The organism is Priestia taiwanensis, assembly GCF_014638355.1.
Classification (GTDB): domain Bacteria; phylum Bacillota; class Bacilli; order Bacillales; family Bacillaceae_G; genus Priestia_D; species Priestia_D taiwanensis.
The window spans coordinates 114170-218575 of record NZ_BMFK01000004.1 but is presented as its reverse complement, the minus strand read 5'-3'; the positions used below and the strand labels follow the sequence as shown (position 1 = coordinate 218575).

The 104406-nt window shown below is 36.1% G+C and carries 97 protein-coding genes, 1 tRNA gene and 1 other RNA gene (1 of these 99 running past the window's edge); 91 read left to right on the top strand and 8 right to left on the bottom strand.

The annotated features are described in order from the left end of the window. The 21 genes from IEV41_RS17110 to IEV41_RS17010 form a co-directional block, all read left to right on the top strand. On the top strand, positions 1–510 hold a 510-nt coding region (locus tag IEV41_RS17110), incomplete at its 5' end, for a flagellin (RefSeq protein ID WP_268235151.1). Positions 511–598: 88 nt separating this feature from the next. Beyond that, positions 599–2515, top strand: coding sequence for a glycosyltransferase (locus IEV41_RS17105; protein WP_188389715.1), 1917 nt, complete (start codon positions 599–601; stop codon positions 2513–2515). Positions 2516–2532: 17 nt separating this feature from the next. Next, on the top strand, positions 2533–4026 hold the full coding sequence (locus IEV41_RS17100) for a glycosyltransferase (RefSeq protein WP_188389714.1): 1494 nt from the start codon (positions 2533–2535) through the stop codon (positions 4024–4026). A 94-nt stretch (positions 4027–4120) separates the two neighbouring features. Then, positions 4121–5227 (top strand): CDP-glycerol glycerophosphotransferase family protein, encoded by a 1107-nt coding sequence (locus IEV41_RS17095; protein ID WP_188389713.1) that lies wholly within the window; start codon positions 4121–4123, stop codon positions 5225–5227. A gap of 241 nt (positions 5228–5468) precedes the next feature. Beyond that, positions 5469–6155 (top strand): class I SAM-dependent methyltransferase, encoded by a 687-nt coding sequence (locus tag IEV41_RS17090; RefSeq protein ID WP_188389712.1) that lies wholly within the window; start codon positions 5469–5471, stop codon positions 6153–6155. 97 nt (positions 6156–6252) lie between these two features. Then, complete coding sequence (locus tag IEV41_RS17085) at positions 6253–7323, top strand: glycosyltransferase family 2 protein (protein ID WP_188389711.1); 1071 nt, start codon at positions 6253–6255, stop codon at positions 7321–7323. Positions 7324–7482: 159 nt separating this feature from the next. Further along, the gene (gene flaG, locus IEV41_RS17080; protein ID WP_188389710.1) at positions 7483–7821 is read left to right on the top strand and encodes a flagellar protein FlaG; all 339 of its coding nucleotides are present in this window, start codon (positions 7483–7485) and stop codon (positions 7819–7821) included. Positions 7822–7839: 18 nt separating this feature from the next. Then, on the top strand, positions 7840–9375 hold the full coding sequence (locus tag IEV41_RS17075; RefSeq protein ID WP_188389709.1) for a flagellar hook-associated protein 2: 1536 nt from the start codon (positions 7840–7842) through the stop codon (positions 9373–9375). A 4-nt stretch (positions 9376–9379) separates the two neighbouring features. After that, positions 9380–9781 carry a flagellar export chaperone FliS gene (fliS, locus tag IEV41_RS17070; RefSeq protein ID WP_188389708.1) on the top strand — a complete coding sequence of 134 codons (402 nt, stop codon included), beginning with the start codon at positions 9380–9382 and terminating at the stop codon, positions 9779–9781. After that, positions 9721–10131: a flagellar protein FliT gene (gene fliT, locus IEV41_RS17065; protein WP_188389707.1), complete on the top strand. Its 411-nt coding sequence runs from the start codon at positions 9721–9723 to the stop codon at positions 10129–10131. Before fliS ends, fliT begins: the two co-directional genes overlap by 61 nt. 195 nt (positions 10132–10326) lie before the next feature. Continuing rightward, positions 10327–10524 (top strand): cold-shock protein CspD, encoded by a 198-nt coding sequence (gene cspD, locus IEV41_RS17060; RefSeq protein ID WP_188389706.1) that lies wholly within the window; start codon positions 10327–10329, stop codon positions 10522–10524. Between the two features lie 247 nt (positions 10525–10771). Then, positions 10772–11308 (top strand): ribosome hibernation-promoting factor, HPF/YfiA family, encoded by a 537-nt coding sequence (hpf, locus tag IEV41_RS17055; RefSeq protein WP_188389735.1) that lies wholly within the window; start codon positions 10772–10774, stop codon positions 11306–11308. A gap of 197 nt (positions 11309–11505) precedes the next feature. Next, complete coding sequence (gene secA / locus IEV41_RS17050) at positions 11506–14010, top strand: preprotein translocase subunit SecA (protein ID WP_188389705.1); 2505 nt, start codon at positions 11506–11508, stop codon at positions 14008–14010. A gap of 95 nt (positions 14011–14105) precedes the next feature. Beyond that, positions 14106–15207 (top strand): peptide chain release factor 2 gene (gene prfB, locus IEV41_RS17045; protein WP_188389704.1). Its coding sequence is split into 2 segments (ribosomal slippage): positions 14106–14177 and positions 14179–15207, totalling 1101 coding nucleotides; the frame shifts between segments, so codons are not numbered across the junction. A gap of 255 nt (positions 15208–15462) precedes the next feature. Then, positions 15463–17154 carry a methyl-accepting chemotaxis protein gene (locus IEV41_RS17040; protein ID WP_188389703.1) on the top strand — a complete coding sequence of 564 codons (1692 nt, stop codon included), beginning with the start codon at positions 15463–15465 and terminating at the stop codon, positions 17152–17154. Between the two features lie 442 nt (positions 17155–17596). Next, the gene (gene cccB / locus IEV41_RS17035; protein WP_188389702.1) at positions 17597–17920 is read left to right on the top strand and encodes a cytochrome c551; all 324 of its coding nucleotides are present in this window, start codon (positions 17597–17599) and stop codon (positions 17918–17920) included. Between the two features lie 209 nt (positions 17921–18129). Continuing rightward, a complete protein-coding gene (gene ftsE / locus IEV41_RS17030) occupies positions 18130–18816 on the top strand; it encodes a cell division ATP-binding protein FtsE (RefSeq protein ID WP_188389701.1) in 687 nt (228 codons plus the stop codon). Next, the gene (ftsX, locus tag IEV41_RS17025) at positions 18806–19696 is read left to right on the top strand and encodes a permease-like cell division protein FtsX (protein ID WP_188389700.1); all 891 of its coding nucleotides are present in this window, start codon (positions 18806–18808) and stop codon (positions 19694–19696) included. Before ftsE ends, ftsX begins: the two co-directional genes overlap by 11 nt. Before the next feature lie 116 nt (positions 19697–19812). Beyond that, entirely contained in the window at positions 19813–21090 is a 1278-nt protein-coding gene (locus IEV41_RS17020; protein ID WP_188389699.1) for a murein hydrolase activator EnvC family protein, read from the top strand. Positions 21091–21229: 139 nt separating this feature from the next. Further along, positions 21230–22645: a S41 family peptidase gene (locus IEV41_RS17015; protein WP_188389698.1), complete on the top strand. Its 1416-nt coding sequence runs from the start codon at positions 21230–21232 to the stop codon at positions 22643–22645. Positions 22646–22914: 269 nt separating this feature from the next. Further along, positions 22915–24093 carry a PDZ domain-containing protein gene (locus IEV41_RS17010; RefSeq protein WP_188389697.1) on the top strand — a complete coding sequence of 393 codons (1179 nt, stop codon included), beginning with the start codon at positions 22915–22917 and terminating at the stop codon, positions 24091–24093. Positions 24094–24195: 102 nt separating this feature from the next. On the opposite strand, the gene IEV41_RS17005 is transcribed toward IEV41_RS17010, so the two are convergent. The 3 genes from IEV41_RS17005 to IEV41_RS16995 form a co-directional block, all read right to left on the bottom strand. After that, positions 24196–25356, bottom strand: coding sequence for a CapA family protein (locus tag IEV41_RS17005; RefSeq protein ID WP_188389696.1), 1161 nt, complete (start codon positions 25354–25356; stop codon positions 24196–24198). Positions 25357–25460: 104 nt separating this feature from the next. Beyond that, on the bottom strand, positions 25461–25628 hold the full coding sequence (locus IEV41_RS17000) for a type II toxin-antitoxin system antitoxin (protein WP_188389695.1): 168 nt from the start codon (positions 25626–25628) through the stop codon (positions 25461–25463). Positions 25629–25642: 14 nt separating this feature from the next. Further along, positions 25643–26491: an SPFH domain-containing protein gene (locus IEV41_RS16995; RefSeq protein ID WP_188389694.1), complete on the bottom strand. Its 849-nt coding sequence runs from the start codon at positions 26489–26491 to the stop codon at positions 25643–25645. Positions 26492–26651: 160 nt separating this feature from the next. Here IEV41_RS16995 and IEV41_RS16990 point away from each other — a divergent pair, with 160 nt between their 5' ends. The 16 genes from IEV41_RS16990 (at position 26652) to whiA (ending at position 44219) form a co-directional block, all read left to right on the top strand. Beyond that, a complete protein-coding gene (locus IEV41_RS16990) occupies positions 26652–27701 on the top strand; it encodes a LytTR family transcriptional regulator DNA-binding domain-containing protein (RefSeq protein WP_188389693.1) in 1050 nt (349 codons plus the stop codon). Between the two features lie 9 nt (positions 27702–27710). Next, on the top strand, positions 27711–28403 hold the full coding sequence (locus IEV41_RS16985; protein ID WP_188389692.1) for an ABC transporter permease: 693 nt from the start codon (positions 27711–27713) through the stop codon (positions 28401–28403). Between the two features lie 162 nt (positions 28404–28565). Further along, entirely contained in the window at positions 28566–29408 is an 843-nt protein-coding gene (locus IEV41_RS16980) for an ABC transporter ATP-binding protein (RefSeq protein ID WP_188389691.1), read from the top strand. Next, positions 29408–30112 carry an ABC transporter permease gene (locus IEV41_RS16975; protein WP_188389690.1) on the top strand — a complete coding sequence of 235 codons (705 nt, stop codon included), beginning with the start codon at positions 29408–29410 and terminating at the stop codon, positions 30110–30112. The genes IEV41_RS16980 and IEV41_RS16975 overlap by 1 nt, the downstream gene beginning before the upstream one ends. A 125-nt stretch (positions 30113–30237) precedes the next feature. Continuing rightward, on the top strand, positions 30238–32217 hold the full coding sequence (uvrB, locus tag IEV41_RS16970) for an excinuclease ABC subunit UvrB (RefSeq protein ID WP_188389689.1): 1980 nt from the start codon (positions 30238–30240) through the stop codon (positions 32215–32217). Between the two features lie 7 nt (positions 32218–32224). Further along, a complete protein-coding gene (gene uvrA / locus IEV41_RS16965) occupies positions 32225–35098 on the top strand; it encodes an excinuclease ABC subunit UvrA (RefSeq protein ID WP_188389688.1) in 2874 nt (957 codons plus the stop codon). Between the two features lie 247 nt (positions 35099–35345). Continuing rightward, positions 35346–35708: a phage holin family protein gene (locus tag IEV41_RS16960; protein ID WP_188389734.1), complete on the top strand. Its 363-nt coding sequence runs from the start codon at positions 35346–35348 to the stop codon at positions 35706–35708. Between the two features lie 190 nt (positions 35709–35898). Next, positions 35899–36834: an HPr(Ser) kinase/phosphatase gene (gene hprK, locus IEV41_RS16955; RefSeq protein WP_188389687.1), complete on the top strand. Its 936-nt coding sequence runs from the start codon at positions 35899–35901 to the stop codon at positions 36832–36834. A gap of 39 nt (positions 36835–36873) precedes the next feature. Further along, complete coding sequence (gene lgt, locus IEV41_RS16950; RefSeq protein WP_188389686.1) at positions 36874–37686, top strand: prolipoprotein diacylglyceryl transferase; 813 nt, start codon at positions 36874–36876, stop codon at positions 37684–37686. Between the two features lie 64 nt (positions 37687–37750). After that, positions 37751–38389, top strand: coding sequence for a pyrophosphatase PpaX (ppaX, locus tag IEV41_RS16945; protein WP_188389685.1), 639 nt, complete (start codon positions 37751–37753; stop codon positions 38387–38389). Positions 38390–38629: 240 nt separating this feature from the next. Continuing rightward, positions 38630–39619, top strand: coding sequence for a tetratricopeptide repeat protein (locus tag IEV41_RS16940; RefSeq protein ID WP_188389684.1), 990 nt, complete (start codon positions 38630–38632; stop codon positions 39617–39619). A 112-nt stretch (positions 39620–39731) separates the two neighbouring features. Next, complete coding sequence (trxB, locus tag IEV41_RS16935; protein ID WP_188389683.1) at positions 39732–40685, top strand: thioredoxin-disulfide reductase; 954 nt, start codon at positions 39732–39734, stop codon at positions 40683–40685. 171 nt (positions 40686–40856) lie between these two features. Further along, positions 40857–41315, top strand: coding sequence for an NUDIX hydrolase (locus tag IEV41_RS16930; RefSeq protein WP_188389682.1), 459 nt, complete (start codon positions 40857–40859; stop codon positions 41313–41315). 33 nt (positions 41316–41348) lie between these two features. Beyond that, a complete protein-coding gene (rapZ, locus tag IEV41_RS16925; RefSeq protein WP_188389681.1) occupies positions 41349–42224 on the top strand; it encodes an RNase adapter RapZ in 876 nt (291 codons plus the stop codon). A gap of 5 nt (positions 42225–42229) precedes the next feature. After that, positions 42230–43189: a gluconeogenesis morphogenetic factor MgfK gene (mgfK, locus tag IEV41_RS16920; protein WP_188389680.1), complete on the top strand. Its 960-nt coding sequence runs from the start codon at positions 42230–42232 to the stop codon at positions 43187–43189. 76 nt (positions 43190–43265) lie between these two features. After that, positions 43266–44219, top strand: coding sequence for a DNA-binding protein WhiA (gene whiA / locus IEV41_RS16915; protein ID WP_188389679.1), 954 nt, complete (start codon positions 43266–43268; stop codon positions 44217–44219). A 110-nt stretch (positions 44220–44329) separates the two neighbouring features. Here whiA and clpP read toward each other — a convergent pair whose 3' ends face one another. Then, positions 44330–44911: an ATP-dependent Clp endopeptidase proteolytic subunit ClpP gene (gene clpP / locus IEV41_RS16910; protein ID WP_188389678.1), complete on the bottom strand. Its 582-nt coding sequence runs from the start codon at positions 44909–44911 to the stop codon at positions 44330–44332. Positions 44912–45198: 287 nt separating this feature from the next. Between clpP and IEV41_RS16905 the strand changes: the two genes are divergently transcribed. From IEV41_RS16905 to IEV41_RS16865, 9 genes are all read left to right on the top strand, one after another. Further along, positions 45199–45807, top strand: coding sequence for a hypothetical protein (locus tag IEV41_RS16905; protein WP_188389677.1), 609 nt, complete (start codon positions 45199–45201; stop codon positions 45805–45807). 103 nt (positions 45808–45910) lie between these two features. Next, positions 45911–45986: transfer RNA gene (locus tag IEV41_RS16900), tRNA-Arg, on the top strand. A gap of 183 nt (positions 45987–46169) precedes the next feature. After that, on the top strand, positions 46170–46415 hold the full coding sequence (locus tag IEV41_RS16895) for a hypothetical protein (RefSeq protein ID WP_188389676.1): 246 nt from the start codon (positions 46170–46172) through the stop codon (positions 46413–46415). 180 nt (positions 46416–46595) lie between these two features. Continuing rightward, positions 46596–46805, top strand: a complete 210-nt coding sequence (locus IEV41_RS16890) for a hypothetical protein (RefSeq protein WP_188389675.1) — start codon at positions 46596–46598, stop codon at positions 46803–46805. A gap of 178 nt (positions 46806–46983) precedes the next feature. After that, the gene (locus IEV41_RS16885) at positions 46984–47421 is read left to right on the top strand and encodes a Dps family protein (RefSeq protein WP_188389733.1); all 438 of its coding nucleotides are present in this window, start codon (positions 46984–46986) and stop codon (positions 47419–47421) included. A 578-nt stretch (positions 47422–47999) separates the two neighbouring features. Beyond that, positions 48000–48308 (top strand): PTS sugar transporter subunit IIB, encoded by a 309-nt coding sequence (locus IEV41_RS16880; RefSeq protein ID WP_188389674.1) that lies wholly within the window; start codon positions 48000–48002, stop codon positions 48306–48308. 36 nt (positions 48309–48344) lie between these two features. Beyond that, on the top strand, positions 48345–49631 hold the full coding sequence (locus IEV41_RS16875; protein ID WP_188389673.1) for a PTS sugar transporter subunit IIC: 1287 nt from the start codon (positions 48345–48347) through the stop codon (positions 49629–49631). A 25-nt stretch (positions 49632–49656) separates the two neighbouring features. After that, positions 49657–49968 carry a PTS lactose/cellobiose transporter subunit IIA gene (locus tag IEV41_RS16870; protein WP_188389672.1) on the top strand — a complete coding sequence of 104 codons (312 nt, stop codon included), beginning with the start codon at positions 49657–49659 and terminating at the stop codon, positions 49966–49968. Between the two features lie 109 nt (positions 49969–50077). Beyond that, positions 50078–50605, top strand: coding sequence for a hypothetical protein (locus tag IEV41_RS16865; RefSeq protein ID WP_188389671.1), 528 nt, complete (start codon positions 50078–50080; stop codon positions 50603–50605). Between the two features lie 38 nt (positions 50606–50643). On the opposite strand, the gene IEV41_RS16860 is transcribed toward IEV41_RS16865, so the two are convergent. Then, positions 50644–53355, bottom strand: a complete 2712-nt coding sequence (locus tag IEV41_RS16860) for a sigma-54-dependent transcriptional regulator (RefSeq protein ID WP_188389670.1) — start codon at positions 53353–53355, stop codon at positions 50644–50646. Positions 53356–53602: 247 nt separating this feature from the next. Between IEV41_RS16860 and rpoN the strand changes: the two genes are divergently transcribed. The 32 genes from rpoN (at position 53603) to IEV41_RS16695 (ending at position 87380) form a co-directional block, all read left to right on the top strand. Beyond that, positions 53603–54892 (top strand): RNA polymerase factor sigma-54, encoded by a 1290-nt coding sequence (rpoN, locus tag IEV41_RS16855; protein WP_188389669.1) that lies wholly within the window; start codon positions 53603–53605, stop codon positions 54890–54892. Between the two features lie 19 nt (positions 54893–54911). Further along, entirely contained in the window at positions 54912–55154 is a 243-nt protein-coding gene (locus IEV41_RS16850; protein ID WP_188389668.1) for a glutaredoxin family protein, read from the top strand. A 159-nt stretch (positions 55155–55313) separates the two neighbouring features. After that, positions 55314–56336 (top strand): sugar-binding transcriptional regulator, encoded by a 1023-nt coding sequence (locus IEV41_RS16845; RefSeq protein WP_188389667.1) that lies wholly within the window; start codon positions 55314–55316, stop codon positions 56334–56336. Between the two features lie 61 nt (positions 56337–56397). Next, complete coding sequence (gene gap, locus IEV41_RS16840) at positions 56398–57405, top strand: type I glyceraldehyde-3-phosphate dehydrogenase (protein ID WP_188389666.1); 1008 nt, start codon at positions 56398–56400, stop codon at positions 57403–57405. Positions 57406–57927: 522 nt separating this feature from the next. Next, positions 57928–59112 carry a phosphoglycerate kinase gene (locus IEV41_RS16835; RefSeq protein ID WP_188389665.1) on the top strand — a complete coding sequence of 395 codons (1185 nt, stop codon included), beginning with the start codon at positions 57928–57930 and terminating at the stop codon, positions 59110–59112. A gap of 126 nt (positions 59113–59238) precedes the next feature. After that, complete coding sequence (gene tpiA / locus IEV41_RS16830) at positions 59239–60000, top strand: triose-phosphate isomerase (protein WP_188389664.1); 762 nt, start codon at positions 59239–59241, stop codon at positions 59998–60000. Continuing rightward, on the top strand, positions 59993–61528 hold the full coding sequence (gpmI, locus tag IEV41_RS16825; RefSeq protein WP_188389663.1) for a 2,3-bisphosphoglycerate-independent phosphoglycerate mutase: 1536 nt from the start codon (positions 59993–59995) through the stop codon (positions 61526–61528). Before tpiA ends, gpmI begins: the two co-directional genes overlap by 8 nt. Positions 61529–61670: 142 nt before the next feature. After that, positions 61671–62963: a phosphopyruvate hydratase gene (gene eno, locus IEV41_RS16820; RefSeq protein WP_188389662.1), complete on the top strand. Its 1293-nt coding sequence runs from the start codon at positions 61671–61673 to the stop codon at positions 62961–62963. A gap of 197 nt (positions 62964–63160) precedes the next feature. Then, positions 63161–63898 (top strand): oxygen-insensitive NADPH nitroreductase, encoded by a 738-nt coding sequence (gene nfsA, locus IEV41_RS16815; protein WP_188389661.1) that lies wholly within the window; start codon positions 63161–63163, stop codon positions 63896–63898. An 81-nt stretch (positions 63899–63979) separates the two neighbouring features. After that, positions 63980–64213 carry a preprotein translocase subunit SecG gene (gene secG / locus IEV41_RS16810; protein ID WP_188389660.1) on the top strand — a complete coding sequence of 78 codons (234 nt, stop codon included), beginning with the start codon at positions 63980–63982 and terminating at the stop codon, positions 64211–64213. A 175-nt stretch (positions 64214–64388) separates the two neighbouring features. Then, entirely contained in the window at positions 64389–65123 is a 735-nt protein-coding gene (locus IEV41_RS16805; protein WP_188389659.1) for an alpha/beta hydrolase, read from the top strand. 31 nt (positions 65124–65154) lie between these two features. Then, positions 65155–67671, top strand: coding sequence for a ribonuclease R (rnr, locus tag IEV41_RS16800; protein ID WP_188389658.1), 2517 nt, complete (start codon positions 65155–65157; stop codon positions 67669–67671). Between the two features lie 117 nt (positions 67672–67788). Beyond that, positions 67789–68256 carry an SsrA-binding protein SmpB gene (gene smpB / locus IEV41_RS16795; RefSeq protein ID WP_188389657.1) on the top strand — a complete coding sequence of 156 codons (468 nt, stop codon included), beginning with the start codon at positions 67789–67791 and terminating at the stop codon, positions 68254–68256. 179 nt (positions 68257–68435) lie between these two features. Continuing rightward, positions 68436–68791, top strand: a transfer-messenger RNA (tmRNA) gene (ssrA, locus tag IEV41_RS16790). 544 nt (positions 68792–69335) lie between these two features. After that, on the top strand, positions 69336–70535 hold the full coding sequence (locus tag IEV41_RS16785) for a hypothetical protein (RefSeq protein WP_188389656.1): 1200 nt from the start codon (positions 69336–69338) through the stop codon (positions 70533–70535). Beyond that, a complete protein-coding gene (locus IEV41_RS16780) occupies positions 70504–71145 on the top strand; it encodes a hypothetical protein (protein ID WP_188389655.1) in 642 nt (213 codons plus the stop codon). The genes IEV41_RS16785 and IEV41_RS16780 overlap by 32 nt, the downstream gene beginning before the upstream one ends. 3 nt (positions 71146–71148) lie before the next feature. Continuing rightward, positions 71149–71775 (top strand): hypothetical protein, encoded by a 627-nt coding sequence (locus IEV41_RS16775; protein ID WP_188389654.1) that lies wholly within the window; start codon positions 71149–71151, stop codon positions 71773–71775. Between the two features lie 442 nt (positions 71776–72217). Continuing rightward, positions 72218–72538, top strand: coding sequence for an ArsR/SmtB family transcription factor (locus IEV41_RS16770; RefSeq protein ID WP_205181522.1), 321 nt, complete (start codon positions 72218–72220; stop codon positions 72536–72538). Between the two features lie 104 nt (positions 72539–72642). Further along, on the top strand, positions 72643–74019 hold the full coding sequence (locus tag IEV41_RS16765) for an FAD-dependent oxidoreductase (protein ID WP_188389653.1): 1377 nt from the start codon (positions 72643–72645) through the stop codon (positions 74017–74019). A 71-nt stretch (positions 74020–74090) separates the two neighbouring features. Then, entirely contained in the window at positions 74091–75149 is a 1059-nt protein-coding gene (locus IEV41_RS16760) for a flavin-containing monooxygenase (RefSeq protein ID WP_188389652.1), read from the top strand. A gap of 146 nt (positions 75150–75295) precedes the next feature. Next, positions 75296–75790, top strand: coding sequence for an arsinothricin resistance N-acetyltransferase ArsN1 family A (locus tag IEV41_RS16755; protein ID WP_188389651.1), 495 nt, complete (start codon positions 75296–75298; stop codon positions 75788–75790). 476 nt (positions 75791–76266) lie between these two features. Further along, the gene (locus tag IEV41_RS16750; RefSeq protein ID WP_188389650.1) at positions 76267–76614 is read left to right on the top strand and encodes an ArsR/SmtB family transcription factor; all 348 of its coding nucleotides are present in this window, start codon (positions 76267–76269) and stop codon (positions 76612–76614) included. Positions 76615–76643: 29 nt separating this feature from the next. After that, positions 76644–77699 (top strand): ACR3 family arsenite efflux transporter, encoded by a 1056-nt coding sequence (arsB, locus tag IEV41_RS16745; RefSeq protein WP_188389649.1) that lies wholly within the window; start codon positions 76644–76646, stop codon positions 77697–77699. A 27-nt stretch (positions 77700–77726) separates the two neighbouring features. After that, positions 77727–78131, top strand: coding sequence for an arsenate reductase (thioredoxin) (gene arsC / locus IEV41_RS16740; protein ID WP_188389648.1), 405 nt, complete (start codon positions 77727–77729; stop codon positions 78129–78131). A gap of 69 nt (positions 78132–78200) precedes the next feature. Then, complete coding sequence (gene arsD, locus IEV41_RS16735; RefSeq protein ID WP_188389647.1) at positions 78201–78560, top strand: arsenite efflux transporter metallochaperone ArsD; 360 nt, start codon at positions 78201–78203, stop codon at positions 78558–78560. A gap of 18 nt (positions 78561–78578) precedes the next feature. After that, a complete protein-coding gene (arsA, locus tag IEV41_RS16730) occupies positions 78579–80339 on the top strand; it encodes an arsenical pump-driving ATPase (RefSeq protein WP_188389646.1) in 1761 nt (586 codons plus the stop codon). Between the two features lie 49 nt (positions 80340–80388). Further along, complete coding sequence (locus IEV41_RS16725; protein WP_188389645.1) at positions 80389–80670, top strand: HesB/IscA family protein; 282 nt, start codon at positions 80389–80391, stop codon at positions 80668–80670. Positions 80671–80701: 31 nt separating this feature from the next. Further along, positions 80702–81127, top strand: a complete 426-nt coding sequence (locus tag IEV41_RS16720) for a protein-tyrosine phosphatase family protein (protein ID WP_188389644.1) — start codon at positions 80702–80704, stop codon at positions 81125–81127. Between the two features lie 113 nt (positions 81128–81240). Next, positions 81241–82560, top strand: coding sequence for a TniQ family protein (locus IEV41_RS16715; RefSeq protein WP_229722278.1), 1320 nt, complete (start codon positions 81241–81243; stop codon positions 82558–82560). Positions 82561–82610: 50 nt separating this feature from the next. Further along, a complete protein-coding gene (locus tag IEV41_RS16705; protein ID WP_229722277.1) occupies positions 82611–85319 on the top strand; it encodes a TnsB C-terminal domain-containing protein in 2709 nt (902 codons plus the stop codon). 4 nt (positions 85320–85323) lie between these two features. Continuing rightward, positions 85324–86451, top strand: coding sequence for an ATP-binding protein (locus tag IEV41_RS16700; protein WP_188389643.1), 1128 nt, complete (start codon positions 85324–85326; stop codon positions 86449–86451). 5 nt (positions 86452–86456) lie between these two features. Then, positions 86457–87380, top strand: coding sequence for a TniQ family protein (locus IEV41_RS16695; RefSeq protein ID WP_188389642.1), 924 nt, complete (start codon positions 86457–86459; stop codon positions 87378–87380). Between the two features lie 612 nt (positions 87381–87992). On the opposite strand, the gene IEV41_RS16690 is transcribed toward IEV41_RS16695, so the two are convergent. After that, positions 87993–88427: an Rrf2 family transcriptional regulator gene (locus tag IEV41_RS16690; RefSeq protein ID WP_188389641.1), complete on the bottom strand. Its 435-nt coding sequence runs from the start codon at positions 88425–88427 to the stop codon at positions 87993–87995. 231 nt (positions 88428–88658) lie between these two features. On the opposite strand from IEV41_RS16690, the gene IEV41_RS16685 reads away from it, so the two are divergent. The 9 genes from IEV41_RS16685 to IEV41_RS16645 all read left to right on the top strand — a co-directional run bounded on the left by IEV41_RS16685 (position 88659) and on the right by IEV41_RS16645 (position 97435). After that, on the top strand, positions 88659–89297 hold the full coding sequence (locus IEV41_RS16685) for an NAD(P)-dependent oxidoreductase (RefSeq protein WP_188389640.1): 639 nt from the start codon (positions 88659–88661) through the stop codon (positions 89295–89297). Between the two features lie 223 nt (positions 89298–89520). After that, positions 89521–89670 carry a hypothetical protein gene (locus IEV41_RS16680; RefSeq protein WP_188389639.1) on the top strand — a complete coding sequence of 50 codons (150 nt, stop codon included), beginning with the start codon at positions 89521–89523 and terminating at the stop codon, positions 89668–89670. A 278-nt stretch (positions 89671–89948) separates the two neighbouring features. Next, entirely contained in the window at positions 89949–90584 is a 636-nt protein-coding gene (locus IEV41_RS16675; protein ID WP_188389638.1) for a pentapeptide repeat-containing protein, read from the top strand. Between the two features lie 729 nt (positions 90585–91313). Further along, positions 91314–91991, top strand: coding sequence for a response regulator transcription factor (locus tag IEV41_RS16670; protein WP_188389637.1), 678 nt, complete (start codon positions 91314–91316; stop codon positions 91989–91991). A 390-nt stretch (positions 91992–92381) separates the two neighbouring features. Beyond that, positions 92382–93392 carry a siderophore ABC transporter substrate-binding protein gene (locus IEV41_RS16665; RefSeq protein WP_188389636.1) on the top strand — a complete coding sequence of 337 codons (1011 nt, stop codon included), beginning with the start codon at positions 92382–92384 and terminating at the stop codon, positions 93390–93392. 19 nt (positions 93393–93411) lie between these two features. After that, on the top strand, positions 93412–94425 hold the full coding sequence (locus tag IEV41_RS16660) for an ABC transporter permease (RefSeq protein ID WP_188389635.1): 1014 nt from the start codon (positions 93412–93414) through the stop codon (positions 94423–94425). Further along, positions 94425–95489, top strand: a complete 1065-nt coding sequence (locus tag IEV41_RS16655; protein WP_188389634.1) for an iron chelate uptake ABC transporter family permease subunit — start codon at positions 94425–94427, stop codon at positions 95487–95489. The genes IEV41_RS16660 and IEV41_RS16655 overlap by 1 nt, the downstream gene beginning before the upstream one ends. After that, entirely contained in the window at positions 95486–96238 is a 753-nt protein-coding gene (gene fatE / locus IEV41_RS16650; RefSeq protein WP_188389633.1) for a petrobactin ABC transporter ATP-binding protein FatE, read from the top strand. Before IEV41_RS16655 ends, fatE begins: the two co-directional genes overlap by 4 nt. A 567-nt stretch (positions 96239–96805) precedes the next feature. Continuing rightward, positions 96806–97435 carry an Ltp family lipoprotein gene (locus IEV41_RS16645; RefSeq protein ID WP_188389632.1) on the top strand — a complete coding sequence of 210 codons (630 nt, stop codon included), beginning with the start codon at positions 96806–96808 and terminating at the stop codon, positions 97433–97435. A 1286-nt stretch (positions 97436–98721) separates the two neighbouring features. On the opposite strand, the gene blaI is transcribed toward IEV41_RS16645, so the two are convergent. Then, entirely contained in the window at positions 98722–99102 is a 381-nt protein-coding gene (gene blaI / locus IEV41_RS16640; RefSeq protein ID WP_188389631.1) for a penicillinase repressor BlaI, read from the bottom strand. A 20-nt stretch (positions 99103–99122) separates the two neighbouring features. Further along, complete coding sequence (locus tag IEV41_RS16635) at positions 99123–100892, bottom strand: BlaR1 family beta-lactam sensor/signal transducer (protein ID WP_188389729.1); 1770 nt, start codon at positions 100890–100892, stop codon at positions 99123–99125. Between the two features lie 217 nt (positions 100893–101109). On the opposite strand from IEV41_RS16635, the gene bla reads away from it, so the two are divergent. The 4 genes from bla to yidC form a co-directional block, all read left to right on the top strand. Then, positions 101110–102042 carry a class A beta-lactamase gene (gene bla / locus IEV41_RS16630; protein WP_188389630.1) on the top strand — a complete coding sequence of 311 codons (933 nt, stop codon included), beginning with the start codon at positions 101110–101112 and terminating at the stop codon, positions 102040–102042. 453 nt (positions 102043–102495) lie between these two features. Then, positions 102496–103341 carry an AraC family transcriptional regulator gene (locus tag IEV41_RS16625; RefSeq protein ID WP_188389629.1) on the top strand — a complete coding sequence of 282 codons (846 nt, stop codon included), beginning with the start codon at positions 102496–102498 and terminating at the stop codon, positions 103339–103341. Positions 103342–103432: 91 nt separating this feature from the next. Further along, complete coding sequence (locus IEV41_RS16620; RefSeq protein ID WP_188389628.1) at positions 103433–103801, top strand: hypothetical protein; 369 nt, start codon at positions 103433–103435, stop codon at positions 103799–103801. Next, a protein-coding gene (yidC, locus tag IEV41_RS16615) for a membrane protein insertase YidC (protein WP_229722276.1) crosses the window boundary here: on the top strand, positions 103753–104406 show its 5' portion. 114 nt of this gene lie beyond the right edge of the window; the window shows 654 of its 768 coding nt (coding positions 1–654); it begins with the start codon at positions 103753–103755; its stop codon lies beyond the right edge, outside the window. The genes IEV41_RS16620 and yidC overlap by 49 nt, the downstream gene beginning before the upstream one ends.

Below are 104406 nucleotides of genomic sequence, written 5' to 3'. Positions count from 1 at the left end.
GTAACAGCTGACCGTACAGCGATTCAAGATGAGTTAAACCAATTAATGTCAGAAGTTGACCGTATTGCTAACACAACAGAGTTCAATACGCAAAACTTATTAGGTGGTAAATTCAGTGGTACATTCCAAATCGGTGCAAACAGTGGTCAAACAATCAATGTTGGCATTTCTGGAATGGGAGCTGCTAGCTTAACATTAAATACTACAACTGTTTCAGTAGGAACAAATGCAGTAGCAAGTGCGTCAATTAAAACAATCAACGATGCATTAGAAAAAGTATCAACACAACGTTCTAACTTAGGTGCTGTACAAAACCGTTTAGAGCACACAATTAACAACTTAGGTGCTTCTCAAGAAAACTTAACAGCTGCAGAATCTCGTATTCGTGACGTAGATATGGCGAAAGAAATGATGACAATGACAAAGAACAACATTCTTAACCAAGCAGCTCAAGCAATGCTTGCACAAGCTAACCAACAACCACAAGGCGTACTACAATTATTACGTTAATCTTAATGTGGTAAATTTATCGAAACATCGTGTCTTTTTGATACGGTGTTTCTCTTATATTTATCACCTAATTGGAGGAATTTTCAAAATGAGGCCGTTTATTTCATTATGTATGATTGTGAAAAATGAAGAAAAAGTATTGGATCGTTGTCTAAGTACCGTAGCTCATTTGGTAGATGAGGTTATTATCGTTGATACAGGATCTACAGATAATACGAAAGAAATAGCAACACAATATACGAAACATATTTATGACTTTGAGTGGGTGCATGATTTCTCTGCAGCACGTAACTATGCTGCAGAAAAAGCGACAGGTGAATGGATTCTAGTACTCGATGCAGATGAATATGTAGAGGAAGAAAATTTCAAGTCGTTTCTCTTAGAGTTAAAAGACGATAAGGAAAACTTTAATGCATACGCGATAATGATTTTAAACTTCACAGGTGTACATGGTGAAAGGATGATTCAAAACCATCATGAACGTGTATATAAAAATGATGGAGATATTGCATATACTAGGAAAATTCATGAACAATTTTATAGTAAGAGTAATACAGAGCTTCGGTTAAAAAAATCAGCGTTGACGATTTTCCACTCGGGATATTTAAATGCGACGGTGAAAGAGAAAGACAAGCAAGAACGTAATCAGCAATTAATTAATGATGAAATAAGTAATAAAAATAATATTGCGTTTGATTATTTTAATTTAGGCAATGAGAGTATATCGAAGGGGAATATAGAAGAAGCATTAAATAACTACGTGAAAGCATATGAATTAAAGACTAATTTTAAAGCATCTTGGATTGCATATGCCATGGTGAATATAGTTAATTGTTTAATACGATTGCAAAGATATAATGAAGCTTTAAATGTTATTAAAGATGCAGAATCACTATATAGTACAGCGCCGGATTTCCTTTATTTAAAAGGTACTATATACAAAGCTAGAGGACAATATGAAGATGCCAAAGAAGCGTTCAATCATATTTTAAACAATAAGGATTACTATATTAATACAATCTTTAGTCCGGATATAAGAGAAGTTTTACCTCATCGAGATATTGCGGATATTTATTTTATAGAGAAAAATTATCAAAAAGCAATTTTTCATTATGTAAGTGTATTAAATATTAATAAGCAATGTACGACAAGTATGCGAAATACTTTATTTATACTTAATAAGTTCCATACAAAAGAGGAAATAGTAGAGTTTGTTATTAAAAATAGATTAGTGAGTGAGAGTAATTTAGTAAGTTATGTAAGAGTATGCTTTGATATAGGCAATCCGCGAATAGTGGAAGAGGTAGTTCGTGCTATCCAACCAAATAAAGATACGCTAATTCATTTAGTTAAATTAAAAGAATTAGCGATTTATGATACGGGAATCGTGAACGATGAAATAAAAGAACTTATTAAGAATATAAGTGAGTATTCTAAAACAGCATTATTAAACATCGGTGATTATGCTTTCATATATCATATTCTAGAGAGTAATAATATTGAAAATGAGTTTTTACAACAAATCTTTGAAGATGAAAAGTGTAAGCAATTAAAGCAGATGTTAACAAGCCATTCATTTGAGGTAACCGATAGTGAGTTGTTATTAACAGCTTTGACGATATGCTTAACTTATAGGAAGTATGAGCAAGTAAACATATTATTAAATAATAACAAAGACCAACAAGTGAGTATTTCTCATAATATTGCAGCGATCTTGTATGATAATGATTTTAGGGTAGAAGCAATGGAATATTATAATGATAGTAATTGGCTCGATATGAATGAACAAGATTTTTTAAATATTATTAATGGATTATTCGCTGCTAACGATGTGTTCAACGGGGTACAAGTTGCTAATTATGGATGTACAAAATGGCCAGAAGACTTCAGATTTTACCAATTTATTATTAATCATTCAACGGATGAAATGCAAATACAATCTACTGTAAATCAAGCAGAGAGGCTATTTGGCAAAAGCTTAATTTTAGACAGGTTTATATTTTAATAGTTAGGGAGACATGTATGATTATTGATATTGTCTTAGTTTATGCTATGGGTAAAGGTGGATTGGAAGATGTAATCTCAACTACTAGTAAAGAATTAGTGAAGAGAGGGCATACAGTCAGAATATTTCAAGCGTACCCCCCGCAATATATGGAATGGTGTGGGACTTTAGAACAAATATATTATTATGGGGAGAAAGGGGATCTTGATTCGGAGGATTCACTCTCGTTATCCAATGGATACAAAAATATATTAAGCCAACTGGAAAAACCAGATGTAATACTGGCAACGCATGCCCCTAATCTAAGCTTTATTTGTCGCAATGCGATTGCTCAATTAGATATAAAAGAACCTCCTATTATATCTTGGTTACATGGTCCTCCGGAATACTTTGGCGGCCAACGTTCTTTAAAATACAGTGATGCTCATCTAGCTATTTCTACAATAATTGGAAATAGCATTCAGGAAAATGTTATGGAAGACATACCGGTTTATTATATTGGTAATCCTGTTAACATGGGAGATTTCAAAAGAATCCCTCGTAGTAATAACGGCTTGAAGTTATTATATATAGGGAGATTGAGTGAACATGAGAAACGATTAAGTACACTTTTTAGAGGGCTTGAGAAGCTTCAAGGTAAATGGTCATTATCCATAATTGGGGATGGTCCAGATAGAGGTTACTTAGAGAATCTGTCTAAAGAGTTGGATATTTTTCATAAAATTGACTGGTTAGGCTGGCAGAGGAATCCTTGGGATTGTGTAGAGTGTGCTGATGTATTAGTTCTATCTTCGGACTTTGAGGGATTTGGATTAGTTTTAGTAGAGGCATTGGGCCGAGGTATTCCAGTTATATCGACGAAATGTGCAGGTCCAATTGATATTGTAAGGGAACATGAAAATGGTTGGTTAGTCACAGTTGGCGATTGGCAAGGATTTTCAGAAACATTCCAGCAGATTATGGACGGGAAGAAAAGGTTGCCAGATGCTGAAATATGTGAAAAATCAGTAGAAAAATTTAGAGCTCCAAACGTCATTAATAAGATAGAGCAGATTTTAAATTATTATTACCGTGTAAGCTTAGAAGGAGAGAACTATAGTTCCCTTGAAAATTACGTTGTGAAAGATGATTTAATCTATAAATCAGAGATAGTAAATCTGGCGATACAGACTACAATTGATGGGATTCAATATCTAGGCTCTTCGTCTACTTCCAATGAGAGAGATAAACTAGTGAAATGGTTTTCTTTAGATTTTATTGAAGTTATTGAAAATGACATGGATAGCCAAGTAGACGTAGAGCTAAGCGCAACTGTCTGTTCCCCGAAAGTAACAGCTATAAATTATACTTGTACGAAAGCAAATGTAGAATTTGTATTGCATAATATTGGTCAGGAATTTGGGAACATATTAGATGAGAAGGTGAATTGTTCCGTAACGTTGTCTAATCAAGGTGGTATTTGGAAAATTTTTTCTTTATCAGTTAGCGAGCCCTTAGTTAGTTTACAATAAAATATCATGAAATAGTTATTGATAATTATGAGGGTATTCATAAATTGGTTAGTAGGATATAAAGATATGACAGGTTTGTAAATGAGGAGAAAAAATGAATAATTCAAATGTAGTAGGATTTTATATAGAAACATCATTTCATTATTATTTATATGAAACGATAATAGATAGCTTGTTAGAAGAAGGAGTTCAATGTCATATAGTTATTAATGATGAGATGGGAAAGCAATCAGAGTTTAGCCATATGTATAATGATATGATTTCGTTTATAGAAGATATAGATAGAAGTGATATAGATGCATATACTATGAGTACAGTTAAAGATGCAGGTTTTAAATATGATTGTCTTGTTAGTCCATATCTTGCAAAAGATTTAAGGGGAATAGCGAAAAAACATGTTCGTGTAATGTATAGTTTAGCGAAAGAGAAATGGATTTACGGTTGGTGGAATATTGTTTACGATCGTATTTTAAATTATGGTCAATATGATTACTCTAAATTAAATATAGATAATAATTGTGTGATTATAGGGAATCCAAAGTTTGACAAATGGTTTAAAAATGATATTTCCAATCTTAAATCAATTGAAAAAGCATTAGATTTAGATAGAAATAAAAAAACAATTATGTATGCACCGACTTATGGGGACTTAAGTTCAATCGATAGCTGGATAGAAAAAATAAACATGCTTCAAGAACATTATAATGTCTTAATTAAACTTCATCATGGCACAGCCTTTAAAGAAAGTGAACAATATAGAAGAGATTATCTTAATCTACATTTTAAAAATATTTCAGTAAGTACCGAAGATTTATTCCCATTTTTAAAAATTGCTGATTATGTTGTAACTGACAATAGTGGTATGATTTTTGACGCAATTTTAGCGGGGAAAGACATTTTATTATTAAATACAACTTCTTCATCAGAGCTTACCGATGAAAGAAGTTTAGAACAAAAAGCACGTTCACAGATCATTAATATTAATATGACTGAGGACATAAAAGAAGTGTTGGAAAATGATAACTTATTCACTTTGCAAAAAGCAAGGATAAATACGTTGCAAAAGGAATTGTACACTTACTTAGATGGTGATTGTGGTAAGAGAGCAGCAGATGAAATTATTAAAGTGATAGATGATAATTGTTCAGATGAAAATAGATTGTTAACTAGCTTAAGAGAAGTAGTTTTTGGGAAAAAATAAATTAATTATTTTGAGTTAAGTGAAAGGTTTACTCGTGATAATTGATTAGGAGAACTGTGTAAGAAGAGTGGATTTGAAAAATTTACAGTTTGGGAAGAAGGTAATTAGAGGGGGTATTGTGACATACACTTTCTAGATGAAAGAGGTTCATACGATAAAATGTATAGAAGAAATCATGTAACGTATATAGTTTATCACATAATTTAATTAGTAGTGTTGTACTTTGCAGGGAGGAAACAGAATGCAGTTAGTTAAAGAAAAGAATCAACCAGTTGGTGAAACTGTTAATCTAGCATATTGGAATGAATTTTATAAGAGGTTTTATATAGAAGAAGAATCTACATTCTGTAGCTACATTAAATCAAGAATTGACAAAGACACGCTTATTATTGATATTGGCTGTGGAACTGGACAGGATATTCGCTCATTTTATAGAGAAGGATTTTGTGTTACTGGAATCGATAGGTCATTAGAAGTGATAAATTCAAATAATAATGTAATAAAGCAAGCTGGATATAGAGATTCTATTGATTTTAAACAGGTAGATATTTCTTCTGAAAGTGAATTATCTAAATTTATACAAGAGAAGTTGGAAGAAGCTAGGGGGAGAAAGAAGAAATTACTCGTATACAGTAGATTTTTCCTTCATTCAATTAACCAACAAACGGAAGAAGTTTTGTTAAAAACTCTTGCTAAACAGCTTGATAATGGCGATTTATTCGCTGCGGAATTTAGAACAATTGAAGATGCTAATAAAGAAAAAGTATACAACAATCACTATAGAAGATTTGTGGACTCGGAGCAATTAGTCAAAAACTTAGAAGAAGTTTACAGATTTGAAGTATTAGAATATACCAAAGGGACTGGTTTTTCGATCTATAAAGGAGAAGATCCTTATTTAGCAAGGATTATAGCTCGCAAATCTTAATTGATTTTAATATAGGATTATTTTTTATTATTAGTTTTTTGCCTATCTAATTCCTTGAAAATTAATTAAACAATTTTATATGAATGAGGTAAATAGAATGTCCACTATTTCACTATGCATGATTGTTAAAAATGAAGAGAAAGTATTAAGTCGATGTTTAGAATCTGTACATAAAATGCTAGATGAAATTATTATTGTCGATACAGGATCTACAGATACAACAAAGGAAATAGCTAGAGAATATACAGATAAGATCTATACTGTCGAATGGAACGATAACTTTGCAGAGGTAAGGAACTATGCATTGAAGCAGTCTACAATGGATTATGCATTAGTATTAGATGCGGACGAGGTAATGACAGAGGATTCATATGAAAGAATACATGAATTTATTAAGAATAGGGAACGAGTGATTGGACGAATAAAGTGTAAGAATATATTCAAGAATCACAGTGGAGAAGAGGTGAACTCTATCTCCTGGATTTCGCGCATTATACCTAAAGGCGTCTATTACGAAGGGGCTATACACGAACAAATAGTTTCCTCATTACCGAGAAAAAATATTGAAGTGTTGATACATCACGACGGGTATTTTGAAAATAATAAGGTGGATCGGAATTTACCAATATTATTAAAAGAACTACAAAGGAAAAATGATGATGCATATATATTATACCAAGTGGCTAAACAGTATAAACTAGCAGGTCAATACGAAGAATCTCTTGAATATTTTATTCAATCGTATAACAACGTAAGAATGGAAGACTCATTTAGAAATATTTTAGTTGTAGATTTCTTATATGTGATGAAAGAAGTAAAAGTGTTCGATGTTGCCTTAGATGTTATTCATTTGGAGATGAATTCCTTGAAGGATTACGTAGATTTTCATTTCTTACTAGGATTATTATATATGGAAATGAGTATTCATAATCCGAATATGTATATGAAATACGTGCCGTTAATTGAGAAATCTTATGAAAAGTGTATCGAATTAGGTGATTCTGTCCATCACGATGGTATGGAAGGAACAGGAACATTTTTAGCGTACTATAATTTAGGTCTATACTATGAGTTGTTTGGTTTTAAGGATCAAGCTATAAATTGTTTCGAACAGAGCATGAGCTATGGATATCAAAAAGCAAAAGACAGAGTACATACATTAAAATAAAAAAGAAAGCTTTATAAGTCAATAAATAGACTTATAAAGCTTTCTTTTTTTATTACTAATATATCTAATGTTATGTTGAAGATAGAGAATGATATCTAAACAATTCCTCATTATTACCGATATTAATAATAGAAAGCTCGGAAAAAAGGAGTGAGGTATATGCATTCACCTATTTCCTTTGCAGCTAAGAATAACATACATCTAGAACAAATAGGGAAACAACAAGCACAAGTAAGGTCGGAAGTAAAAGAGGCGACAATAAAAAAAGAAATCACAAAAGAGAAGATTGAGCGTGTTACGGGAGATATGAATAAATTTCTAGAACCTTCACGTACACACCTTCAATTTAAATTGCATGAGAAGTCAAATGAATATTATGTAGAACTTGTAGATGATCGTACGCAAGAAGTGATACGTGAAATACCTTCTAAGAAATTATTGGATATGCATGCAGAAATGATAACATTTGTTGGGTTATTAGTAGATAAAAAAATGTAGCGAAAAGGTTGTGAAGTAATGAGAATAAGTGGTTTTGCAAGTGGGATGGATATCAATCAATTAGTTGGGGATATGATGAAAGCACAGAGAATCCCTTTAGATAAAATGGCTAGTAAGAAAAAAGTATATGAATGGCAACGTGATCAATACCGAGAAATTAATAAAACATTGGAAGATTTACGTAAGCTTACATTTGACACAGTTGGGATGCAAGGTACGTTTTCAGCAAAGAAAGTATCGAACTCTAATGATAAAGCAGTAAGTGCAAGTGGAGGGGGTACTGCTAATGTCTCCCTAGATGTAGAAGTGAGTCAATTAGCATCGGCATCTACATGGAAATCAAGCGGTATAAAAGTAGATGGAGCTATAGATTCGAAAACGAAGTTAAAAGATGTTCCGTTTAGTGATGGAGTCAAATTCGATAATGAATTCTCACTGAAGTTCCAGGTGAAAAAGCCAGGAGCATCAAAAGAAGAAGAGGTTGAGATAAAGATTAATCCTAATACAGATACACTGGAATCTGTTATAGAGAAAATCAACGGGTCGAACCTTGGAGTAACAGCTGTTTATTCTTCTACTAGTAAACAATTAGCTTTAACAAGTAAAGATACAGGAGCAGGTGGCGAAATTGCTATTAAATCTGATGCTGGTGTTGTAGATAGTAAAACAAATGAGTTCTTTAAAGTATTAGGTTTTTCACCAGATGGTAATGGGAAACTTACACCAACTACAGCAGGGGAAGATGCGAAGTTTAAAGTAAATGGTGTAGAATTTACAAGTCATTCTAATCAAGTAAAAGTAAGTGGCGTGGATTTAACATTAAAGGAAACAACGACTGCACCGGTACGTATTTCAACAGAATCAGATGTTGATGGCATTATCAAAACGGTAGAAAAATGGGTTAATGCATATAATGATGCAATTAAGAAGATGAATGATGAAGTAAGAGAAAAGCGCTATCGTGATTTTCAGCCATTAACAGAAGAGCAGAAGAAAGATATGTCGGAGAAGCAAATCGAATTATGGGAAGAAAAGGCAAGTAGTGGATTACTTCGAAACGATTCTAGTATTAATAGTGGTCTGACAAAGATGCGACATGATATGTCGAACATGCTTCAATCAACAGATAGTGCATATAAGACATTAAAAGATATTGGTATTGATTTTTCGAAAAGTTATACGGAAAATGGTAAACTAGTGCTAGATAAAACAAAATTAGAAGAAGCTCTAAAAGCAGATCCTAGCAGTGTGGCTAAGTTATTTACTGCTGATGGTAAGACTGAGGGAGAAAAAGGTATTGCAAAGCGTATTATAAGTTCTACTCAAGAAACAATAAATAGTATTGAGAAAAAAGCTGGTAAAACAACAAGTGTTAACCATCAGTTTGAAATTGGTAGAGGTTTAAATGATTTAGACAAACAAATGAAGCGTATGCAAGATAAATTGAAGGTAGTCGAGAACCGTTATTGGAAACAATTCACTGCGATGGAGAAAGCGATAGATAGAGCTAACCAGCAATCTTCTTATTTAATGCAACAATTCGGAGGAATGTAAGACCATGGGAATGAGAAATCCATATGAAGCGTATCAACAAAATACGGTGACAACGAAGTCACCAGGGGAATTAACACTTATGTTATATGAAGGGTGTTTAAAGTTCTTAGGCCGTGCAAAAGTAGCAATGGATCAGAAAAATATCCAAGTGAAGAATGAAAATATCCAAAAATCACAGGCTATTATTCATGAATTAATGGTCACTTTAAATAAAGAAGTAGAATTATCGAAGGATTTACTTTCTTTATATGAATATATGAATCGTCAACTTATTCAAGCGAACATTAAAAATGATGTGGCGCTTATAGAAGAGGTAGAAGGATTCGTACGTGAGTTCCGTGACACATGGAAGCAAGTTATTCACATTTATCGCCAGCAACAGCATACAACAGGTGGACAGGCTTAATGGGTATTGTGCAGCAAGTATATGAAGTAACGAAAGAATTACATGAACTAGTAGACGCAGCATATGAGAAAGATAATCGAGATGCACATATTGAATCTGTAGAAGCTTTATTAGAAAAGCGTGATGCGCTTTTGGAGCAATTAGAACCTCCTTATTCGCGTGAAGAGCGAATGATGGGATTACAAATTGTTGAGATGAATGAACATGTGAAAGTGGGCTTACAACGTTTGAAGCAAGAAGTGAAAGTTGATATTCAACAATTGAACAAACAGAAACAACACGGTCAGAAATATCGTAATCCGTATGGGAATACGTCGATGGACGGAATGTTTCTTGATAAGCGTAATTAAGGAGAGACTTCTTCGTCTTAGTGGGCGAGGAAGTTTTTTTATAAAGTGAAATATAACTTTAGTAAATATTTTACATAATGTCGAATAATCTAAGAAAAAGGCGATAATCCTTTTTTGACTTTAGGAATTAAATACTATATATTCAAGTTGTGGACACATTTTCCACATAGTTTATGATTGAAGGGAATGGATTTAATGCAAGGGAAAGTAAAATGGTTTAATGCAGAAAAAGGTTTTGGATTTATCGAGCGCGAGAACGGTGATGATGTATTCGTTCATTTCTCAGCTATCCAATCAGAAGGCTACAAGTCTTTAGAAGAAGGTCAATCAGTAGAATTCGAAATCGTTGAAGGAAGCCGTGGACCTCAAGCAGCGAACGTAACTAAGCTTTAATTTCATTAATATGCTTATTGGGTAGGGAAACCTACTACCATAGATAATGAAAAAGCACGTAACAGGCTCATCCCTTTTATAGGGATGAGCCTTCGCTATGTAATTGTGACAACTTTTCAACAAGATGCGATAAATTTCAGCATCTTTTTTATTTTTTTAGAAAAATAAGCAGGAATATTCGTCCACAACCAAGAATATAGTATTCATAGCTAGAAAACATAGCTTTGAAGGAGGAATTCAACTTATGATGCAATTTAATATTCGTGGTGAAAACATTGAAGTCACTCCAGCAATTAGAGAGTATGTGGAAAAGAAGATTAGTAAGATTGATCGTTATTTCGATGCTACTCCAGAAGCAAAAGTCAATCTGAAGGTCCACGCAGATCATCAAAAGATTGAGGTAACTGTTCCACTTCCACATTTAGTACTTCGTGCAGAGGAAGCAAACAACGATCTGTACGCAGCAATTGACTTAGTTACTGATAAGCTAGAAAGACAAATTCGTAAACATAAAACAAAAGTAAACCGCAAAGCTCGTGAAAAAGGAGCGCTTAAGTATACATTTATTCATGAGGCAGAAGTTATTTCTCATGAGGAAGAAGACGCATTAGAGCTTGTTCGTACGAAACGCTTCGATTTGAAGCCTATGGATGCGGAAGAAGCAATTTTGCAGATGAACATGTTAGGACATAATTTCTTCGTCTTCACGAACGCAGAGACAGATGAGACAAACATTGTCTACTCTCGTAAAGACGGTAAATATGGGTTAATTGAAACGAAATAAATATACAAGAGCGAGGGATATTTCTCTCGCTTTTTTTGTTCTTATTTATTGTGTTGTAAGTGTTATTGTCATTTGCTTGATGATAATGGTAAAATTAAGCTATCTATTAAATAGTAGGAACGAAGAAAGTTCATCGTATGTTCACAGGTACGGTGCAAAATAATGCAAATGATGATGAGAAGAGAGGCGTTTAATACATGCTTGGAATGTTGAAAAAGGTATTTGACGGAAATAAGCGTCAATTAAACCGTATGAAAAAGCAAGTGGACCAGATTGAAGCGTTAGGTCCAGAAATCGCAAAATTAACAGATGATCAATTAGTAGAGAAGACGATGGAGTTCCAAGAGCGTGTTCAGAAAAAAGGTGAATCGTTAGATAGCATCTTAGTAGAAGCGTTCGCAGTTGCGCGTGAGGCGTCAACGCGTATCCTTGGTAAGCGCCCGTACCCTGTACAGTTATTAGGTGGTATTTCCCTTCATGAAGGTAATATTTCTGAGATGAAGACAGGGGAAGGTAAAACGTTAACATCGACACTTCCAGTATATTTAAATGCCCTAACAGGAAAAGGGGTACATGTTGTTACAGTCAACGAATATTTAGCAGAGCGTGACGCGACGGAAATGGGTGAGTTATTTAACTTCCTAGGACTGAGTGTTGGTCTTAACTTAAATAGCCTTTCTCGTGAAGAGAAGCAGGATGCGTATGCGTCAGATATTACGTACAGCACGAATAACGAATTAGGATTCGACTATTTACGTGATAACATGGTGTTATATAAAGAGCAAAAAGTACAGCGTCCACTGTATTATGCAGTTGTCGATGAAGTTGACTCAATTTTAGTTGATGAGGCGCGTACACCACTTATTATTTCAGGACAAGCGAAGAAGTCAGCATCTCTTTACATGCAGGCAAATGGTTTCGTTCGTACGTTATCAAAAGAAACAGATTATACATTTGATGAGAAGACGAAGAGTGTTCAGTTAACGGAAGAAGGAATGAATAAGGCAGAGCGTTATTTCCAAGTAGAGAACTTATTCGACCTGAAGAACGTAACAATTAACCACCATATTAACCAAGCGCTTCGTGCAAATGTGTCAATGCATAATGATGTTGACTATGTTGTACAAGACGGAGAAGTAGTAATTGTTGACCAGTTCACAGGTCGTCTAATGAAAGGTCGTCGTTATAGTGAAGGTCTACATCAAGCAATTGAAGCAAAAGAAGGTTTAAAAATTCAAAATGAAAGCATGACATTGGCGACAATTACGTTCCAGAACTACTTCCGTATGTATGAGAAGTTAGCTGGTATGACAGGTACAGCGAAGACAGAGGAAGAAGAGTTCCGTAACATTTATAATATGAACGTACTTGTAATCCCAACGAATAAACCAGTTGTTCGTGATGACCGTGCAGATGTTATTTATAAGACAATGGAAGGGAAGTTCCTTGCGGTTGTAGCAGATATTACAGAACGCCACAAGCAAGGACAGCCAGTTCTTGTTGGTACAGTTGCAATCGAAACGTCGGAGTTAATTTCGAAATTATTAACAAAGAATGGCGTAAAGCATAACGTCTTGAATGCGAAGAACCACGCAAGTGAGGCGGAAATTATTTTAGAGGCAGGACAAAAAGGTGCTGTAACAATAGCAACGAATATGGCCGGTCGTGGTACAGATATCAAGCTTGGCGAAGGTGTTCGTGAGATTGGTGGATTAGCAGTTATTGGTACGGAGCGCCATGAATCGCGTCGTATTGATAATCAGTTACGTGGTCGTTCTGGTCGTCAAGGGGATCCAGGTGTTACACAATTCTATTTATCTATGCAAGATGAGTTAATGCGTCGCTTCGGTGCAGATAATATGATGGCAATGATGGATCGTCTTGGTATGGATGATTCACAACCAATTGAAAGTAAGATGGTTTCTCGTGCGGTAGAATCTGCACAGAAACGTGTAGAAGGAAATAACTATGATGCGCGTAAGCAGTTACTTCAATACGATGATGTTCTTCGTCAACAGCGTGAAGTTATTTACGGTCAACGTAATGAAGTACTAGATGCGGAGAATTTACGTACAATTGTTGAGAACATGGTGAAAGCAACGATCGGTCGAGTTGTTGCGATGCATACACCAGCGGAAGAATTAGAAGAAGACTGGAATGTAAAAGGTCTTGTTGATTATGTGAATGCGAACATTCTTGAAGAAGGTGTCGTAACAGAACAAGAGTTAAGTCGTCTAGATCCTGAAGAAATGACGGAGCTTATTATTGAAAAAGCAATGGCTTATTATGATGAGAAAGAAGCACAATTGCCAGAAGATCAAATGCGTGAATTTGAGAAAGTAATCGTTCTTCGCTCTGTTGATTCGAAGTGGATGGACCATATTGATCAAATGGATCACTTACGCGAAGGTATTCATTTACGTGCATATGGTCAGATTGATCCATTACGTGAATACCAAATGGAAGGATTCGCAATGTTTGAAGCAATGATTGCGGCGATTGAAGAAGATGTAACACGTTACGTGATGAAAGCGCAAATTGATAATAACTTAGAGCGTGAAGAAGTGGCGAAAGGTGAAGCCGTTAACCCGAAAGAGGGAGAGGCGAAGCGCAAGCCAGTTGTGAAGCAAGATACCACAAGTCGTAATGCACCTTGTCCATGCGGAAGTGGAAAGAAATACAAATCGTGCTGCGGACGATAAGAACGCGTACACTATGGTAAAATGATCACACACTCTCTTCTAAGAAGAGAGTGTGTGATGTATAAAAGGTAAACAAAGAAAAGGTGGTTTTTCTCGTGGAATTAGTAGAAATTAAGCAAGAATTAGAGAAGATGTCCAAACGATTAACAATGTTTAGGGGGTCTCTTTGACTTAGAAGCAAAAGAGGCACAAATTTTAGAGTTAGATAACGACATGTTAGCTCCGAACTTTTGGGATGACCAACGTGCAGCGCAAGCGATTATTAACGAAGCTAATGCACTGAAAGAAATGGTAAACAAGTTTAAAGAGCTAGATGAAACATATGAGAACTTAGAAATAACGTATGAGTTAGTGAAAGAAGAGCCAGACGCGGACTTAGAAGCGGAATTAGTAGAAGAAGTACAAGCATTAACAGCAGGCATGAATGAATATGAATTGCAGTTATTATTAAGCGAGCCATATGACAAGAATAATGCAATTGTTGAGCTTCACCCAGGTGCTGGTGGTACCGAGTCGCAAGATTGGGGTTCGATGCTTCTTCGTATGTACACTCGTTGGGGCGAGAAGAAAGGTTTTAAAGTAGAAACGTTAGATTACTTACCTGGCGATGAGGCAGGTATTAAGAGTGTAACGTTGCTATTCAAAGGTCATAACGCATACGGTTACTTAAAAGCAGAAAAAGGTGTACACCGTTTAGTGCGTATTTCGCCGTTCGATTCATCAGGTCGCCGTCATACATCTTTCGTTTCATGTGATGTTATGCCGGAATTTAATGATGAGATTGAAATTGATATTCGTACAGAAGATTTAAAAGTAGATACGTACCGTGCAAGTGGTGCTGGTGGACAGCATATCAATACGACAGATTCAGCTGTTCGTATTACACATATTCCAACAGGTGTTGTTGTATCATGCCAAACAGAGCGTTCACAGATCAAAAACCGTGACCGTGCGATGAAGATGCTTCAAGCGAAGTTATATCAACGTAAAGTAGAAGAGCAACAAGCGCAGTTAGATGAAATTCGTGGTGAGCAGAAGGAAATTGGCTGGGGAAGCCAAATTCGTTCATACGTTTTCCACCCATATTCATTAGTGAAAGACCATCGTACAAATACAGAAGTAGGGAACACACAAGCAGTAATGGACGGAGATATTAATATCTTCATCGATGCATACTTACGTTCTAAAATCGGCTAGTCTATTATGACTAGCTTTTTTCTTTTTTATAAGAAAAAAGAACGGATTACGATAGATAAAAAATGGTAAATAGTGATTAGTTTTGACTGTTTTCGGTTGTAAGGGTTTTCTTTAAGGTATCTTACCTTTCTATGTAAAAGTGCATTTGGTATACTATTTCAGTAGAGGAAGTAGCATTTTTTAATTGAAAAATGCTGCTTTTCTTTTTTTTAAGCGGTGTATAGTGATATGTTACAGTAGAATGGAGATGAGAGTATGAGGAACATAGGTATTAAAGGGAAAATCTTAGGGATGATCCTTGGTATATGTGCACTATTTGGAATAGCGTTAACGTTTGTTTATTTCTCCTCAGCAGAAAAGGTAGAGAAAATAACGGTATTACAAGAAGAAATTGTACCAAAGTCGAAATTATATCGTGATCAGGCGAATCAAACAGAGGAAAGACTAGGTGCATTACGAGCGTACTTATTATATAAGGATGATGAACAATTAAAGCGTTTTGAACAAATAACAGCTTCTTTAAGTAAAACACAGCAAGAATTATTAAATGATCCAACGCTAGCAAAAGAAGTGAAGGATACAATTAACGCTTCTACGGAGTGGAGAAAGTTAATTGAATCGACTGTATTTACTGCGGCGAAAGAAGGTAACTGGGAAGAAGCAACAGCTTTAGCAGCGAAAACTAGACAGCAAATTTTAGATATTAAAGTAAACTTCACTAACTATCGTGATGCAGAAGATAAGAAAGAAGAAGTAGCCCTTGGCGAAATTGAGCAATCTGCTCAAAACATGAAGACAATTGTATTGATAGCATTGATTGTATGTACACTTCTTGCAGTTGCATTAGCTTTCTGGTTCGCACATAAATTAGTAGAACCAATTCAAGCAATTGATGGGAAGTTACGTGAATTATCTTCAAATGAAGGTGATTTAACTGCGAGGCTGGATGTAACGAGCAACGATGAGATTGGTGCTATTGCTACATCCTTCAATCAAATGTTGGATAACTTGCAAGACCTTGTTAGTAATGTGAAAGAGACAGCGGTGAATGTGAAGGAATCGTCCGAGCAAGTGAATATTGGCACATCTTCGTCAATGGAAGCAACGACAGAAATGGCACAGACGATGTCATATTTAGCAACAGGAGTACAACAACAAGTAGCGAGTATTCAAGAAAGTTCGGTTGCGATGGATGAGATGGCAATTGGTGTTCAACGAATTGCGGAATCAGCATCAACGGTAGCAGAATTAGCGGTAGTTACATCAGATCAAGCAAATGACGGGAAGGAAGTCATTGAGCAATCATTATCTCAAATGACAACGATTCATACAGTTGTTGGTGAAACGTCTGATGTCGTACATCGTCTTGTGACACGTATGCAACAAATTGATAAAGCGTTAGAAAGCATTACAACAATTGCGGATCAAACGAATCTATTAGCTTTAAATGCAGCTATTGAATCTGCACGTGCTGGTGAGCATGGAAGAGGATTTGCAGTTGTAGCAGATGAAGTTCGTAAACTAGCAGAACAATCGAAGCAATCAGCATTAGAAATTACAACGTTAATTCAACAGATTCATACAGACACGAAAGAAGCAACCGTAGCGATGGAGCGAGGTCAAAATGAATCAATGAGTGGTATGACGGCAATTCGTGAAGCTGAACAAGCATTTAGTTCGATTGTAGGCAAGATTAACGAAATTACATACCAAGTACAAGAAGTATCTGCAACAGCGGAAGAAATGTCAGCTGGAGCAGAAGAAGTAAATGCAGCATTATCGGAAATCTCATCTATTTCAAAAGATGTAGAGGCACAAACAATGAAATCATCAGAAGATGCGACAGAGCAAACAGAAGTCATGAAAGAGATGGCAGCGACATCGCAACAAATGACACAAGTAGTAGAAGAATTAGAGAAGTTAGTTGTTCAGTTGAAGACAAATTAATGCATGTAGCCCCCACTTCATGACGAGGTGGGGGCATTTTTATAGTTGTGCTTGAAACATTCGTTTGCATTGTAGGAGCCTTCCTATCAAATGAACAAAAAGAAAAGAAGTTATCCTTGCAGCATCATGTGACAGGTAGGATAACTTCATACAAAAATGTGGGTAAATGGGGTTGGTTGTGTGTTTCTATCTCTTTGGGGTATATAGAGGGATAAAACGAGGTATTTATTTGCTTTTATTGTAGTAAATATGGAGCTCGGTGTAAAAAGAAGAAAAGAAATCATTTCGATAAGTATTATTTATCGTATCGCACATATGTGTTCAAAAATGAACATTTTTCACAAGCAAAAGCAAGTAAAAAGCTTTTTTTGTGCTGTAGTTATACAAAACAAACTTCCATTGTATAATGAAAGTGGTAGTTGTACATAAGGGGGCAAGAAGAATGAAAAAGAAAGTAGTGGCATTATTACTAGGTGTTTCATTAGTAGTAGGGGCATGTGGAAAAGAAGATACGAAAAAACCAGATGGTGCATCAAGTACCACACCAACAGCATCTGGTGAACAGTTATTTAAACGTAGCTGTGCAAGTTGCCATGGTGGTAATTTAGAGGGGAATGCAGGTCCTAAGTTATCGGAAATTGGAAATAAATATTCGGCAGAAGAAATTGAAAAAATCATTTTAAAGGGCCAAGGAAATATGCGTGGGGGCTTCCTACAAGGAGCAGATGCGACAGAAGTGGCAAAGTGGTTAGCAGAGAAGAAGTAAGAAGTAGCGGAGAAAAGAAAATTTCTCCGCCTTTTTATATTCTTTGTTTGTTTCTGCAACCTTTTGAAATGAAACTGTAATATAATTATAGCTTTCTTGAAAAGTAAATAATGGTATACTGGTGTATGGATAAATGCAAATTACTGTAGAAACGTGTCGTAATGAATATAAATGAAGAGAAAACAAGAAAGGTATGTTAGGTGATTGTTATGATCGAAATGAGAGAAGTACATAAGACGTACCCAAATGGTGTTCGTGCGTTGAATGGTATTAATATAAAGATTCAAAAAGGCGAATTCGTATATGTAGTAGGGCCAAGTGGTGCTGGTAAATCGACGTTTATCAAAATGATGTACCGCGAAGAAAAGCCAACAACAGGATTAATGCTAGTGAACGGAATGAATGTTGGCACAATTAAGGATACAGAAGTGCCGATGTTCCGTCGTAACCTTGGCGTTATCTTCCAAGATTTTAAATTACTACCGACGCTAACGGTATATGAGAATGTAGCGTTTGCGATGGAAGTAATTGAAGAAGAGCCTGAAGTAATTCAAAAACGTGTAATGGACGTGTTAAATCAAGTGAAGATTGGACACAAAGCGAACATGAAACCAAATGAATTATCTGGTGGAGAGCAACAACGTGTTGCAATCGCGCGTGCAATTGTGAACAGACCGAAAGTGTTAATTGCCGATGAGCCAACAGGAAACTTAGATCCAGAGACAACATGGGGAATCATGGATATCTTAAAGGAGATTAGTGATACAGGAACAACGATTATCATGGCGACGCATAACCGTGAAATCGTAAATACAATCAAGAAGCGTGTAATCGCAATTGAAAAAGGTAGAATTGTACGTGATGAAGCAAGAGGGGAGTACGGATATGAAGACTAATACGGTAAAGCGTCATATACGTGAAGGATTCAAGAGCTTAGGCCGTAATGGATGGATGACATTTGCATCAATTAGTGCAGTAACAATTACGTTAATGCTAGTTGGAACATTTTTATCTATTATTATGAACGTAGATCATATGGCAAAGTCATTGGAACAAGATGTTGAAATTCATGCATATGTTGATGTTATTGCAACACCGGAAGAGCATGATCAAATAAAGAATGACATTGAGAAATTAGATGGAGTGGATTCAATCGTCTTTTCATCGAAAGAAGAAGAGTTAGAGAAGTTAAAAGATAACTTTGGAGATTCTGCGAAAGCATTAGAATTAATTGAGCAAGATAATCCATTACATGATACGTTTATCGTGAAGCCGAAGAACCCACAAGAAATTGGTGATCTTGCAACAGAAATCGAAAAAGTTACGTATATTACAAAAGTAAACTACGGACAAGAGAGTGTAGAAAAGTTATTTGATGTTGTAAATACAATCCGCAGTGTTGGTATTGTATTAATCATCGGTCTATTATTCACAGCGATGTTCTTAATCTCGAATACAATTAAAGTAACAATCTTTGCACGTAAAGATGAGATTGAAATTATGCGCTTAGTAGGTGCGAAGAATAGTTTCATTCGTTGGCCATTCCTATTAGAAGGTTTATTATTAGGAGTTCTAGGTTCAATCATTCCAATTATCTTCGTATTAACAACGTATCAGTCAAGTTATAGCATGCTTGCTGATAAGACGAACAACATCATTCAATTAATGCCGTTGTTCCCATACGCGTTGGTCATTTCACTTATCCTATTATTAATCGGTGGTTGCATCGGTATGTGGGGAAGCGTAATGTCAATTCGCAAGTTCTTGAAAAAATAAATCATAACTTTTGACCTTCTAGTAGAAGATGTGTATCTTTCGACTAGAAGGTTTGCTTTATACATAATAGTTTTAATTTTATAAACAAATAAAGGGTAATCGGAAAGGAGATAGATATGAAGAAAACAGCAACAGTCGTAACTGCATTTATGTTAGGGTTTAGTAGTCTAGCAACTATTACGTCTTCAACTGTATATGCAGAGGGAAATCTTTCTGAAGTAAAGGAAAAGAAGCAACAAGTAGAAGCAGAGAAACAGCAAGCACAAAATACGGTAAATGAATTAGCAACAGAAATGGCTAAGTTAGCAGAAGAATTACGCTTAATGGACGAGAAATTAGCGGAAACCGAGCAACAAGTTGAAGAGAAACGTGAAGTAGTTACGAAGACAAAAGAAGAGATTGAGAAGTTAAAAGAAGAAATCATTGAATTAGAAAAACGTATTGAGCTACGTACAGAGATTTTAAAGCAACGTGCTGTGTCATTCCAAGAGCAAGGTGGTGGAGTTCCGTATCTTGATGTTGTATTAAGTGCAGAAAGTTTTGCTGATTTAATTACACGTATTGATAGCGTGGCGAAAATCATGCAGGCGGATAATGAAATTGTTCGACAAAATGAAGAGGATTTAAGTCAAGTAGAAGCGAATAAGAAAGAAGTGGACGCTAAACTTGAGATGAATGAAATAGATTTAAAAGCATTAGAAGCAGCAGAAGCAACGCTAAAAGCTCAATCAGAGCAAAAGAAGGAAATTGTGAATAAGATTGAAGCACAGAAGCAACAAGCGGAAGGTGAAGTAGAGCGCCTAGGTTATGAGAGTAACCTTCTTGCTCAAGAAGAAGAGGCAATTATTAAAGCCCAAGAAGAAGCGGCGCGTCAGTTAGAAGAAGAGCGTAAGCGTCAAGAAGCAGCGGCTGCCGCTGCGGAAGCAAATAAACCAAGCCAAGGCAATGGTGGAAGTAACGGAGGTTCAGTAGTTGGACCAACACCACCAGTATCTTCTGGATTCTTCATGCGTCCAGCAGCTGGAAGAGTAACATCGGAGATTGGAGATGGACGTGGGCATAAAGGCGTTGATATCGCAAGTAGTGGCACGGTACCAATTGTAGCTGCAGGAGATGGAAGAGTCAGTCGTTCGGAGTATAGCCCAAGTTACGGTGAAGTTATTTACATTACACATAATGTGAATGGAAAGACGATGACATCTGTTTATGCACATATGCGTAGCGGTAGTCGTTCTGTTTCGGTAGGTCAGTCTGTTAAAAAAGGTCAACAAATTGGTTTAATGGGTAATACAGGTAATTCTTTCGGGCAACATTTACACTTTGAATTACACGCCGGTCCTTGGACACAAGATAAGCGTTATTTCGTAGATCCGAGAAAGTATATTAATTTCTAAGCAAGACACTTGAAGCATAAAGCGTACAAGCTTATCATATAGTAGAAGTAGAGCAAGGCATCGCACAAGTTGTGTGATGCTTTTTTCATAAAGATAATGAAGAAAATAGGGATAGATGAGATGAAAAAGGAGGATACATATGAATCGTAAGTTTGCCATTATGCTTGCTGTTGTTGCGTTCTTATTAGGGGTATCGAGTACACTAGTAGGGACAAAGATTTTCTCCAAATCTCCTATTACGGCGATTGAATCAAGTGGAAATACAGATATTGCGAAGGTTGGTCAAATTTATGAACTTATTTCTTCTCGTTATGTAGAAGAAGTGAACAAAGATGAATTGATTGAAGGAGCTATTCAAGGGATGGTAGGTACATTGAAAGACCCTTTCTCTGCTTATATGGACAAAGAAGCAGCAGATCAATTCCATCAGTCGCTTGATTCTTCCTTCCAGGGTATCGGTGCAGAAGTACATTTGACAGATGGGAAATTACTGATTGTTTCTCCAATTAAGGGATCACCAGCGGAGAAGGCAGGATTACGCCCAAATGACCAAATTTTGACGGTTAATGGTGAAAGTATTGAAGGTCTGTCTCAAATGGATGCTGTTATGAAAATCCGTGGTAAAAAGGGAACAACCGTTAAAATTGAAATAAAACGTACTGGTATGGAAGAAGCCATTGTATTTGACATTGTTCGTGATGATATTCCAATGTCAACTGTTCATCATTCGATGAAAGAATCAAAAGGTAAGAAAATTGGTTATATCCAAATTACATCATTCGGTGAAGGAACGACGAAAGAATTTACGGATGTATTAGCGAAGTTAGAAAGTGATGGGATGGAAGGGCTTGTAATTGATGTACGCGGCAATCCAGGTGGTTATTTAGAAAGTGTGCATGATATCGCAAGCTTATTTGTCGCAAATGGTAAGCCGATTTACCAAGTAGAGAATCGTGCGGGACAAAAGCAGATTGTAAAATCAGAAACAAAAAGTCGTAAGTCATATCCAGTCGCAACATTAACGAACGATGGTAGTGCTTCTGCCTCTGAAATTTTAGCAGCAGCATTAAAAGAGTCAGAAGGATACCCTGTTATTGGAGAGAACACATTTGGCAAAGGTACAGTACAACAACCAATTGAAATGCCGGACGGAAGTAATCTAAAATTAACGCAGTATAAGTGGTTAACGCCAGATGGGAATTGGATTCATAAAAAGGGTGTGGAACCAACAGTTGCGGTGAAGCAGCCAGAATATTTCTATGCAACACCGATCCAATTCAAAGACGAATTGAAGCGTGATATGAATGACGAACAAATTAAGAACATGCAAGTGATGTTAAAGGGTGTTGGATTTGATCCAGGTCGACGTGATGGGTACTTTAGTGAAGAAACAGAAAAAGCAGTTAAAGCATTCCAACAAGCAAACAACCTACCAGTCACAGGAATCGTTGATAAGAAAACAGCTTCTTCTATTGAAACGAAGCTAGTAGAAGAAATACGAAATGAAAAGAACGATATGCAGTTGAAAAAAGCATTAGAAATTTTAACAAAGTAAAAGGGAAACCTAAGCTGTTTATGATACACAACAGCTTAGGTTTTTTATTTGCAAATGCGCCTGCTTAATAATGGAAGAGTCAATAAAAAAGCGGGGATTTTTAGCTATGCAGGCGGATAAATGGCGAAAGAAGTAGACAAAGTATGCAAAGTGTCCGATATATGTAGAAATGAGTCATTGACTTGTTTGTAAAATGAAATTTTTTCCTATTGAAGTGTCGAATCTTTTGTTAAAATAGAGGAAGAATGAATTGGCTGGAGGTAGAGTTTATGAGTACATGGCTGTTGGAAATCGGAACAGCATTAGGGAAGTTATTTGTACACCCGTTTGTGTATGTATATGTACTATGTAGTATTTTACTTGGATATATACGAATGGGGAGAGAACGTAAGCAATTATCAGTACGTGTCTATGATATGTGGTATGAGTTGCGAACAACAATTGGAATTGGACTTGTTCTTGGTCTACTATTCTCGTTCGTAACAGTAGGGATTGGAGTTGTCATTCCATTTGAGCTACTTCTTGTAATAGAAACATTATCAATACTTGCAGCACTTTGCTTGTTCGTTCGTTGGCTATCGCCGGCTTATACAATCGGCATTGCAGTTCTCCTCGTTATTTTGTTAAAAGAAGTGAACGTTGGGATTGGAACAATTAACGATATAATAGCAGGAGCTAATGAGTTCCATGTGACAGGTGTTGTTGTACTTCTTGTTGTTTTATTAATGATAGAAGGTATTGTATTGAAGCGTGGTGCAAATAACATGGCGACACCTCTTATCTCGACGAGTAATCGTGGGAAGCGTGTAGGAGAGTATATTGCGAAACGAATATGGATGATACCACTTTTCATTCTCGTGCCAGGTGAAGGGGTACAAGCTATCGCTAGTTGGTGGCCGGTTATTCCACTAGGTGAAGGAACTTATTCACTTGTATTCGTGCCATTTGCAATTGGCATTATGCAGAAGATGAAGAGTATGTTGCCACATGTAGGTATCCAGAAAACAGTAACGTTTGTATGGATGTTGACGGCCGTTATCGGTGTGCTTGCAATCATTAGTTATTGGAGTACATTGGTTGGCTTGCTTGCCTTATCTATTGCAATTATTGGGAGAGAGGCAATTTCAATTGTGCAGCATATACAAGACGAGGGCAAACAACCTTACTTCTCTTCACGTCCAAATGGAATTGTTATTTTAGGTGTGTTACCAAATTCGGCAGCATCAAAAATGAAACTACAAATTGGAGAAGTTATTACGAAAGCAAATGGTGTAGCTATTCAAACGGAGCAACAATTTTATGAAGCATTGCAGAAGAACCGTGCATTTTGCAAATTAGAAGTAGTGGATATTAATAATGAACCGCGATTTGCTCAAACGGCATTATATGAAGGTGAGCATCATGAACTTGGAATCTTGTTAGTTGGAGAAAATCCAGAGTGGTCGTAAAAAGAACCCGCAGAATGAACTGCGGGTTTTATATTTGTATATTATTTTTAGTTAATTTATTTCTTTATTAGTGACACAAAGGATACATCACTTTTTGTGTGGCTACTCAATTTTTAGTTCTTCCATATATTGTGGCATATGGTCTTTTAAGTACGAAGAAATTTGCTCTTTCTGTGGCAATTCTTCCTGTGGAATGCTCTCTAAAGGGCGAATGCGATAATTGTTTTCTTGTTCGTTTGTGATATAAGTAGGGATAAAAGATGAATCAGTTAACTCAATAATTTGCTTCCCATCGACTTCTTTCTTTGTGACGCGAATATTGAAAATCCCACCTGTATATCTATCATCAAATCCATCTGTTTGTGCAGCTAAAAAGTTCCCCATTGAGTATGTGATATACGTTTTGTTTCCATTTTTACCTGTAAGAAAGGCTGGTGGTTGTAGAACGTGTGCATGACTACCTAAAATAATATGCACTCCTTCATCAGCTAAGTATTGAGCAAGTTTTTGTTGTTCTTTGTTTGGTATATTTTCATACTCTTTACCGAAATGTAGGGCCACCACGACAACATCTGATTGGGTTTTCGCTTGTTGTATATCGTGTTTCATTTTCGTTTCATCAATATAATTGACAAGATATTCTTTTCCTTTTGGTACACGAATTCCATTTGTACCGTATGTGTAATTTAAGAAAGAAAAGGTAATATCGTTTTTCTTCAAAGTAGGAATACGTTTTGCGTCTTCAAAAGATGTATGGCTACCTATCGTCAGGACGTCAAGTGATTTCCAATAAGCAAGTGCATTTCGAATTGCTTTTTCGCCGCGATCTAACGTGTGATTATTTGCAAGGGATACAATGTCAATTCCAGCATCCTTCATTGCATCGGCTACTTCATAAGGAGAATTAAAACTTGGATAAGAAGAAATACCAATCTCACTTCCACCTACCACACTTTCTTGGTTAGCGATTGTAATATCGGCCTGTGTTAGGAATGGCTTCACTTCTTCAAACATTGGATGGAAGTTATATGTACCGTCTGCTTGCTGGGCATCAATATAAAGGCGACTATGAATAAGGACATCGCCGACAGCCGCTAATGTAACAGTAGATTCTTCTTGTTTTGTTTTTGTTTCAGTAGATTCTTCTTGCTTCGTTGTTGCTTCAGCAGACGATTGTGAATCTTGTTTTTTAATATACATATATATGATTGCGCTTAAGATAATAAGTGTCAGGATGAGCCATTTTAGTGTTGGGTGCTTCATAGTATTCGTTCCTTTTTCTTTTTGTATAGTATGTCCTATTTCGCTTCTATTAAGACGAAGTAAAATGAGAAAGAGAGGTATCGTAACCTCTCTTTCGAACAGAATTATTCTTGTTCTTCGTCTCTCTTTAATCTTCCTTTTTGTTTTGCTATTTCGCGTAGCAAAAATTCGATATGTGCATTTACACTACGAAATTCATCATTTGCCCACTTTTCAATAATCGCATATACTTCGGGATCGATTCGTAATGGAAAACTTTTTTTCTTTGCCATGTTTATCGCCTTCTTTAATATAGACTTCCTGTGTTGATAACTGGCTGTGCACTTCTATCAGAAACAATAGCCACTAATAGATTATTTACCATATTTGCTTTACGCTCGTCATCTAATTCGAATGCACCATCTGCTTCTAATTGATTAATAGAAGCTTTTGCCATTTGGACAGCACCTTCTACGATTTCTTTACGAGCAGCAAGGACGGCTTTTGCTTGTTGACGTTGTAACATTGCGTGTGCAATTTCTGTTGCGTATGCTAGGTGCGTTAAGCGTGTTTCAATTACGTCAATACCAGCAATTTGTAGACGATCTTCTAATTCTCGTTTTAATTCCTCTGAGATTTCGTCTGGATTTCCGCGTAATGTAATTTTGTCTGTGTCATCAAAGTTATCATATGCATATTTCGTTGCAACGTGGCGGATAGCCGTTTCGCTTTGGATTTGAATGAATTTATGATAATGCTCTACATCAAATTTTGCTTTAGCAGAATCAATTACTTTATATACAACAACCGCTGCAATCTCGATTGGGTTTCCTTCAATATCATTTACTTTTAACTTTTCACTGTTAAAGTTCTCTACACGAAGAGAGACTTTTGAATGAATTGTAAGTGGTACAGTGAAGAATAAGCCGCTCTTGCGGATTGTTCCTAAGTAGTTACCAAAGAATATTACGACTTTCGCTTGGTTTGGTTGTACCATGCCAATTCCTGAAGCAATTAAAGCAGATACAACTACTGCAATAATAGGGAAGACAAGGGATTCAGATACGAGGAAACTAGCTGCGCCTCCTCCGAGTAATGCTAATATGAAGAAAATAGCGAGAAAACCGTTCATTGCAAATACTTGTTTTTCTCTCATGTAAAATCATCCTTTCGATATTAATATGATATCACTTTTATATCATATGAGTAGCATAGCATATTGTTTCCAATTTTTAAAGGGGATAAAACTACAAATTCTGAAAATTTCTAGTACAATATAAAGTATTACCAATTTTTAGAGGGATGGGGGGAGAATAATGTTGCTATTAGACGTACAAGAAGTGAACAAAATTCATAAAAATAAACATCTTATTCAAGATGTGTCCTTTACGGTAGATGCTGGGGAATGCAAAGTGCTTGTTTGTAATAAAGAAACAGGAGAATTGTTTATTAATCTATTGTTTGATATAGATTCACCAACGAGTGGGACGGTCTTATTTAAAGGAGAGCGACTTCATCCGAATAAGCATAGTACGTATGTAGGTGTATTCATGCTTGAAGATGGTCATTACGAACGAATGACGGTAAAAGAGTTTCTCTCGTTTTTTAAAGATATGTATAGAAGTGAGCTATCTGTTGAAAAGACACTAGAAAAAGTAGGTTTATTTGATAAGCAAAAGATAAAGCTTGAGAGACTGACTTATTCAGAGTTAAGAAGACTTCATCTTGCAAGGGTGTTCATCCATAATCCGTCTTTAGTTATCTTAGAAGAGCCTGAACAAAATGTAGATACAGAGAGTGTAATTCTTATCCGTAAAACAATTGAATCATTGCGACAAGAGAAAAAAGGAATTTTAATTACGACATTTTCTTTAGAAACAGCACTGTCCATTACAGATGATGTATATATATTGAATGAAGATGGCTTTAAGCGAGTTGAAAGTGAGCAAGAGGTAGTACAAGAAGAGTTCGTACCGGTAGAAATAGAAGAACAACATGAAGAAGAGGAAGCTACTATTGCGAAGCCGATTCGCATCGATAAAATCCCTGCAAAAGTAAATGAGAAGCTCATCCTGTTCGATCCAATGGAAATTTATTTCGTAGAGAGCCAAGAAGGAAATTCATACATTCATGTGAAAGAAGGCCGCTTCTTATGTACATACACGTTAAATGAACTGCAGGAGAAGTTAAAAGTGTTTGGATTTTTCCGTTGCCATCGCTCGTATATTATCAATCTACAACGTGTAAGAGAAGTTATTACGTGGACACGTAATAGTTATAGCTTGATTTTAGATAATAAAGAGAAGAGTTCTATTCCTTTATCTAAGGGGCGCTATGACGAACTGAAAGAAATTATGGGGTTGTGAGGTGATAAGATGAGTCGTTTATTTGTATTAGTGAAGCGAGAATGTATAGATGTAAGTAGGAATTATGTGATTTTATCGATGATGATGGTGCCTTTGTTTATAGCTTTTATGTATGAATTAAAAGGTGTAAAGGACGAAACGGTATTCTTAGTACCGTTATTGATAACGTACGCCTTCATTGGAATGGTTATTCAACCAATTATGATTGCAGAAGAGAAAGAAAAAGGTTCCTTTACTATCTATCGTGTATCGCCTTTTCATCAGGGGCATCTTATCGTAGCGAAGGGTATTGTTTCGATTCTTTTAGCATTATTTGTAACGATTTTAATAGCGGTAATGGGTGGCTTCAGTATAGAGAATATGTTGCTTTTTATCTATACAGCAATAGCAACCACATTATTTTCTATATGTGCAGGGACACTTGTCGGTTTTTATTCAAAAAATGCAATGGATACATCTGTTAAAGGAATTCCGTGTGCCTTTTTCCTTTTATTGCCTATGTTTGCAAATTTTTATGAGGAAAACGGCATGCTTACGACTATCAATAACATGTTACCTGGACAAGCGATATTTAATGGCTTATTCGTTTCTTTAGGAGGAGAGATGACAGGCGTATGGTCAGATAGTCTCCTAGTAACAGGATGGACAGTCGCTGCATGTGTTTTCTGTCTAGTTATTTATAAAAAACGCCAATCATTGTAACCATAGGAATGTTCCTATGGTTTTTTCATGTTTTCATATGCTCCGTTCATCCCGATTTCTACTCTTTTGAAAGAAAATATAATGTTGTCAGTTTGTAATTGTCCTATTGTAGAGTCAGAAGCACGGTAAACAAAAATCAAATCAAATACAGGGGTGGAGAAAATGGGGAATATCATTACCGTACAAAATATGATGAAAGCATTTGGAACGAAGAAAGCATTAACTGATGTAAGCTTCAATATTAAGAAGGGTGAAATATTTGGTTTCCTTGGTCCGAGTGGATCTGGTAAAACAACAACAGTGAAAATCTTAACATCGCAATTAAAACATTCCTCGGGAAATATTTCGATATTTGGACAGGATCTTACAAAGTGGAAGAAAGAGAATATGAAAGAAATTGGCATATTAACAGATAATAGTGCACTATATGACAGATTAACAGTGTACGATAATTTGAAATTATATTGTGATTTATATGATGTGAATAACAAACGAATTGACGAAGTATTACAAGATGTGAATTTAATTGAAGAGAAGAAAACAGCTGTGAATAAGTTATCAAAAGGGATGAAGCAGCGTGTCTTACTTGCCCGAGCTATTCTTCATAAACCAGCACTATTGTTTTTAGATGAACCAACTTCTGCTTTAGACCCAGTAAATAGACAAAAGATGCATGACGTACTTCGTCAATTAAATGAAGAAGGCACAACAATTTTCTTAACGACACATGATATGAGTGAAGCCGAAATTCTATGTGACCGAATAGCGTTTTTACATAATGGCGAAATCGCTGCACTTGATACACCAGAGAATTTACGCCTTCAGTATGCGGAAAATACAATCGAAATTACGTTAACAAATAGAGAAAAAGAAATGGTGACAAAAGACGAGGCAGGAGCACAACGCATTTTTGAATGGTTGAACCGTGGAGAAATTTTAACGATTCACTCAAAAGAACCGAATTTAGGAGATATTTTCATCCAATTAACTGGGAGGGGCTTATAATGATGACATTTTCACTAAAACGAGTATCAGCGATTGTACGTAAAGAATATATGGATTTAATGAAGAATTACCAAATGGTTATTATGTTAGTCTTTCCGCTTGCATACGCATTATTTTATAAACGTATGGGGATGGAACCTGCTGGAATCGCAAGCATGTGTATCATGATGACGCTTGTTTTTTTAACTACATTTCTCCAAGCAAATGCAATTGCGGAAGAGAAAGAGAAGGAAACATTACGTGGGCTTATGTTATCACCGGCAGGGGTGTTAGATGTACTAGCAGGTAAAAGCTTTCTTACAAGTGTTTTAACAGTTGTTGTATCTACTTTCTGCTTAATTCTCGCGGAAGTATCAGTGAACATAAATGTAGCAATTGTTGTATGTATCGGTTTATTACTTTTCGTTTGTATGGGGACACTTTTTGGATTACTTGCTCAATCTGTTTCGGCATTAAATACAATGATGATGCCAGTTATAATGGTCCTTATGCTCGGTAGCATGTTTACGAAAGGTGTAGAAAATGAACTTGTACGAATGATTGTAAGTAATTTTCCATCAACACGTATTATAGATAGTGTAAATTTAGCTGTTGCTGGAAGTGGAATGAACGACCTGATGACACACATACTTGTATTAACAGGTTGGTTTGTTGGATTGCTAGTAGCATGTATTGTTGTCTACCGTCAAAAACGATTTGATTAAAAGCCATGCTCTGCATGGTTTTTTCTTTTCTTTTTAACGAACGTTTGTTTTGTTTTTCGTGGTTGAGATATGATAAAATGTGGTAAGATAGATGTAGAGGAAATGTTGAAGAACGGAGGTTGAATATGAAAGATTTTGAAATAGTGTCGAGTTATTCTCCACAAGGCGATCAGCCAAATGCAATTAAGCAGTTAGTAGAAGGAATACAGAACGGAAAGAGATACCAAACGTTACTCGGAGCAACTGGTACGGGTAAAACGTTCACAATCTCGAATGTCATCAAAGAAGTGAAGAAGCCAACGCTTGTGATGGCTCACAATAAAACATTAGCTGGACAGTTATACAGTGAATTTAAAGAATTCTTCCCAAACAATGCAGTCGAGTATTTCGTAAGTTATTACGATTACTATCAACCAGAAGCATATGTACCACAAACAGATACCTTCATTGAAAAAGATGCCAAAATTAACGATGAAATTGATAAATTACGTCACTCTGCCACATCTTCCTTATTTGAACGAGAAGATGTCATTATTATTGCGAGTGTATCGTGTATATATGGTTTAGGATCGCCGGAAGAATACCGTGAATTAGTCGTGTCATTACGTGTTGGAATGGAAAAAGGACGCGATGAGTTATTACGTCAATTAGTCGATATCCAATATGCTCGTAATGATATTGATTTCCAGCGTGGAACGTTCCGTGTACGCGGAGATGTAGTAGAAATCTTCCCTGTTTCACGAGATGAACAATGTATTCGTGTTGAGTTCTTTGGGGATGAAATTGATCGCATTCGTGAAATTGACGCACTGACGGGGGAAATTGTTGGTGAACGTGACCACGTTGCTATTTTCCCGGCATCTCACTTCGTTACACGTGAAGAGAAAATGAAAGTAGCGATTGAGAATATTGAAGCGGAATTAGAGGAACAGTTAAAAGAATTCCGTGAGAATGATAAGTTATTAGAAGCGCAGCGTTTAGAACAACGCGTACGTTACGATTTGGAAATGATGCGTGAGATGGGCTTCTGTTCTGGCATCGAAAACTACTCGCGTCACTTAACGTTACGTCCAGCTGGAGCAACGCCGTATACACTAATTGACTACTTCCCAGATGATTTTCTTATTGTTATGGATGAATCACACGTTTCGTTACCACAAGTACGAGGGATGTATAACGGAGATAGAGCGCGTAAGCAAGTATTAGTGGATCATGGATTCCGCTTACCATCAGCATTGGATAACCGTCCGCTTCAGTTTGATGAGTTTGAAGAAAAAGGGCCTCAGTTTGTCTACGTATCGGCTACACCCGGCCCATATGAGTTAGATCATTGTCCAGAAATGGTAGAACAAATTATTCGCCCAACAGGATTAATTGATCCATTGATTGATGTTCGTCCAATTGAAGGGCAAATTGATGATCTACTAGGTGAAATTCAAGCTCGTATTGAACGCAATGAGCGTGTGTTAATTACGACATTAACGAAAAAAATGTCCGAAGACTTAACAGATTACTTGAAAGACATCGGTATTAAAGTAAACTACTTACATTCAGAAGTAAAGACGTTAGAGCGTATTGAAATTATTCGTGATTTACGATTAGGTAAGTTTGATGTGTTAGTAGGAATTAACTTATTGCGTGAAGGACTTGATATACCAGAAGTGTCACTTGTGGCAATTTTAGATGCGGATAAGGAAGGATTCTTACGTTCGGAGCGTTCATTAATCCAAACAATCGGTCGTGCAGCGCGTAATGCGAATGGTCATGTTATTATGTACGCAGACAAAATGACGAACTCGATGGAAATTGCTATTAATGAGACGAAGCGCCGCCGTGCTATTCAAGAAGCCTATAATGAGAAGCATGGTATTATTCCACAAACGATTAAGAAGGAAGTACGTGGTGTGATTCGTGCGACAATGGCTGCCGAAGAACAAGAAGGATACGAAACAAAAGCAGTCGATACGAAGAAGTTAACGAAGAAAGAGCGCGAGAAAGTAATTACGAAGATGGAAATAGAGATGAGGGAAGCTGCGAAAGCATTAGATTTCGAACGTGCCGCAGAGCTTCGCGATTTATTATTAGAGTTAAAGGCGGAGGGATGATAGCAAGATGGCAATGGAACATATTATTGTAAAAGGTGCACGCGCACATAATTTAAAGAACATAGATGTAACAATTCCACGCGACAAATTAGTAGTCGTAACTGGATTATCAGGTTCGGGAAAATCGTCCCTTGCCTTTGATACAATTTATGCAGAGGGGCAACGTCGTTACGTTGAATCTCTATCTGCATACGCACGTCAATTTTTAGGGCAAATGGATAAACCTGATGTCGATGCGATTGAAGGCCTATCACCTGCTATTTCAATTGATCAAAAGACGACGAGCCGTAACCCACGTTCGACAGTTGGTACGGTAACAGAGATTTATGATTATTTACGTCTATTATATGCACGTGTTGGAACGCCTATTTGCCCAACACACGGTGTCGAGATCACATCACAAACAATTGAGCAAATGGTTGATCGTATTTTGGAATATGAAGAGCGTACGAAAATTCAAGTGTTAGCACCTATCGTGTCGGGGCGAAAAGGTACGCATGTGAAAGTGTTAGAAGATATTAAGAAGCAAGGATATGTACGTGTACGTATTGATGGCGAGATGCATGAAGTCGGTGAAGAGATTGAATTAGAGAAGAACAAGAAACATAGCATTGAAGTTGTTGTTGATCGTATTGTTGTGAAAGATGGTATCGCTTCTCGTCTAGCAGATTCGTTAGAAACGGCATTACGCTTAGCGGATGGACGTGTCTTAGTTGATGTTATTGGAAAAGAAGAGCTTCTATTTAGTGAGCACCATGCATGTCCACACTGTGGCTTCTCAATCGGTGAATTAGAACCTCGCATGTTCTCGTTCAATAGCCCATTTGGTGCTTGCCCGTCTTGTGATGGGCTTGGTAGTAAGTTAGAAGTGGATTTGGAGCTTGTTATTCCTGATTGGGAGAAGTCATTGAAAGGGCATGCAATTGCTCCGTGGGAACCGACAAGTTCGCAATATTATCCGCAATTATTAGAAGCGGTATGTACACACTACGGTATTGATATGGATATGCCGGTGAAGGATATTCCAAAAGAACTAATGGATAAAGTGTTATATGGAAGCGGAAAAGAAGAAATTTACTTCCGCCATGAGAACGACTTCGGCCAAGTGCGCGAAGGAAAGATTACGTTTGAAGGTGTGATGAACAATATTGAACGTCGCTACCGTGAAACATCATCTGATTACATTCGTGAGCAGATGGAGAAATACATGGCTCAGCAAAAGTGTCCAAAGTGTAAAGGGTATCGTCTAAAGCCAGAAACATTGGCTGTATTCATTAATGATAAGCATATTGGTCATGTAACACAGTTATCCATCGCAGAAGCATACGATTTCTTTGAGACATTGCAGCTAACAGAGAAGCAAATGAGCATTGCGCGCCTTATTTTACGTGAAATCCAAGAACGATTAGGCTTCTTAATTAATGTCGGTCTAGATTATTTAATGCTTTCACGTTCAGCAGGAACGTTATCAGGTGGAGAGGCACAGCGTATTCGTCTTGCGACACAAATTGGTTCACGTTTAACGGGCGTATTATATATTTTAGATGAACCGTCTATAGGACTACATCAGCGTGACAACGACCGTTTAATTTATACGCTGCAAAATATGCGCGATTTAGGTAATACGTTAATTGTCGTAGAGCATGATGAAGATACGATGTTAGCTGCAGACTACTTAATTGATATTGGTCCAGGTGCCGGTATTCACGGTGGAGAAATTATTGCGGCAGGAACACCAGAGGAAGTAATGAATAATCCTCAGTCGCTAACAGGTCAGTATTTAAAAGGTGAAAAGTTCATTTCCGTTCCAACAGAACGACGCCAAGGAGATGGACGTGAAATTGCCATCGTTGGTGCAAAAGAAAACAATTTGAAGAATGTTAAAGCATCCTTCCCATTAGGTACATTCGTTGCGGTAACAGGTGTATCAGGTTCAGGAAAAAGTACGCTAATTAACGAAGTATTATATAAAGCGTTAGCACAATATCTATACAGATCAAAAGCGAAGCCAGGTGCACACAAAGAAATTAAAGGGATGGAGCATCTAGAGAAAGTAATTGATATCGACCAATCACCAATTGGACGAACACCTCGTTCGAATCCAGCGACGTACACTGGTGTATTTGATGACATTCGCGATGTATTCGCGGCGACGAATGAAGCGAAAGTACGTGGCTATAAGAAAGGTCGCTTTAGTTTTAACGTTAAAGGTGGACGTTGTGAAGCATGCCGTGGCGACGGTATTATCAAGATTGAAATGCACTTCTTACCAGACGTGTACGTACCGTGTGAAGTGTGTCATGGTAAACGTTATAACCGTGAAACGTTAGAAGTGAAGTACAAAGAGAAGAATATTTCAGAATTGCTGAACATGACGATTGAAGATGCGCTAGAGTTCTTTGAGAACATCCCGAAAATTAAGCGGAAGTTACAGACGTTAGCAGATGTTGGGTTAGGTTATATTACACTTGGTCAACCAGCGACAACATTGTCAGGTGGAGAGGCACAACGTGTGAAGTTAGCCTCTGAGTTACATCGTCGTTCAAATGGGCGTACGTTATACATTTTAGATGAGCCAACAACAGGCCTTCACGTAGACGACATTGCTCGCTTACTGAAAGTATTGCAACGTCTTGTTGATAACGGGGATACAGTATTAGTCATTGAGCATAATTTAGATGTTATTAAGACAGCTGACTACATGATTGATTTAGGCCCAGATGGTGGTGACAAAGGTGGTACAATTGTTGTCACTGGAACACCGGAAGAAGTCGTGAAAGTAGAAGCATCCCATACGGGTAAATATTTAAACATTGTTCTTGAACGTGACAAAGGAAAAATGGAGAGTCGCTTGCAAGAAATTGAATGTATGTCGAAATAGATGAATGAACCTACAGAATACATTTCTGTAGGTTTTCTTATGAATAGAGGGAGTCGTCTTGGCGACAAAGTTAACTTCATCTGTAAAGTGAGAAAAGCCTCTTTAGCCATCGGACAAAGTAAGGTACAATAGAGAAAAGAAGAAATACATATGTACCCAGTATCATTTCTAGTGGTTGCGGACATATACTATAGGACAGAGGTACATTGTACGAGTATGTAAAGAAGATCGAGAGGGTATAGAGATGATCAGATGGTTATTATCAGTTTTAGTAAATAGTGTTTTATTACTTGTTATAGCTGGATTCTTCCCAGATACATTTTTTGTGCAAAATGTATGGACAGCGGTAATGGCGAGCTTCTTGTTATCAATTTTAAATGTGTTGGTAAAGCCATTCCTTATTTTAATAACGTTACCGGTAACGATTCTTTCACTAGGATTCTTCCTATTTGTCATTAATGCGATAACGTTGTTAATTGCGGATAGCTTAATGGGCAGTGCATTTGAAATTTCAGGATTTGGCATGGCGTTAGGAGCTGCGATTATGTTATCAATCCTAAATTTTGCAGTTCAAAAAATAATCGTTCGACCTTTATCAGAAAAGAAATAATGAAGAGATCATCCTTTGTATCATAGTCTAAAGGATGATTTTTTTGTGTTGTTTCATCGGATGGAAAAAGATGATAAAATAGAGGATAAGTTGTTTCAGTAGGTATCATACCTAAGTAATGATACGTTAATACTTAGTAGTAAAAGATGTTCGTACACTTGTACGCGATACATCCAGATGGAGGTCAATGATGGCTAGAGTTCGCATGAATAACGTAATGGAAGAGTTTCAATTAGAGTTAGTTAGTGGAAAAGAAAGTATCACGAAACCGATTGAGACGAGTGATATCTCTCGTCCGGGCTTAGAAATAGCCGGATTTTTTACATATTATCCAGCAGATCGTATTCAAATCTTAGGGATGACAGAGCTTTCGTTTTTCAAAAATTATTTAAGTGATGAACAGAAGAAAGACATTATGGAACGCCTTTGTTGTGACGAAACACCTGGAATTATTGTTTCGAGGGATTTAGAGGTACCAAAAGAATTAGTAGAAGCATCGGAGCGAAATCATGTACCTGTATTTCGTTCATCTTTGAAGACAACACGTCTTGTCAGCCGTATTACGAATTATTTAGAAGGGAAGTTAGCGCCAACGACAGCAATGCACGGTGTATTAGTAGATGTGTATGGTGTAGGAGTGTTAATTACTGGACAAAGTGGTGTCGGTAAAAGTGAGACAGCTCTTGAATTGGTAAAACGTGGACATCGTTTAGTAGCTGATGATAGTGTAGAGATTCGTCAAGATGAGAATGATACGTTAATTGGTTCTTCTCCAGAATTAATTGAACATTTACTTGAAATTCGCGGACTAGGCATTATTAACGTTATGACGTTATTCGGTGCAGGGAGTGTACGTAATCATAAGCGCATCTCGCTTATTATGAATTTAGAACTTTGGGACTCAAAGAAAAACTACGATCGCCTAGGATTAGATGAAGAAAAAATGCGAATCTTGGATACTGATGTAACGAGATTAACGGTTCCTGTACGTCCAGGCCGAAATTTAGCAGTTATTATTGAAGTGGCTGCGATGAACTTCCGCTTGAAGCGTATGGGAATGAATGCGGCGCAACAATTCGCGAATCGTTTATCGAATGCGCTAAATGTCGATCACGATGAGCAATAATTAATAGAAGGAAAATGGGGAGAAAGGTGGCTAAAATAAATGGTAGACAAGATTGAACCGTTAAATCGGGTCATGTTTGAAATTGGACCACTGACAGTATATTGGTACGGATTCTTAATTGGATTCGGAGCAATGCTTGGCCTTTGGTTAGCTGTTCGCGAATCACAGCGCTTAGGGATGGATAAAGAAATCTTTGTGGACCTAGTGTTATACGCAATCCCGATTGCAATTATCTGTGCTCGCCTTTATTATGTTCTATTTAACTTAGATCATTATGCGGCAAATCCAAAAGATATCATTAAAGTATGGGAAGGCGGACTTGCCATCCACGGTGGATTAATCGGAGCTTTTGTAACAGGATATATTTTCTGTAAGAAGAAAGGTCTGTCATTCTGGAAGCTGGCAGATATTGCGGCACCAAGTATCTTAATTGGTCAAATTGTTGGCCGTTGGGGAAACTTTATGAATCAAGAGGCGCATGGTGGGGCTGTAACAAGAGAATTCCTAGAAGGGTTACATTTACCTGATTTTATCATCAATCAAATGTACATAAATGGTACATACTATCATCCGACGTTCTTATATGAATCGCTCTGGAATCTTATTGGGTTGTTCTTGCTACTATATTTACGCCGAGTGAACCTTCGTCGAGGTGAAATTTTCCTTGGGTACTTAATTTGGTATTCTATCGGACGTTTCTTCATTGAAGGACTTCGTACAGATAGTTTAATGTTGACGGAAGCATTACGTGTGGCGCAAGTAATTTCATTAGTCACGGTAGTGGCTGGAATTATTCTGCTTGTCATTCGTCGAAAAATGAGTAAGGAACCAGTCCGTTATTTAGATGCATAGTAAAAAATGGGATGGTGTGTAGCCATCCTATTTTCTTAATATAGAGACAGGAAGGGATAGACAGATGAAAATCAATACACTTCTTTTTGACTTAGACGGAACACTAATTAATACAAATGAATTGATTATGCAGTCGTTTCTACATACATTAGAAACGTATTATCCTGGTAAATACAAGCGAGAAGATGTCGTTCCGTTCTTTGGAGAGCCTTTATACGGATCATTTGCGAATATCGATAGCGAAAAGGCAGATGAGCTTGTGGCATGTTATCGCAAACACAACATCGAACATCATGATGAGTTAGTTGAAGAGTTCGAGACAGTGTATGAAACAATTAAAACGTTGCATGAACAAGGTTATAAGTTAGGGATTGTCACAACAAAAGCGCAACCTGTTGTTGATATGGGAATGAAGTTAGCGAGGCTACATCATTTCTTTGAAGTTGTGGTGACGATTGGCGATGTAGAGAATGCAAAGCCACATCCAGAACCAGTGGAAAAAGCCTTAACGTTATTACATGCAAAGCCAGAAGAAACGATTATGGTTGGTGATAATCATCACGACATCGTAAGTGGTCAGCGCGCTGGAACAAAGACAGCGGCTGTCGCATGGACAGTAAAAGGACGAGAGTATTTAGAAGCGTATAATCCGGATTATATGTTAGAGAAAATGAGTGACTTATTACAGATTGTTAAAGAATAAGTGATAACAATTTAGGGAAACTCATCATAGTTGTTAGAGAATTCTATAAAAGATTGAAATAGTATAAGAATGATTAAATCATTCGCAACAGAAGAGTAGTCTTATAAGTAATTTTATAAGGCTATTTTCTTTTTTTGCCATGTTATTGGAAAATGGTGCTGTGTAGTGAGGAAATACTCAATTCATGCTAGAAGTATGATATACTACATGAAGCTATATTTATAGACATTGGAGGAACGAATGGCGAATCAAAAACAGACACATTGGGAAGATGATAATATTATTTCATTCACGCCATCTGCTCGTTTTTTATATGAACAAGGAATGAAGCGTTACAACAAAAATGAAGTGTATCGTGCTATTAAGTTTTTTGAGAGGGCAGTAGGAGTGAAAGGTGCAACGCCTTATATGTCATGCCAATTAGCAGCGGCATTGACGGAAGTGGGAGAATATTATAAATCAAATAAGATTTACCATGGATTAGTGAAGGAACAAGTGGAAGACTATCATGCACTTTATTACTTCATGGCGAATAACTATGCTCACTTAGGGTTATTTGAAGAGGCGAAGAAGCATGCTGAACATTATTTAGAGCATGCAGAGGATGAGGAATTCATCGAAGAGACAGAAGAGCTGTTAGAGCTTTTAAGTATAGAAGAAACAGAACAAGAGTATTCATTTGAAGATGAATTGATTGTGAAGCAAGAAGAGGCAAATGACCTTGTTCGTGAAGGGAAGTTCGAAGAAGCAATTGTCTTATTAGAAGAGATTATAAAGGACTACCCAGAATTTTGGTCAGCACAAAATAACTTGGCAATTGCTTTATTTCAATTGGGAAAAATAGACGAGGCGCTCTTTGTTATTGATGAATTATTGGAGAAGAATCCAGGTAATTTACATGGTATGTGTAATATGAGCCTGTTTTTACGTAACATTGGTCGTATAAAACAATCGGATTTATTGATAGAACGTCTAGAAAATATATATCCAGTTCTAGCGGATCATCGCTTGAAATTAGGAATCACGTTCGGTGTGGTTGGTAAATATGAATTAGCATATAAATGGTTACGTTCTTTAAAAGCGCAAGGATATGATGGAGATATGAATTTCTATTATTGGTTAGCGTATTCAGCACATGAAGTTGGCAATCTTCGTATGGCAGAACGAGCATGGGAAATGGTTACGGAATTGGATATGACTAAGCAAGGAAAAGAACCGTGGGTACACTAATCCTACCTTTTGCTATCGTATTTCAACGAGTGTTATAATGAAATGGATGGAAGGTAATGAATATTCATATAAGAAGAATAGGATATAGATCGAAACTAAGTAAGGAGTGAAAATGATGGAAGAGAAAATTTATGATGTCGTAATCGTTGGAGCTGGACCAGCTGGAATGACAGCGGCTGTGTATACATCTCGTGCGAATTTAAGCACATTAATGATTGAGCGTGGAGTGCCAGGTGGACAAATGGCAAACACAGAAGATGTAGAAAATTATCCTGGTTATGAAAGTATTTTAGGACCTGAATTATCAAATAAAATGTTCGCGCATGCGAAGAAATTTGGTGCAGAATATGCATACGGGGATATTAAAAGCATTACCGATGGCAAAGAATACAAGACAATTCAAGCTGGAACGAAAGAATACAAAGCTCGTGCAGTTATCATTGCTGCTGGTGCACAATACAAGAAGTTAGGTGTTCCTGGCGAGAAAGAATTAAGCGGACGCGGTGTTTCTTACTGTGCAGTATGTGACGGTGCATTCTTCAAAGATAAAGAATTAGTTGTTGTTGGTGGCGGAGATTCAGCCGTTGAAGAAGGCGTATACTTAACTCGCTTCGCATCAAAAGTAACAATCGTTCACCGTCGTGACCAACTTCGTGCACAGAAGATTTTACAAGACCGTGCATTTGCAAATGAAAAAATTTCATTCATCTGGAACAATACAGTGAAAGAAATTAACGATAACGGTAATGGAAAAGTGGGTAGCGTAACATTAGTTGATGTAAACAATGGAGAAGAACAAAACTTCCAAGCAGATGGCGCTTTCATCTATATCGGTATGCTTCCACTATCAGAACCATTCATGAACTTAGGTATTATGAATGAAAATGGTTATATTGAAACAAATGATAACATGGAGACGAAAGTACCTGGTATTTTCGCGGCGGGTGATATTCGTGAGAAGATGTTACGTCAAATCGTAACAGCAACTGGTGATGGTAGTATTGCAGCACAAAGTGCACAACACTACATCGAATCATTGATGGAATCGTTACAAGAAGGTAAATAAGAAACTGACTCAAAAGGTTGGCACTCAATCTTTTGAGTCAGTTTTCTTTTGTCATATGGAAGAGATAATCTTGCATATGTATTGTTTGCTTCATTGTTACTTGTTTTCTTTGATAGTATAATGAAAGGAAGACTAGTGAAAGAATGATTTCTTTTCAGATGAGGTGGAAATATGCAGAGAGTAACAAACTGTGTGCTATATAAAGACAATAAAGTGTTACTTCTTCAAAAGCCACGTCGTAATTGGTGGGTAGCTCCAGGTGGAAAGATGGAGCTTGGTGAATCAATCCGCGAAGCTGTTACACGTGAATATCGTGAAGAAACAGGCATTTATATTAAAGACCCTATGTTAAAAGGTGTCTTTACTATCGTCATTAAAGAAGGAGATACAGTCGTATCAGAATGGATGATGTTCTCTTTCTTGGCGACGCAATTCGATGGAGATAACAAAGAGGTATGTGAAGAAGGTATTCTAGCATGGCACGACAAAGATGAGGTACAAGAATTACCGATGGCGCCTGGTGATTATCATATTATTGATTATATGCTGCAAGGAAGAGGCATCATTTACGGTACATTCTTCTACACGCCAGATTTTGAATTACTCTCGTATCGTTTAGATCCAAGTTAAAAAGTATAAGAGCGATGAGGAGGATGTTAGAAAATGAGTTCAGATGTTAGCTTAGTTATTATTACAGGTATGTCTGGAGCTGGAAAGACAGTAGCAATACAAAGTTTAGAGGACTTGGGATACTTCTGTGTAGATAATTTACCACCTACACTTCTTCCGAAGTTCCTAGAATTAATGAAGGAATCAAATGGAAAGATGAACAAGGTAGCCCTTGTAATGGATTTACGTGGTCGAGAATTTTTTGACAAAATTTGTGATGCTCTAGATCAATTAGGAGAAAACGAATGGATTGTACCTCGTATTCTATTTTTAGATGCGCGAGATACGACATTGGTAACACGCTACAAAGAAACACGTCGTTCGCATCCACTTGCTTCTTCGGATTCACCTTTAAAAGGTATCCAGTTAGAACGTGAGCTATTACATGAGGTGAAAGAGCGAGCACATTTCACAATTGATACGTCTGATCTAAAGCCGAAGCAGTTACGTGAGCGTATTATTCAATACTTCTCTGTTGATAAGCCAGAAGTATTCCGAATTAACGTAACGTCGTTTGGATTTAAGCATGGTGTACCGATCGATGCTGATTTAGTATTTGATGTACGTTTCTTACCAAATCCGTTTTACATTGAACATATGCGTCCGATGACAGGACTGGATGAAGAAGTATCTTCTTATGTGATGAAATTTAATGAAACACATAAATTTTTGGAGAAATTATTAGATTTAATTGAATTTATGCTGCCGCATTATAAACGAGAAGGAAAGAGTCAACTTGTACTAGCGATTGGATGTACAGGTGGACAGCACCGTTCTGTTACATTGACTGAATATCTTGGAAAGCATTTCTCTAACGAATATAAGACACACGTATCTCACCGAGATATCGAGAAGATTAAAGGACATTAATCGTTATGGCGAAGACACGTCAACCGAAAATTGTCGTTATTGGTGGCGGAACAGGGCTATCTGTTCTCCTTAGAGGGTTAAAAAAATATCCAGTTGATATTACTGCAATTGTAACGGTAGCAGATGATGGAGGAAGTTCGGGAAGATTACGAAGTGAATTAAAGATTCCACCTCCAGGTGATATTCGAAATGTACTTGTAGCACTTTCTGATACAGAACCTTTACTAGAAGAATTAATGCAACATCGTTTTGAGACAGGTGGGGACCTAAGTGGCCATTCATTAGGAAATTTAATGCTGTCTGCAATGACGAATATTACGGGGGATTTCTTCCATGCAGTGCGTGAACTAAGTAAAGTATTAAACGTACGTGGTCGTGTTATTCCAGCAGCGAATCGTAGTATCATTTTGCATGCAGAGCTAGAAGATGGAACGCTTGTATCAGGTGAGTCGAAAATTCCGTTCTCAGGAAAGAAGATTAAGCGCGTCTTCTTAACACCGCAAAAAGTAGAACCACTTCGAGATGCACTGCTAGAAATTAGACGTGCTGATTTAATTGTTATTGGGCCGGGAAGTTTGTATACGAGTATTTTACCAAACTTACTTGTACCGAAGATTGGTCAGGCAGTGAAAGATTCAGAAGCAAAGAAAGCATATGTATGTAATGTCATGACGCAAGCGGGAGAAACATTAGATTATTCGGCGAGTGATCATGTTCGTGCATTATATGACCATTTAGATTGTCCTTTCATTGATTATGTTTTAGTAAATGATGAAGAAGTACCAGAAGAAATTATAAAGAAATACAAAGAAGAGCTATCGCGACCGGTTATTTATGATGTAAAGGAATTAAAGGGACTAGGGCTAGAGATTGTTCATGATCGTATTCTTACGCATCATAATGGAGTGATTCGTCATGATACGACGAAGGTAGCAAAATTATTGTATTCGTTATTAAAGCAATAGATGGAATACCCCCAATTGTGATTGGGGGTATCGTACCGTTTAGACATAATAAAAAAGAATAGGCAGGTGAGAAAAGATGTCCTTTGCATCGGAAACAAAGAAAGAGCTTACGAATTTAGAGGCAAAAGCATGTTGTTCGAAAGCAGAGTTATCCGCATTAATTCGAATGAATGGTTCTTTATCCTTCTCGAACCGTCACTTGCTTGTTGATATTCAAACGGAAAATGCGGCTATCGCAAGACGTATATATACGTTGTTGAAGAAAATTTACAATGTATCTGTCGAACTATTAGTTCGTAAGAAGATGCGTCTGAAGAAGAACAATGTGTATATTGTTCGACTAAAGGAGAATACGAGTATAATCTTAGAAGATTTACAAATTAAAGAAGCTGGTGGCTTCACGTTAATTCATAATATTGCACCAAACTTAATTAGTAAGAAGTGCTGCAAACGTTCGTACTTAAGAGGTGCTTTTCTTGCTGGTGGATCCGTCAATAATCCGGAAACATCTTCGTATCATTTAGAGGTTTTCTCCCTATACAAAGAGCATAATCAAGCTGTTTGTGAGTTGATGAATGAGTTTGGATTGAATAGTAAGACGCTGGAGCGCCGTAAAGGATTCATTACGTATTTGAAGGAAGCAGAAAAAATTACAGAATTCTTAAATATTATCGGAGCACACAACGCATTGCTGCGCTTTGAAGATGTACGTATCGTTCGTGACATGCGTAATTCAGTAAATCGTTTAGTGAACTGTGAAACAGCTAATCTAAATAAAACGATTGGTGCGGCATTACGCCAAATCGAAAACATTCGCTATATTGAGCGAACGGTTGGATTAGACATTTTGCCGGACAAGTTGCGTGAGATTGCCGAATTACGTGTAAAGTATGAAGATGTGACCTTGAAAGAACTAGGCGAAATGGTTAGTACGGGAAGCATTAGTAAATCGGGTATTAATCATCGCCTTCGCAAAATTGATGAACTTGCTGAGAAATTACGTATAGGAGAATCTGTAGCAAAGAAATGAGGCCAGATGGCTGACAACTTAGTCGGTTTTCTAAATATTTCATAAAGTGATGGAAGAGTGTTTCAAAAAAAGGAGTTGCCATTTCGTATGTGGCAACTCCTTTATCATTATTAGGCTTTTACTAATACTTTGTCGATTAATCCGTACTCTACTGCACGATCAGCCGTCATAAAATTGTCGCGATCTGTGTCACGCTCGATTACTTCAAGAGGTTGTCCTGTGTTCTCAGCTAACATACGGTTTAACTTGTCGCGTAAGAATAAGATGCGCTTCGCAGCGATCTCGATTTCTGTTGCTTGTCCTTGTGCACCGCCAAGTGGTTGGTGAATCATTACTTCTGCGTTTGGAAGAGCATAACGCTTTCCTTTTGCACCTGCAGATAATAGGAATGCTCCCATTGATGCAGCCATACCGATACAAATTGTTGATACGTTCGGTTTAATCATATTCATTGTATCGTAGATTGCCATACCAGCTGTAATTGAACCGCCTGGGCTGTTTATGTAAAGTGAGATGTCCTTCTCTGGATCTTCAGCTGCTAAGAATAATAATTGTGACACAATTGAGTTTGCCACAGTATCATCAATTGCACTTCCAAGAATGATAATACGATCTTTTAATAAACGAGAATAAATATCGTATGCACGTTCACCGCGGTTTGTTTGTTCAATAACTGTAGGAATTAAATTCATTTTTTCTCCTCCTTATATAAGGTTAAAATGATGTATCTTAATAATACAACTAAGGTCAATAAAGGTCAAACAAAACTGCTCGACAATATGTACACTATTCTTCATTAATGACCGAATTCCTCGTTTTTAAACATATATCTTTAAAATGATGAAAAAAACTAGCTTTTCGACAATTTTTTGTCCTGTAGAAAGAATAAAATTAATAAAAAAGGCTTGTAGGTGACGTTACGTAACCTTGTATGATGAATATATCAAATAAGAGATTATTACAGAAAGGATGTAAAGAGATGGATATACTTGTAGATTATCGTTGGTATTTTTTAATTGGAGCTGAAATTATCTTTTGGATTTCTATTATAGGATTCTTTGCTCTTCGCTATATGTTTCAATTAAAGAAAGCTAGTTTCATAGCTGGAATTGTTCTATTAATAAATGAATTATTTATCTTGACGTTAGCAGTTATTGATTATGTGGAGACGGGGACGATTTCGCAGTTCCAAATGGTTATTGCTCTTATTTTACTGTATGCAATTATTTATGGGAAGAAGGATTTACGTAAGCTAGACTTCTTTGTACAGAAGAGGGTAGCGAAGCAGCGTGGTCAAGAACCACCAGTAATGGAAGAGGTCGTGGAATTGACAGGATGGGCGTATGCAAAGCGAGAATTAAAGCAATGGGGTGTTCATGTTCTCGCCTTTATCGGTGTGCATGTTTTCTTTTTCTTTACATACGGCCTTATTCCAATAAGTGAGTGGATGGAATGGGGAAGAATAGGAATTGTTAAACATGAAGGTGCAAGTCGTATTAGTCAAATATGGGGAGTTATTTTCGTAATAGATACGATTATCACGTGGTCATACGTTATCTTTCCTAAAAAGGAGAAAAGTTACTTGTAAGTATGTCTAAACAGGCGGAGGGAAAAGAGTTTTTATACTTGCGCCTAAGGCTGATAGCGAGATATAATACCCATATGCAATACACTAGCATCGTATATTCCATGCGCCTATAGCTCAGTCGGATAGAGCGGTGGTTTCCGGTACCATGTCTGTCGGGGGTTCGAATCCCTTTGGGCGCGCTTATTGAAAGTCTCTTGTACATGATGATTTATCATCATGTAGAAGGGACTTTTCATGTGAAGGCCCATAAATAAATGAAAGGGTTTTCATTAAGTGGTGATTTAACAGGAATATACGAATGCATGTCGAATAGTAGTAAACAAGATGGGGAATAATGCAGAAATTGAAGAGGGGATAAGAGAATGGAGATCAAACATAAAATCGAAGAAACATTACGCAAAACAGATGCGAGATTATTAAAATGTACAGAAAGTACGAATAATACATATACAGTGACGATTCATTTTAAAGAAGAGGAACATGAAGTTGCTTTTCGTATTTATGAAGCCGCTGGCACAAAGCATGTTGAATTAGAAAGTCATCAAGATATAACGATTGCACGATTTGTACGTGAACATTTAGAGCAATCGTTAAATCAAGCAGTATAATATAGAAGAAAGAAGCGCGCTTTTGATGAGAGAAAGCGTGCTTTTTTGTATGAAGAGAGAAGAATAATCATCAATCAATATGAATATGAGCGAAAATAGGACAAGAAAAAACAAGAAATTTTCCGCCGTTCTACACCCTTTTTCATTGCTATTTGTTACGGTTAAGAGGGAGGGATATGTATGCCAAAAACAATGACGATCCGATTAGAAGAGGAAGAAATCGAAATGTTGAAGGAGCTTCAAGATAAATATTTAAAGAAATACGGTCAAGAAATTAACCAGACAAAGTTTTTTCGTAAGATATTGCGTGAAGAGTATACGCGTATTACACACCCCCCTCGTACTATTGATGTCAGTACGTACAAGGATATGTCAAACAAATGGGTATAACCGTCCAATTCTTGGACGGTTATTTTTGTATAAATGTGACAAAAATGGGGAAGATAATCGTGACAATTTCTAGAAAAATCTCTTTTTAACCTTGACTTTTTATTTAAAAGGAATTAATATTAGTTTATAATAATTATTAAATAAGAAAATAAATATATAAAATTCGGGGGTATGAATGATGAATAAACAAGTTGTAGATGTATTAAATAAGCAGGTAGCGAACTGGAACGTATTATTTGTGAAGTTACACAATTACCACTGGTATGTAAAAGGACCACACTTTTTCACATTACATGAGAAGTTTGAAGAGTTCTACGGAGAAGCTGCAACGCATATTGATGAATTAGCAGAGCGTATTCTTACATTAGGTGGACAGCCAGTTGCAACGATGAAAGAATATTTAGCAGTTGCTTCTATTGAAGAAGCAACAAACAATGAAGTAGCTGAAGAAATGGTACAAGCAATCGCAGCAGATTTTGAGAAAATGTTAGATGAGTTAAAAGAGGGAATTGAAATTGCGGGTAACACAGGTGATGATGTGACAGAAGGTATGTTAGCAGACATTTATGCAGACTTAGAGAAACATGTTTGGATGTTAAAAGCATTCTTAGGATAAGGTAAATACAAAAGCATCTCTTTATGGAAAAGAGATGCTTTTCTTTATGTAAAGGAAAGCATTGTATGGAAAAAAATAAATGATACGTAGGCAAGTATCATTTATTTTTGCATATATAAAAAGGGAAGGATGAATACAGATGTCTAAACAACGTGTTGTGTTTAGTATTTGTGTGTTCATCTAGAAAGAAAGGAGGCAGGAAAAGGAACACACTAATAATGAAAGCGATAACACACTAAAGAAAGCGTTAACACACTGGTGAAGAGGGAAAATGGAAGCAAAAAAACATTAAAAAAAGTAGATACCAAAAAATGTTGGTAAACTAGGATTTTGATGAATTTTCGCTAATTTTTTATAAAAAATATCAATCTTCTGCAAAAGTTGGCACGATAGTTGCATTATAGTGTGAGTATAAAAGAGAATAGTGCAAAATGGTAAAAATAATGGGGAAAACATTAGTTTAACGAAAAAATGTAATTGTTTTTACAGTGTGTTGGAAAGTTGGCACGGTACTTGCATTATTCAGGGGTAAGTAAAAATTATTTGAAACAATAAAAGGTATCAGGGGGTCTACTAACATGAATATTTTATTAGTTTGTTCAGCAGGTATGTCTACTAGTTTACTAGTAACAAAAATGGAAGCGGCTGCAAAAGCCAAAGGAATGGAAGGAAAGATTTGGGCAGTAGCAGGAGACGCAGCTCGTGCCAATATGAGCGAAGCCGATGTTGTATTATTAGGACCACAAGTTCGTTACATGTTATCTCAAATGCAACAAATGTCTAAAGACTTCAATAACATCCCAGTAGAGGTAATTAACTCTTTACATTACGGTATGTTAAATGGAGAAGCAGTATTAGAGCATGCAGTAGGTTTAGTGAAAAAATAGCACATTAAAAAAATGATGTATTAGGAGGTCAGAACAATGGATAAAATGATTCAATTTCTTGAAAAGTATTTTATTCCAGTAGCTGGTAAGATTGGAGCGCAACGTCACTTAGTTGCAATTCGTGATGGATTCATGGTAATCATGCCATTAATCATCGCTGGGGCGTTAGCCGTATTATTCAACAATTTCCCAATTGATGGATGGCCAAAATGGTTAGCAGACAATGGGTATAACGCAATCGCAGGTAACATCTGGACTGGTTCATTTGCAATTATGGGATTATTAATTGCCGGTACAGTTGCCTATAACCTTGCAAAAGGATACGGCGTAGACGGTATGTCGGCAGCCGCATTATCAATTGGTGTATTCGTTATTTTCTCACCATTAACAGGAAATGATACATTTGGTATTCAATTCTCGTATTTAGGTGCACAAGGTTTATTCGTAGCATTATTCGTAGCGATTTTTGTAACAGAAATTTTCCGATTCTTAATTCAAAAGAACTTTACAATTAAAATGCCAGACGGTGTACCACCAGCAGTAGCGCGTTCTTTCGCAGCGTTATTACCAGGTATGGCGGTATTATTAATTGCAGGTCTTGCTCAATACTTTATCGCAACAAGCGGTGGAAACGTATTTACATGGGTATTTACGACAATTCAGCAACCATTACAAGGCTTTGGTGATTCATTACCAGCATTATTACTTATTGCATTCTTAAACCATTTCTTATGGTTCTTCGGTTTACACGGTTCAAACATTTTAGGTGGTCTTATCGATCCGATTTACTTACCGTTAATTGAAGAAAATATTAAAGTTTTCGGTGAAACAGGTAATGCAGCAGATGTTCCTAACCTTGTAACGAAGCAATTATTAGACGCATTCGTATACATGGGTGGATCAGGTACAACATTAGCATTATTAATTGCAGTACTGATTTTTGCAAAATCAAATCAAGCACGTTCTGTAGGTAAACTTGCAACACCATCTGGTCTATTCAATATCAACGAGCCAGTAATGTTCGGTTTCCCAATCGTATTAAATCCAATGATGCTTGTTCCATTTATCCTTACACCATTAGTTTTATCATTAACATCTTACTTCGCAATTTCATGGGGATGGGTATCAAAAACGGTTGCGATTGCACCGTGGACAGCACCACCAATCATGAGTGGATGGATTGTAACAGGTGGAGACGTAATGGGTATTGTACTTCAAGTAGTAAACTTAGCAATTGCAGTATTGCTTTATGTTCCATTCGTAATTGCAGCGGATAAGCAAATGCAACGTGCTGAAGCAACAGCGCAAAAAACAGGCGCGTAATATTTAAAGCAGGAGTGAAGTAAAAATGGTAACAATTGAACAAATTTCGTTTCAAATAATTTTACACAGTGGTAACGCAAGAAGTTCGGCAATGGAAGCTTTAATGCATGCGAAAAAGGGTGAATTCGCAATTGCAGAGGAGAAACTTGCTGAAGCGAAGAAAGAATTAAACGAAGCGCATCATCATCAAACATCGCTTATTCAAGCAGAAGCACGCGGTGAAGCGCACAACATTAACGTATTATTAATCCATGCACAAGACCATTTAATGAATGCGATCGTCGTGAAAGATTTAGCGATTGAGTTCGTTGAATTGTACCAACGCTTGGAGAAATAAAAATAAGAAGCAACGACCTTCTCTTGATAATGAATCGGGGGAAGGTCGTTTTTCTTTTGGAACAGTGGTACACAGCACCTCTTCCTATGCATATGATGTGGATAAGAGCATGAAAAAGTGGAGGGGATGGGGGAAGATGGAAGAGCAAAAGCATGAAACATTACTTGCAAGAATAAAGAGACGAGAAGCAGAGTTTGATAATCGGCTTAATGAGTTAAATGAAGAGATAGAAGTGTTGAAAAGAGAAGTTTTTAAAGGGAAATATAAAAAAGAGCGGTTTGAGGCAGAGACTACCGATGAAGAAATAGAAACATCAACTGAAGAAGTACCATCTGCGCAAGAGAAGCAAGGATCATTAGTAGAAAATATAAAAAGACAAGAAGCAAAATTCAATGATCAGATGAAACGGTTAAATGAAGAAATAGAAGTGTTGCAAAAGAAGGTGTTTAAAAGAAAGGATAAGAAAGTAGTGGAAAGCGAAGAGGTATCTACAGAAGTAGTGGAGCCACCGACGAGGAAAGAAACTTTTTTAGACGAAATTGAGCGATATGCTGGAGAGGCTGATGAAAAACTGAAGAAGATGAGAGAAGAAGTAGAGGAAATTGTACAAAAAGTGTTCCGTAAGAAACGGAAATAAAAAATCCGCTCCAACTAAGTGGAGCGGATTTCCCCTATTTATTCAGGTGTGGTAACTTCTCTCTTTTCAATACGTAAGAAGAAATCCATGATATAACAAATTTCATCATTGGGAATGGTAATGTGAAATTGCTCTTCAATATTTGCCAATGCTTTTTTCGCACGCATGTACAATAAGTAATGGTCGTTAATTTTTGCTTCTTTATTTTTATATGTGATAGATTCTTGTTGTTTTTGCAGACGATCAATCATGCTGCATAAATGAAGAACGATACCCATCAAATTTTCTTGATTTAAGTAAATATTTGCTTGTTGTTGGATATCTTTTAAACATTGACGAACCTTCTTAATCATACGATTACTGTCTGTCATGTTCATCTGTGCTTGTAATGCTTCTCCCATCTTAATGTACGCTTCTTCGTGCGTAATCAATTCTTGAATTTGTTTTGTCCCTTTCATGTTCAAGATATCTTGGAAGTGGAATGTTAAGTAAGGTAATTCGATATTGAAGTTACTTACAACACAGAGAACGTTTCGCTCTTTATCAATTGTATGAACAACTTGTACTAAATCCTTTTCGTCTACAATGCTTAGTGGAATAATTTCAATTAAATCTTCGTTATAGTGCAAGTAGTTTTGCAACATGTTTTTAATAGCGATGGCGCTACCTTCTCCTGTTAAGCACGCTGTAATAATAACGGATGTTAATGGGTCGTCATTTTCCTTCTTCTTTGATTGGTTATGCAAGTAGAAGGACGTTAAGTTTTTAACATCTTCATATAACGAGTCTAAATTATATCCAATTTTCGCCTTTCGAGATGCTTCTAGTACGTGTGGTGTACTTACCATCGAAAGGACGCGGACAGGAATGTTGAACTCGGTAGAGAGAATCTCTCCGATATATGTTAACGATCCCATATCTACGAGGATAAAGAGCCCGTCAATTACTCCTAAGCTTTTTACATAGTTCTTCACTCGTTCTAGAAACTCTTTTGGTGATTCGTGTAGAGGCATATCAATACCGACTACGTCTTCTGTTCCAAGTAGCTGGTTTGCGACATTCGCCATTTCACTTGCAATACCGTTTCCATGTGCTAAAACGAGTACTTTAATAGTTGAATGTTGTGTTTTTGGTTGTTCGAGTACAAAGAACATTGTTAAAAATGCGGCTTCATCAATCGGAAAGGTAACGCCAAGGGTTTCTTCCATGATATGAATACATTCTAGTGCCACATTGAATTCTTTTTTATGTAACGAACGAATATTATTTAAGTTCGGATGATAGATTTGTTTCTCGGATTGAATACGTTGCAGTGTCGTTTGGATGTGTAATCCTAAACCAAGAAATAGTTTTTCATCGAATGTTTTCCCTAAATTAGTCTCAGCTAGGTGAATGATTTTCTCTGTCAATTCCACGATATGTTGTTCAATGACTTTGAGCATGTTTTCTTTGCTCATCTTTTTATTCATTTCTTTAATATAATGAACGAAGTAACTTTGTAGATCATTTTCCATTAAGACACCAAGTTCTTTATTATCAATCCCCCGTACTTTCAGCTCTTCATATTTATGATCGATGCGGTCATATACGGATTCTTGGTATATATCAATATCGTGCTGTTGCAATCCTTCTGTTGGACTAAATAAGAATGCTTGATTCGGAATCGGGAAAATAGATCCTAATTTCTTCTCAATAAATAATCCTTCTTTCACATACCAAGGTAAGTCAGAACTACTAATTGTTACGTCTGGCTTTCGTTTTGTGACAAAGTCAGCGTATGCTTTTGCGCATGCGATTTGGACATCTGCTTTTAATTGTCCAATATTATTTGGACAATGATAGAACAAGAAAGCACGCATCGAGTTAGCAGTCACATATAATTCTTTTCCTAAGCGAACAGATTCTTCCGAGAAAAATGATTTCAGTAACGTAAAGCGTTCTTCATACGTACGGTCTTTTAAAGACGGAAGTGTGATTACCATTGGGATACGTCTTGTAAATGTCTTTAATAAAAATGACTCTGGATCTTCTGTTGTTGCAGAAATAATGAGTACTTTTGCTTGACGTTCACTTTCTGTTTCTCCGAGTCGTCGATAAATACCACGGTCAATAAAGGTGAAGAGCATCTCTTGACCTTCGGGAGGTAGACGATGAATTTCATCTAGGAACAAAATACCATTATCTGCCTTTTCGATTAATCCTTTTTGATCAATGGCACCTGTATATGCTCCTTTTTTGACACCGAATAGTTGTCCTAATAAAAGCTGTGGATTATTCGCATAATCGGCACAGTTAAAGGTAATGAATGGTGCTTGTTCTTTTAATTTTTCTACTTCAAGTGCATATTGATACATAAGAGAGGCAAACATTGATTTACCAACCCCTGTTTCACCTAGAATAAGTGAATGCATACCATGTGGTGGGTAGAGAATGGCGGACTTGGCAATTTCAATTGCTGTTTGTAAGCTCTTATTATTATTCGCAAATACATCGAATGCTGGAATAGTAGGATTAGGTTGATCAGATGCTGGTAATGTTGGTGCGTCTTGTTCTTCTATTAGTGTTGATGTAGAAAAGCGGACAGGACGAGTATTTGTCTTCAATAATAGGCCTTCTTTTGTTAACTTATTTAAGTCACTACTCACATTTGCACGGTCTAAATTTAGAATATTCGCAATCTCAGCAGCGCTTATACCTCCTGTTGTTTGATGTTGTTTGACAGCTTCATAAATAAGTTCTTTTCTTGTCATTATGTATCACCCCTCGGACGTTCCTTGCAAAATAGTATATGCATATAACAACTGTTTAGTTGTCTAGACCTTTGAAAGTAAAAAATAGGAAAAACAACATGGTTCAAATGTCCTTTTTTATCTCTTCCCTTATTGTACCAAAAAGTAAGGGGTTACAGTGTAGAAAAATTCGAATATTGCGTTCTACTTTTTTTCTTAATATTGTAAAATGGAGAAAACGATGTGCAAAAGGATGGGGGAGACAAGGTTGAAAACAGTATTACTTCAAGAACAGTCATTAAAACTAGCGATGACTGCAGAGCTACGTCAAGCGATTCATTTACTACAATATAATATTCAAGAGCTTGATCAATTTCTGCATGAGCAGGCAGCCGAAAATCCTCTTATTGAATTAGGAGAATTTACTTCTATTCAATCAAAGCCAAAGTCTATGAAACACTCAGTAGAAGATGTAGTAGAATTATTTCGTGGGGCAGAGATGTCACTTCATGATTATTTGGAACAGCAATTACAAGATACATCCATGGGGGAACGAGAGAAGAAAATTGCGACGTATATTATTTTCACTATTAATGGTAACGGTTACTTACAAGAAAGTGTGAGAGATATTGCAGCCCATCTTACTATTTCGGTGCAAGAGGTGGAGGAAGTTCTTGCGATTGTTCACTCTTTTGACCCAGCTGGTATTGGTGCAAAAGATATACAAGAGTGTTTATTGCTACAGTTACAACGCCTTCATCCACGACATACAGTAGCGCAAGAAATCATCGCAAATCATTTTGATTTAATGGTCGCAAAGAATACGAAGAAGTTAGCATCCCAGTGTAAAGTATCGGTAGATGATATAAAAGAAGCAATGAATCTTATTACATCGTTGCAGCCGAAGCCTGGTATTGCGTTTCATGTGGAGAGACCAACGTATGCCATTCCTGATGCGATTGTTACGAAGGACGGAGAAAATTTTGTTTTGAAGTTGAATGAAAAGTATATTCCAACAATTTCAATTGGAGAGGAATATATATCGCTTATGCGTCATGGTGATAATGAAGTAGCTTCATATGTAAAAGAGAAGTATAGACAAGTAGATTGGATTATAAAAAGTTTAGAGCAACGAAGAAGAACGATTACAAATGTGATGCAAGAAATGATAAGACGACAGACAGCATTCTTTGAGAAGGGACCACTTTTCTTGCAACCATTAACAATGAAGGAAGTCGCAGATGCGCTCGACGTTCATGAATCAACGGTAAGTAGGACCGTAAAAGGAAAGTATGTACAAACTCCACTTGGTGTATATGAGATGAGATTCTTTTTTAGTCAGGCAGCGACAACAGATGATGATTCGGTTTCTTCGACACGAATGAAGTACGTTATTAAGCTGCTTGTTGAGGAAGAGGAGAAGAAGAAGCCTCTTTCTGACCAAAAAATTGCAGATGTGATTAAGGCACAAGAAGGAGTTACTATCTCAAGAAGAACTGTTACGAAGTACCGAGAACAGCTACATATTCCATCATCTTCAAAAAGAAAAGCATATTAATACATAAAGGAAGGAAAATATGGTAAAACTAAAAATGTATTCAAAAGATAAATGTTGCTTATGCGAGGATGCAAAGAAAGTGTTGCACAAATTGCAGGAGGAAATGACATTTGAGATTGAAGAAATTGATATTTATACCGATGATGTATTGTTAGAGAAGTATCAAATTATGATCCCGGTTATCGAAGTAAGTGAAGAGGTGTTAGCCTATGGCATTATTAAAGAAGAGCACCTCCGACAAAAAATAGTCAAATATTTTTAACTGGAAAAGGTTGAATGAGTTATCTATTCCTGTTACAATGAATTCGTAGCAGGGATAATTTTTTTTGCAAGACCGGGACATAAAATGTCTTAGAGGGACTTTAATAGTCCACGTCTTGTGGAAACGTGCTGATATAACATGGAAAAGGAAGTAATGAAGATGGATTCTTTGTTAAAGTATCAAAAAAAATTATTGCCTGATCTACTACCTGTTATGCAAAGTCGATACAAAGTCCTACAGTACATACGAATTATGCAGCCAATTGGTCGACGTAGTTTATCGGCAAGTTTAGGATTGACGGAGCGAGTTTTGCGTAGTGAGGTATTATTTCTGAAAGAGCAACATTTGATCAACATTGAAGCTTCAGGAATGACAATTACGGAAGAAGGCGCGATGTTACTAGTGGCGTTAGAAGAGTTCATGAAAAAGTTGACAGGTCTAACAACGCTAGAGGAAGAGCTGAAAGAGAAGTTGAACGTCAAACAAATTATTATTGTATCTGGCGATAGTGACGAATCTCCATGGGTCAAGAAAGAGATGGCTCGTGCAGCTGTAATGTGTATAAAGAAGCATTTTACCGCAAATAATATCGTTGCTGTGACTGGTGGAACAACATTAGCGGAAGTTGCTGAAATGATGAAGCCAGAAGACAAAGATAGAAATCTTCTATTCGTTCCAGCAAGAGGTGGGCTTGGTGAAGATGTTGCGAATCAAGCGAATACGATTTGTGCGAATATGGCACAGAAAACATTAGGACAACATCGTTTACTCCATGTACCAGATCAAGTAAGTAGCGAAGCGTATGCATCTATCGTTGAAGAGCCGTCTGTGAAGCAAATATTGGACTTGATTAAAGCAAGTGATATGGTTATTCACGGAATCGGAGAAGCCTTCACGATGGCGAAGCGTCGTAATACTTCAGCAGAAGACTTAATGAAGATCGAACAAGGGCAAGCGGTTGGTGAAGCATTCGGTTATTACTTCAATGAGCAGGGTGAAATTGTTCATAAAGTATTAACGATTGGGATGCAACTAAAAGATTTGAAACATGTTCCAACAGTTATTTCGGTGGCTGGAGGCACTTCAAAAGGAAAGGCAATCCTTTCGTTTATGAAGAAAGGCCATAATTCCATCTTGATAACAGATGAAGGAGCAGCGAAAGAGTTACTAAGGGATTTATAACCCTTAATATATAAAACCTATACCTTATGGAAATGTAAGGAAAACCAAGGAGGAAACTCAAATGGCAACTAAAATTGGTATTAACGGTTTTGGCCGTATCGGACGTGTAGTATTCCGTGCAGCTTTAAAAAACCCTAACGTAGAAGTAGTAGCAATCAACGATTTAACAGACGCTAGCACATTAGCTCACTTATTAAAATATGATTCAGTTCACGGACGCGTTGACGCTGAAGTATCTGTAAACGGCGACAGCATCGTTGTTAACGGAAAAGAAATTAAAGTTATCGCTGAGCGTGACCCAGCTGTATTACCTTGGAGCGACTACGGTGTAGAAGTAGTAGTAGAATCTACTGGCCGTTTCACTGATAAGAAAGACGCTGAGAAACACTTAGGTGGATCAGTTAAGAAAGTTATCATCTCTGCACCAGCTTCTAACGAAGATATCACAATCGTTATGGGTGTTAACAACGACAAGTACGATGCAGCTAACCATAACGTTATCTCTAACGCATCTTGTACTACAAACTGCTTAGCGCCATTCGCGAAAGTATTACATGAGAACTTCGGCGTTAAACGTGGAATGATGAACACAATCCACGCTTACACGAACGATCAACAAATCTTAGACTTACCACACAAAGACTTACGTCGTGCTCGTGCAGCTGCGGTAAGCATGATCCCAACATCTACTGGTGCTGCGAAAGCTGTATCATTAGTATTACCTGAATTAAAAGGTAAATTAAACGGTGGTTCTGTACGTGTTCCAACTGCTAACGTTTCATTAGTAGACTTAGTTGTTGAATTAGAGAAGAACGTAACTGCTGAAGAAGTTAATGCTGCATTCAAATCAGCTTCTGAAGGCCACTTAAAAGGAATCTTAGGATTCTCTGAAGAGCCATTAGTATCAGTTGACTATAACGGATGCCCTAACTCTTCAACAATCGATGCATTATCTACAATGGTAATGGAAGACAACATGGTAAAAGTACTTTCTTGGTACGACAACGAGTCTGGTTATTCTAACCGCGTAGTAGACCTTGTTGAATACATCGCTTCTAAAGGTCTTTAATTTTTAACCTTTAATAAGGTAAAATAGAACCTGTAACAAAAGGGGGAAGGGAAAATGATCCCTCCCCCTTTTCTTTTTTAAGCCTTTTCGACATGAGTGGATGCACGATCGCAGTCAAAGCCCAACACTTTTTTGCGACCTGCACCTTCAAATGGAATAGGCGATGGGAAGCAAGCTCCTTCGGGAGAGACGAACTAGTTGCATAGCGCGAACGGGACTACCCTTCCATTTGTTACTGTTTATCAACCAAGGGATACTCCCTAAACAGGCTGGTTGTTGAATAATTCATATGGATATGTCAGAACCTAAGTGGATGCACGATCGTAGTCAAAGCCCAACACTTTTTTGTGACCCATACCTTCCAGTGAATGGCTGAAGGTAACAGATAGAAATACACTAGATGTATTCGAAAAAATGGCTATTATATTAATCGAAACTTTTATATGTTCTATAGGGATATTCCCTAAACAGGCTAGAAGATATAGAAATGATTCGGACATATGCTAAACGGAGGTTATCTCAATGAACAAGAAAAGCATTCGTGATATTGATGTGAAAGGTAAACGCGTCTTTTGTCGTGTAGACTTCAACGTACCAATGAAAGATGGAAAGATCACTGACGAAACTCGTATTCGCGCAGCGCTTCCAACAATTCAATTCTTAATGGAGCAAGGTGCAAAAGTAATCTTAGCTTCTCACTTAGGTCGTCCAAAAGGCCAAGTAAACGAAGATATGCGTCTAACTGCTGTAGCAGCTCGCTTAGGAGAGCTTCTTGGTAAAGATGTAAAGAAAACAGATGAGGCTTATGGCGAAGCTGTTCAAGCTGAAATCGCAACAATGACTGAAGGTGACGTATTAGTTCTTGAAAACGTACGTTTCTACGCAGGCGAAGAGAAAAACGACGATGCATTAGCAAAAGAATTCGCAGCATTAGCTGACGTATTTGTGAACGATGCATTCGGTGCTGCTCACCGTGCGCACGCTTCTACAGCGGGTATCGCGAAACATCTTCCAGCTGTATCTGGCTTATTAATGGAGAAAGAATTAGATGTATTAGGCAAGGCGATTTCTAATCCAGAGCGTCCATTCACAGCTATCATTGGTGGAGCAAAAGTTAAAGACAAAATCGGTGTAATTGAAAACCTATTAGAAATGGTTGACAACTTAATCATCGGTGGTGGACTTGCTTACACATTCGTGAAAGCACAAGGACACGAAATCGGAAAATCTTTATGTGAAGATGACAAGTTAGACTTAGCGCGTGAATTCATGGCGAAAGCAGAAGAGAAGGGTGTTAAATTCTACATGCCAATCGACGTAATCGTTGCAGATGACTTCGGCGCACATGCAAACTCAAAAGCTGTAGATATCGATTCTATTCCAGCTGATTGGGAAGGCTTAGATATCGGACCAAAAACAGCTGCAGTGTATGCAGATGTAATCAAGTCTTCTAAGTTAGTTGTATGGAACGGACCAATGGGCGTATTTGAAATTGACAAATTCGCTAACGGTACGAAAGCAGTAGCACAAGCATTAGCTGATTCTGAAGATACATATTCAGTAATTGGTGGCGGTGACTCAGCAGCAGCTGCGGAGAAATTCGGTTTAGCTGACAAGATGAGCCATATCTCTACTGGTGGCGGTGCATCATTAGAGTTCATGGAAGGTAAAGTTCTTCCTGGCGTAGATGTATTAAACGATAAGTAAGCCATATTGATGTCGTTTCCACTCCCTACGAAGCATGGGCCCAACTCGACTTGATCACTCGAGCGTAGGGAACGGAAATGAGCAAAGGGCAACTATTTCTAGATAACATAAGAGGAGGGCTTTTCAATGCGTAAGCCAATTATTGCAGGTAACTGGAAAATGCACAAAACTCTTTCTGAAGCGGTTAGCTTCGTAGAAGAAGTAAAGAATGCAGTTCCAACTTCTGATAAAGTAGATTCTGTTGTATGTTCACCAGCTTTATTCTTAGAGCGTTTAGTAGCTACAACGGAAGGAACAGATTTAAAAGTAGGTGCACAAAACATGCACTTCGAAACTTCTGGTGCATTCACTGGTGAAGTGAGCCCAGCTGCATTAGCTGACCTTAAAGTTAGCTATGTAATCTTAGGACACTCTGAGCGCCGTGAAATGTTCGCAGAAACAGATGAAACGGTAAACAAAAAGACAATCGCAGCGTTTGCGAACGGAATTATTCCAATCGTTTGCTGTGGTGAAACATTAGAAGAGCGTGAAGCAGGCAAAACTTTCGATTTAGTTGCTGACCAAGTGAAGAAAGCATTAGCTGGATTAACGGAAGCACAATTAAAAGAAACTGTTATCGCGTATGAGCCAATTTGGGCAATCGGAACAGGTAAATCATCTTCAGCTGCTGATGCAAACGAAGTATGTGCACATATCCGTAAAGTAGTTGCTGAAACATTCTCAACTGACGTTGCTGAAGCAGTTCGTATTCAATACGGCGGAAGCGTTAAGCCAGAGAACATTACTGAATATATGGCACAACCAGACATCGATGGTGCTTTAGTAGGTGGAGCTAGCCTTGAGCCAGCATCTTACTTAGCATTATTGGAGGCTGTTAAGAATGGCTAAGAAACCAGTTGCTTTAATCATCTTAGATGGTTTTGCATTCCGTGATGAAGTAAAAGGTAACGCGGTTGCACAAGCGAATAAGCCAAACTTTGATCGTTATTACAACAAATATCCACATGCAACATTACAAGCGTGTGGAGAAGCGGTTGGTCTACCAGAAGGACAAATGGGTAACTCAGAGGTTGGTCATTTAAACATCGGCGCTGGACGCGTTGTATACCAAAGTTTAACTCGTGTAAACGTAGCAATCCGTGAAGGTGATTTCGAGCAAAACGATACATTCTTACATGCAATTAACCATGTAAAAGAAAAAGGTTCTGCTCTTCATTTATTCGGTTTATTATCTGATGGTGGTATTCATAGCCATATTAACCATATGTTTGCTTTATTAAAATTAGCTGCTGAGCAAGGTGTAGAGAAAGTATATCTTCATGGCTTCTTAGATGGTCGCGATGTTGGACCGCAAACAGCTGAAATTTATTTAAAACAAACACAAGAAATGATTGAGAAATACGGCGTAGGTGAAATTGCAACAATTTCTGGCCGTTACTACTCAATGGACCGCGACAAGCGCTGGGATCGTGTAGAGAAGTGCTACCGTGCAATGGTGTACGGAGAAGGTCCTTCTTATAAGAGCGCAATGGAGTGCGTAGAAGATTCGTACAAGAACGGTATCCATGATGAGTTCATTCTTCCTTCTGTTATGACGAAAGAAGATGGTACTCCAGTGGCGACTGTGAATGACGAAGATGCAGTTATCTTCTATAACTTCCGTCCGGACCGTGCAATCCAAATCTCGAATGTATTCACAAACGAAGACTTCCGTGACTTCGATCGCGGTGAGAAGTTCCCTAAGAACGTTGAATTCGTTTGTATGACGCATTTTAGTGAAACTGTTAAAGGATATGTTGCATTTAAGCCAACAAACCTTGATAATACATTAGGGGAAGTTGTTTCTCAAGCAGGCCTTAAGCAGCTTCGTATTGCAGAAACAGAAAAGTACCCTCACGTTACATTCTTCTTTAGTGGTGGACGTGAAGCAGAATTCCCTGGCGAAGAGCGTATTTTAATCGCTTCTCCAAAGGTTGCTACATATGACCTGAAACCAGAAATGAGTGCTTATGAAGTAACAGAAGCATTAGTAAATGAAATCGAAGCTGACAAGCAAGATGTAATCATTTTAAACTTTGCAAACCCTGATATGGTAGGTCATTCAGGTATGCTTGAGCCAACAATCAAAGCGATTGAAGTTGTTGATGAGTGCTTAGGTAAAGTAGTAGATGCAATCCTTGCAAAAGGTGGCTCAGCTATTATTACAGCGGATCATGGAAACTCTGATGAAGTAGTAACTTTAGAAGGCGGACCAATGACTGCACATACAACAAACCCAGTACCAGTCATCGTAACGGAAGAAGGTCTTGAGTTACGTAAAGATGGGAAGTTAGCCGATCTTGCTCCAACTGTTCTAGACTTAATCAAGGTAGAACAGCCAAAAGAAATGACAGGCGAAACATTAATCAAAAAGTAAGAATTAACCTTCTAGGTTATTCTAATAAAGGTTGCAAGAAGAGTTAGGTAGGCTTAACAGGCGGATTCGGCTATCGAATTCGGCTTATCGACTCTTACGTGTAATCCACATTCCAAAAACATAATTTTAAGGAGAGATACTCATGCCATTTATTACTGACGTATATGCTCGCGAAGTATTAGACTCTCGCGGTAACCCTACAGTTGAAGTTGAAGTTTACACAGATTCAGGCGCTTTCGGACGCGCTTTAGTACCATCAGGTGCATCTACTGGTGAATATGAAGCAGTAGAATTACGTGACGGAGACAAGTCTCGTTACTTAGGTAAAGGTGTTCTTAAAGCAGTTGAGAACGTAAACGAAACAATTGCAAAAGCAATCATCGGTTTCGAAGTAACTGACCAAGTTGGTATCGACCGTACAATGATCGAATTAGATGGAACAGAAAACAAAGGAAACTTAGGTGCTAACGCAATCCTTGGTGTTTCTATGGCAGTAGCTCACGCAGCAGCTGATTTCACTGGTCTTCCATTATACCGTTACTTAGGTGGATTCAACGCGAAGCAATTACCAACTCCAATGATGAACATCATCAACGGTGGTTCTCATGCTGACAACAACGTTGACTTCCAAGAATTCATGATCTTACCAGTTGGAGCGCCAACATTCAAAGAAGCAGTTCGTATGGGTGCTGAAGTATTCCACGCGTTAAAATCAGTATTATCTGCTAAAGGCTTAAACACTGCAGTAGGTGACGAAGGTGGATTCGCTCCAAACCTTGGTTCTAACAAAGAAGCTTTAGAAGTAATCATCGAAGCTATTGAGAAAGCTGGATACAAAGCTGGCGACGATATCATGTTAGGTATGGACGTTGCTTCTTCTGAGTTCTACAGCAAAGAAACTGGCAAGTATGAGTTAGCTGGCGAAGGTAAATCATTAACTTCAGCTGAAATGGTAGACTTCTACGAGCAATTATGCAACGAATTCCCAATCATCTCTATCGAAGACGGCTTAGATGAGAACGACTGGGATGGTCACAAATTATTAACTGAGCGCTTAGGCACAAAAGTTCAATTAGTAGGTGACGACTTATTCGTAACAAACACGAAGAAGTTAGCTGAAGGTATCGAAAAAGGTATCTCTAACTCAATCTTAATCAAAGTTAACCAAATCGGTACTTTAACTGAAACGTTTGAAGCTATCGAAATGGCTAAACGTGCTGGTTACACAGCTGTTATCTCTCACCGTTCTGGAGAAACTGAAGATGCTACAATCGCTGACATCGCAGTTGCTACAAACGCTGGACAAATCAAAACAGGTTCTATGTCTCGTACAGACCGCGTTGCGAAATACAACCAATTATTACGCATCGAAGACGAGTTACAAGAATTAGCTGTATACGACGGTTCTAAATCTTTCTACAACTTAAAGAAATAAGTTTAGATACGATTTGATTGTCTAGTAACAGTCATATGAGAGAGGTCTCTTGTTCACATGGACAGGAGGCCTTTTTGTTATCCACATGTTAATAACTTTGCGAACATACGTGCCGTTTATCCACAAAGTTCTCCACAATTAGGTAAATGCTGTGGAGAACTTACATTTGTATTATAATAAAGAAGAGGTGATTAGGAATGAATGAAACGATTAATTTAATGATGAATCATGCATCTGTACGCAAGTATAAAGAGGAAATGATTCCGAAAGAAACAGTAGAGAAGATTGTATATGCAGCGCAACATGCGGCTTCGTCTAACTTTGTGCAAGCATATTCAATCATTCACGTAACAGATCAAGCGTTAAAAGAGAAACTAGCTGAGCTTTCAGGCAATAAGCACGTAAGTACGTGTGGTGCTTTCTTGTTATGCTGTGCAGATTTCAAGCGCTTGGCACACGCAGCAACGATGCATGACAAAGAATTAGTAGCGGATACGATGGAAAGCTTACTTGTTACAACAATTGATGTTACATTACTTTCACAAAATATCGCACTAGCGGCCGAATCATTAGGATACGGTATTTGCTACATTGGTGGTGTCCGCAACAACCCTCAACAAATTAGTCAATTAGTAAACCTTCCAGATAGAGTAGTACCATTATTCGGTATGACAATTGGTGTGCCGGATGAAGAACAATTAGTGAAGCCACGCTTACCAGTAAGTGCTGTTCTACATGAAAATACATACGACGGGGAACAATATACACAAACACTACCTGCATACGATGAAACGATGCGAGAATATTATAAGACACGTCTTACAAATCAAAAGGATATGACATGGACTGGAAGTATGGCTGATTTCTTATCAGTAGAGCGTAGAATGTATCTACAAGAAGTATTAGAAGAACGAGGACTCCTTCGCAAACAGTAAGAGGCAAAAACCTATACTTGTGGTACATACTTATTTATGGTAAATTGGAAGTAATGTATAAGTGTGTAGGAGGAATACGTGATGCATACAGCTGCAACGGTTTTATTAATCATTGTAAGTATTGCAATGATTCTACTAGTATTGCTTCAATCTAGTAAGAGCACAGGCTTATCTGGTGCGATCTCAGGTGGAGCAGAGCAATTATTCGGTAAGCAAAAAGCACGTGGTGTGGATGCTGTATTACACCGTTTAACAATTGTTTGTGCGGTACTATTCTTTGTATTAACAATATTAGTGACGTATCTTCAAGTATAATAAGGAAACCGTCCGTAATTACGGACGGTTTTTCTTATACCATGCGAATAGGGAAGTTGTGGAATAATCGTTCATTCTTTTCCATATGCCAATTGTATTTATAAACAGGTTAGTTGGTTTCTATATATTCTTTCGTTACAATATAAACAACGTAGAAAAAGGAGTGGCTTAGCAAATGAAAATAGCATTACCAAAACCATTCACATTTGAAGGTGGAGACAAGGCAGTATTATTATTACATGGCTTCACAGGAAGTTCAGCGGATGTGCGTATGATTGGCCGTTATTTAGAAAAGCGTGGCTATACATGCCATGCCCCTCATTATAAAGGACATGGTGTACCGCCGGAAGAGTTAGTACATTCAGGTCCAGCTGATTGGTGGCAAGATGTAGTAGATGGATACAACTTCTTAAAAGAAAAAGGACATGACAAAATTGCTGTTGTAGGATTGTCACTTGGTGGCGTATTCTCACTTAAACTAGGATATACAATGCCTGTAATGGGAATTGTACCAATGTGTGCACCAATGTACATAAAGAGCGAGGAAATCATGTATCAAGGTGTATTAGACTACGCACGTGAATTCAAAAAGCGTGAAGGGAAATCACCAGAAGTAATTGAACAAGAAATTTCGGCATTTGAACCAATGGGTACGTTGAAAGAATTACAAGCATTAATTGCGGATGTACGTAATTCAATTGATATGATTTATACACCAACATTTGTTGTGCAAGCACGTCACGATAATATGATTAACACAGACAGTGCGAATATTATTTATAATAATGTAGAAACGGATGATAAGAAGCTGAAGTGGTATGAAGAATCATCACATGTTATTACATTAGATAAAGAAAAAGAACAACTACATGAAGATATTTATGCGTTTTTAGAAACGTTAGATTGGTAAAGCTAGTAGTATAGAGAGAAGGAGGTCTGTAATGGACAACATCCAACAAAATATAGACAAATTATTAGCCTTTATGAAAGAAGAGGCATATAAACCATTAACGGTACAAGAGCTTGAAGAAGCGTTTGGCATTGAAGAGGCTGCTGACTTCAAGGCTTTTGTAAAAGCATTAATTACAATGGAGGACCAAGGATTAGTCGTACGTACGAGAAGTAATCGATATGGTCTACCAGAGAAAATGAATTTACTGCGTGGAAAAGTAACAGGTCATGCGAAAGGATTCGCATTCGTTGTATTAGATGAGCAAGGAGCAGAAGATATTTTCATTCCACCAAATGAATTAAATGGTGCCCTGCATGGAGATATCGTTCTTGTACGTGTAAGTGAAGAATCTTCTGGCTCACGAAGAGAAGGTACGATTGTCCGTATTATTGAGCGCGGAACGACAGAAATCGTCGGCACATATTCCCCATCGAAAGGCTTCGGATTTGTTACTCCTGATGATAAACGTATTATCAGCGACATCTTTATTCCTAAGAAGGTATCAATGGGAGCTGTGGATGGACATAAAGTAGTTGTGAAAATTACAAGCTTCCCGGAAGGACGGTTGAGTGCAGAGGGAGAAGTTATTAACATTTTAGGTCACAAAAATGATCCAGGTGTTGATATTTTATCCGTTATCCACAAGCATGGCTTGCCGCAAGCATTCCCAGTTGAAGTGTTAGAACAAGCAAATGATGTACCAGAAGAAATTAATGAAGCAGATATTGGGAAACGTCGTGACCTTCGTGATCAAGTTATCGTCACGATTGATGGTGCAGATGCGAAAGACTTAGATGATGCAGTTACAGTTACGAAATTAGCGAATGGTAATTATAAGCTAGGTGTTCATATCGCAGATGTAACACATTATGTAAAAGAAGGTTCATCAATTGATGTAGAGGCGGCAGACCGTGGAACGAGTATTTACTTAGTTGATCGCGTAATTCCGATGATTCCACATCGTTTGTCGAACGGTATTTGTTCCCTTAATCCACAAGTGAATCGTTTCACCCTTTCTTGTGAGATGGAATTTAATCCACAAGGTGAAGTCGTGAGTCATGAGATTTTCGAAAGTATCATTAAAACGACAGAACGAATGACGTATACTGATGTGAATAAGATTTTAGAAGACAAAGATGAAGCGCTAATGAAGCGTTATGAGTCACTTGTGCCAATGTTTGAGTTGATGGCAGAGCTAGCGAGTGTCTTACGTAACAAACGTATGAACCGTGGTGCAATCGACTTTGATTTCTCAGAAGCAAAAGTAATTGTGGATGAAGATGGAAAGCCTGTGGATATCGCCTTGCGTGAACGTTCTGTAGCAGAGCGTTTAATTGAAGAGTTCATGCTTGCAGCGAATGAAACAGTGGCAGAACATTTCCACTGGATGAATGTACCGTTTATGTACCGTATCCATGAAGACCCGAAAGAAGAGAAGTTAGAACGTTTCTTCGAGTTCATTACAAACTTTGGATATGTCGTAAAAGGTTCAGCGAACGATATTCACCCGCATTCACTGCAACAAGTGCTTGATATGGTGAAAGGGCAGCCGGAAGAGGCGGTTATTTCTACTGTATTACTACGCTCAATGCGACAAGCGAAGTATGATGCAGAAAGTATTGGACATTTTGGGTTATCCACACAATTCTATACACATTTCACATCACCGATTCGCCGTTATCCAGATTTAATTGTCCACAGATTAATTCGTACGTATTTAATCGAAGGAAAAGTAGATGAAGGAACCAAGGCGAAATGGAAAGATAAGCTTCAACAAATTGCTGATCACTCTTCTAGCATGGAGCGCCGTGCTGTAGATGCAGAGCGTGAGACAGATGACTTGAAGAAAGCAGAATACATGCTTGATAAGATTGGTGAAGAGTTCGAAGGTATTATTAGTTCTGTAACGAATTTTGGTATGTTTGTTGAATTACCAAATACAATTGAAGGTCTTGTACATGTAAGCTACTTAACAGACGATTACTATCGTTATGATGAGCGTCAGTATGCCATGATTGGAGAGCGTACAGGTAACGTCTTCCGTATTGGTGATGAAATCAAGATTCGTGTCGTGAACGTTAATAAAGACGAGCGTGCAATCGATTTTGAAATTGTCGGTATGAAAGGTTCGCCACGTCGTGAGCGAAGAGATCGTCCAGTTGTAATTGATAGCTCAAGAGGTGGACGTAAGAAACGTGGAGATCGCGAGAATGAGCGTTCAAGTGGCCGTGGTAGTCGAAGTAGAGGCGGACGTAGTTCTCAAGGCCAAGAGTCAAGAGTACGTGGAGGCGACCGAGGATCTCGTGGTAGAGGTGCGAAGCAAGCTGAAGGTGGAAGCGAAGCTCAAGGAAGAGAGTTAAAACCACGTGAAGGCGGAAGAGGCACACAAGGTCAAGAAGCTAAAGCACGCAGAAGCGGAAGTGGAAAGCCAGGAACAGATAAGAAGAAAAAAGGTTTCTTTGAAAGTGTCCCAGGCTTCAAGAAGAAAAAGAAAAAGCGTAAATAAAGATAATACAAGTAGGTTTCGGTTATCTAACTGAAGCCTACTTTTTAACTATAAGCTATGTAGATTCTTTTACCGTATTTTGCTACAATAATACAAACAGAGAAAGGGGGAAATGAGATGCCAAAAGGAGAAGGAAAAGTTCTTGCCCAAAATAAGAAAGCACATCACGATTATTTTATTGAAGAAACGTACGAAGCCGGTATGGTACTTCAAGGTACAGAAATTAAGAGCTTACGTGCAGGTCGTGTGAACTTACAGGATTCTTATGCGCAAGTCAAAAACGGTGAACTATGGTTATTAGGCTTACATATTAGTCCATATGAGCAAGGGAATCGCTATAATCACGATCCATTACGTTCTCGTAAATTGTTACTACATAAGAAACAAATTCTTGAATTAATGGGTTATTCGAAAGAAACAGGTTATGCGATTATTCCATTAAAGATCTACTTAAAGAATGGTTTTGCCAAGTTATTAGTTGGTCTTGGTAAAGGGAAGAAAAACTACGACAAGCGTGAAGACTTAAAGCGAAAAGAAGCAAAACGTGAAATTGAGCGCGCATTCCGCGATCGTCAAAAAATATAATTTACAATAACTTACAATTGTTTGTTTTGGAAGTTATGCTATAATAAGAAATGTAGTCAGCAACAAGCTACGAACAAAGTATAGAATGCATAACGAACATGTGTTATAATAGAATAAGTTGCCAGTATGAAATGAAACAAGCATTGAACACTCTCGTAAGTGTCACATATCTTATATATGGGGACGTTACGGATTCGACAGGGGTAGTTCGAGCTTAAGTCGCGAGTCGAGGGGATCGGCCTCGTTAAAACGTCAAAGCCTATAACTGGCAAACAAAACAATTTCGCTTTAGCAGCTTAATGCTAAAGGCCTCTCCTACCCATCGCCCATGTGGTTAGTTTAGAGAGGTTCACTTATTAGTGGGCTACGCTGGAGTTCGCCGTCTGAGGGCGAAGGAAGAGATTAATCAGACTAGCTACGTGGACGCCCGTCGGTTGGCATATACGTTAGCGAAACTCAAATAAATCGACTACGCTCGTAGAAGCTTAAGTGCCGATACTTTTGGACGTGGGTTCGACTCCCACCGTCTCCACCAAATACATATTTGGTGGTTTTTTTATTTGTGTTGTGACTTCAACCATATGTTTTCCTAAAATGAAAGCTTATGCTTGAAAATACTTGGTGAAAATTTATGCTTGAATAATGTACAAAAACAAAAAAATAGCTATTTTTAAGAGAATAAATTGGTTACCTATGTTAAATACAAGTAGTTTATTTTTTCTAGCAAAATTGTGATTTGAACCATAAATTTGCCAAATGGCAAGGTTATGGTTCTTTTTATGTTTGGCAAATTTATGCTTCCGTTATTATAATTTTATTTTATATCTCGAGTAACCATATGAAATGAAAATAAAGCATGGCCATTAGGTCATGCTTTATTTTTTAAGGAGAAAGTTAAAATTGTAGCTTAACATAAGATAACGTAGCTTTGGATAAAGTGAAGGGGTTTTTTAGTATAAAGAAAAAACTAGTGATTTTTAGTTAAAATATAATTAGTTAAATATGCTTAATTTAGTTATTTATTGTAATATTGATAATATAAAAGTTTTTCGAATTAATATCTTTGGGGGAGATTAGATTTGTTAACTCATAATACACTTAGAAATATTTATAAAAAGGACTTTGAAGATTTCTTTCGACTTCATAAGGTTCACAGGCGCTCTGTACGTATTGTTCCAGAAACGGGACAAGATAGATATACACCTATTCAGAATATAATTACAGAAGAATTGGAATCTCAAGAAAAATTTTCTGATACAAGCTTTGATGAATTTATGTACCAACAATTATTTTATTCAATTAATAATTGGCACTATGTGTATAAAAATGAAGATTGTATATTTAATAGTAATACATCATTAGAAGATGTTATATATTTTTTAGAAATGCATCCAGCACTTAATTTCAATAAACCACTTACTGATAATCTTGGGAGTGAGAGGTATTTATTATGTACTACTCGGATAGAGGTAATTGATGATTGCCTTAAGAGTATAAATTTTTTAATTAAGATTGGAGATGTGGAATCGAATTCTGAAAACTGTTATTTTTTCTCAGCTATTACGATCGATTTAGAACATAATTTAGTTATAATTAGATTTAATCAAAATTCACTTGAATCTTTTGAAGAGGATCCATCTGATGTACTTGTAAAATTGAAGGATTTGTTAAATGGTGCATCTCAGAGAGATGGAGTAATTAGTCCGTTTGAATCCTTGAATTTAAATGTCATAGGGCTTAACGAAGAAGTATCCAAAAGAATAATCTCTACTTTATTTAAGGAGTTAAGTTCCGAAGCTGAAGATATTTTAAATGCACGTGTTCCGGAAAATACTGAGAATGATATAAGAGAATTTTTAGAGAACAAAGGCTTACCATGTGAAGAAGATTATGTACAGCAGATAAAATCTGTGCTTTATCAGGATATTTCGCAAACTTGTGCAGATACAATCTTTGCAAATGGCTGGGTTTTTAGATTTGTATTTCGTGAAGGAAGATTAACTAGAGCTTCTTCGAGAACAGATGATAGAAGCCCAATATACGGTTCAAAAGTATATTGGCATTTGAAGGAGCTTATATTTAAAAGTGAAGAAATGTATGAAGCAGGTTTTTTATGGTATTTAGAAAATCCAGGAGAATTTGAAGAAGCAAAGTATGTTGAAGTACGCTTAGAATCGAGAAATGATTCATTAATTCTCCATTACTATTATAAAATGAGGACATCAGACAGAAAGGAGAAGGAAGAATTTGTATTACGAAAAATTAACTCATATTTTTAAAAAGATGAAGCTTCAAGAGCAATTTCCTAATATTTCACTTGATGAATTTGATAAATTCATTAGAAAACAACTAGTATACAATGATAAATATATAAGTCCATATAAGTTTGCTTTAGAACAAAGTGTAACGGTAAATGATAGTGTTAAATTTTTTATGTATTTTACAGGTGATGAAGGGATTTTTGATATTGTTTCTTATGCAGAATGTTCTAAGCCATCATGCTTTAACAGTAGAATTTACTTTGATATTAACAATGTAGATGAACAAATATTTTGTGAAGAATGTGGAAAGATTTATTCATTCGATACCATAAAGAGACATATTAAAATTTTATTTAAACTCAAAGAATCAATAACAATTCCGGATAAAGCCCAAAGGATATCACGTAGAGATCCAAATTCAGCATATGAGGCTTTAAGGGAGTTACATCCAAATTTAAAGAAACAATCCCCTCCATCTTTAAGTAATGCTCCAACTTGTGATGGAGGGGAGAAAAGGGAAGCTGGAATTGATTTAGAGGTAGTTTTAGAAATTTCAACTGAAACAGGAATGCCTGTTATATCGGCTGTAGAAAAGTTTAAAAATAAAATACAATCATTGGCAGGATAGAAGATGGATAAAAGTTTGAATCGTATTAGTTTTATTTTTGGATTGCTTATAGGTACTTTTTGTGTGGTATATTTAACAGTGTTTTTTTTACAACATAAGTTTGAAAAGCCGTGGGATGCTATTTGGACAAGTTCTCTTGGTTTTATAGGAACAATAGCTGGTAGCTGTATAGGTGGATTGGTTGCTTATCGTGTTGCCCTAGGTCAGATACATGCTCAAACGCAAAATGAGAAAACTAAACAAGAAAAACTTCAAGATAGATTGAGTAGTAGAATAAAGGATGAGTTACAGAATAATAAGAAATTCATTGAAGATTTAAAAGAGCTTCTTCGAGAAATGGAAAATGATTTTAAAGAATTATCTGTAGAGATTTCAAAAGAAAATCCAGAAGTTTTAGAAGGAATTATTGTAATTACTTCACAAATAGAAACAGATTTACTGTTACAACTTCGTTCAGAATTATTTGATATACGGTATGTTAATTTGCATAAAAGAATAGAAATTTTAGATAAGATTAATAAAAATTGTGAGAACTTACAAAAACAAAAAGTACCAGCGTATATTGCTATTACATTAAAAAGATTATTGGAACTTTCGGGAGAATATATTAACTTGTCACATGATGAGTAATTTTAGCTAAATTCAATAAAAAAGGCCATCAAATTAGATGGCCTTTTTTATTGAATTTAAATTATATTAGTTTTTATATCTATTTCTAATTGATAGGGCTTGAATAGTTGATAATCTAATCAATTGTGATATAGAAATCTAAGCACTTCAACTTTAATTCTCTTGATTCTCCACATAAGGGTCTTGCTGACGATATACATTAAGGGGATTTTTGGGAAACGAGCCCGTTTTTTACGCTGTTAATCTATAATAGCAGGAAAGTAAAGATAGATCTTGATCTCGAAGTTTTAATCAGAAATGGATGTAAGCCTTTAAAAAGAATAGGATGGTTGTGATAAGGTTAATAAATATAAAATCAATTTTTTTTGATTAATTAGTTGTGAAATAAGGAATGTAGGCATATAATAGAAACATCAATAAAAATTGATTTAAGGAGAATAATGTGGAAGAGTTAAATTTATATAAACAATCTAATATACAATATTTTGAAATTTATGAAAGGAAGTTCAAGGCATTAGCTGATCAAAAACGTCTGCATATTTTATATGAATTATGTCAGCGTGGAGAAACGTGTGTTTGTGATTTAACAGAAATTCTTGGTTTACCACAATCGAAGCTTTCATATCATTTGAAAATGTTGTTGGATGCCAATCTTATTACAAAGGAAACAAAAGGAACTTGGAGTTATTACAACATTAATAAAGCAGAAGTCGATGCATTATTATCTGAACAATTATGCTGTATTTTCCGTCCTATGTCATAATGGTGGGCGGAAAATGCAGTAATCTACAAAATAAATCAATTTTTTTTGATTTAAAGTGAGTTAAATGCAAATAAAATATTCTAAAAGAGATAAGGAGAATTTTTATGGAATCTATTCATATCCCATTTAAAACAAATAATTGTTGTGGAACAAAAACGCAATCATTGAAAGTAGATACGTGTTTGCCGGAGGTTAAACCATTACCAGTAGCTATTATTGGAGGAGGACCTATCGGGCTTGCAGCAGCGGCTCACTTAGCGAAAAATGGAGAGTCGTTTATTTTATTAGAAGCTGGAGAAAGTATAGGATCTAATATTCTAACTTGGGGACATGTACGTTTATTTTCAGCTTGGCAATATAACATAGATAAAGAAGCTGTGAATCTTCTTGAACAGCATGAATGGCAATCTCCAGACTTGAAAGCTTTGCCAACAGGAAAAGAGATTGTTGAACAATACTTAAAGCCACTAGCAAACCTACCTGTAATAAAACCATTTATTCATTTGAATACAAGGGTTTTATCTGTAGGCAGGAAAGATAACGATAAAATGAAAACGGCTAATCGTGAAAATAAGCCATTTATAATTTATACAGAAAAAGAAGGGGTACTTCAAGTGTTTGAAGCTAGAGCTGTATTAGATGCTTCTGGTACTTGGGGAAATCCTAATCCTGCAAATTCTAATGGTATTTGGTTAAAAGAAGAGACATCCCTTAAAGAGCATATTTTTTATGGCATTCCAGATATTTTAGGGAAAGAACAAAAAAAATATATAAATAAGCGTGTAGCTGTTGTAGGAAGTGGTCATTCAGCCATTAATACTTTATTAGACTTAGCTACATTAAAAGAATCTTATCCAGAAACTAATATAGTTTGGATTATGAGAAAACAAAGAGTTGAGGAAGCTTATGGAGGCGAAGAAAAAGATGCGTTAGAAGCTCGTGGCGCTTTGGGTAGCCGTATTCATCATTTAGTTGATGAAGGAAAGATAACGGTAGTTACACCATACAAAATTCAATATGTATCTGGCACAAAGAATGGAATGGATATTGTAGGTCATAAAGATGAGAAAGAGATGAAACTTACTGATATCAATGAGATGATTGTAAATACGGGTAATCGTCCTAATCTATCGATGATACGAGAGATACGTACTTCTATTGATTCTAGCACTGAAAGTGTAGAGACGTTGGCACCACTTATTGATCCTAATCTTCATAGCTGTGGTACGGTTCGACCGCATGGTGAAAAAGAACTTCGTCATCTAGAAAAGGACTTTTATATTGTGGGTGCGAAGAGTTACGGGAGAGCCCCAACTTTCTTAATGGCAACAGGTTATGAACAAGTTAGGTCAATTGTTGCTTATCTTTCTGGAGATTATGAGGCAGCTGCAAAAGTGGAGCTTGATTTACCAGAGACTGGCGTTTGTAGCATTAATTTAAAGCCTAATCAAGTGGATGATTCTTGTTGTGGAACAGTTTAATTTCCTTAAAATACTACCTTCAAGTAACATTGATTGTCAGCGTATCTAGGAGATGAAAAGGGGGAATTAAATTGGAAACAATATTAGATTCCATTGTAATAGGAGGAGGGCAATCTGGGCTCGCGTCTGGTTACCATCTGCAAAAGGAAGGTTTAAACTTTCTAATTTTAGAAGCCGGTCAACAAGCTGTTGGATCTTGGCCCAACTACTATGATAGCTTAAAATTGTTTTCTCCAGCACGTTTTTCATCGTTACCTGGAATGAAGTTTTCAAGTGGTCCTAATGATTATCCTACGAGAGATGAAGTAATTAGTTATTTACATAATTACGTGAATCACTTTCAGTTACCAATTAGGATAAATCAACAAGTTGAGTCTGTAGAGAAGAATGATGACGTATTTAGAATTCAAACCGTCTCTGGAGATATATTTCAGGCAAAAACTATTATTAATACAACGGGTTCTTTCAAGAACCCGTTTAAACCGATAATAAAGGACCAAGAACTCTTTAAAGGACAAATTCTTCATTCGTCTATGTATCGAAATCCAAGTTGTTTTAGTGAACAACGGGTATTGGTAGTTGGGGGAGGTAATTCTGCTGTTCAAATTGCACTTGAACTAGCCGATGTAAGTAGAACTTCTTTAGCTGTACGAAAGCCTGTGAAATTCGTGAAGCAAAAGATATTAGGTATAGATATACACTTTTGGTTTAAGGTCTTCGGACTAGATGCCTTTCCATTTTGGAGGTTTAGAAAAATGGCACCTAATCCAGGTGGAGTTATCGATTTAGGTGACTATAAGACACGATTAGATAAAGGGAATCCGAAACAAGAACCAATGTTTACCTCCTTTTATGCTGATGGTGTAATCTGGCCAGATGGAAGGAAGGAACCAGTAGATGTAGTCATCTTTGCGACTGGATACCATTCTAATCTTTCTTATCTTAATTCTATTGGCGCATTGGATTCAGAAGGGAAACCCTTGCAAATAGCTGGTATAAGTACAAATATACAAGGTGTTTACTATGTTGGATTAGAAGGTCAGCGTTCGTTTTCTTCTGCAACATTACGAGGAGTAGGAAAAGATGCTGAATTCGTTGTGAAAAAGTTATTGTCTTATCTAAAAAATTGAGGGTTTGATATTACGGTGAATACCGTCCCCATTTCTTAATGAAGAAGTAAATTTATTATTGCTGATTACGAATTCTGCTTGGCATAGGTTGGATTTAGGGGCATGGGGACATTGGTGTTAATAATTAAACCGATGGGAGATAGGCTATGGAGATTAGGTATGCTACTGAACAAGATATTCAAGAAGTTACGGCTATCTACAATGAGGGTATTGAGGATCGGATTGCAACTTTAGAAACAGATACAAAGACAGATATTTATATCAAAGAAAAGCTATTTAAGAGAGAAGAAAGGTATTCAGTAATTGTAATAGTAGAGAATGCTCAGGTTGTTGGTTGGGCTTCAATTAATCCATATAATCAACGGAGTGCTTATCGGGGGGTAGGAGAAGTATCTATCTATATAAAAAGAGAATATCGAGGCAAAGGGGTAGGACAAAAGCTACTTACTTCTTTAGAAAGGATAGGGGTACAAAATGAATTTTATAAATTTGTTTTGTTTACTTTTCCTTTCAATAATCTAGGTCAAGGATTGTATCATAAAATGGGATATCGTGAAGTAGGTGTATTTGAAAAACAAGGAGTAATGGATGGCAAGCATATAGATGTTATGATTATGGAAAAATTGCTAATGACAGAATAGACAATTCTTTATCTTAGGCTATCAGGGGTTATATAGATGTTAATTTATAGTACGATTATGTTAATAGTTAACTTTAAAAAACTTATTATAGTATGAAGTGGGGGATAGTTCTGGTAGATCAATTATTTATCTTGGGTATATATGTTCTAATTTTTCTATTGTGTATGTATATTGTGAATGAATATCAAAAAGAGAAAATTAGCAAACAGCATTTCTTAATATGGTTACTTTTTGTCTTTTTAACGGGACCAATTGCATTTACTATCTACATTATTTTAGATAGAAATAAGAAGAGTAGTTAGCCTAAATTTCGATTGAAGGATATAAGAGTAAAAGTTCTATAAATAATTATTATTTTAGTTGAATATATAAGTACTTAGTTATATACTTATTTGGTGAGTTGCTATGTTCAACGTTTATTTTTTTATCCGACATATAAGTACATACTTATATCATTATAAGGGGTAGGTGTAAAAATGCAAAAAACAGTTACAGAATTAACGAGAGCGTCACAATTATTGAAGTTACTAGGAGATAAAACACGATTAACAATTGTGTCTATTCTAAAACACCGTGAATGTTGTGTCTGTGAACTCCTTGAAGTCTTTGATATGAGTCAACCTTCTATCAGCCAACATCTTCGTAAATTAAAGGATTTAGGCTTAGTCCAGGAGGAACGTAGAGGACAATGGATTTACTATTCTTTAAATCATGGAAGTGATTTATATACACTTCTGGAAGACATTTTAGAGCATGTGCCAGATCAAGTAGAGAAAATCCAACAAATTGAAAAGAGCAATCCTACACTTAAGTGTGGTTGTTAATAAATAATTTAGAAGGGAAAGTGAGAAGAATGAGCAACATAGGAAAAAAGCGTCTATCCTTTCTAGATAGGTATCTAACCCTTTGGATTTTTCTTGCGATGGCAGTAGGAATTGGACTGGGTTATCTATCTCCTGGATTTGTTGATGGACTGAACAGTTTACAGGTAGGAACAACTTCTATCCCACTTGCTATTGGTTTAATTTTAATGATGTACCCACCACTTGCAAAAGTTCGTTATGAAGAGATGGGGCGTGTATTTAAAGACGTAAAAGTATTGGTGCTATCACTAGTGCAAAACTGGATTATTGGTCCTGTTTTGATGTTTGCTTTGGCTGTTATATTCTTGCCAGATAAGCCTGAATATATGGTGGGCTTAATCCTGATAGGCTTAGCACGCTGTATTGCAATGGTTATTGTTTGGAATGATCTAGCAGAAGGTGATTCAGAGTATGCGGCAGGTTTAGTTGCTTTTAACTCTGTATTCCAAATGTTATTTTTCTCAGTATATGCGTATGTATTTGTAACTGTAATTCCAGAATGGCTTGGAATTGAAGGTGCTGTTGTAGATATTACAATGGGAGAAGTTGCGCAATCGGTCTTCATTTATTTAGGAATCCCGTTTATCGCTGGAATATTAACACGCTTAATCTTTGTAAAAGCCAAAGGTCGAGAGTGGTATGAAAAAGTATTCATTCCAAAAATCAGCCCAATTACATTAATTGCATTGTTATTTACAATTATCATGATGTTCTCATTAAAAGGGGAAGCCATTGTTAGTGTCCCATTTGATGTTGTACGTATTGCGATTCCATTACTTATTTACTTTGTATTAATGTTCTTTGTCTCTTTCTACATGGGGAAAAAGGTTGGTGCAAGTTATGGAGTATCGACAACATTAGCTTTTACAGCTGGAAGTAACAACTTTGAATTAGCTATTGCTGTAGCAGTAGGTGTATTTGGAATTCATTCTGGCGCAGCGTTTGCAGCAGTTATCGGTCCTTTAGTAGAAGTACCAGTTATGATTGCCTTAGTAAATGTAGCGTTTTGGTTCCGACGTAAATACTTTCAAACACAATTAAAATAATTATTCATACTAAAGGTGGAAATTACTATGGAAAACAAAAAAACAATTTATTTCTTATGCACAGGAAACTCTTGTCGTAGCCAAATGGCAGAAGCTTGGGGTAAAAAATATTTAGGTGACAAATGGAATGTATATTCTGCTGGTATTGAGGCACATGGAGTAAATCCAAATGCAATTAAAGCAATGAATGAGGTGGATATTGATATTACGGATCAAACATCTGATATCATTAGCCGTGATATTTTAGATAGCGCTGATTTAGTTGTAACACTTTGTGGTCATGCGAATGATGTATGTCCAACAACTCCACCACACGTAACACGTGTTCACTGGGGATTTGAAGATCCAGCTGGTCAAGAGTGGGCTGTATTCCAACGTGTACGTGATGAAATTGGTGCACGTATTAAGAAGTTCGCTGAGACAGGTGAATAATTAACAAGTATATAAAATAGCCGAGAATTTTTTCTCGGCTTATTTTTTAAAGAAGGGAAGAAATCAAAGATGAAAAAGATTGAAATTTTTGATCCTGCAATGTGTTGTTCTACAGGAGTATGTGGACCAAGTGTTGATCCTGAGTTAATCCGTATTTCAGTAGCAGTTAATAATTTAAAGAATAAAGGGATAGATGTAAGTCGTTTTAATCTTGCCAGTGAACCGGATGCTTTTGTAACGAACAGTCTTATTAACCAGTTATTAACGGATAAAGGAGCAGATGTATTACCTGTTACTTTAGTCGATGGAAAGGTAGTAAAAGAAAAAGAGCATCTTTCAAATGAAGAATTAGCAGAGCTAACGAATTTGACAGAAGAAGAATTGAGCCAGAAGCCAAGGGTGCGTTTAAATCTAAATGTAAAAAAATAAAGAAAGAAGTGAACGGCAATGGCAAACCTATATAATCCAAGTACAATGACCTTTACACCGTTTCTATTCTTCACCGGTAAAGGTGGTGTAGGGAAAACATCTACTGCATGTGCGACGGCTATTACGTTAGCAGATATGGGTAAACGTGTTTTGTTAATTAGTACAGATCCAGCATCTAATTTACAAGACGTATTTGAAATAGAGTTAACTAACAAGCCGAGAGTAATTCCTAATGTTCCTAATTTGCAGGTAGCAAACCTTAATCCAGAAATGGCAGCGAACGAATATAAAGAACGTGTTGTGGGTCCTTATAGGGGAAAATTACCTGATGCAGTTATCGCTACAATGGAAGAACAATTATCAGGGGCTTGTACAGTCGAAATTGCAGCTTTTGATGAGTTTTCAACATTACTTACAAATAAAGAATTAACAACAAATTTTGATCACATAATCTTTGATACAGCACCAACAGGCCATACACTACGCCTTCTTCAGCTTCCAACAGCTTGGAGTGGATTCTTAGAAGAAAGCACACATGGTGCATCTTGTTTAGGTCCATTAGCAGGACTGGGCGATAAAAAAGAGTTGTATAGTCAAACTGTTGAGGCTTTATCTAACTCGAAGCAGACAACATTGTTACTTGTTACACGTCCTGATAGTTCACCGTTACAAGAAGCAGAAAGAGCAGCTAAGGAGTTAAGGCAGATTGGGGTTAGTAATCAATATTTAATTGTTAATGGGATTCTCATGAATCATATGCCTAACGATAGTATCTCTAAGGCATTGTTTACAAGGCAATCGGGCGCATTAGAAAATATGGAAGAAGAGTTAAAAGAGCTTCCAACATATGAAGTTCCATTAGTGCCATTCAATGTTACTGGGATAGAGAATATGAGGAAATTGGTTCAGCCAATAGAGAACCTTTCAATCTTAGATGAAGAACAAAAAGAAATTAATTTACCTGCTCTTCAAAATTTGATTAAAGACTTTTCTGAGACAGGGAAGAGAGTTATTTTTACAATGGGTAAAGGTGGAGTAGGAAAAACAACTATAGCCTCAACCATTGCAGTTGGTCTTGCTGAAAAGGGACATCGTGTACATTTAACTACAACTGATCCAGCGGCACATATTGATTATGTTTTACATGATGAACAAAGAAACATTACAATTAGTCGCATTGATCCAAAAGTAGAAGTTGAAAATTACCGTAAAGAAGTTATAGAACAGGCGCAAGAGATGGTAGATGAAGAAGGTTTGGAGTATTTAGAAGAAGACTTACGTTCTCCTTGTACGGAAGAAATTGCGGTATTTAGGGCTTTAGCAGATATTGTTGAGAGAGCGAATGATGAAATTGTAGTAATTGATACAGCACCAACAGGTCATACGTTGTTGTTATTAGATGCTACACAAACGTATCATAAAGAAATCGCAAGATCTTCTGGTGAAGTACCACAGTCTGTAAAAAACTTGTTACCACGTCTTCGTAATCCAGAAGAAACAAGTGTTGTCATTGTAACGCTAGCGGAGGCTACACCAGTGCATGAGGCAAGTCGTTTACAAGAAGATTTAAAGCGTGCGGATATTAATCCAAAATGGTGGGTTATAAATCAAAGTTTTTATGCCACAGATACAAGTGATCCTGTATTAAAAGGAAGAGCACAATCTGAAGTGAAATGGATTGAAGCAGTTCAACGAGAATCAGATAGTAACTGTGTTATTATCCCATGGCAGCCTGAGGATATTTTGGGATATGAGAAACTTAAAGCTTTAATTAAATAAAAAGAAGTTTTCAATTAGTTATATTAATGCTGGGGAGGAAGAAGTAGAAATGAATATTACAGACAAAGCAAAAGAGTTTATCGAAAATATTATGAAAGAAAACGGTGTTTCAACATTAAGATTTGCATTTGATGGTTCTGGATGTTGTGGCCCAAGTTACAATGTTAATTTAGCAGAAGCACAAGAAAATGATGTGAAAGAAACAGTAAATGGTATTGAGGTTGCTATTGACCCGCAAGTAGTAGATATAGTAAACACTCTTATTTTAGATTATGTAGAAGACCAACAAGGTGCCGGCCTTGTTATGAGTGGCGGATCTAGTTGTTGTTAAATATTGATATTGATTAAGGAGACTAACAAACATGACTAACTATCACGAACTAGTTAAAGGAAAAATATATATTGGTGGCGTTGATGCTATACAAGAAGCAGTAGAAAAACAGGGTATTACAGAAGTGTTTGATTTACGTGCAGGAGGCCAAGAACCGGAAGGATTTCCAATCGAAGCTAACCGCCATGTTTGTCCAATTGTAGAAGGTGTAGAAGGGCAAGACGAGTCAGTAAAAAATGCGATAGGAGCTGTAAAAGAAGCTGTGGAACAAGGTAAGACAGTATATTTCCATTGCTCAGGTGGACGTAACCGTACAGGTACAGTTGCAACAGGAATTTTGTTGGAATTAGGTCAGGCTTCTACTGTGGAAGAAGCTGAACAAAAAGCAAAAGAAGTTCGTTCAATCATTAATATTAACCCTGAAATGAAAGAAGTATTAAAACGTTTATATGTATAATTTAGTGAGCCTCAAAAACTATTGTTTTTGAGGCTTTTTTATTTAGAAATTTGTATTAAAAAATTCATTCTTGTTAAAAATGAATTTTAATTTAAATATGGGAGATGTTTGTTATGTTTGATCAAATATATGCTGATTTTGCAAGAAGTAAAGTGTATAATCTAGAACCTATTGGTATAGGTACACCTTATGTTGAGTCGTTTAGTGGTTATATTTCACGTTTAGCTATTCAACATTCAATAAGCACGGGTGATTTAATGGCAAAGATAATTACACCTATGCTGGATAAGAGATATTTAGTGAATCAGGCAATCAAGGGTGGAGAAGGTATTTATAAATCTTCAAGTGGATTGAATGGTATAGGAAATCTTGCGGGAAATTTTATAGTTGCTTTTGAAAAGTTAACATGTAGAAAAGATTTAAGCGCGACAACATTATTAAGTTGGTTAAGTGTTTTACCTTCCAGGGGGTTATTAAAAAAACAAAGGGCCTGGTGTTCTTCGTGCTATGAGGATGATATATCGAATCAAGGAATACCATATGAACGCCTAATTTGGAGTTTTGAGATGGTAAATATTTGTACTAAGCATAATTGTTATTTATCATTTAGATGCCCTTTTTGTAATAAAACGAATCCAATTTTGACTAGGAAGTCTATGCCTGGTTGTTGCTTTATCTGTGAAAAATGGTTAGGAGTAATATTAAATAATGGTGCTCAGCCAATATACGAAAATCATGCTTCAATTGATATTATAGAAGATATCGTAGCTCAGAATAATACTTATAGAGAACAGAAAAACAGAGAGCATGTAATCGGTGCAATTAATTATTATATTAATGAGTGTTTTGAAGGGAAAAGTTCTAGAATGGCTGGAGAATTAAATATTCCTTTGTCGACAATAGCTACTTGGCTTAGTGGAGGGAGTCTACCTGAGATTAAATCATTAATAAAAATTTGTGGATTTTTACGTATAAATTTATCTGAATTTTTAAATAATAAAGAAGTGAACTATAAATCAAAAGTAATAAAGAATCCTATAGTAAGAACAACTGATAGCAAAGAAAGAAAAAGGCACAATCATCAGGAGATTAATGACTACTTGAATCTTGTGATAACGGATAAATTACCGTTATCAATAAGTGAAATAGCAGGGAAGCTTGGATGTGATCGGAAATTACTTTCTCGGCGGTATCCAAAAGAATGTAGTGAGATAAAGGGAATTTATAATAAGCATTTAAAATATATGAAAGATCGTAGAGATGTAGAGAAGTTAAGAGAAGTAGAAGAAGTTTTCTATCAATTGATTAGAAAAAATGAATATCCAAGTAGAAGGAAGATGGAAAAAATAATTGGTGAGGGAGTACTTCAAGAGAGCTTATTACAGCAAAAATGGAATTCATTAAAAGAAAAAGAGAGCATTAAATTAGGTTAGTTAGTTTAAATTTTAATTGGCTAGATATTTTTAAGGAGATGATGAACTAATTGATTAAGGATATTGAGACTTTTCTAAAATCAAAAGGATTGGAAGATAAAACAATAGCCTATATAAAAAGAATTCGTGATTCAGAACCGGCTCGGCGTGTAAGAAGTAATGGACAAAATGTTGTAGGTACGTACCCAAGTAAAAAGATGGGTCTGTCCATTCAATTTGAAAGTAAAACTCTTGAACTTCCAGCAATTTTTGAGAAAGAGCATGACAAAAGTGTTCAAGAGTATTATGATCAACCTCCTTCGTTTAAAATATCGTATCAAATTAATGAGAGAAATAGAGCACATCTTTATACTGCCGATTTCTTTGTAATTAGTGAAGATTGGATAGGATGGGAAGAATGGAAAACCGAAGATGAAATAATAAAGTTGTCTATTCAATATCCAGAAAGATATCAATTAGATGAAAAGGGGTTATGGAGATGTCCTCCTGCTGAACAATATGCAGAAAATTATGGGCTTTCTTTTAGAGTGAAAATTTCAAAGGATTTAAATATGAATTACGTCCGAAATATTAAATTTCTAGAAGATTATCTTTTAAAAGGAAATCTCAGTATTGAAAAGGAAAAGAAAGACTACATATGTAAAGTGATTAGTGAAAATCCGGGGATCACTATTAGAGAGTTATTGGAAAAAATTAAAGATTTTCAGGTGGATAACCTATATATTGCATTTATCTTGGGCGATTTTTATATGGATATCGAGGATGAATCGATTCCAGAACTTTCTGCAAGGTTATACATCAGTAAAGAATATAAGGATGCTTTAAGTAATATGACTTTATCTACATCAGTATTTAGCTCTGAAATGAGTGTTTCTTTCAAAGTTAGTTCAGGTGAAAAAATCATTTGGGATGGAGTTATTTGGGATATTTTAAATGCGGGTAATACATCCATAGTTCTAATTAATGATGAAAAAGAAACGATAGAAGTCCCAATAGCTACATTTGAATATTTATTAAAAGAAGGAAAAATAAAAGGGATATCGAGAAATGATTTTGATAATAAAGAGTTAGAAGTTATTAAAAGAGCAAGCCCTTTAGAACTCGAAAGAGCGAATGAAAGATTTACTACGATTCAGCCTTATCTTAATGGTAAGGAATATACAGGAGAAGAGTCCATATCGGAAAGGACGATATGGAATTGGATAAGGAAATACAGGTCAGCAGAGAAAAAGTATGGATCTGGTTATGTTGGTTTATTGTCTGAGGAGTATAAAAAGGGTAATAGAACCCAGCGAATTGATGATGATGTGCAAGTATTAATGGAAACGTATATCAAGGAGAAATATGAAAATATAAGGCAATCTAGCATGAAGAAGGTTTATTTACAATTTTGCCAAGCTTGTATGGATAAAGGTTATGATCCATCGAGTTATTATACGTTTACAAAGAAAGTGAAAGAAACACCACGTTATGATCAAGTGAAGAAACGAAAAGGCCCAAAAGCAGCCTATGCATTTGGAGAATTTTTTCATGAATTATGGCCAGATACTCCAAGGCACGGAGATAGAATTTTTGAAATCTGTCATTTAGACCATACTGAACTGGATATAGAATTAAGATGTTCAGTAACAGATAGAAATCTTGGAAGACCTTGGGCAACGTTTTTAGTAGATGCCTTTTCCAGAAGGGTATTGGCAACGTATATTTCATATGATCCACCGAGCTATCGCAGTTGTATGATGGTTTTAAGGGAATGTGTTAAGAGATATTCGCGGTTCCCAAGTACGATTGTGGTAGATGGGGGAAAAGAATTCGAAAGCGTATATTTTGAAACGCTACTTACTAGAAATCGTTGTGTGAAATTTAGACGACCAGCTGCAAAAGCAAGATTTGGAAATGTTATTGAAAGGTTGTTTGGAACAACAAATGAAATGTTCATTAATAATTTGATGGGCAATACACAAATTATGAAAAATGTAAGACAAGTTGTTAAAGAAATAAATCCTAAAAATACATCAATTTGGACGTTGGAGGATTTTGTTAGAGTATTAAACAAATGGACATATGAGATTTATGATCAGACTGAACATACTGGATTAGGTATATCCCCACATGATATGTATGAACAAAGTGTTAAAACTAGTGGAGCGAGAGAAATAGTAAGAGTAGCATATGATGAAACTTTTAAGACTTTAACGCTACCAACAACAAAAAAAGGTACAGCAAAGGTATTGCCAGGGTATGGCGTAAAGATTAATAGAATTTATTATTGGTCACCTGTTTTAAGAAACGGTTTGATTGAAAATAGTCAGGTCTTTGTTAGATACGACCCTTTTAATATGGGAATTGCATATGCATTCATTAATAATAGATGGATTGAGCTGGAATCGGAGAAATTTAATATTTTTAAAAATCGCTCGGAAAAAGAAGTTAATATTGCTTTCGAAGAATTAAAGCGAAGAACAGTACTAAGTGAGAAAAAACAAGATATTACTATTAAAATGCTAGCTGAGTTTTTAAATTCAATTGAAAGTGAAGAATTATTGTTATCACAACGTCTTAAAGATAGAGCAATGAGAAATCTTTATGTTATAGAAGGTGGAAAGAGTAAATCAGAAGAAGTTGAACAAGAACCGAAAGTAGAAAAGGTACTTACAAGTGAGAACATCAGGTTAGTTGTTAATAACCAAGAAGAAAGGCTTGCTAAGAATGATCTTGATATTTTAAATGTAGAATTTGAATCATATGAAGGGTTGTGAATAAATGAGTAGAGAGTTTCCGATAGAGTTACTTGAGAAACCATTAGCTGAACGTGTTAATTACTTCAATGATTTTACTGTTGCACACCCATTTTTTATAGTGGCCTATAATACTTTATTTCAGAGAATCATGAACCCTTCAATGAAAAGTATTTTTTTGGTTTACGGACCAAGTGGGGTAGGGAAGTCTACTTTGATTAGGAAAGTAGCAAAGCGAATTATTGATGCATTAATGGGACGGATAACAGAAGATCCAGGATTTATTCCGATAACAGGAATAGAAGCGAGAGCACCGGATAAAGGTTATTATGATTGGAGAGATCATTATATTAGGTGTTTATTAGCTTTAAATGAGCCATTAGTTAATCATAAAAAGGATGTAGATTTCGGTATGGAAATTAATAAAAAAGATGTAAATCGTAATTTAAGGAGTTCATTAGAAAAGGCACTTAAGCATAGGGAAACGCTAGCCTTCTTCATTGACGAGGCCCAACATATTACATTTAATTCATCTGCAAGATCCTCGAATAATCAAATGAATATGATAAAATCTTTAGCTTCTACAACAGAAACCCCACATGTTTTATTTGGAACATATGAACTTTTAGATTTTCGAGATTCACAGGGACAATTATCAAGACGTGGATTAGATATACACTTTAGACGGTATGATATAAAGAAACGACAAGAACAAGAAATATTTATTAAAACCCTTTGGAATCTACAAAAACATATTCCGATAGCTATAGAGCCTAATTTAAAGGAGCATTGGCAGTATTTTTATCAAGTTAGCGTTGGATGTATAGGAATCCTAAAGGATTTAGTTTCAACAACATTAGAATATAAGTTACTTGAAAATCCTCATATACAGGAGTTGAAAATTGAGGATTTTAAAGAATTTGCGTTGACACCGAATCAAGCTTATAAATTAGCTAACGAGGCAATCAACGGAGAAGCCAGTGTAAATGCTACAAACAAGAGTAGTGATGATGTGATGAATTTACTACTTAAGGAGGAAGATGAGGATATTCACCATAATCCAGAAATTAAAACTATATATAATGAAGGAAAAAATAAGAACAATAGGAAAGTGGGAGAACGAAAGCCTAAAAGAGATGCTGTTGGAGGTTAATTTCGATGTTAATACAGCATGAATATTTTAAAAGTAGGAGTTCTTTCTATAACCTTGATCCTATAGGCATAGGGACAGCTAATGTTGAGAGTTTGACCAGTTTTATTATGCGTTTATGTAAGGTACATCACATTAGGATAAGGGCACTTTTTACGTATATATATAAGCAAAGGTTAGTGAGTAAACCAATCTCTTTTCAATCAGATTATTTTAATCGAGGGAAAATGCTTTATAATCAGGAAATAACCGCAGCACTAGGTAAGTTAACCAAGAGATTTGATATTGCCTTCCTTTCTTTGTACCTTTTTCCTGAGTATATATATGGCAGGGATGTGAAGAAGTACAGGGTATGGTGCCCAAGTTGCTTTGAGGAAGATGAAAGTAGTTTAGCGTTGGTTTATGATAGATTACTATGGAATTTAGAGTTTGTTAAAATTTGTAATGTTCATAAGTGTCTTTTAGAAACGCGCTGTCCTGGGTGCAGTAGAAAAAATCCAGTATTATCAGTTAAATTAAGTATCGATTTTTGTCATCATTGTGGTTATAAATTAAGTAACGTTGTTCCTAAAAGTATTGAATGCCTTAGTATCCATGAAAGAAATGCACAAGAGATTATTATTAACCAATTATGTTTATTATTATCTCTTAATTATAAAGGTAGGCATTTCATTTCTTTTTATAAGGAGGAACAATGTTTTGGGAAATTAAATAGAGAAGATATAAGTGATATTAAGAAAGTTTTTGGTATGGAAACAATGGGGTATATTACAAAATACTTTCTCGAAAATGGTATTCATAATCGTACTACTCATAAGAATCCAGGAATAAAAGATATGCATTATTTTTGGACGCGAATATTTATGTTTCAGATTCTTAATAAAGATTTATATGATAAATTACATAATAGCGCCCTTTTTATTGAGTTATAGAAGAAATATCTGTTTTTGATAAATCATATATTTTCATAAAGTATTTAAATCAACTATAAATATGCACCGAGTATTAATTATTAAGTATATGTTGCTGACAAAACTCGTATGTATTAGACTTACTTACAGTCTTTAGACTTTGAATTAAGCCTTCCAATCCTTGATTCTCTAAGGATTGGAAGGCTTATGGTTGATTTTTAGTATTTATATGGTTGAAGTCACATGTGTGAAAAGAACCATGATTTTGCTGAAACGGCAAGCTTACGGTTCTTTTTTTGCGGCAAACTTATACTTCTAGGATTTAGAAAATATTTTTAATGTCGCCTTTAAATAAAGTCACTGTGTTTATAAAAAAGACGCGATGTTTTTGTCCCTTTGAATCTATTTATCTACAGGAATATTTTTATAGTGAAAAGAAGATCTGAACTGAAAGGTGGATTAAGGAACTATTGAATAGCAATAAAGTTCCTCCACTAAAGGGCCATTTAATGGAGGAAGACTTGTCGAGCTAAGGGGGCAGGTTAAACTCAGGTAAGCCGTAGTTTATAACAAGGTTTGGTAACATAAAAAGACATTCCTAACAGAAGAATGTCTTAAACTAATTACTAATATCTAGCCGTTTAATTTTTCTTTTTCACTAATATCCTTTACTACATCTTCAATGGTCACATTTTCGAAAACCTTCTCCAGTGCGGTTTGAGCACTAAAAAAGAGAGGTTCAATTGAGCTTTGAATATTCCTTCCGATGGTACAATCAGGGTTTGTTTCGTGGATGCTAAACAGTTCTTTGTCCTTGACAACATTAACCGCTTTATAAACGTCAAGCAATGTAATATCAGATAAGTCCTTAGCGAGTTCTGCTCCTGCAATACCAGGTTGTACTTTTATCAATCCTGCTTTTTTAAGCATCCCCATAATTTTTCTGATTACAGCTGGATTCGTATTAACACTTCCTGCTAAAACTTCAGATGAACTTACTCCATCTTTATTCATTTCAATTAGAGTTAATATATGAATTCCAACGGCAAATCTGCTGCTGATGGACATCTTCAGTCACCTTCTTTACTTTTTTATGAGAAAAAAATTAATTATATTCATCATGTAATTCATTCGATTACAAGTTTATTATAACTGAAAAAGTTAATGATAATAAGAAAATATTTTTATGTAATGTTGACAGCTATTCATCATGTAACTATAATGATTACATGTAATAAAGGTGATTACATGTAATGATGTTGATTACAAATGAATTTATCATTGGGGGAGAACTATAAAATGAAAATTGGAATTATTGGTGCAAGTGGAAAAGTAGGTAGTCTTATTTTAAAAGAAGCAGTTAGTAGGGGACATCAAGTAACAGCTATCGTAAGGGATAAGGCAAAACTTAATGAAACAAATGTTGTGGTGATTGAAAAAAATATATTAGAACTTACACAAGATGATGTTAAGCAGTTTGAAGTAGTTGTAAATGCCTTTGGTGCTCCACTTGGAGAAGAGCAAGCACATGTGGATGCTGGACATGCTTTAATCGAGGCTTTAAAAGAAACTAAGACAAAAGGGATCATTGTCGGTGGTGCTGGAAGTCTTTATGTCGATAAAAATAAAACTGTTCAGCTAATTGATACACCTGAATTTCCAGATTTCGTGAAACCAACGGCAAAAGGTCAAGGGCGGAATTTACAAGAATTACAGACAACAACTGATATTACATGGACATTTATGAGTCCTTCCGCCATATTTGATGCGGAAGGAAAAAGAACTGGCTCTTATAAGTCAGGAAAAGATCATCTTCTTGTAAATTCAAAAGGGGAGAGTTATATAAGTTATGCGGATTACGCAATTGCAGTTTTAGACGAAATTGAAAATCCACAGCATATAAACGAACGTTTTACTGTTGTTGGTGAAGCAGAGTAAGTAGTGAAAAGTCATTAGAAAACAAGCGGAATTTCATTTGTTATCATGTGGAATCGAAAATGGGGGAATAAATGATGTTGAAAGACAAGCAAAGTATTTCTGTGTTTTATTTTTACTTTGCGGTACCCTTCTCAGAGACACAAGTATGCTTGAAAATCTAGCCTTTAATTTTCTAAATTATTTATGTATAGTGAAGGAAATACATTTTAGGAGGTGAAATTATATGTTTGGAACTGCTCCAAATTGGTCTGTAGTAGATGCGAAAACAGTTTTATTTAATGGCAAAAAATCTTTCAACGGGATAAGTCTGTCTATTTTTAACACTACTACAACATATGAACAGTTTCCAAGAAGATGTGCCTTACGTGAATAATTTCTGAATGTTAGCTATCGTTAACAAACTTTAGAATAAGATGCCACAGGTAGATTACCTGTGGTTTTTTGCGCCTTTTTATCCCTGTTTTCTAGGAGGAAAACAGCTCATGATTGTTTTAACAATAAAGTCAGTGCCGAATGGCTGTTAATGCAATGTGATTTTATAAACTCTTAACGGTGTTTTTTCAGAATTCTAGCAATACACCTGGAATGATCTTAAAGTTACAGATATGTTTTTTCGCTAGTAAAACAATTAAAATGAAAGAAGGATATACTATGAAAATTGATAAGCCAAAAATTTCAACAGAGCTAACTTCAAGGAATTTTACCGATATTTTTTATGACGAAGATTTAACATTAGAAATGTGTGAAGTCGTCAATTCCACTTTTGAAAATGAATCTATAGATAAAGTAAGACTATATAATACTGTAATAAAGAACTGTAAGTTTACTAATACAAACTTTAGCAATATTGATATCACTGATGTTTGTTTTGAGAACTGTGACTTATCAAATGTTAATTTTAGCAATTCGTCTATTCACAGAGTTGAATTTAAAAATAGCAAATTAATTGGAGTTAATATTATTGAATCTAGATTAGGGAATATTAAATTTGAGACTTCAATATTGAATCTAGCAGTATTTGAGCAATCTAAACTAGAAAAAATTATATTTAAGGGAACTTCATTAAATAGTGCAGATTTCTTTGACTGTAACCTAAAAAAAGTCGAGTTTATGATATGTAGTCTTGACGAAGCAAGTTTTGAGCAAACATCACTGAATGGGGTTGATATTAGTTCTTCTAATTTCGATTCACTTACGGTTTCAATGAATGATTTAAAAGGATGTAAAGTATCGCCCCATCAAGCTACTCAGTTTGCAACCTTAATGGGACTGATAATTAAAGATTAGCGGACGTTATCAAGATTTAAATCTCCCCCTCCGTTACACATACGAAGGGGTTTTTATATTGGGTATGGATGCAGGCATTCGTATGATACGAGCGCAAGCGTTACTAACCTCGTAACACAATGGCAAACATTGTTTTCGATGTTTGCCATTCTAATGACTCGGACTGCTTTGAATAATAGTACGCTCCGTATCTCCTTATTTTCTCTTGCATGGTGCTGTTAGAATAACGTGATCGCTACACTTCAATAAAAATACGGTAAAGATAATCAGGTTCACACATCCCTGTTGAAAACTTTGATTCAACCTCAAAGAGAGGTACCGTCATTATTTCGCAAAAATTATATATTAGACATAAATCGATAAGACTTTTAATATTTTCCTACTTTAAGAACCATATGAAAAACATTTGCGATGATGAAATAATCGGCATTTGAAATTTGATTATAAAAATGCCTTAGTGTAGAGAAAATAGGGCTTAAATCCTCAAAATACTCATTAGCGTATAATTTCCGCGTTTTGCCGATGAGCCCTTAATGATTAAATAGGATTTATTTAACCTTCCATATATTTTGTGTTTTTACTCACATTTATTATAAAATTATACAGAGTTCTCTTAATAAGCTGTTATAATGGGTTTTTTAGGGGTTTCCGATTTATAAATCTTAAATTCTTTTTTTGTGATAAATTTTTTATCTAACTAAGTTATATTGAAATAGAGGTGAATCATCTATGAAGCAGGTGTTGGTAATTAAGAATGAACGGTCTTTAGCAAAGAAAATCATAAGCGGTCTAAAGCAAGAAGGCTATTTCATTTTAACACTTCATAATGAAAACCAAGGTTTAAACATAATACATGAGAAAGATTGGGATATTATCATATTGGATTGGGATTCATTAAGTATATCTGGACCAGAAATTTGCAGACAAATACGATTTTTTAAAATGACACCGATAATTATTGTGACTGATAATATTTCTAGCAAAGATTGCATAGCAGGATTACAAGCAGGAGCAGATGATTATATAAGAAAACCATTTGTGAAAGAAGAATTAGTAGCAAGGATAAAAGCTATTTTAAGAAGAAGTAAGGCTATCCAACAAAATGAGACAAGCTTTTTTCAGTTTAAAGATTTCTTTGTTGATACATCTCGCAATGTGGTGACAAAAGGTGGTGAAAATCTCTCACTTACTAAGCGTGAGTACGATTTACTTGTATTTTTAATTAAGAATAAAAATACAATATTGAGCCGTGAAATGCTTTTGAACCAGGTTTGGGGATATGACGTAGTAGTAAATCCAAATGTAGTAGATTTATATATTGGATATTTAAGAAAAAAGATAAAGTGTGAGAAGAAAGACAGATATATTCAAACAATACATGGCAGAGGCTATTCAATGATTGAATAGTAAAAGTAAGATAATAATCAATCTTGAGCATATATAGAAAAAACGAGTAAAACTGTTTCATCCAGTTTTACTCGTTTTTTGTTCTATTAAATCTGATAATCAAATAGTTTCTGGAAGATAGTAAAGAGACAGAATCTGTAAAGGCTAATCAATACACCTGGCTGCACATATTACTTTTCTATCCAAGTTATGCTTGATGTGAAAAAGCAATTTTATTTATTAACTTACATCATTCACAAGATTTTCACATAATTAAAGACTATACTAGTCCACAGGACATGTAATTGAAAATGATTATCAATATCGATTTAGATGACTAGCAGTTACCATCTAATTCAATCTATGGACTTCATCATTTTCGAAATAAATCACATTATAAGGGGTATAGGTATGAAAAAATCTCTGTCTTTAAAGTTAGCAGGTCTTCTAGCAGTTTCGGCTTTAATGTTAGGAGCTTGTACAGATTCAAGTAAGGAAACTCAAGCGTCAAAGACTAACGATAGTGAGAAGCCAAAGACGGTTGAAATCAATGATGCTCATGGAACTGTTTCTGTTCCTGTAAATCCAAAGAATGTCGTTGCTTTGGATAGTAGAACGTTTGAAACGTTAGCTGATTGGGACATTAAATTAGCGGCTGCTCCAAAAGATATCATGCCTGCTGATTCAGTATATGCAAAGGATGATTCAGTTAAAAATATTGGAAACCACCGCGAACCAAATCTTGAAATTCTAGCAGCGGCAAACCCTGAACTTGTAATCATCGGTCAACGATTTGGTGACCGTTACGAAGAAATCAAAAAATTAGTGCCAAAAGCAACTGTTATTGATCTTAATTTTGATGTTTCGAAAGAATCTGCTACGCCTGGGAAAAACTTAGTAGATGGACTTAAAAATTCTACAATTGCTTTAGGCAAAATTTTTGATAAAAATGATGAAGCGAAAAAAATGGTAGCTGATTTTGATAAAGCGATTGCAGATACAAAATCTGCTTATAATGGAAAAGATACAATTATGAGTGTTATCGTTACTGGTGGAGATATTGGTTTCGCAGCTCCTAAGTCTGGACGTGTTTGGGGACCAATGTATGAAATCTTCGGTTGGGTTCCAGCATTAGAAGTTGCCGATTCTACTGCAGGTCATAAAGGTGATGAAGTTTCTGTTGAAGCTATTGCACAAAAAAACCCTGATTGGCTTTTCGTACTAGATCGTGATGCAGCAACATCTGACGCAGCTACGTCACCTCCTGCTAAGGATGTTATTGCTAACTCACCTGCTCTTCAAAAGACAACTGCTGTTTCTAAAAATCAAATTGTTTATGCACCAGCGGATACTTACACAAATGAATCAATTCAAACTTATATAGAGTTATTTGGAAATCTTGCAAAAACTTTAACTAAGTAGTGTAAAGGAGTACACAATAGTGCCAAAAAATATCATTTCTAGGGTTGAGAATTTTTCTCAACCCCAGTTTTATACCCACAATAAAATATGGACAAAACCTTTTATAATAGCGCTTTTAGTTGTTATTAGTTTAGGCGTTCTATCACTGTTTACTGGCGTTTATGATATACGCGGACAAGAGGACGGAATGGAGATGTTCTTCATCACTCGTGTTCCGAGAACCGTTGCATTAATGCTTACTGGAGCTGCAATGGCAATGGCAGGACTCGTCATGCAACTGATTACACAGAATCGTTTTGTCGAACCTACTACAACAGGGACGATTGAATGGTCAGGTTTAGGGCTACTTCTTGTGTATATATTAGTCCCTGCCCCGACTTTGGTTCAAAGAATGACTGGTGCAATCATTTTTTCTTTTATAGGAACGATGATTTTCTTTTTCTTTTTACGAAGAGTGAAACTTCGTTCGTCTTTAATTGTCCCAATTATTGGATTGATGCTTGGAGCAGTTATTTCTGCCGTGTCCACTTTTACGGGACTCCTTTTTCAAATGTCGCAAAGTATTGAAACGTGGTTTGTAGGTTCATTTGCTGCCGTTCAGGTGGGAAGATATGAATATTTATGGCTAATTGTTATCATTACTGTGCTTATTTTCATTTATGCTAATAGATTGACTTTAGCTGGACTAGGGGAAGATGTCGCAACAAGCCTTGGTGTTAATTATAATAGGATTGTTCTTTTTGGGACCGCCCTTATTTCTGTTGCAGTTGGGATTGTTGCAGCTGTTATTGGAAACTTACCTTTCTTAGGATTAATTGTTCCGAACATTGTTTCCATGTTTAGAGGGGATGATCTTAGGAGTAATTTACCGTGGGTATGTGTGATAGGAATGGGGACAATAACTGCTTGTGACATCATTTCTCGAACAATTATCATGCCTTTTGAAGTACCTGTCTCTTTAATACTTGGAACAATAGGAGCGGTCGTATTTATTACTATTTTATTAAAACAAAGAAAAACAAGGAGGCTGTGATGACCACATTAGCATATAGAAATAAAGAAAATGTCGAAATCGATTCTAGCCTTCATCATAGAAATAGGTCAGCTAGGGCTTTTCGTTCGAAGAAGGAAGAAAGACGTTATTGGATTTTACTACTAACATTCATTGCTTTAGGTGTCCTTTCTACCTACGGACTTTTAGTTTATAACAATCCAGTTCCGATAGATTCCCCTTCTTTTATCCCAGTTGTTGAAAGAAGGATAGTAGCTGTTGTTTCAATGCTTATTGCCGCAGTTTGCCATAGCTTGTCGACTGTTGCTTTCCAATCTATTACGAATAATAGGATTATAACTCCTTCGCTTTTAGGTTTTGAATCACTTTATTCAACCATTCAGACGAGCACAATATTCTTCTTTGGTGCTAGTGCATTGGTAAGTTTTAGTGGAATCGGACCATTTTTATTTCAAGTTTTTCTTATGATTTTAATGAGTTTGATCCTTTATGGATGGTTACTTTCTGGTAAATACGGGAATTTCCAACTTATGCTTTTAGTTGGAATTATTATTGGTACTGGGCTAAATTCTGTGTCCACTTTCATGAGAAAACTACTTGCGCCTTCGGAATTTGATCTTTTACAAGCAAGGTTATTTGGTTCTGTTAATAATGCAGATTCTGCATATTTTCCTGTTGTAATTCCTATGGTCATACTTGTAGCATTATTACTGTTTGCTCATTCTAAGAATTTAAATCTATTGTCACTAGGAAAGGATGTTTCTACTTCTGTTGGAGTTAAATATCAACCTAGTGTCATTTATACGCTTATATTAGTTGCTATTTTGATGTCCATTTCAACAGCTTTAATTGGACCACTTACGTTCTACGGCTTTTTAGTAGCAACTTTGAGCTATCAGGCGGCATCAACTTATGATCATCGATATATTTTCCCGATGGCTCTTGCTATAGGGTTTTTGATATTAACGAGTGCATACTTTTTAATGTATCATGTATTCAATGCTCAAGGTGTCGTTTCAGTTATTATTGAATTATTTGGTGGAGTAATATTCTTAATTATAATTTTAAGGAAGAGGGCTTTATGATAAAAATTGCTAATGTTAAAAAGTTCTATACTGATAAGGTGAAAATAGGACCTTTGGATATTGAAATACCAAAAGCAGGTTTTACTTCTTTAATTGGACCGAATGGCGCTGGAAAGTCCACGACACTTTTGATGATTGGAAGACTCTTAGATTTGGATGAAGGTCAAATTCAAGTAGCAAATATGGATGTTTCTGCATCTAAATCAAAAGACTTAGCAAAAATTTTGACGATATTGCGACAAGAAAATCATTTTGTAACGAGGCTTACGATTAGACAACTAGTTGGATTTGGACGCTTTCCTTATTCAAAGGGAAGATTGACGAAAGAGGATGAGAGTATTATCTCGAAATATATCGATTTCTTACACTTAACTGATTTAGAGAATAGATATTTAGATGAGCTTTCTGGTGGTCAAAGACAAAGGGCATATGTAGCGATGGTATTGTGCCAAGAGACTGAGTATGTCCTTTTGGACGAGCCCCTGAACAACCTTGATGTTGCTCGTTCTGTTCAAATGATGGAGCATTTGAGACGTGCAGCTAATGAATTTGGAAGAACAATTGTGACTGTTATGCATGATATAAATTTTGCGGCTAAATATTCTGATAAAATTTGTGCGATGAAAGATGGGCAAATTGCTGCCTTTGGAACGGTAGAAGAGGTTATGGACTCAGAAATTTTGACAGATATTTTTGAAACAAAAATAGAAATTATCGATGGTCCTTATGGCCCAATTGCTGTTTATTAGTTAAAAAAGAAACGGCTCAAAAAATGAGTATGCAAAAAACTAATAGGAAATCAAAGTATATACATACTGCAGCTTACATAGATCATAATAGCTGCCCTAGTTGAAGTTGCTACCTGCATTTTATAGGTAGCAACTTTTTTAAATGCAATTGCCCATGATAATTCTTAATTTTTCTGGCTTGGTTATCGCTCACAATCTAATACAATTGTGTTAGACAAAGTAGGTTTCGTTCATTCTCATATAGGAAGTTATGATGTAATTAAGGTTAGGTAACAGTGGATCTATATTGTTAAAAAGTACTCATTCAGATGAGTATTTTTCAAAAAGAAAAAGCCGCTTCTCTACAAATGACTTCTTCTCATGTACTAGCCACTATTATAATGGGTGGTACCCTGCATCTTAACATTCCAGTACGCACACTTTATATACAAATATTTAACGTTATGTGAACAAAAAATGTATAATTCGTGAAAATTTTCATTCGTTTGGAAAATATGTAATTATACCTATATATTTGTTATAATACAAGTATGATTTCATAAGAGATTTGAAGGGAGATTGAAGCACATGAAAAAGCCGTTTTATAAAAAGTGGTGGGTTTGGTTAATCGCAATCATTATCATCGGCGCGGCCGCAAGTGGTGGTTCTGGAGACGACAAGAAAGACGAAGCTAAACCAGCTGCTACAGAAGCTAAGGACGATAGTACGAAGAAGGAAGAGCCTAAAAAAGAGGATAACGTTCCTGGAGAACATAAGTCTGCTTTGAAAAAAGCTGAATCCTATGCAAAAGCAATGAGCATGTCTAAAGTAGCTATTTCTAAACAGTTAACTTCAGAAAATGGTGAGAAATTTTCTGCTGAGGCTGCTAAATATGCAATGGATAACCTTGAATTTGATTGGAAAGCAAATGCTTTGAAGAAGGCTGAAACGTATTCAGAAACGATGTACATGTCAAAACAAGGGATTTATGACCAACTTATTTCTGAAAACGGTGAAAAATTCACAAAAGAAGAAGCACAGTATGCAATTGACAATATGAAAGCAGATTTTAATAAAAATGCCTTGGAAAAAGCAAAAACGTATCAAGAAACAATGAGCATGTCACCAAAAGCGATAAAAGATCAACTGACTTCTAAACACGGTGAAAAATTCACAAAAGAAGAAGCACAGTATGCAATTGATAATTTAAATAATTAAAAGTAGATTAGTAATAAAAGCTCTGTCCAGATTAGATGGATGGGGCTTTTTACTATAGCAGCGACTAGTTATTCCAGCGCAGGAATTGTTGTTATTACACGTTTTCTTAACGCTTTGAATACTATATAACATGAAAGAGCCATCTATCCAGACGGCTCTTTTCGTTATTTATAGAAGAAATGGTTGTATTTTAACTTTAGCACAATATCATAACTTCATCTATTGGGAAAAAATCTATAGAAACCAATGGAGTGTATTCTAAGATCTATTGCCTATGCAATTGGTATAGCTCAGTATCCAGAAAGTTCTTGGGATGGCGTTAATTATAGTATGAAGGACAGTGAGGGAGCCCATGGAACAATTACTTTTCATCCAAAATATTGTATTGCTACATTCCAAGATTTAAATAGTGAGTGATATCAAGGGCTAAGAGAAGTAGTAGACCATATAAGATTTGCATCAGATGGGTCTATACAAGTAGTGAAAGAAGGGGCTTTCTTATATCTACTGGGTGATGTAGAAGGGGAGACAGTATCTGTTGTGACTACTACATTTTGGATAGAAAATAATGAGACATACTCTATTCAGAATCTTAGATATAACTAGGTTTCTCTCGCTATCATTGGTAAATAAGCATAACCCTGACGCTCCCCATAAACAAATCATAGATGATGACGCAATAGCAGATACCTTTTTAAAATTTTCCACACTTTAATTTCTTAATATTCAGTAAATAAAGATGTTATAATAATTAAAAGTGAATGGAAGGAGTGATATGTTTTGTATTTAAGTAACATAATACTTTTTTTCGTCATGTGTTTAATAGCATTATCATCTATAAAGTTATTCGATACAGAGTTAGCTCAAAATTTTTCAATAATAATTGGATTAGGATTAAGTATTTTATTAAGCACAAAATACTTAAATAAAATGAAAATAAATCTCTATTTTGGAATTTTTATTATAGTATTATTTATCGCAACTATAATTTATATTTTTTAAGAATTGTCTACTAATGAATAGGTTATTCTTTAATAAATAACATAATAAAGCATTCTCGGAAGTTAGCAAAAAGGGCAAACCGTTGATACATAGGGGTTTGGCTTTTTTCTGTTTTTTCTCTACTATGTAGAATTTTATACATCGTTAATCCAACAAGTTTTTAACTCTTTGATTTACTCGTTATTTCCCAGCTTTTCTGTATTAACCTTTATATGAGAAAGATATCTCTTCTATTTTAACCGAAAAAAGGCGATTTGAGAAAATTCAAATCGCCTTTTTTAATCTTATTTTTTAGGTTTCTTATCTAACATAAATCGTAGTTCATTAATATCATCATCAGATAGGTTATCTTCTTGGATGAATTGGGTAAGCATTGATTTTAGGGTTCCTCCGTAGATACGCTTAATAAATGATTTAGCCTCTGCGCGTTGGCATTCTTCTTGTGTATAGAGAGGATAGAAGGTGTAAACCCTTAGATCTTTATTAACTCCTACTACATCTTTTTGAACTAATCGATCCAGAAGAGTACGTATCGTTTTCGGCTTCCAATCCGTACTTTCCTGTAAGGTAAGTATGATGTCATTTGCTGTTTGAGGAGACTTGTCCCAAAGGACGTTCATAATTTCCCATTCTGATTCTGATATATTAGGAATGTTTTTCTCCATCGTTATCTCCTCCATTGTCTTTAATAGATTCCTAAATCTTTTAAAATTGATAAAGTAATTTCCGCAGCCTTACTTCCAGAGGCATCGTCTTCATTTTGTATATTGGTAGCAAAGAAATAAGTATTGTCTTCTGTCTCTACATACCCGATAAACCAACCATTTAGGTTTTTTCCATTCACTGTACCTGTACCTGTTTTTCCTGATAGGTGAGTTTCTCCCTTTTTTTCTAAGAGCAATGCTTCTTTAACAGCTTGGATATGACTTTCCTTATATTCTAATTGATTGTTATAAAAGGATTGCAATAGTTGCACTTGCTCGATTGGAGAAATCTTCAATGAGGATTCGTGCCAGAATTCACTTAATCCTCCAGACATATCTGTGTTTCCATAGGTTAGGTCTCGCAGATGAGATTGTATTGTTTCAAGTCCTGTCCTACGATCTAGTTCTTGGAAATACCAATTTACTGATTTTTTTAACGCAGATGAGACATCTTGATCCATATTCCAAGCGTCATAAGGTTGCTCCGTACCATTCCATGAAAGAGTGGATTCTTCGGGTGATATTACATTTGATTCTAGTGCAAATAAGGCGCTATAGATTTTGTATGTGGAATCAGGTGATACGCGTAACGTACTTCTCTCTTCGTTATACATACTATATTGGTTTGCATCCGAATTATATAGAACAAAGCTTCCCTCATAGCCTTTAAAGAATGGATGTAAATCCTCATAGATTGTTCCTTCATGATGAAAATAATATGGATCGTTCTCCGTTGAAAATGCGGAAATGACAGGTAATTGCATTGTTAAAATGATACTGGCTAATCCATAAATAAAGACGCTTTGTCTTCGTGATTTCTTTACCCCAGGTTGATAGGTAGAAATTTGTTCAATTCGTTTTTTGATTTGACCTTTGGAACCATTTATTTGTGTTACTAATGGTAGCCTTGATTGTTTTGAAAGGTCTACAAAATTAATGAGTGTATGCCCATATTCATTAACAGAATGATCATCTAGTAAATGTAAAACAGATGTGTCACATGCGATTTCTCTATCTAATCTCATTTCTCTAAAAGCAAACCAGACAAGAGGATTAAACCAATAAACGATTTGATAGAACAATATTACGTAATTTGTCAGCAAATCCTTATTTTTATAGTGACTCAGTTCATGAAGAAAAATATACTCGTAATGTTTTAAGCTGAGCCAGTGTTCATGCTGCGAAGGCAAGACGATATATGGTTGAAAAAGTCCGAATATCATTGGAGATTGGACTCTGTTGGAAGTGACAATTTGTATCGATTTTTTAATTTGTAGCTTTTCCTTACATTCTTCGAAAACTGCCAGAACTTCTTGATTAGAAAGCGCACGAGAATACTTCTTTATCGCTCTAAGCTTCATCCATCCACGAATTGTAGTAAAAGTAAAAAATAGTGAACCAGCTATCCATAACCCCATGACTCCTATATTAAGTAAAGATAGGTCTAACCGATTGACAGATACAGAAAAGTCTTGTATCGCATGTAGACTTTGTATCACATTATTTTTGTTTGTTTCTATATCAGAACTAAATGCATTAGCCTGATATGTACCGCCACCACTAAAAAGAGAATAAAAATTATATAGATGAGTAGGTAGGAATGGAATCGCTAAAGTGATAAAAAGAAACATCCACAAATGATAGTGCCATTTGGCTGTTAGTTGTCTTCCGAACCATTTTCGTATAAGTAGAATAACAGCAATAGAAAAGGAGGATACCAATAAGCCAATTATAAAATAAGTTAAAAACATATCTATCAACCTCAACTCTCTTAAATTTTAGAAAAGTAGATAGCATACAGTAGCTTGATGATAAAAAATAAAGAGTTGACTCAACTTGACTACATATGTAATACTATACTACAGATGTAGTTGGACTACAAAAGTAATCCAGTTAACTTCCTTGAAAAAGGATACTTTTTCACTTTGTACATAAGAGTCTAATCTACTAATTAGGAGGTTTTATATCATGAAAAAAAGAAGGTTTTATCAAATGGTAGCACCGGTAGGCTTGATGTTTATGCTTGTAGGGTGCTCAGATGGGCCAAAACAGATTGTTCAACAAGTAGAAGCAGAGGCTAACCAATCGTCAGAAAGTAGCATGACAAAAGAAAACATAGTGGAGAAATTTGAACAACTTGAGAAGGAATATGATGCAAAGCTTGGGGTCTATGCTATTGATACAGGGACAAAAGAAACTGTGGAATTTCGTGAGGATGAACGATTTGCGTACACCTCTACATTTAAAGCGTTAGCTGGAGCTGTTTTATTAAAGCAAAAGCCACTATCAGCGCTTGAGGAAGTAAGGATATTCACTGATGAAGATATTGTTACCTATTCTCCAGTTACAGAAAAATTTGTGAACAAAGGGATGAGTTTAGGGAAGATAGCAGAAGCAGCGATACAGTATAGTGATAATACGGCTGGAAATCTTTTGTTTGAAGAATTGGGTGGACCACGTGGATTTGAAAAAGCGTTACGAGAAATTGGTGATACGACTACAATGGCTAATCGTATTGAACCAGATTTAAATGAAGCGACTCCTGGAGATTTACGCGATACAAGTACTCCTAAAGCACTTGCAACTACCCTTGAGGTATTTGGAACTGGTGATTACCTTTCTGCTGATAAGCAAGAAATTTTCACAAACTGGTTAAAAGGGAATACGACAGGTGATGCTCTTATTCGAGCTGGTGTACCAAAAGATTGGGTGGTTGGAGATAAGACTGGAGCTGGTGGATATGGAACGCGAAATGATATCGCAATTGTGTGGCCACCAAATCGAGAGCCAATTATTATTGCGGTTATGTCAAGTCGCAAGGAAGCGAATGCAAGCTTTAATAATGAGCTCATCGCACAAGCTACAAAAGTAATTAGTCAGGCGTTTTCTACTAACAAATAGATTTTAGTTTTGTATTTTTAAGTGAAGTTTTCATATCAAATTGATTGCATACCTGTCTTCAAATCAGAATGGTGTTAAATATATATTTTTAGGTAGTTTGGGAGGTGTGAGTTCTGTGTTGTATAAGACTCATGCCTTTTAATTTGGTCGTTATTGTAGTAGTGAATATATTGTTCCAATTCAGTTTTAGACGGGTATTCTTGAACGTTCAACAAGGAATATGAACTTGTGAAAAAAGCATAGTCATACTATTTAGGGAATAAGTCATCTTTCTTTGTAAGTTTTTAGGAGAACTTCATTGGAATAACAATTTTATAACGTTCTAGCTTCTGAAATGTAAGGTTGTGGCTTTTTCTTATGCAGAATATAAATGAAGCCGACTAGAATGAGCATGAAAAGTCGGGTATAATGTGTTTTTCCTTGTTATGTTAGAAGTGAAAGGGCGGTGGAATAATGTATATGCTAAAAGGAATGAATGAAGCCTTACATTATATTGAAGAGAATTTAGATGGCAAGATTGACTTGAAGGAAGTAGCGAAAAGAGCATTTTGTTCAGAGTATCATTTCAAACGATTGTTTTCTCTATTGTCGGGTATTACGATATCAGAGTACATTCGTAGGCGTCGTCTAACAGTTGCAGCTTTGGAACTGAAGGATACTTCTGCGAGAGTGATTGATATAGCAATTAAATATGGATACCATTCTCCAGATGCTTTTTCAAGAGCTTTTCAAGGTTTTCATGGAGCTACACCTTCTTTAGCAAGGAATCCAGAGCAAAGCTTGAAAGCATATCCAAGAATGGCCTTTCAATTAACTATTCAAGGAGGAGTCGAAATGAAGTATCGTATTGTTGAAAAAGAAGCATTTAACATAGTGGGAGTTAAGTATGAAGTGGAAATGGTGGATGAAATTCTTACACCAGCCTATGAAGAGATGCTAACGGCTATTAGTGATAAAACAATGAAAGAATTAGCATCCTTATCGGATAAAGAACCTTATGGTATTGTTCATGCATCTGTTAATTACGAGGAAGATGAGAAAGGAAGAGCAACATTCAATCAATATATAGGAGCGGTCATGACAAAAGAAGTGTTAGGTGCATATTCTTCGTTAGAAGTCCCTTCCTTGTTGTGGGCTATTTTTGAAGTAGATGGAGAGTGGACACAAGTAGAAGAACAATGGCAACGAATATATTCAGAGTGGTTACCATCATCTTCTTATGAGCTGGCAGAAGGTCCTGAAATTCTAGCTAGTCAAGATCAAAAAAGTGAAATTTGGATTTGTATTAAAAAGAAATAAGGTTACTTCATGGTTATAACCGGTTGGTTATATAGATGTTTATTGGTATAATAACAATAAGATAAATTTACTTGTAAGGAGGTGAATAAGTGTGTTTTTCGATTTGTTGAATGATATGTTAATTAGTTCTTCGATGTTCTATATGTATCTAAGTTTGCTTCTTGTTGTTATTGGAATGAGCTACATGTTTCGTTTACAACAACGAAATTGGGTATTGCAGGCGCAATTCTATGTAAATAAGCATACAAACATGAAGATTAATAGAGCGTGTATAGAAATACCACGTTCCAAGCATGAATCTGTCATGGAATGGATTACGCTCATCTTCAAGCGAATAGATGAACGTGATGATAAAGAAGCCGATACATCTTCTTATTTTAACCAGATTGTTAAAATAAGAGGAGGAAGAACGTGTTTAAAAACAACTTATTCACCACGTTTAGAAAATATAGTATTTTAATAGTAGCTTTACTTATGCTTGGAGGCTGTACAACAACTTCCATTGACTCTTCATCGACAGGTTTTTTTGATGCATATTTTGTTTATCCAATCGAATTTTTGATGAAGCAAATTGCTTATGTATTTCATGATAATTACGGGCTTGGGATTGTTGGAATTACGATTATTATTCGTTTGTTACTTCTCCCATTTGCGATTAAACAAGCAAAAAACGGGAAGATAATGAAAGAGAAAATGGCAGTTATGAAACCAGAGATGGATGCGATTCAACAAAAGTATAAAGCAGCTAAGAGTATGGAAAGTCAAGCGAAGATGCAGCGTGAACTTAGTGACGTATATAAGAAGCATGACTATAACCCGATGAATATGGTGGCGGGGTGCTTACCGTTGTTAGCACAAATGCCGATTTTAACAGCTCTTTATTATGCGATTAGACAAACACCAGAAATAGCAAATGCATCGTTTCTTTGGTTTAACTTAGGAGCGGTGGATCTTACCCTTCTTGTGATAACAGTGGTGATTTACTATATTCAGGTAAAAGTTAGTTTGATAGATATGGAAGAAGCACAACGGAAACAAATGACATTAATGAGTTACATTTCACCT

Coding starts and splice junctions, on each gene's coding strand:
- tpiA (WP_188389664.1), top strand. CDS start 59,239: ATGCGTAAGCCAATTATTGCAGGTAACTGGAAAATGCACAAAACTCTT.
- IEV41_RS17010 (WP_188389697.1), top strand. CDS start 22,915: ATGAGTACATGGCTGTTGGAAATCGGAACAGCATTAGGGAAGTTATTT.
- fliT (WP_188389707.1), top strand. CDS start 9,721: ATGGAAGCAAGTTATTCACATTTATCGCCAGCAACAGCATACAACAGG.
- IEV41_RS16700 (WP_188389643.1), top strand. CDS start 85,324: ATGAGTAGAGAGTTTCCGATAGAGTTACTTGAGAAACCATTAGCTGAA.
- mgfK (WP_188389680.1), top strand. CDS start 42,230: ATGGCGAAGACACGTCAACCGAAAATTGTCGTTATTGGTGGCGGAACA.
- IEV41_RS16930 (WP_188389682.1), top strand. CDS start 40,857: ATGCAGAGAGTAACAAACTGTGTGCTATATAAAGACAATAAAGTGTTA.
- IEV41_RS16890 (WP_188389675.1), top strand. CDS start 46,596: ATGCCAAAAACAATGACGATCCGATTAGAAGAGGAAGAAATCGAAATG.
- secG (WP_188389660.1), top strand. CDS start 63,980: ATGCATACAGCTGCAACGGTTTTATTAATCATTGTAAGTATTGCAATG.
- arsA (WP_188389646.1), top strand. CDS start 78,579: ATGGCAAACCTATATAATCCAAGTACAATGACCTTTACACCGTTTCTA.
- eno (WP_188389662.1), top strand. CDS start 61,671: ATGCCATTTATTACTGACGTATATGCTCGCGAAGTATTAGACTCTCGC.
- IEV41_RS16865 (WP_188389671.1), top strand. CDS start 50,078: ATGAAAAAGTGGAGGGGATGGGGGAAGATGGAAGAGCAAAAGCATGAA.
- whiA (WP_188389679.1), top strand. CDS start 43,266: ATGTCCTTTGCATCGGAAACAAAGAAAGAGCTTACGAATTTAGAGGCA.
- IEV41_RS16805 (WP_188389659.1), top strand. CDS start 64,389: ATGAAAATAGCATTACCAAAACCATTCACATTTGAAGGTGGAGACAAG.
- IEV41_RS16980 (WP_188389691.1), top strand. CDS start 28,566: ATGGGGAATATCATTACCGTACAAAATATGATGAAAGCATTTGGAACG.
- IEV41_RS16880 (WP_188389674.1), top strand. CDS start 48,000: ATGAATATTTTATTAGTTTGTTCAGCAGGTATGTCTACTAGTTTACTA.
- IEV41_RS16835 (WP_188389665.1), top strand. CDS start 57,928: ATGAACAAGAAAAGCATTCGTGATATTGATGTGAAAGGTAAACGCGTC.
- IEV41_RS16975 (WP_188389690.1), top strand. CDS start 29,408: ATGATGACATTTTCACTAAAACGAGTATCAGCGATTGTACGTAAAGAA.
- arsC (WP_188389648.1), top strand. CDS start 77,727: ATGGAAAACAAAAAAACAATTTATTTCTTATGCACAGGAAACTCTTGT.
- IEV41_RS17090 (WP_188389712.1), top strand. CDS start 5,469: ATGCAGTTAGTTAAAGAAAAGAATCAACCAGTTGGTGAAACTGTTAAT.
- smpB (WP_188389657.1), top strand. CDS start 67,789: ATGCCAAAAGGAGAAGGAAAAGTTCTTGCCCAAAATAAGAAAGCACAT.
- IEV41_RS16675 (WP_188389638.1), top strand. CDS start 89,949: ATGAAAATTGATAAGCCAAAAATTTCAACAGAGCTAACTTCAAGGAAT.
- IEV41_RS17040 (WP_188389703.1), top strand. CDS start 15,463: ATGAGGAACATAGGTATTAAAGGGAAAATCTTAGGGATGATCCTTGGT.
- IEV41_RS17015 (WP_188389698.1), top strand. CDS start 21,230: ATGAATCGTAAGTTTGCCATTATGCTTGCTGTTGTTGCGTTCTTATTA.
- IEV41_RS16645 (WP_188389632.1), top strand. CDS start 96,806: ATGAAAAAGCCGTTTTATAAAAAGTGGTGGGTTTGGTTAATCGCAATC.
- IEV41_RS16635 (WP_188389729.1), bottom strand. CDS start 100,892: ATGTTTTTAACTTATTTTATAATTGGCTTATTGGTATCCTCCTTTTCT.
- fatE (WP_188389633.1), top strand. CDS start 95,486: ATGATAAAAATTGCTAATGTTAAAAAGTTCTATACTGATAAGGTGAAA.
- nfsA (WP_188389661.1), top strand. CDS start 63,161: ATGAATGAAACGATTAATTTAATGATGAATCATGCATCTGTACGCAAG.
- gap (WP_188389666.1), top strand. CDS start 56,398: ATGGCAACTAAAATTGGTATTAACGGTTTTGGCCGTATCGGACGTGTA.
- arsB (WP_188389649.1), top strand. CDS start 76,644: ATGAGCAACATAGGAAAAAAGCGTCTATCCTTTCTAGATAGGTATCTA.
- IEV41_RS16765 (WP_188389653.1), top strand. CDS start 72,643: ATGGAATCTATTCATATCCCATTTAAAACAAATAATTGTTGTGGAACA.
- IEV41_RS16850 (WP_188389668.1), top strand. CDS start 54,912: ATGGTAAAACTAAAAATGTATTCAAAAGATAAATGTTGCTTATGCGAG.
- IEV41_RS16995 (WP_188389694.1), bottom strand. CDS start 26,491: ATGAGAGAAAAACAAGTATTTGCAATGAACGGTTTTCTCGCTATTTTC.
- IEV41_RS16655 (WP_188389634.1), top strand. CDS start 94,425: ATGACCACATTAGCATATAGAAATAAAGAAAATGTCGAAATCGATTCT.
- IEV41_RS16670 (WP_188389637.1), top strand. CDS start 91,314: ATGAAGCAGGTGTTGGTAATTAAGAATGAACGGTCTTTAGCAAAGAAA.
- IEV41_RS16750 (WP_188389650.1), top strand. CDS start 76,267: ATGCAAAAAACAGTTACAGAATTAACGAGAGCGTCACAATTATTGAAG.
- IEV41_RS16845 (WP_188389667.1), top strand. CDS start 55,314: ATGGATTCTTTGTTAAAGTATCAAAAAAAATTATTGCCTGATCTACTA.
- IEV41_RS17095 (WP_188389713.1), top strand. CDS start 4,121: ATGAATAATTCAAATGTAGTAGGATTTTATATAGAAACATCATTTCAT.
- uvrA (WP_188389688.1), top strand. CDS start 32,225: ATGGCAATGGAACATATTATTGTAAAAGGTGCACGCGCACATAATTTA.
- IEV41_RS17000 (WP_188389695.1), bottom strand. CDS start 25,628: ATGGCAAAGAAAAAAAGTTTTCCATTACGAATCGATCCCGAAGTATAT.
- cspD (WP_188389706.1), top strand. CDS start 10,327: ATGCAAGGGAAAGTAAAATGGTTTAATGCAGAAAAAGGTTTTGGATTT.
- ppaX (WP_188389685.1), top strand. CDS start 37,751: ATGAAAATCAATACACTTCTTTTTGACTTAGACGGAACACTAATTAAT.
- rnr (WP_188389658.1), top strand. CDS start 65,155: ATGGACAACATCCAACAAAATATAGACAAATTATTAGCCTTTATGAAA.
- lgt (WP_188389686.1), top strand. CDS start 36,874: ATGGTAGACAAGATTGAACCGTTAAATCGGGTCATGTTTGAAATTGGA.
- IEV41_RS16940 (WP_188389684.1), top strand. CDS start 38,630: ATGGCGAATCAAAAACAGACACATTGGGAAGATGATAATATTATTTCA.
- IEV41_RS16685 (WP_188389640.1), top strand. CDS start 88,659: ATGAAAATTGGAATTATTGGTGCAAGTGGAAAAGTAGGTAGTCTTATT.
- cccB (WP_188389702.1), top strand. CDS start 17,597: ATGAAAAAGAAAGTAGTGGCATTATTACTAGGTGTTTCATTAGTAGTA.
- hprK (WP_188389687.1), top strand. CDS start 35,899: ATGGCTAGAGTTCGCATGAATAACGTAATGGAAGAGTTTCAATTAGAG.
- IEV41_RS17020 (WP_188389699.1), top strand. CDS start 19,813: ATGAAGAAAACAGCAACAGTCGTAACTGCATTTATGTTAGGGTTTAGT.
- arsD (WP_188389647.1), top strand. CDS start 78,201: ATGAAAAAGATTGAAATTTTTGATCCTGCAATGTGTTGTTCTACAGGA.
- uvrB (WP_188389689.1), top strand. CDS start 30,238: ATGAAAGATTTTGAAATAGTGTCGAGTTATTCTCCACAAGGCGATCAG.
- IEV41_RS16875 (WP_188389673.1), top strand. CDS start 48,345: ATGGATAAAATGATTCAATTTCTTGAAAAGTATTTTATTCCAGTAGCT.
- clpP (WP_188389678.1), bottom strand. CDS start 44,911: ATGAATTTAATTCCTACAGTTATTGAACAAACAAACCGCGGTGAACGT.
- IEV41_RS16665 (WP_188389636.1), top strand. CDS start 92,382: ATGAAAAAATCTCTGTCTTTAAAGTTAGCAGGTCTTCTAGCAGTTTCG.
- ftsE (WP_188389701.1), top strand. CDS start 18,130: ATGATCGAAATGAGAGAAGTACATAAGACGTACCCAAATGGTGTTCGT.
- flaG (WP_188389710.1), top strand. CDS start 7,483: ATGCATTCACCTATTTCCTTTGCAGCTAAGAATAACATACATCTAGAA.
- IEV41_RS16725 (WP_188389645.1), top strand. CDS start 80,389: ATGAATATTACAGACAAAGCAAAAGAGTTTATCGAAAATATTATGAAA.
- trxB (WP_188389683.1), top strand. CDS start 39,732: ATGATGGAAGAGAAAATTTATGATGTCGTAATCGTTGGAGCTGGACCA.
- rapZ (WP_188389681.1), top strand. CDS start 41,349: ATGAGTTCAGATGTTAGCTTAGTTATTATTACAGGTATGTCTGGAGCT.
- IEV41_RS16680 (WP_188389639.1), top strand. CDS start 89,521: ATGTTTGGAACTGCTCCAAATTGGTCTGTAGTAGATGCGAAAACAGTT.
- IEV41_RS16695 (WP_188389642.1), top strand. CDS start 86,457: ATGTTAATACAGCATGAATATTTTAAAAGTAGGAGTTCTTTCTATAAC.
- IEV41_RS17075 (WP_188389709.1), top strand. CDS start 7,840: ATGAGAATAAGTGGTTTTGCAAGTGGGATGGATATCAATCAATTAGTT.
- IEV41_RS16895 (WP_188389676.1), top strand. CDS start 46,170: ATGGAGATCAAACATAAAATCGAAGAAACATTACGCAAAACAGATGCG.
- IEV41_RS17085 (WP_188389711.1), top strand. CDS start 6,253: ATGTCCACTATTTCACTATGCATGATTGTTAAAAATGAAGAGAAAGTA.
- IEV41_RS16720 (WP_188389644.1), top strand. CDS start 80,702: ATGACTAACTATCACGAACTAGTTAAAGGAAAAATATATATTGGTGGC.
- IEV41_RS16775 (WP_188389654.1), top strand. CDS start 71,149: ATGGATAAAAGTTTGAATCGTATTAGTTTTATTTTTGGATTGCTTATA.
- gpmI (WP_188389663.1), top strand. CDS start 59,993: ATGGCTAAGAAACCAGTTGCTTTAATCATCTTAGATGGTTTTGCATTC.
- IEV41_RS16860 (WP_188389670.1), bottom strand. CDS start 53,355: ATGACAAGAAAAGAACTTATTTATGAAGCTGTCAAACAACATCAAACA.
- secA (WP_188389705.1), top strand. CDS start 11,506: ATGCTTGGAATGTTGAAAAAGGTATTTGACGGAAATAAGCGTCAATTA.
- IEV41_RS17100 (WP_188389714.1), top strand. CDS start 2,533: ATGATTATTGATATTGTCTTAGTTTATGCTATGGGTAAAGGTGGATTG.
- IEV41_RS16870 (WP_188389672.1), top strand. CDS start 49,657: ATGGTAACAATTGAACAAATTTCGTTTCAAATAATTTTACACAGTGGT.
- IEV41_RS17005 (WP_188389696.1), bottom strand. CDS start 25,356: ATGAAGCACCCAACACTAAAATGGCTCATCCTGACACTTATTATCTTA.
- IEV41_RS16625 (WP_188389629.1), top strand. CDS start 102,496: ATGTATATGCTAAAAGGAATGAATGAAGCCTTACATTATATTGAAGAG.
- IEV41_RS16690 (WP_188389641.1), bottom strand. CDS start 88,427: ATGTCCATCAGCAGCAGATTTGCCGTTGGAATTCATATATTAACTCTA.
- IEV41_RS16990 (WP_188389693.1), top strand. CDS start 26,652: ATGTTGCTATTAGACGTACAAGAAGTGAACAAAATTCATAAAAATAAA.
- hpf (WP_188389735.1), top strand. CDS start 10,772: ATGCAATTTAATATTCGTGGTGAAAACATTGAAGTCACTCCAGCAATT.
- IEV41_RS16755 (WP_188389651.1), top strand. CDS start 75,296: ATGGAGATTAGGTATGCTACTGAACAAGATATTCAAGAAGTTACGGCT.
- IEV41_RS16885 (WP_188389733.1), top strand. CDS start 46,984: ATGAATAAACAAGTTGTAGATGTATTAAATAAGCAGGTAGCGAACTGG.
- IEV41_RS16985 (WP_188389692.1), top strand. CDS start 27,711: ATGAGTCGTTTATTTGTATTAGTGAAGCGAGAATGTATAGATGTAAGT.
- IEV41_RS16905 (WP_188389677.1), top strand. CDS start 45,199: ATGGATATACTTGTAGATTATCGTTGGTATTTTTTAATTGGAGCTGAA.
- bla (WP_188389630.1), top strand. CDS start 101,110: ATGAAAAAAAGAAGGTTTTATCAAATGGTAGCACCGGTAGGCTTGATG.
- IEV41_RS16715 (WP_229722278.1), top strand. CDS start 81,241: ATGTTTGATCAAATATATGCTGATTTTGCAAGAAGTAAAGTGTATAAT.
- ftsX (WP_188389700.1), top strand. CDS start 18,806: ATGAAGACTAATACGGTAAAGCGTCATATACGTGAAGGATTCAAGAGC.
- IEV41_RS17105 (WP_188389715.1), top strand. CDS start 599: ATGAGGCCGTTTATTTCATTATGTATGATTGTGAAAAATGAAGAAAAA.
- fliS (WP_188389708.1), top strand. CDS start 9,380: ATGGGAATGAGAAATCCATATGAAGCGTATCAACAAAATACGGTGACA.
- blaI (WP_188389631.1), bottom strand. CDS start 99,102: ATGGAGAAAAACATTCCTAATATATCAGAATCAGAATGGGAAATTATG.